General features: G+C 71.0%; 100 protein-coding genes and 1 pseudogene (1 of these 101 running past the window's edge). 59 read left to right on the forward strand and 42 right to left on the reverse strand.

The genetic code is table 11. The annotated features are described in order from the left end of the window. The 3 genes from ACYVIP_RS16980 to ACYVIP_RS16990 all read left to right on the forward strand — a co-directional run. Positions 1-220 (forward strand): hypothetical protein (locus ACYVIP_RS16980; protein ID WP_460397262.1); only part of this gene is annotated, 220 nt, incomplete at its 5' end. Between the two features lie 10 nt (positions 221-230). Next, the gene (locus ACYVIP_RS16985; protein ID WP_460397264.1) at positions 231-473 is read left to right on the forward strand and encodes a hypothetical protein; all 243 of its coding nucleotides are present in this window, start codon (positions 231-233) and stop codon (positions 471-473) included. 133 nt (positions 474-606) lie between these two features. Next, the gene (locus ACYVIP_RS16990; RefSeq protein WP_460397266.1) at positions 607-3,519 is read left to right on the forward strand and encodes an ATP-binding protein; all 2,913 of its coding nucleotides are present in this window, start codon (positions 607-609) and stop codon (positions 3,517-3,519) included. A 59-nt stretch (positions 3,520-3,578) separates the two neighbouring features. On the opposite strand, the gene ACYVIP_RS16995 is transcribed toward ACYVIP_RS16990, so the two are convergent. The 5 genes from ACYVIP_RS16995 to ACYVIP_RS17015 form a co-directional block, all read right to left on the reverse strand. Continuing rightward, positions 3,579-4,124 carry a TetR/AcrR family transcriptional regulator gene (locus ACYVIP_RS16995; RefSeq protein ID WP_460397268.1) on the reverse strand — a complete coding sequence of 182 codons (546 nt, stop codon included), beginning with the start codon at positions 4,122-4,124 and terminating at the stop codon, positions 3,579-3,581. Between the two features lie 215 nt (positions 4,125-4,339). Continuing rightward, positions 4,340-5,557: a cytochrome P450 gene (locus tag ACYVIP_RS17000; RefSeq protein WP_460397270.1), complete on the reverse strand. Its 1,218-nt coding sequence runs from the start codon at positions 5,555-5,557 to the stop codon at positions 4,340-4,342. Positions 5,558-5,636: 79 nt separating this feature from the next. Then, a complete protein-coding gene (locus ACYVIP_RS17005) occupies positions 5,637-7,148 on the reverse strand; it encodes a TNT domain-containing protein (protein WP_460397272.1) in 1,512 nt (503 codons plus the stop codon). After that, positions 7,145-7,603 carry a hypothetical protein gene (locus tag ACYVIP_RS17010; RefSeq protein WP_460397274.1) on the reverse strand — a complete coding sequence of 153 codons (459 nt, stop codon included), beginning with the start codon at positions 7,601-7,603 and terminating at the stop codon, positions 7,145-7,147. Before ACYVIP_RS17010 ends, ACYVIP_RS17005 begins: the two co-directional genes overlap by 4 nt. 17 nt (positions 7,604-7,620) lie before the next feature. Continuing rightward, positions 7,621-10,992 (reverse strand): TNT domain-containing protein, encoded by a 3,372-nt coding sequence (locus ACYVIP_RS17015; protein ID WP_460397496.1) that lies wholly within the window; start codon positions 10,990-10,992, stop codon positions 7,621-7,623. Positions 10,993-12,163: 1,171 nt separating this feature from the next. On the opposite strand from ACYVIP_RS17015, the gene ACYVIP_RS17020 reads away from it, so the two are divergent. Beyond that, complete coding sequence (locus ACYVIP_RS17020; RefSeq protein WP_460397508.1) at positions 12,164-12,460, forward strand: hypothetical protein; 297 nt, start codon at positions 12,164-12,166, stop codon at positions 12,458-12,460. Between the two features lie 149 nt (positions 12,461-12,609). Here ACYVIP_RS17020 and ACYVIP_RS17025 read toward each other — a convergent pair. The 3 genes and pseudogenes from ACYVIP_RS17025 to ACYVIP_RS17035 form a co-directional block, all read right to left on the reverse strand. Then, a pseudogene (locus tag ACYVIP_RS17025) lies at positions 12,610-12,999 on the reverse strand (WXG100 family type VII secretion target); the annotation flags it as partial. Positions 13,000-13,003: 4 nt separating this feature from the next. Next, positions 13,004-13,321 (reverse strand): WXG100 family type VII secretion target, encoded by a 318-nt coding sequence (locus tag ACYVIP_RS17030; protein ID WP_460397276.1) that lies wholly within the window; start codon positions 13,319-13,321, stop codon positions 13,004-13,006. Positions 13,322-13,327: 6 nt separating this feature from the next. Next, positions 13,328-13,810, reverse strand: a complete 483-nt coding sequence (locus ACYVIP_RS17035) for a YbaB/EbfC family nucleoid-associated protein (RefSeq protein ID WP_460397278.1) — start codon at positions 13,808-13,810, stop codon at positions 13,328-13,330. 356 nt (positions 13,811-14,166) lie between these two features. Between ACYVIP_RS17035 and ACYVIP_RS17040 the strand changes: the two genes are divergently transcribed. The 8 genes from ACYVIP_RS17040 (at position 14,167) to ACYVIP_RS17075 (ending at position 26,455) form a co-directional block, all read left to right on the forward strand. Further along, complete coding sequence (locus ACYVIP_RS17040; RefSeq protein ID WP_460397280.1) at positions 14,167-16,581, forward strand: ricin-type beta-trefoil lectin domain protein; 2,415 nt, start codon at positions 14,167-14,169, stop codon at positions 16,579-16,581. A 51-nt stretch (positions 16,582-16,632) separates the two neighbouring features. After that, a complete protein-coding gene (locus tag ACYVIP_RS17045; protein ID WP_460397282.1) occupies positions 16,633-19,434 on the forward strand; it encodes a PQQ-dependent sugar dehydrogenase in 2,802 nt (933 codons plus the stop codon). A 52-nt stretch (positions 19,435-19,486) separates the two neighbouring features. Then, positions 19,487-21,184, forward strand: a complete 1,698-nt coding sequence (locus tag ACYVIP_RS17050; protein WP_460397284.1) for a ThuA domain-containing protein — start codon at positions 19,487-19,489, stop codon at positions 21,182-21,184. A gap of 269 nt (positions 21,185-21,453) precedes the next feature. After that, complete coding sequence (locus ACYVIP_RS17055; protein ID WP_460397286.1) at positions 21,454-22,785, forward strand: HNH endonuclease signature motif containing protein; 1,332 nt, start codon at positions 21,454-21,456, stop codon at positions 22,783-22,785. Then, positions 22,782-23,132: a YciI family protein gene (locus ACYVIP_RS17060; protein ID WP_460397288.1), complete on the forward strand. Its 351-nt coding sequence runs from the start codon at positions 22,782-22,784 to the stop codon at positions 23,130-23,132. The genes ACYVIP_RS17055 and ACYVIP_RS17060 overlap by 4 nt, the downstream gene beginning before the upstream one ends. 3 nt (positions 23,133-23,135) lie before the next feature. Continuing rightward, on the forward strand, positions 23,136-24,371 hold the full coding sequence (locus ACYVIP_RS17065; protein WP_460397290.1) for an RNA polymerase sigma factor: 1,236 nt from the start codon (positions 23,136-23,138) through the stop codon (positions 24,369-24,371). Positions 24,372-24,512: 141 nt separating this feature from the next. After that, a complete protein-coding gene (locus ACYVIP_RS17070; RefSeq protein WP_460397292.1) occupies positions 24,513-25,898 on the forward strand; it encodes an outer membrane protein assembly factor BamB family protein in 1,386 nt (461 codons plus the stop codon). A 116-nt stretch (positions 25,899-26,014) separates the two neighbouring features. Then, positions 26,015-26,455 carry a MarR family winged helix-turn-helix transcriptional regulator gene (locus tag ACYVIP_RS17075; RefSeq protein ID WP_460397294.1) on the forward strand — a complete coding sequence of 147 codons (441 nt, stop codon included), beginning with the start codon at positions 26,015-26,017 and terminating at the stop codon, positions 26,453-26,455. 78 nt (positions 26,456-26,533) lie between these two features. Here the strand turns inward: ACYVIP_RS17075 and ACYVIP_RS17080 are convergent, their stop codons facing one another. Together ACYVIP_RS17080 and ACYVIP_RS17085 are read right to left on the reverse strand one after the other, a co-directional pair. Next, positions 26,534-27,208, reverse strand: coding sequence for a DUF2306 domain-containing protein (locus ACYVIP_RS17080; RefSeq protein ID WP_460397296.1), 675 nt, complete (start codon positions 27,206-27,208; stop codon positions 26,534-26,536). A 119-nt stretch (positions 27,209-27,327) separates the two neighbouring features. Beyond that, complete coding sequence (locus tag ACYVIP_RS17085; RefSeq protein WP_460397298.1) at positions 27,328-28,101, reverse strand: SDR family NAD(P)-dependent oxidoreductase; 774 nt, start codon at positions 28,099-28,101, stop codon at positions 27,328-27,330. A 152-nt stretch (positions 28,102-28,253) separates the two neighbouring features. On the opposite strand from ACYVIP_RS17085, the gene ACYVIP_RS17090 reads away from it, so the two are divergent. The 5 genes from ACYVIP_RS17090 (at position 28,254) to ACYVIP_RS17110 (ending at position 34,950) form a co-directional block, all read left to right on the forward strand. After that, on the forward strand, positions 28,254-29,414 hold the full coding sequence (locus tag ACYVIP_RS17090) for a hypothetical protein (protein WP_460397300.1): 1,161 nt from the start codon (positions 28,254-28,256) through the stop codon (positions 29,412-29,414). Positions 29,415-29,594: 180 nt separating this feature from the next. After that, positions 29,595-31,652, forward strand: coding sequence for a P-loop NTPase family protein (locus ACYVIP_RS17095; protein WP_460397302.1), 2,058 nt, complete (start codon positions 29,595-29,597; stop codon positions 31,650-31,652). A 53-nt stretch (positions 31,653-31,705) separates the two neighbouring features. After that, the gene (locus tag ACYVIP_RS17100; RefSeq protein WP_460397304.1) at positions 31,706-31,915 is read left to right on the forward strand and encodes a DUF4177 domain-containing protein; all 210 of its coding nucleotides are present in this window, start codon (positions 31,706-31,708) and stop codon (positions 31,913-31,915) included. A gap of 138 nt (positions 31,916-32,053) precedes the next feature. Continuing rightward, positions 32,054-34,384 carry a CHAT domain-containing protein gene (locus tag ACYVIP_RS17105; RefSeq protein ID WP_460397306.1) on the forward strand — a complete coding sequence of 777 codons (2,331 nt, stop codon included), beginning with the start codon at positions 32,054-32,056 and terminating at the stop codon, positions 34,382-34,384. After that, positions 34,381-34,950 carry an acyl carrier protein gene (locus ACYVIP_RS17110; protein ID WP_460397308.1) on the forward strand — a complete coding sequence of 190 codons (570 nt, stop codon included), beginning with the start codon at positions 34,381-34,383 and terminating at the stop codon, positions 34,948-34,950. The genes ACYVIP_RS17105 and ACYVIP_RS17110 overlap by 4 nt, the downstream gene beginning before the upstream one ends. Positions 34,951-35,025: 75 nt before the next feature. On the opposite strand, the gene ACYVIP_RS17115 is transcribed toward ACYVIP_RS17110, so the two are convergent. The 4 genes from ACYVIP_RS17115 to ACYVIP_RS17130 form a co-directional block, all read right to left on the reverse strand. Then, positions 35,026-35,643 (reverse strand): ATP-dependent Clp protease proteolytic subunit, encoded by a 618-nt coding sequence (locus ACYVIP_RS17115; RefSeq protein WP_460397498.1) that lies wholly within the window; start codon positions 35,641-35,643, stop codon positions 35,026-35,028. A gap of 165 nt (positions 35,644-35,808) precedes the next feature. Then, a complete protein-coding gene (gene msrB / locus ACYVIP_RS17120) occupies positions 35,809-36,246 on the reverse strand; it encodes a peptide-methionine (R)-S-oxide reductase MsrB (RefSeq protein ID WP_460397310.1) in 438 nt (145 codons plus the stop codon). A gap of 13 nt (positions 36,247-36,259) precedes the next feature. Continuing rightward, the gene (locus ACYVIP_RS17125) at positions 36,260-36,592 is read right to left on the reverse strand and encodes a hypothetical protein (RefSeq protein ID WP_460397312.1); all 333 of its coding nucleotides are present in this window, start codon (positions 36,590-36,592) and stop codon (positions 36,260-36,262) included. A 54-nt stretch (positions 36,593-36,646) separates the two neighbouring features. Continuing rightward, positions 36,647-37,093 (reverse strand): hypothetical protein, encoded by a 447-nt coding sequence (locus ACYVIP_RS17130; protein ID WP_460397314.1) that lies wholly within the window; start codon positions 37,091-37,093, stop codon positions 36,647-36,649. 210 nt (positions 37,094-37,303) lie between these two features. Here ACYVIP_RS17130 and ACYVIP_RS17135 point away from each other — a divergent pair, with 210 nt between their 5' ends. Next, the gene (locus ACYVIP_RS17135; RefSeq protein WP_460397316.1) at positions 37,304-37,498 is read left to right on the forward strand and encodes a hypothetical protein; all 195 of its coding nucleotides are present in this window, start codon (positions 37,304-37,306) and stop codon (positions 37,496-37,498) included. Positions 37,499-37,506: 8 nt separating this feature from the next. On the opposite strand, the gene ACYVIP_RS17140 is transcribed toward ACYVIP_RS17135, so the two are convergent. After that, on the reverse strand, positions 37,507-39,048 hold the full coding sequence (locus ACYVIP_RS17140) for an alpha/beta hydrolase (RefSeq protein ID WP_460397318.1): 1,542 nt from the start codon (positions 39,046-39,048) through the stop codon (positions 37,507-37,509). Between the two features lie 89 nt (positions 39,049-39,137). Here ACYVIP_RS17140 and ACYVIP_RS17145 point away from each other — a divergent pair, with 89 nt between their 5' ends. Genes ACYVIP_RS17145 through ACYVIP_RS17155 form a run of 3 tightly spaced genes read left to right on the forward strand, consistent with a single transcriptional unit; the run spans position 39,138 to position 41,977 of the window. After that, a complete protein-coding gene (locus tag ACYVIP_RS17145) occupies positions 39,138-40,199 on the forward strand; it encodes an ATP-dependent DNA ligase (RefSeq protein WP_460397320.1) in 1,062 nt (353 codons plus the stop codon). Positions 40,200-40,201: 2 nt separating this feature from the next. Next, a complete protein-coding gene (locus ACYVIP_RS17150; RefSeq protein ID WP_460397322.1) occupies positions 40,202-40,903 on the forward strand; it encodes a dihydrofolate reductase family protein in 702 nt (233 codons plus the stop codon). Then, on the forward strand, positions 40,904-41,977 hold the full coding sequence (locus ACYVIP_RS17155; protein WP_460397324.1) for a hypothetical protein: 1,074 nt from the start codon (positions 40,904-40,906) through the stop codon (positions 41,975-41,977). It begins immediately after the preceding gene. Here the strand turns inward: ACYVIP_RS17155 and ACYVIP_RS17160 are convergent. Continuing rightward, positions 41,972-42,673 carry an SDR family oxidoreductase gene (locus ACYVIP_RS17160; protein WP_460397326.1) on the reverse strand — a complete coding sequence of 234 codons (702 nt, stop codon included), beginning with the start codon at positions 42,671-42,673 and terminating at the stop codon, positions 41,972-41,974. The two genes, ACYVIP_RS17155 and ACYVIP_RS17160, sit on opposite strands and share 6 nt — an antisense overlap. Continuing rightward, on the reverse strand, positions 42,670-42,840 hold the full coding sequence (locus tag ACYVIP_RS17165) for a hypothetical protein (protein WP_460397328.1): 171 nt from the start codon (positions 42,838-42,840) through the stop codon (positions 42,670-42,672). Before ACYVIP_RS17165 ends, ACYVIP_RS17160 begins: the two co-directional genes overlap by 4 nt. Positions 42,841-42,973: 133 nt before the next feature. On the opposite strand from ACYVIP_RS17165, the gene ACYVIP_RS17170 reads away from it, so the two are divergent. Continuing rightward, a complete protein-coding gene (locus ACYVIP_RS17170) occupies positions 42,974-44,599 on the forward strand; it encodes an ABC-F family ATP-binding cassette domain-containing protein (protein WP_460397330.1) in 1,626 nt (541 codons plus the stop codon). Positions 44,600-44,686: 87 nt separating this feature from the next. Here the strand turns inward: ACYVIP_RS17170 and ACYVIP_RS17175 are convergent, their stop codons facing one another. The 10 genes from ACYVIP_RS17175 to ACYVIP_RS17220 all read right to left on the reverse strand — a co-directional run bounded on the left by ACYVIP_RS17175 (position 44,687) and on the right by ACYVIP_RS17220 (position 54,524). Next, entirely contained in the window at positions 44,687-44,905 is a 219-nt protein-coding gene (locus ACYVIP_RS17175) for a CsbD family protein (RefSeq protein ID WP_460397332.1), read from the reverse strand. Between the two features lie 126 nt (positions 44,906-45,031). Further along, positions 45,032-45,496 (reverse strand): PIN domain-containing protein, encoded by a 465-nt coding sequence (locus tag ACYVIP_RS17180; protein ID WP_460397334.1) that lies wholly within the window; start codon positions 45,494-45,496, stop codon positions 45,032-45,034. Beyond that, complete coding sequence (locus ACYVIP_RS17185; RefSeq protein WP_460397336.1) at positions 45,486-45,752, reverse strand: type II toxin-antitoxin system Phd/YefM family antitoxin; 267 nt, start codon at positions 45,750-45,752, stop codon at positions 45,486-45,488. Before ACYVIP_RS17185 ends, ACYVIP_RS17180 begins: the two co-directional genes overlap by 11 nt. 56 nt (positions 45,753-45,808) lie before the next feature. Further along, entirely contained in the window at positions 45,809-47,011 is a 1,203-nt protein-coding gene (rocD, locus tag ACYVIP_RS17190; RefSeq protein WP_460397338.1) for an ornithine--oxo-acid transaminase, read from the reverse strand. Positions 47,012-47,111: 100 nt separating this feature from the next. Beyond that, positions 47,112-48,110 carry a TIGR03842 family LLM class F420-dependent oxidoreductase gene (locus ACYVIP_RS17195; protein ID WP_460397340.1) on the reverse strand — a complete coding sequence of 333 codons (999 nt, stop codon included), beginning with the start codon at positions 48,108-48,110 and terminating at the stop codon, positions 47,112-47,114. A 13-nt stretch (positions 48,111-48,123) separates the two neighbouring features. After that, positions 48,124-49,509 (reverse strand): dihydropyrimidinase, encoded by a 1,386-nt coding sequence (gene hydA / locus ACYVIP_RS17200; protein WP_460397342.1) that lies wholly within the window; start codon positions 49,507-49,509, stop codon positions 48,124-48,126. A gap of 5 nt (positions 49,510-49,514) precedes the next feature. Beyond that, the gene (locus tag ACYVIP_RS17205; RefSeq protein ID WP_460397344.1) at positions 49,515-50,357 is read right to left on the reverse strand and encodes a nitrilase-related carbon-nitrogen hydrolase; all 843 of its coding nucleotides are present in this window, start codon (positions 50,355-50,357) and stop codon (positions 49,515-49,517) included. Further along, positions 50,357-51,934 (reverse strand): NCS1 family nucleobase:cation symporter-1, encoded by a 1,578-nt coding sequence (locus ACYVIP_RS17210; RefSeq protein WP_460397346.1) that lies wholly within the window; start codon positions 51,932-51,934, stop codon positions 50,357-50,359. Before ACYVIP_RS17210 ends, ACYVIP_RS17205 begins: the two co-directional genes overlap by 1 nt. Before the next feature lie 152 nt (positions 51,935-52,086). Beyond that, complete coding sequence (locus ACYVIP_RS17215) at positions 52,087-52,920, reverse strand: NUDIX domain-containing protein (protein WP_460397348.1); 834 nt, start codon at positions 52,918-52,920, stop codon at positions 52,087-52,089. Beyond that, positions 52,917-54,524, reverse strand: a complete 1,608-nt coding sequence (locus ACYVIP_RS17220) for a PucR family transcriptional regulator (protein WP_460397350.1) — start codon at positions 54,522-54,524, stop codon at positions 52,917-52,919. The genes ACYVIP_RS17215 and ACYVIP_RS17220 overlap by 4 nt, the downstream gene beginning before the upstream one ends. A gap of 76 nt (positions 54,525-54,600) precedes the next feature. Here ACYVIP_RS17220 and ACYVIP_RS17225 point away from each other — a divergent pair, with 76 nt between their 5' ends. From ACYVIP_RS17225 to ACYVIP_RS17250, 6 genes are all read left to right on the forward strand, one after another. After that, entirely contained in the window at positions 54,601-55,929 is a 1,329-nt protein-coding gene (locus ACYVIP_RS17225; protein ID WP_460397352.1) for an aspartate aminotransferase family protein, read from the forward strand. After that, positions 55,926-57,422 carry a CoA-acylating methylmalonate-semialdehyde dehydrogenase gene (locus ACYVIP_RS17230; RefSeq protein WP_460397500.1) on the forward strand — a complete coding sequence of 499 codons (1,497 nt, stop codon included), beginning with the start codon at positions 55,926-55,928 and terminating at the stop codon, positions 57,420-57,422. Before ACYVIP_RS17225 ends, ACYVIP_RS17230 begins: the two co-directional genes overlap by 4 nt. A 72-nt stretch (positions 57,423-57,494) precedes the next feature. Continuing rightward, positions 57,495-57,653, forward strand: coding sequence for a hypothetical protein (locus ACYVIP_RS17235; protein WP_460397354.1), 159 nt, complete (start codon positions 57,495-57,497; stop codon positions 57,651-57,653). Between the two features lie 35 nt (positions 57,654-57,688). After that, positions 57,689-59,254, forward strand: a complete 1,566-nt coding sequence (locus ACYVIP_RS17240; RefSeq protein ID WP_460397356.1) for a hypothetical protein — start codon at positions 57,689-57,691, stop codon at positions 59,252-59,254. 5 nt (positions 59,255-59,259) lie between these two features. Next, the gene (locus ACYVIP_RS17245) at positions 59,260-60,009 is read left to right on the forward strand and encodes an ESX secretion-associated protein EspG (protein ID WP_460397358.1); all 750 of its coding nucleotides are present in this window, start codon (positions 59,260-59,262) and stop codon (positions 60,007-60,009) included. Between the two features lie 175 nt (positions 60,010-60,184). Next, complete coding sequence (locus ACYVIP_RS17250; protein ID WP_460397360.1) at positions 60,185-61,006, forward strand: S1C family serine protease; 822 nt, start codon at positions 60,185-60,187, stop codon at positions 61,004-61,006. On the opposite strand, the gene ACYVIP_RS17255 is transcribed toward ACYVIP_RS17250, so the two are convergent. Both ACYVIP_RS17255 and ACYVIP_RS17260 read right to left on the reverse strand, forming a co-directional pair. Next, positions 60,935-61,183, reverse strand: a complete 249-nt coding sequence (locus tag ACYVIP_RS17255; protein ID WP_460397362.1) for a hypothetical protein — start codon at positions 61,181-61,183, stop codon at positions 60,935-60,937. The genes ACYVIP_RS17250 and ACYVIP_RS17255 overlap by 72 nt on opposite strands. Continuing rightward, positions 61,149-61,529 (reverse strand): hypothetical protein, encoded by a 381-nt coding sequence (locus ACYVIP_RS17260; RefSeq protein WP_460397364.1) that lies wholly within the window; start codon positions 61,527-61,529, stop codon positions 61,149-61,151. The genes ACYVIP_RS17255 and ACYVIP_RS17260 overlap by 35 nt, the downstream gene beginning before the upstream one ends. Positions 61,530-61,562: 33 nt before the next feature. Between ACYVIP_RS17260 and ACYVIP_RS17265 the strand changes: the two genes are divergently transcribed. The 14 genes from ACYVIP_RS17265 to ACYVIP_RS17330 all read left to right on the forward strand — a co-directional run bounded on the left by ACYVIP_RS17265 (position 61,563) and on the right by ACYVIP_RS17330 (position 81,948). Next, positions 61,563-63,653, forward strand: a complete 2,091-nt coding sequence (locus tag ACYVIP_RS17265) for a S9 family peptidase (protein ID WP_460397366.1) — start codon at positions 61,563-61,565, stop codon at positions 63,651-63,653. Between the two features lie 11 nt (positions 63,654-63,664). Then, on the forward strand, positions 63,665-64,612 hold the full coding sequence (locus tag ACYVIP_RS17270) for an LLM class F420-dependent oxidoreductase (protein ID WP_460397502.1): 948 nt from the start codon (positions 63,665-63,667) through the stop codon (positions 64,610-64,612). Positions 64,613-64,663: 51 nt separating this feature from the next. Beyond that, a complete protein-coding gene (locus tag ACYVIP_RS17275) occupies positions 64,664-66,046 on the forward strand; it encodes a pyridoxal phosphate-dependent decarboxylase family protein (RefSeq protein WP_460397368.1) in 1,383 nt (460 codons plus the stop codon). Then, the gene (locus ACYVIP_RS17280) at positions 66,043-67,329 is read left to right on the forward strand and encodes a lysine N(6)-hydroxylase/L-ornithine N(5)-oxygenase family protein (RefSeq protein ID WP_460397370.1); all 1,287 of its coding nucleotides are present in this window, start codon (positions 66,043-66,045) and stop codon (positions 67,327-67,329) included. Before ACYVIP_RS17275 ends, ACYVIP_RS17280 begins: the two co-directional genes overlap by 4 nt. A 157-nt stretch (positions 67,330-67,486) precedes the next feature. Further along, complete coding sequence (locus ACYVIP_RS17285) at positions 67,487-69,223, forward strand: IucA/IucC family protein (RefSeq protein ID WP_460397372.1); 1,737 nt, start codon at positions 67,487-67,489, stop codon at positions 69,221-69,223. Continuing rightward, positions 69,220-70,524: a type I glutamate--ammonia ligase gene (locus ACYVIP_RS17290; RefSeq protein WP_460397374.1), complete on the forward strand. Its 1,305-nt coding sequence runs from the start codon at positions 69,220-69,222 to the stop codon at positions 70,522-70,524. The genes ACYVIP_RS17285 and ACYVIP_RS17290 overlap by 4 nt, the downstream gene beginning before the upstream one ends. Positions 70,525-70,574: 50 nt before the next feature. Further along, the gene (locus tag ACYVIP_RS17295; RefSeq protein ID WP_460397376.1) at positions 70,575-71,372 is read left to right on the forward strand and encodes a TIGR03084 family metal-binding protein; all 798 of its coding nucleotides are present in this window, start codon (positions 70,575-70,577) and stop codon (positions 71,370-71,372) included. Further along, positions 71,369-73,027: an acyclic terpene utilization AtuA family protein gene (locus tag ACYVIP_RS17300; protein WP_460397378.1), complete on the forward strand. Its 1,659-nt coding sequence runs from the start codon at positions 71,369-71,371 to the stop codon at positions 73,025-73,027. The genes ACYVIP_RS17295 and ACYVIP_RS17300 overlap by 4 nt, the downstream gene beginning before the upstream one ends. Next, positions 73,024-74,172: an acyl-CoA dehydrogenase family protein gene (locus ACYVIP_RS17305; protein WP_460397380.1), complete on the forward strand. Its 1,149-nt coding sequence runs from the start codon at positions 73,024-73,026 to the stop codon at positions 74,170-74,172. Before ACYVIP_RS17300 ends, ACYVIP_RS17305 begins: the two co-directional genes overlap by 4 nt. Further along, positions 74,169-75,767, forward strand: a complete 1,599-nt coding sequence (locus ACYVIP_RS17310; protein ID WP_460397382.1) for an acyl-CoA carboxylase subunit beta — start codon at positions 74,169-74,171, stop codon at positions 75,765-75,767. The genes ACYVIP_RS17305 and ACYVIP_RS17310 overlap by 4 nt, the downstream gene beginning before the upstream one ends. 5 nt (positions 75,768-75,772) lie before the next feature. Continuing rightward, entirely contained in the window at positions 75,773-77,743 is a 1,971-nt protein-coding gene (locus ACYVIP_RS17315; RefSeq protein ID WP_460397384.1) for an acetyl/propionyl/methylcrotonyl-CoA carboxylase subunit alpha, read from the forward strand. Beyond that, positions 77,740-78,900: an acyl-CoA dehydrogenase family protein gene (locus ACYVIP_RS17320; RefSeq protein WP_460397386.1), complete on the forward strand. Its 1,161-nt coding sequence runs from the start codon at positions 77,740-77,742 to the stop codon at positions 78,898-78,900. The genes ACYVIP_RS17315 and ACYVIP_RS17320 overlap by 4 nt, the downstream gene beginning before the upstream one ends. A gap of 103 nt (positions 78,901-79,003) precedes the next feature. Further along, a complete protein-coding gene (locus ACYVIP_RS17325; protein ID WP_460397388.1) occupies positions 79,004-79,618 on the forward strand; it encodes a TetR/AcrR family transcriptional regulator in 615 nt (204 codons plus the stop codon). Between the two features lie 101 nt (positions 79,619-79,719). Further along, complete coding sequence (locus ACYVIP_RS17330) at positions 79,720-81,948, forward strand: helicase (RefSeq protein ID WP_460397390.1); 2,229 nt, start codon at positions 79,720-79,722, stop codon at positions 81,946-81,948. Here the strand turns inward: ACYVIP_RS17330 and ACYVIP_RS17335 are convergent. Both ACYVIP_RS17335 and ACYVIP_RS17340 read right to left on the reverse strand, forming a co-directional pair. Next, positions 81,929-83,338, reverse strand: coding sequence for a cytochrome P450 (locus tag ACYVIP_RS17335; protein WP_460397392.1), 1,410 nt, complete (start codon positions 83,336-83,338; stop codon positions 81,929-81,931). The genes ACYVIP_RS17330 and ACYVIP_RS17335 overlap by 20 nt on opposite strands. 9 nt (positions 83,339-83,347) lie before the next feature. After that, complete coding sequence (locus ACYVIP_RS17340; protein WP_460397394.1) at positions 83,348-84,553, reverse strand: TetR/AcrR family transcriptional regulator; 1,206 nt, start codon at positions 84,551-84,553, stop codon at positions 83,348-83,350. 211 nt (positions 84,554-84,764) lie between these two features. On the opposite strand from ACYVIP_RS17340, the gene ACYVIP_RS17345 reads away from it, so the two are divergent. The 3 genes from ACYVIP_RS17345 to ACYVIP_RS17355 all read left to right on the forward strand — a co-directional run bounded on the left by ACYVIP_RS17345 (position 84,765) and on the right by ACYVIP_RS17355 (position 89,702). Beyond that, complete coding sequence (locus ACYVIP_RS17345; RefSeq protein WP_460397396.1) at positions 84,765-85,979, forward strand: acetyl-CoA C-acetyltransferase; 1,215 nt, start codon at positions 84,765-84,767, stop codon at positions 85,977-85,979. A 36-nt stretch (positions 85,980-86,015) separates the two neighbouring features. After that, complete coding sequence (locus ACYVIP_RS17350) at positions 86,016-88,184, forward strand: 3-hydroxyacyl-CoA dehydrogenase NAD-binding domain-containing protein (RefSeq protein ID WP_460397398.1); 2,169 nt, start codon at positions 86,016-86,018, stop codon at positions 88,182-88,184. A 192-nt stretch (positions 88,185-88,376) separates the two neighbouring features. Beyond that, complete coding sequence (locus ACYVIP_RS17355) at positions 88,377-89,702, forward strand: hypothetical protein (protein WP_460397400.1); 1,326 nt, start codon at positions 88,377-88,379, stop codon at positions 89,700-89,702. Here the strand turns inward: ACYVIP_RS17355 and ACYVIP_RS17360 are convergent. The 6 genes from ACYVIP_RS17360 to ACYVIP_RS17385 all read right to left on the reverse strand — a co-directional run bounded on the left by ACYVIP_RS17360 (position 89,677) and on the right by ACYVIP_RS17385 (position 96,303). After that, on the reverse strand, positions 89,677-91,200 hold the full coding sequence (locus tag ACYVIP_RS17360; RefSeq protein WP_460397402.1) for a beta-N-acetylhexosaminidase: 1,524 nt from the start codon (positions 91,198-91,200) through the stop codon (positions 89,677-89,679). The genes ACYVIP_RS17355 and ACYVIP_RS17360 overlap by 26 nt on opposite strands. A gap of 4 nt (positions 91,201-91,204) precedes the next feature. Beyond that, positions 91,205-92,038 carry a carbohydrate ABC transporter permease gene (locus ACYVIP_RS17365; protein WP_460397404.1) on the reverse strand — a complete coding sequence of 278 codons (834 nt, stop codon included), beginning with the start codon at positions 92,036-92,038 and terminating at the stop codon, positions 91,205-91,207. Continuing rightward, positions 92,035-92,973: a carbohydrate ABC transporter permease gene (locus ACYVIP_RS17370; RefSeq protein ID WP_460397406.1), complete on the reverse strand. Its 939-nt coding sequence runs from the start codon at positions 92,971-92,973 to the stop codon at positions 92,035-92,037. The genes ACYVIP_RS17365 and ACYVIP_RS17370 overlap by 4 nt, the downstream gene beginning before the upstream one ends. Before the next feature lie 10 nt (positions 92,974-92,983). After that, on the reverse strand, positions 92,984-94,279 hold the full coding sequence (locus ACYVIP_RS17375; protein WP_460397408.1) for an extracellular solute-binding protein: 1,296 nt from the start codon (positions 94,277-94,279) through the stop codon (positions 92,984-92,986). Between the two features lie 82 nt (positions 94,280-94,361). Further along, the gene (locus ACYVIP_RS17380) at positions 94,362-94,988 is read right to left on the reverse strand and encodes a bifunctional 4-hydroxy-2-oxoglutarate aldolase/2-dehydro-3-deoxy-phosphogluconate aldolase (protein WP_460397410.1); all 627 of its coding nucleotides are present in this window, start codon (positions 94,986-94,988) and stop codon (positions 94,362-94,364) included. Between the two features lie 31 nt (positions 94,989-95,019). Then, positions 95,020-96,303, reverse strand: a complete 1,284-nt coding sequence (locus ACYVIP_RS17385) for an amino acid deaminase (protein WP_460397412.1) — start codon at positions 96,301-96,303, stop codon at positions 95,020-95,022. A gap of 133 nt (positions 96,304-96,436) precedes the next feature. Between ACYVIP_RS17385 and ACYVIP_RS17390 the strand changes: the two genes are divergently transcribed. From ACYVIP_RS17390 to ACYVIP_RS17400, 3 genes are all read left to right on the forward strand, one after another. Then, complete coding sequence (locus ACYVIP_RS17390; RefSeq protein ID WP_460397504.1) at positions 96,437-97,381, forward strand: sugar kinase; 945 nt, start codon at positions 96,437-96,439, stop codon at positions 97,379-97,381. A 67-nt stretch (positions 97,382-97,448) separates the two neighbouring features. After that, positions 97,449-98,216, forward strand: coding sequence for an IclR family transcriptional regulator (locus ACYVIP_RS17395; protein WP_460397414.1), 768 nt, complete (start codon positions 97,449-97,451; stop codon positions 98,214-98,216). 118 nt (positions 98,217-98,334) lie between these two features. Further along, positions 98,335-98,715: a RidA family protein gene (locus tag ACYVIP_RS17400; RefSeq protein ID WP_460397416.1), complete on the forward strand. Its 381-nt coding sequence runs from the start codon at positions 98,335-98,337 to the stop codon at positions 98,713-98,715. 54 nt (positions 98,716-98,769) lie between these two features. Here the strand turns inward: ACYVIP_RS17400 and ACYVIP_RS17405 are convergent, their stop codons facing one another. Then, entirely contained in the window at positions 98,770-101,025 is a 2,256-nt protein-coding gene (locus ACYVIP_RS17405) for a glycoside hydrolase family 9 protein (RefSeq protein WP_460397418.1), read from the reverse strand. Between the two features lie 248 nt (positions 101,026-101,273). Between ACYVIP_RS17405 and ACYVIP_RS17410 the strand changes: the two genes are divergently transcribed. From ACYVIP_RS17410 to ACYVIP_RS17460, 11 genes are all read left to right on the forward strand, one after another. Further along, positions 101,274-102,503: a PQQ-dependent sugar dehydrogenase gene (locus ACYVIP_RS17410; RefSeq protein WP_460397420.1), complete on the forward strand. Its 1,230-nt coding sequence runs from the start codon at positions 101,274-101,276 to the stop codon at positions 102,501-102,503. Positions 102,504-102,525: 22 nt separating this feature from the next. After that, on the forward strand, positions 102,526-103,035 hold the full coding sequence (gene uraD, locus ACYVIP_RS17415; protein ID WP_460397422.1) for a 2-oxo-4-hydroxy-4-carboxy-5-ureidoimidazoline decarboxylase: 510 nt from the start codon (positions 102,526-102,528) through the stop codon (positions 103,033-103,035). Continuing rightward, the gene (gene uraH, locus ACYVIP_RS17420) at positions 103,032-103,349 is read left to right on the forward strand and encodes a hydroxyisourate hydrolase (RefSeq protein WP_460397424.1); all 318 of its coding nucleotides are present in this window, start codon (positions 103,032-103,034) and stop codon (positions 103,347-103,349) included. The genes uraD and uraH overlap by 4 nt, the downstream gene beginning before the upstream one ends. A gap of 1 nt (position 103,350) precedes the next feature. Next, on the forward strand, positions 103,351-104,220 hold the full coding sequence (gene pucL, locus ACYVIP_RS17425) for a factor-independent urate hydroxylase (RefSeq protein ID WP_460397426.1): 870 nt from the start codon (positions 103,351-103,353) through the stop codon (positions 104,218-104,220). Between the two features lie 4 nt (positions 104,221-104,224). Further along, positions 104,225-105,082 carry an FAD binding domain-containing protein gene (locus ACYVIP_RS17430; RefSeq protein ID WP_460397428.1) on the forward strand — a complete coding sequence of 286 codons (858 nt, stop codon included), beginning with the start codon at positions 104,225-104,227 and terminating at the stop codon, positions 105,080-105,082. Beyond that, entirely contained in the window at positions 105,083-105,568 is a 486-nt protein-coding gene (locus ACYVIP_RS17435; protein ID WP_460397430.1) for a (2Fe-2S)-binding protein, read from the forward strand. It begins immediately after the preceding gene. Then, a complete protein-coding gene (locus tag ACYVIP_RS17440; protein ID WP_460397432.1) occupies positions 105,565-106,914 on the forward strand; it encodes an 8-oxoguanine deaminase in 1,350 nt (449 codons plus the stop codon). The genes ACYVIP_RS17435 and ACYVIP_RS17440 overlap by 4 nt, the downstream gene beginning before the upstream one ends. After that, a complete protein-coding gene (gene pucD / locus ACYVIP_RS17445) occupies positions 106,911-109,202 on the forward strand; it encodes a xanthine dehydrogenase subunit D (protein ID WP_460397434.1) in 2,292 nt (763 codons plus the stop codon). The genes ACYVIP_RS17440 and pucD overlap by 4 nt, the downstream gene beginning before the upstream one ends. A gap of 267 nt (positions 109,203-109,469) precedes the next feature. Further along, positions 109,470-111,563, forward strand: a complete 2,094-nt coding sequence (locus ACYVIP_RS17450; protein ID WP_460397436.1) for a putative bifunctional diguanylate cyclase/phosphodiesterase — start codon at positions 109,470-109,472, stop codon at positions 111,561-111,563. 239 nt (positions 111,564-111,802) lie between these two features. Then, positions 111,803-112,990, forward strand: coding sequence for an elongation factor Tu (tuf, locus tag ACYVIP_RS17455; RefSeq protein ID WP_460397438.1), 1,188 nt, complete (start codon positions 111,803-111,805; stop codon positions 112,988-112,990). Between the two features lie 53 nt (positions 112,991-113,043). Next, positions 113,044-113,421 carry a VOC family protein gene (locus ACYVIP_RS17460; protein WP_460397440.1) on the forward strand — a complete coding sequence of 126 codons (378 nt, stop codon included), beginning with the start codon at positions 113,044-113,046 and terminating at the stop codon, positions 113,419-113,421. Between the two features lie 59 nt (positions 113,422-113,480). On the opposite strand, the gene ACYVIP_RS17465 is transcribed toward ACYVIP_RS17460, so the two are convergent. The 4 genes from ACYVIP_RS17465 to ACYVIP_RS17480 all read right to left on the reverse strand — a co-directional run. After that, the gene (locus tag ACYVIP_RS17465) at positions 113,481-113,708 is read right to left on the reverse strand and encodes a hypothetical protein (protein WP_460397442.1); all 228 of its coding nucleotides are present in this window, start codon (positions 113,706-113,708) and stop codon (positions 113,481-113,483) included. A gap of 226 nt (positions 113,709-113,934) precedes the next feature. Further along, a complete protein-coding gene (locus ACYVIP_RS17470) occupies positions 113,935-114,360 on the reverse strand; it encodes a nuclear transport factor 2 family protein (protein ID WP_460397444.1) in 426 nt (141 codons plus the stop codon). 20 nt (positions 114,361-114,380) lie between these two features. Beyond that, positions 114,381-115,022, reverse strand: a complete 642-nt coding sequence (locus ACYVIP_RS17475; RefSeq protein WP_460397446.1) for a LysE family translocator — start codon at positions 115,020-115,022, stop codon at positions 114,381-114,383. A 30-nt stretch (positions 115,023-115,052) separates the two neighbouring features. After that, on the reverse strand, positions 115,053-115,343 hold the 3' portion of the coding sequence (locus ACYVIP_RS17480) for an alpha-amylase family glycosyl hydrolase (protein WP_460397448.1). 1,239 nt of this gene lie beyond the right edge of the window; only the last 291 of its 1,530 coding nucleotides appear in the window; the start codon falls outside the window, past its right edge; its stop codon occupies positions 115,053-115,055.

Raw genomic sequence — 115,343 nt, forward strand, 5'->3', positions numbered from 1 at the left:
GGCCGCCGCGCGCCGGCGCCGCGCCGGCCTGGTGCTCGACGCGATCCACCGCTACGGCCCCGCCGGCGGCGTGCCGCGCGAGGTGCCCACCCCCGGCCTGCTCACCGGGCTCGCCGGCATCGGCTACGGCCTGCTGCGCCTCGGTTTCGCCGACCGGGTGCCGTCGGTGCTGCTGTTCGAGCCGACCCGACCGACCGGAAACCGAAGTGGAAACAGTTAGGGGAGAGTGCATGAAGGGAACGGGGCACGTGTTCGAGGAACCATTCGTCATCGGCCAGGACCCGACCATCGACTCCGCCACGGCCGCCGTGGCGCGGCTCGTGCCCGCGGTGATGTTCGGTTTACGCACCGCGGCGTTAGCCGGCATGGTCGTGACCGCCGGTACGGTCGCTCTGGGACTGAGCGGCGTGTTCGACGACTCGACCAATGTCGCGTTCACCACCTGCTGCGGTGGTGAGCTGGACCTCAGCTGACCTCGCCGCCGCCGGCCGCGTCCTGGCGGGGTGACCAGGACACGGCCGCTCGGCTCAACCGGCCGACGACATGTGGGTGAAGATGCTCGGATCCGATGGATCGATCAGGACGAGCATGGGTAATGTCCGGATCGTGCGGAACCGATCATCGATTGTGGTAGGTCGGGACCGGGAGTTACGGGCCGTCGAGCAGGCCATGGCCGCGGCGGCGGCCGGCGCGGGTGGTGCGGTCTTCCTCGTCGGCGAGAGCGGCATCGGGAAGTCCCGGCTGGCCGCGGCGGCGATCGACCGCGGCTTCGCGGCGGACATGGTGTTGATGCGGGGCCGGGGCAGCGCCATCGGGCCGATGACGCCGTTCCGGTCGCTGACCGAGGCGTTGCTGTCCCTGTTGCGGGCCAAGGAGATCGACCTCGACGTGGCCGCGCTCGGGCCCTACCGGCCGGTGCTCGCCCGGCTGATCCCGGACTGGGGCACGCCGGCCGCGCCGCAGGACGGTTCGCTGGTGATTCTCGCCGAGGCGGTGCTGCGGCTGATCGGGCTGGCCGGTGCCGGCCGCGGCTGCCTGGTGACGCTGGAGGACCTGCAGGACGCCGACGCGGAGAGCCTCGCGGTCTTCGAGTACCTGATCGACAATCTCGACCGCCAGTCGACGCTGCTGCTGGGCACCGTGCGCGACGAACCCTGCCCGGCACTGGATCTCGCCCGCTCGGCCGCCAGACGCGGCACCGCCACCCTGATCGAGCTCGGCCGGCTCGGCCGCGACGACCTGCGCGGCCTTGCCGGCGCGTGTCTGGGGGTGCCGGCCGAGGGGGTGCCGGCGCCCGCGGTGGACCTGTTGCTGGCCGGCAGCGCGGGAAACCCCTTTCTCTGCGAGGAACTGCTCGGCGGCATCGTCGACGGTGGACTGCTGGTGTCCGACCAGGACGGTTGGCGGATGGCGGCCAACCGGCCGGCCGACGTGCCGGCGACCTTCGCCCGCACGGTCGCCCGCCGGGTCGAGGCGCTCGACGCGGCCGCGCGGGAGCTGTTGTCGGTGGCCGCCGTGCTCGGCCAGCGGTTCTCCCTGGCGGTCGCCCAGGCGGTGACCGGGCTGCCCGACCGGGAGCTGCTGTCCCATCTGCACGGCGAACCGGGCGCGCAGCTCGTCCAGCCAGACGACCAACAGCCTGACTGGTATGCCTTCCAGCACCAGTTGGTCCGCGAGGCGCTGCTGTCGTTGCTGACGCCCGCCGAACGCGCGCGGCTCGCCCGCCGGGTCGCCGACTCGATCGAGACCGTCTACCCCGGACTGCCCGGCGAGTGGTGCCAGGCCTCGGCGCGGTTGCGGCTCGACGCCGGCGATCCGGTCGCCGCCGGCAGGCTGTACGCCGACGCCGGCAGCCGGGCGCTGGCCCAGGGCGCGGCGAACTCGGCGGTCGGCCTGCTGGACAAGGCGTGGGAACTGCTCGCCGCCGGGGACGCGGCCGAGCGGGCCGACACCCTGGAGCAGTTGTTCTACGCGCTGGCCGAGGCCGGGCTGGTGGAGCGGGCGCTCGACTCGGTCGGCCTACTCGGCGAGGTCGGTGGGCTCGACCGGCGCAGGCGGGCCCAACTGCACACCCGGCTCGCGTGGGCCGCGCAGGTCGCCGGCCGGGGGCCGAACAGCCTGGCGCAGATCGAGGCCGCGAGAGCGCTGCTCGGCCCGGACGCGTCCGAAGTGGACACCGCGCCGATCGACGTGATCGAGGCGCACCTCGCGCTGGACTCGCCAGGCCAGGGACAGTTCGGCAAGGCCGAGCGGTTGGCAAGGCGCGCGGCGACGGTGGCCGAGGACGCACCGCTGCCGGTGGTCGCCTGCCAGGCCTGGCAGCTGCTCGGGGCGCTGGTCCGGTCGCGCGATCCGGCGGAGGCCACCGAATGCCTGCGGCGGGCCGGGGCGATCGCGGCCAGGCACGACCTGCCGATCTGGCAGATCCACACGTTGGTGCGCCTTGGCAACGACGACGCGCTGCGCGAGGCCAGCCTGGAGCGGCTCGAGCTGGCGCGGTCGCGGGCGACGCTGGCCGGTGCGGTGATCGCGCAGTGCCAGGCCGAGCAGAGCATCGCGCTCTACGCCATCCTCGACGGTGACTACGCGACCGCGGAGTCGTTGGTGGACAAGGTGTTCGCGACCACCACCCGGCTCAAGCTGTTGGAGAACACCCAGTACGTGCTGTTGGCGCGGGCGATACTGGCCGCGCATCGGGGGCGGCGTAAGGAGATGGAGGAGGCGCTCTGGGCGTTTCGGCGCTGGGAGGGCAATGTGCAGCCGCAGTACGCGCCAAGGGTTTATGGGCTGGCGCGGACGTTCTGCGCGTTGCTGGAGGAGAACCGGCCACGGGCGCTGGACGAGCTGGCGCGGGCGCTGCGGGCGGAGGAGGCGACGCCGACGGTGTTGCAGCTCGGCGGCCGCTACGGTATGCACCTGTTGCTCTCGGCGCTTGGCGAGTCCCTGACCTCGGCCGAGTTCGACGCGCTCACCTCGGCGCCGGCCAGCCGGCTGCGGTGGGACCGGATGTTCGCGCTCTACGCCAAGGCCGTGCTGGCCGGCCGGTCGGGCGCGGTCGGCGAGGCGGCCGACGCGGTGACCGAGGCGCTCGCGGTCGGCGCGCCGTACGCGATGGGCCGCCATCTGGGGTTGCGGCTGGTGTGTGAGGCGGCGCTGGCCGATGGGTGGGGGACTCCGGTGGAGTGGTTGCGGGCGGCGGAGAACCACTTCCACGAGACCGATGTGCCGGCGGTGGCGAGCGCGTGCCGGGGGCTGTTGCGCAGTAGTGGGGTGCGGGTGGCGCAGCGGCGCAGTGGGGTCGCGGAGATCCCGGCGGTGCTGCGGTCGGCGGGGTTGACCGTGCGGGAGTACGAGGTGCTGCGGCTGCTCGCCGAGCGGCTGGGCAACCGGGAGATCGCCGGGCGGCTGCACCTGTCGCCGAGGACGGTGGAGAAGCACGTGTCCAGCCTGATCAGCAAAACCGGCCTACCCAACCGAATCGCCCTGAGCGAATACGCCGTCACCACAGCCAACGGCTGACCGCAGCGAAGGGTCCCTTCACTGCACCAGACGCAGCGAAGGGACCCTTCGCTGCGGTGTCAGCCTGAGGACGGGGCGTGCCAGAGGCCGACGACCGCCTCGATCAGGCCGGTGGCCGCGGCCGACCAGCTCGGTCGGGGAGTCGGCTGGCCCAACGCGATCGCGCGCTCCCGGTCGGCGATGGTGTAGGTGATCAGGTACCGGGCCATGTCGCCGCGCTCGGCGCGCACCGGTGCCGGCAGGTCGGGCAGACACCGGTTGAGCCCGTCCAGGGTCGCCAGCATGGCCGGCTGGGCGATGGCCTCCTCGACCATGATCTCGCCGTACTGCGGACACGCGAGCAGTTGCGCGGTGAACCGGCCGAACCACGTTGTGCCACCGAGGTTCTCCAGGTGTTCGGTGATCGGCCGGACCAGACAGCCCACCCAGTCCGTGGTGTCGGTCGAGTCGCCGGCCTGGTCGACCATCCGCTCCCGCAGCCGGGTCAACTCGTCGTCGTGCTGGCGGACGATCGCGCGCACCAGCTCGGTCTTGGTGCCGAAGTGGTAGTTCACCGCCGCGGTGTTGCCCTGCTCGGCCGCCTCGCTGATCTGCCGGTTGGACACCGCGACGATGCCCTGCTCGGCGAACAGCCGCTCCGCGGTCCGCAGAATCCGTTGCCGGGTAAGCCGAACCTGATCGGTCCGCCTCCCCGCGCTTTTTTGTGTTGGTCGAGTTGGGACGTTGGGTGGTGGTTGGGTGCGTACTTGTGGCTGGGTCGCGTCACGTTCCCCTGAGGTGCGGTTGGGGAGGGCTTGGGCTGACTTCGATTCTGGGTGTCTCACCATCGGACCGGGACTTCGCGCAGGCCGCCGACTACCAGGCCCTCCAAGCGGTTCAGCTCCTCGGGCGCCACCGCGAGTTCCATAGTGGGCAGTCGGCGCAGGAGTACCTCCAGGGCGACCTGGAGTTCGGTGCGGGCCAGCGCCTGGCCGAGGCACGAGTGCGCGCCGGTGCCGAAAGCCAGGTGTGGGTTGGGGTTTCTGGCCAGGTCGATCCGCTCGCCGTCGGTGAACACGTCCTCGTCCCGGTTGGCGGCGGCCATGCTGCACAGCACGGTCGTGCCGCCGGGGAACGTGGTCCCGGCGACCTCGGCCTGCTCACCGATGTAGCGCACCATGCCGAGCCCGGGGTTGGGGTCGTAGCGCAGCGACTCCTCCACCGCGTGCCGGACCAGCGACGGGTCGGCGAGCAACTGCTCCCACAGCTCCCGGTTGGCCAGCAGCATGGCGACCATCTTGGCGATCATGTTCGCGGTCGTCTCGTGCCCGGCGACCAGCAGGCCGATCCCGGTGGCCGCCAGGGTGTCCTCGGTCAGCCGCTCACCGGCCGAGTCGGTCGCGGTGAGCAACTCGCTGAGGATGTCGTCGCCGGGGTCGGACTTCTTGGCCTCGATGTGCTCGCGCAGGTAGGCGAAGAACTCGCCCATCGACGCGACGACCTCCTCCTCGCGGTACCTGGTCAGGTTCAGGAACATGTCCGACCAGGTGGCGAACCGGTCCCGGTCGGTGGCCGGCACGCCGAGCATGTCGCAGATGACCCACACCGGCAGCGGGAAGCTGAACGTGGCCTTCAGGTCGGCCGGCGCACCACTGGCCACCAGGTCGTCGACCAGGGAGTCGGCCATCGCCTCGATCTCCGGGCGCATCGCGATCATCCGCTTGGCGGTGAACCATCTGTTGATCAGCCGCCGCCAGCGCTGGTGTCCCTCGCCGGCCTGGGGGATCAGCCTCGACATCGGGCTGTTGAACAGGCCGCCGGACTCGGTGTCGGTGAGCCGGGCGGCGTCCGGCGCGGACAGCTCGCGGGTGAACCTCGGGTCGGCCAGCACCTGCTTGACGTCGGCGTACCTGGTCAGCAGGGTGCCCGCGTCGCCGCTGGGAAACGTGATGGGCGAGACCGGGCACTCCCGCCGGAGCCGGGACAACTCCGGCGGTGCCTCCAGCGCGGACGGTCCGGACAGGGGAAAGCTCAACACCTGATCGACGCCATGCGCCATCGCTGATCATCCTCCAGGCTGGTTGGCCACGATGCGTAAGCAGTCAACAACTGGAGGACGAATTCGTCAAGCAGGTGATTTAAGATTGCAACTCACTGATGCTGCCGTCGGCCAGGTGCTCGTCGACCGACTTCGGCAGCAGATAGGCCGCTCCACCGCCGGGCTGGCTGTGCCACGGCACGGTCTGCCCGGCCAGCGCACGCAGCTCCCTGGCCACCCGGTACCGGCGCGGGCCCTGCTGCTCGCGCTCCGCGCGCAACGACATCGCGCTGAACTCGGTGCCGGCGGCGAAGGTCAGGTTGCCGGCAGGGGCGCCGTACCGGACGATCTCCCGGTCGGGCATCAGCACGGCGATGTGCTTGCCCGCCAACAACGTCAGCGGCGGCTCGCCGGGCAGTGGCTGGATCGGCCAGTCGTTGAGCGCCTGGGCGGTGTTGCGGTCGGCGCCGCCGGCCCGCAGGTTCGTCGGCGAGCTGGCCAGCGTGCCGAGCAGGTAGGCCCCGGCGTCCCAGAGCTGGTCGAACCGCTGCGGGTTGCGTGGCTTGCCGCGCTCGTAGTCGGCGACCTGCCACTGGTCGCCGACCAGCTCCAGGCAGGTCGCGCCCTCGGCCGAGCCGAGGATCCGGTAGGACTCCGGGATCGCGCCCGCCTCGCTCACCCGCCGCTCGATGATCGCCAGCACCCGCCGGTCGCGCTCGGACGGCTCGCCAGGCGGCGGGGTCGCAGGCGGGGTTGCCTGGGGGGCCGGCTTGGCCGGTGTGGCCGGGAGCTCACCGGTGAGCGCGATGTAGGCGGCGTCCTTGGTGTCCTGGTCGAGCTGGGGCGGGGTGAACCCGGCGGCGCGCACGTGTGCGACCAGGTCGGGCTCCGGCGGCACGCCGTGCTTGGTCAGGTAGTGCGGCACCGACGCCGGCCAGATCCACGTGCCGTCGGTGTGGAACGCGGCCGGCACGTCCTTGGCGCTGTTCTGGTCGAACAGGTCGGCGTCGAAACCGCGGCCGCCCATGATCACGTACGCGGTGTTCAGGTACTCGGTGACCCGCGCCAGCTCGTCCTCCGGCACGGGCGGCCGGTTGACCACCGGCTTGCCGTCCTGGTCGCGGTGGTCGAAGATCCGCGCGTGCCGGAAGCGCCCGGCCACCGCGGCCACCCGGTCCGCGTTGGGCAGCACGGTCCTCATCCAGTCGGCGACGTTGTCCGGCGTGCGGGGGAACATCTCCAGCTCGTCGAGCACGGCCGTGCGCGGCGGCGGCTGGTGCCAGCGCGGGTCCTCCTTGAAGGTGAAGTTGACCGTGGTCCTGATCGGGTACTCGACGATCATGCTGGCCGAGGACCAGGTGCCGACGCCGTCGGTGTACATGCCGGCGCGCAGCCGCTGGAAGAACTCGATCGCCTCGCGCGGCGCCGGCCACTCGCGGAGCTGGCCGTTGATGCCCAGGATGTGCCCGACGAGCTCGACGTGGTTGCCCGCCGCGCGGTACAGCACCCGGATCTGCTCGCGGTCGGCTGGCGCGCGCACGACCAGCAGGTCGGCGATCTTGCGTTGGAGGTCGCGCTGCTCCTCGAGACCGAGTGGTGCGGGGCGGGTCATGTGGGAGCTCCTCCTGCCTGCTCGACCGTGCGCCGCAGCCAGCCGGGAACCTTGTCCGCCGGCCGGGGGTAGGTCGCGAGATCGCGCTGGAACACGGCGGGCGGGATCGGCGGATCCCACAACGGGTCGTGCTCGTAGTTGTAGAAGATACGGAACTCGCCGGGCGGGTTGAGCACGTACCTCGCCGACAGCCAGGCCCCCCGTTCCGGCCGGTACATCAGCTTGCGCAGCTCGAGCAGTGCCTGTCCGGCCGCGGCCGGCGGTTCGACCTCCGCGTCGGTGAAGTCGGACATGATCACGGTGAGGCCGAAGTCCTGCACGCCCTCGGCGATCTTCGCGACCAGGTCGATCCGGCGCCACCCCGGCGGCGCGGCGCCGATCAGCGCCGCCCCGGTCTGCTGAAGCAGCTCGTCGTACCGTTGCTCCTGGGCCTGCGCGGCCCACGGCTCAGACATGTTCTCGAGATCCCCTGCTAGTTGTCGTAACGCCGGAAGTGGACCCTGATCCTGCCATTGCGGTCGGTCATCACGAACCGCTCGTGCACCGCCTGCGGGCGTGCCGGGTGGGCGGGGTGGGCGCCCTCGGTCTGGAAGTCGTGCCACTCGTGGTCGGTGCCCCGGCGGCGCTGTTCCCGGCTGGCCTCCATGTCCTGGCCGTACCAGGTCTCCCTGGCCGGCTGGCCCTTCTGCGGCCGGTTCTCGTCGCTGTCCTGCGGGAACTGGTTGCGCGCGTCGGGCGCGCCGTCGGCCTGGGTCGGCCGGATGTGCCCGCCGTCGGTGCCCGCGCCGCCCAGCGCGGAGACCCGGTCCTGGGACCACTGGCTGCGTGGTGCCTCGGTGCCGTAGGTGCGTTCGTCGGTGGCGTGGAAGGTCACCCCGAGGTCGTTGGTGACGTAGACGTTCTCGGTGTCGATCCGGGTGACGGTGTTCGGCGGGAAGTTGTTGACCTCGTAGTTGCGGTCGCCGGCCAGCCCGCTGGGGCTGGAGAAGGTGTCGATCGCCACGACCCGCGCGGTGCCGCCGGCGGCCGGGTCAGGTGGGCCGGTGTAGAGCCGGGTGGTGCCGTTGGGGGTGGTGTGCACGATCTCGGTGTGCGGCGGCCAGCCGGTGCGGTCGCTGAGCGCCTCCTCGTGGCCCAGCGGCCGGGCGAGCGGGCTGTTCGGCGGCACGTTCGGACCGGTGGCCGGGAAGGTCACCGAGTTGGTGTGCGGCGGGGTCTGCCATTCCACGTAGCGGGGCGGCATGCCGGCGGCGTCGGTGGTGTAGATGTGGCTGGCGCCGTCGACATCGACGCGGTAGGTGGTGTTGGGCTGGGGGTAGGCGGCGTCGGGGTTGGCGTTCGCGCCGGTTTCCTTGATGCTGTCGCGCCGGTTGTCCACCTGGAGGTCGGCGTGGGTGATCGTGCCGGTGCCGTCGGTGTAGTAGTCGCCCCGGCCGGGGACGTGGTACATCGTGTTCGGCGTGAGACCGGCGCGGCCGATCAGCTGTTCGCCGGTGCGCAGGGGCCGGTGCGGGTCGTTCGGGTTGGCCGCCGCGGCCGCGTTGTCGTTGACCTGGATCGGGAGCGCGTTGCCCTGGTTGTTGACCGCGGGCGGCACGAACGGCGACTGGATCAGGCCGCGGTCGACGTCGGTGGTGCTGTCGGTCGGCTCCGGCCCGGGGTCGCTGGGGGTCGGGCCGTCGGTGGGGTCGGCCGGCGGCCGGTTGTCGACGGGGAGGCCGTCGCTGCCGGTGTCGCTGATGGTGCCGTCCGGGTCGAAGGCACGCCAGCCGCCGTCGGGTGGGATGGTCGGGCGGGCACGGCCGTTGCTGTCGACGGTGTCGACGCTGGTGGAGTAGGGCGTGGTGTTGTGCTCGCCGGACCAGGAGCGTTCGGTGGGGGCGATCACCTGGGCGCCGGATGCCCGTGCCAGGTCGGCGGCCAGGCCGTCGGCGTGCCGGCCGGCCTCGCAGCCGTTGAGGATGATCGGGTCGGTGCCGTTCCAGCCGAGGTGGCGGGCGAGGTCGGCGAGGTCGGCGCCGTCGAGTCGCTGGCCGTTGACGATCGCGTGCTGGCCGTCGCTGTGCACGTCCATGACGAAGTGACCGTCGATGGGGGCGACGGCGTTGGCGGCGTCGCGGGTGCGGACGTCGGCCGGGTCGAACAGCGCGGCGCCGGCCGGGGTGCGCTGGGCGCTGCTGTCCGCGAGCTGCTGGAGGTTGTCCGGCAGCGGCGGGCTGTCGGTGCCGTTCCCGGCGTCGTCGACGGTGACCGTGTCGGTGTTCTGGGTGCCGGCACCGGTGTCCCGGCCGAAGTCGTCGGCCAGCACGCGGCCGTCGGCCGGTGGGACGTGCACCTCGCGCAGGACGCCCTCGTCGAGCAGGCGTTGGACGGTCGTGTCGTCGGTGAGGGTGAACTGCCGGCCGCCGCCGTCCTGGCCGAGGGCGGGGGCGACGTCGGCCAGCGTGCCGGGCAGGCCGCCGGGATCGTCCACGACGTAGACGTGGTAGCCGACCTCGGCGTTGTCCGGGAAGATCGCGCGCTCGCCGTAGTGGTGCGGTTGGCCGTTGGTGTCCAGTGGGGACAGGAACCGGCCGCCCTCGCCGCCGAACCGGTCCAGGACGGTGCCCGGGGGAAGGGTGACGGCCCGTTGCGAGCCGGGGACGGCGCCGTCGAGGTCGGGCCAGCGGTTGGTGCGGTAGGTGCCGTCCGGGCGGTGGTGCTGGTTGAAGGTCTCGCGGTCGCCGTGCACGCCCCAGGGGTTGTGGTCGCTGATGAGCGGGGCGACGCGTTGGTCGTAGCTGCCCATGCCGTTGGCGCGGTCGCCGTTCATGGGGAGGTAGTCGCCCAGGTCGGCGAAGGGGTGCTCGCCCTGGCGGTTGCCGAGGAAGTTCAGCGGCACGCCGTTGTCGTCGACCGGCGGGCCGTCGGTGGGGTCGCCGTTGATCGGGGGTGCGGGGTCGGTTGGGGTGGGGTCTGTGGTGTTGGTGGTGTCGGCGTCCGGGGTCGGGCCGTCGGAGTCGTCGCCACTGATCGGGTCGGCGGGGGAGCGGGAGACGTCCGGTTCGGCGGACGGGTGGCTCGGGGTTGGCTGGGTGTCCGGCCTGGTTGGGGCGGGCGCCTGGCCGGGTTGGGCGGGGCGGTTGAGTGCCTCGGGGCTGGGGTTGGTGTTCGCGCCGGGGCGCTGGTCCGGGCGTGGACCGGTGGGCCGTTGTTCTGGCCGGGGTCCGGCGTCCGGGCGTTGGCTCGGGTCGGGCCGGGGCCCTGCGCTGTGGCCTGGTGCCGGGCTTTGCGTCGGGCTTTGCGTCGGGCCCTGTGTCGGGCCGGGCATAGCGCCGGGACGAGGGGGCAGGCCTTGGCCGGGCGTCGGGCCGGGCATGGCGCCAGGACCGAAGGCTGGGCGCGGGGCCGGGCCGCCCTGCTGACCGTAGCCGGGCCCGGCGAAGCCCTGGTTCGGCGGCTGGGTGCCGCGCGGGTCCGGGCCGCGGTCGATGGGGCCGCCGCCACGTGGGTCGGCGTGGGTGCCGGGGTCGGTGAACGCCGGTGGCGTAGCGGTGCCCAGACCGGCGGCCGAGGTGTGCCCGGCGGGCGGGGCGTTGTTGCCGTGCTGGTCGGGATGTCCGCCACGGGGGCCGTCCGGGGCCGGGCCGTGGTTGCCCGGCTGGCCGTGGCCGCCGGGCATCGGCGAGCCGCCGACCGGTCCGAAACCGCCCGGGTTGTTGCTCGACGGGTGGTTGCCCGGGTGGTCGCCGGGAGAGTTGAACCCGCCGTGTCCGCCCGGACCTGGGGCGGGGTTGCCGCCGAAGTTGCTGGGGCCGCCGGCGGCCGGGCTGTGTGGGTGCGGGCCGCCAGGGAAGCCGCCCATGGGAGGCCCACCGGGCGACCCGCCCGTGACCGGGTGCTGCGGCGAGCCACCGGTTGCCGGATAGCCGGGCGATCCACCGGTGGTTGGACTGCCAGGTGACCCACCGGTTGTTGGCCCGCCGGGCAGTCCGCCGGTAGCCGGGTTGTGGGGCGCGCCCCCAGTTGCTGGTCCGTTGGGCGAACCGCCCGTTGCTGGGTTGTGGGGTGAGCCGCCGGTTATCGGGCTGCCGGGTGAGCCCCCGGCTGCTGGCCCACCAGGCGAACCGCCCGTTGCTGGGCTGTGGGGCAAGCCACCGGTCGCCGGCCCGCCAGGTGATCCGCCGGTTGTTGGGCTGCCTGGGAAACCGCCGGTTGCTGGCCCGCCGGGCGAACCGCCGGTTGCCGGCCCGCCGGATGATCCGCCAGTCGTTGGTCCACCGGGCGTGCCGCCGGCTGGTGGGCCGCCGGGTGATCCGCCGGTTGTTGGCCCGCCGGGCGAACCGCCGGTTGTTGGGCTGCCTGGGGAACCGCCTGTCGCTGGCCCACCAGGTGAGCCGCCAGTTGTCGGGCTACTGGGTGAGCCACCGGTCGCCTGCCCACCGGTGGATCCGCCGGTCGTTGGGCTGCCGGGCGAGCCCCCGGTTGCTGGCCCGCCAGGTGAGCCGCCGGTCGACGGTCCACTGGGCGCGCCGCCAGCCGACAGCGGACTGCTGGAGCCGCCGGTCGTGCCCCCGCCGGAACCACCAGAGCCGCCCGGCCCGCCACCAAACCCACCAGGAGTACCGCCGCCCCCCGAAAACCCACTGGGCCGCGGCGCCCCACCCCCGGTCCCTGCCCCAGGCTGACCCCCCGAATACCCACCAGGCCCGCCCGACGGCCCATCCCCACCACTGGGCACCGACGGTCGCAACGGCGGCGCCCCAGGCGCGGAACCCCCAGGACTCCCACCCCCGTCCGGACTTGGCGCAAGCCCACTGGCATTCGTCCCCCCATCAGCACGCCCCGGCGAAGCCGGCCCAGGCAACCCCGGCCCAGGCGCGGAAGAAGACGAAGACCCCGGCCCGCCGCCCCCATCAGGAGTCCCGGACCCAGGCCCGCCACCCCCATCAGGCCCCCCAGACCCAGGTGCACCGGGAGAACCGGGAGAACCAGGCAGGTTCGGCCCACCCCCGGCCGGCGTGTTCACCGTCGGCGTGTTCAGGTTCGACGTCGCCCCGCCGATCCCGCCGCCAACAGCCCCCGACACCCCCGCCCGCGCCAGGTCCCCGGCCGTGATGTCCTCGCCGGTGATCGCCGCCACGCCGACCGTCGTGCCGACCCCCGTGACCGCCCCACGCACAGCCCCGTCGGCGATGCTCCCGCCAAGCCCGGTCGCCCGGCTCGGCACGAAGTCCAACCCGCCCCCGATGGCACCGGAGACGGCACCGGACAACGCCGCGCCACCGGTCTTCTGCCAGTCCCAACTGTGCCGGTCACCCTTGGCCATCTGAATGCCCTGGATGACCACGTCGATCGCGACCTCGGTCAGCACCTCCCGCAGAATCGCGGTCAACAGCTGCCGGAAGATCATCTGCACGGTGATCCTGGTGGCCGCCTGCGCGATCGGGATCCCCGCCGTCGACGCGCCGAAGGTGCCGAACGCCGCGGCGATCAACGCGGCGATCTCGATCGCCAGCATGATCAGCGCCGCGATGATCGAGTACTTCGCGTACTCCACCTCGAGCGCGCAGTTGTCACACGACTCGCCAAGGTCGTCGCACGCCTTCTTCAGCGAGTTCAGATAGGCGTCCGCGCCGTCGACGAACGTGCTCCAGTGCTCCCGGAACGCGTCCGCCGCCTCGCCCTGCATCCCGGCCAGCGCCTGGTCGGCGGCGCCCTTGGCCTGGGTCAGTACCTCGTCGACGTCCACCCCGCCGGCACGCCAGGCATCTCCGAGCGCCCGCAGCTTGTCCTCGTCGCCCTCCGGCCAGCTCTCCCCGACGACGATGGGGAACAGCCAGGTGATCTCGGGCGGGATTGTGATCGACAACTGCTCAGCCTTCCATCGCCCGGTAGCCGTCCGCGCCCCCGGCGTCGGTGTTCTCGTAGGAGTTCGCCGACTCGTCGAGGGCGGTCTTGATCGCCTGCAGCGCCTCGGCGAGCGTGCCGAACGCCTCGCGCACCTGCTGCGCGTTCGGCACGTAGGACTCGGCGAAGGTCTGCCCGGACTCGTCGCCGCCCCAGCACTGGCCCTGCGCGTCGAGCGCGCTGCCCAGCGTCGTCCCCGCGGTGCTCAGCGCGTCTCCCGAGCCACCGAAGCCGGTCGCGCCCGCGCGGAGCCGATCGGGCTGGACCTCGAATCCGTCAGGCATGGGCGCCTAGTCCCTCCCGTAGATGGTGTCGTCGTTGTCGTCGTCCTCGTCCCGGCGACTGTCCGGGTCCTCGGCGGTGACCTCCGGCGGGCGCAACAGGTCGGTGAACGACGGCGCGCCCTCGAACAGGTTCGACAGGTCGGCACTGTCGTTGCGCAACGGCGCGAGCACCTCGTCGACCTGCTCGCGGGCCTCCCGCGCGGCCACCTGGGCGGTCTGCAGGATCACCCTGGCCAGCCGTTCCGGCGCCAACCGCTCGTAGGCCACCTGCGAGAACTCGATGTTGGTCAGCACCCCGGCCGGGTTCACCTCGACCCGCACCAGACCGTCGGCCGACGTCGCCCGCCCGGTGACCGCGTTGGCTCTGGCCTGGGCGTCGGCGAGGTCGGCCGTGCGGCGCTGCAGGTCGGTCATCAGCGCGGCGACGTTCTCGCGCATGGCGGCGTTGCGCGCTTCCAACTGTGCCCGGCGGTCGGCGGGGTCGGTCATCTCTGTCCCTCTCGCGGAGATCGCACGGCCTCAGACGCACCGACGCCGCATTTGGACTCATCGATCAGCGAACTTTGTTCCGGCGCGTCGGCGGCTACAGCTTCACACAGCGTCCGACCTGGTCGATGGCAACCCTCCCGCCGTCGGTAGGGCGCTGAACGCCATCAGTCCTGCCGCCATTCGACGCACTTTTGTCTGAACTAAGCCATCTTTCGTTGACCGTCGACGAAAGTCGCCGTACGGTCAGATTCGCTGTTGTGATCCAGCTAACAACGAGGGTCTGGATCGCTGTCCCGCAGCACCTCTCCGCCCGTCGAGTCCCCTGCTCACGGCTCACCACAAGGAGACGCCCGTCAATGTCGATCCCCGCGTCGATTCCCGCGTCGACCCCTGTCCGGACCCGGTGGCGCTGGGCCGCCGGGTCGCTCGTGTCGCTGACCGCCGCCCTGCTGGCCCTGTCCGTGACCGCCCCCGCACCGGCTTCGGCCCAGCCGCCCCCGCAGGAGCCGGGGGTGACCCTGCGGACCTACGACCTGCAGACCGCCCTCAGCCGGCTCTGCACGCTCAAGGCCGGCCAGACCCCGAACGTCGACAAGCTGATGCCGACGATCAACTGGACCACCACGGCGGACTTCGGCCTCAGTGACCGCTTCCTGTCCGAGGTCATCGGAAACATCAACATCCCGGCCGCCGGCACCTACAACTTCCGGCTCACCAGCGACGACGGCTCGCGGCTGCGGATCGACGACACCGTGGTGATCAACCACGACGGACTGCACGGGGCGGACCCGGCCAAGACCGGCTCGATCCAGCTCACCCCCGGCTACCACGCGCTGCGGATCGACCACTTCGACAACGAGGTCGACCAGCAGATCACCCTGGACTGGCAACCGCCGGGCGCGACCGGGTTCACCCTGGTGCCGAACTCGGTGCTGAGCACCGACGCCGACGTCGTCCGGGTGACCGCACCAGGGCGCAAGGAGTGCGAGGGCGGCGCGGACACCCCGGGCGACGGCCTGCCGCTCACCGCGGTGCACCCCGGCTACACGCTGACCAACCTGCGCCCCAACGGTTTCGAGCCACAGGTCACCGGCATCGACTGGCTGCCGGACGGTCGGGCCGTGATCAGCACCTGGGGTGGCACCGACAACGAGCTTGGCGAGGTCTACCTGCTCAGCGGCGTCACCGGCAACACCGACCCGGCACAGGTGAGCGCCCAGCGGATCGCCCAGGGGCTCAAGGAGCCGATGGGCATCAAGGTCGTCGACGGCAAGATCTACGTGTCCGAAAAGGACGGTCTGACCGAGCTCAACGACACCAACGGCGACTGGGTGACCGACAACTACCGCACGGTCGCGACCTGGCCGTTCGGCGGGAACTTCCACGAGTTCGCGTTCGGCATGCTGTACCAGGACGGGTTCTTCTACCTCAACCTGTCGGTGGCGATCAACCTCGGCGGCGCCACCACCGACCCGCAGCCGGCACCCAACCGGGGCACCACGATCAAGGTGAACAAGGACACCGGCCAGGTGTCCTATGTGGCCGGTGGGCTGCGCACCCCGCACGGCATCGGCTGGGGCCCGGAGGGCGACATCTTCGTCACCGACAACCAGGGTGGCTGGTTGCCGTCGTCGAAACTGTTGCACGTCAAGCAGGACCGGTTCTTCAACCACTACATGAACCCCGACGGCCCGTTCGACGCCAACCCGGTCACCAAGCCGGTGCTCTGGTTGCCGCAGAACGAGATCGCCAACTCCCCGAGCAACCCGGTGCAGCTGACCGACGGCCCGTTCGCCGGCCAGCTGGTCTTCGGCGACGTGACCTACGGCGGCCTGCAGCGCGCGTTCCTGGAGAAGGTCGGCGGCGAGTACCAGGGCGCGGTCTTCCGGATGACCCAGGGACTCGAGTCGGGCGTGAGCCGGATCAGCATCGGGCCGGACGGCGCCATCTACACCGGCGGCATCGGCGCCGGTGGCAACTGGGGCCAGACGGGCAAGCTGAACTACGGCTTCCAGAAGCTGACCCCCAACGGCACCAACGCGTTCGACATCCGCGCCATGCGCGCGATCGAGGGCGGGTTCGAGCTGGAGTACACCCAACCGCTGTCCGCCCAGACGGTGGCCGACCTCGCCAGCAAGTACCAGGCGACCCAGTGGCGGTACCAGCCGACCGCCGCCTACGGCGGCCCCAAGATCGACGAACAGCAGCTGACCGTGGTCTCCGCGACGCCGTCTGCCGATCGGACGAAGGTCACCGTCGCGCTGTCCGGGTTGCTGCCGGGGCACGTGGTCCATCTGCGCTCACCCCGGCCGTTCGCGTCCGAGTCCGGGCAGTCGCTGTGGAGCACCGAGGCGTGGTACACGCTGAACTCGATGCTCGGCGACGCGCCGAGGATCGGGCAGATCACCGGTATCGGCAACAAGTGTGTCGACGTCGACAACTCGGGTACCGCGGACGGGACCAAGATCCAGTTGTGGACCTGCAACGGTACCGGCGCCCAGCGGTGGACCCTGCCCGGCGACAACACGATCCGCGCGTTGGGCAAGTGTCTTGACGTACGCAACAGCGGCACCGCGAACGGCACCGCGACCGCGTTGTGGACGTGCAACGGTACCGGCGCCCAGCAGTGGGCCGAGCAACCCGACGGCACCCTGCGCAATCCGCAGTCCGGGCGCTGCCTGGACGCCGCCGGCAACAGCAGCGCGGACGGCACCGTGCTGCACATCTGGGACTGCCTCGCCGCCGCCAACCAGAAGTGGCTGCTGCCCTGAGCGCAGCGCTTCCGTATTCGGACATCGAAGTCTGGAAGGACGACAATCACCATGTTGAGTTCCACGCGCGGTCTGGCTCGTCTCGGGGCGGCCGCGCTCCTGCTCCTGGGCGCCACCGCGGCCGCGGTGGCCCCCGCCGGCGCGGCTCCCGCCGCGGCCGCACCCACGTTCCAACAGGTCACGTTGGCCAGAGGCGAAGCCGAGATGGGTGAGCCGATGTCCATGGCGGTGCTGCCCGACCGGTCGGTCCTGCACACCTCGCGGAACGGCACGGTGCGGCTCACCGATGCCGCCGGCAACACCAAGGTGGCCGGCACGCTCGCCGTCTACGCCCACGACGAGGAGGGCCTGCAGGGCATCGCCGTCGACCCGAACTTCGCCAGCAACCGCCACATCTACCTGTACTACGCGCCCCCACTGTCCACACCGGGCGGTGACGCGCCCGGCGACGGCACCGACTTCTCCGCCTGGGACGGGGTCAACCGGCTGTCCCGGTTCACCCTCAACGGCGACGGCACCCTCAACACCGGCAGCGAGCAGCAGGTGCTCGACGTGCCGGCCAGCCGGGGAATCTGTTGCCACGTCGGCGGGGACATCGACTTCGACGCCGCCGGCAACCTGTACCTGAGCACGGGCGACGACACGAACCCGTTCGCCTCGGACGGTTTCAGCCCGCACGACGAGCGGGCCAACCGCAACCCCGCCTTCGACGCCCAGCGCAGCAGCGCCAACACCAACGACCTGCGCGGAAAGCTGTTGCGGATCAAGGTGAACGCCGACGGCGGGTACACCGTCCCGACCGGCAACCTGTTCGCCCCCGGCATGCCCAACACCCGGCCCGAGATCTACGCCATGGGTTTCCGCAACCCGTTCCGGTTCAATGTGGACAAAGGCACCGGCGCGGTCTACCTCGGTGACTACGGCCCGGACGCCGGCGCGGCCAACGCCAACCGCGGCCCGGCCGGACAGGTGGAGTTCAACCGGATCACCAGTCCCGGCTTCTACGGCTGGCCGTACTGCACCGGCGGAAACTCCAGTGCGGAGACCTACAACGACTACGACTTCGGCACCGGGACCTCGGGCGGGAAGTTCAACTGCGCCGGGGCGACCAACAACTCGCCGAACAACACCGGTCAGCAGACGCTGCCGGCGGCCAAGCCGGCCTGGCTCGCCTACGACGGCTGCTCGGTGCCCGGGCTCGACTGCGGCAGCGAGTCGCCGATGGGCGGGCCGGTCTACCGCTACGACCCGAACCTGAACTCGGCGGTGAAGTTCCCGCAGTCCTACGACGGACACTTCTTCGCCACCGAGTTCGGCCGGCGCTGGATCAAGGACATCACGGTCAACGCCGACGGCAGTCCCGGCACGATCACCCCGTTCCCGTGGACCGGCACGCAGGTGATGGACTCGGCGTTCGGCCCGGACGGCGCGCTCTACGTGCTCGACTACGGCACCGGCTGGTTCGCCGGCGACGAGAACTCGGCGCTGTACCGGATCGAGTACACCGCGGACGGCCTCGCGCCGATCGCCAAGGCCAGCGCGGACAAGACCTCCGGGGCGGCGCCGCTGACCGTGCAGTTCTCCGCCGACGGATCATCGGACCCCGACGGTGGGCCGCTGACCCACGCGTGGAACTTCGGTGACGGCGGCACATCGACCTCGGCCGACCCGGAACACACCTACGCGGCCAACGGAAACTACACCGCCACCCTCACGGTCACCGACGACACCGGCGCCACCGCGTCGGCCAGCGTGCCGATCGTCGTGGGCAACACCGCCCCGGCGGTGACCCTGAACCTGCCCAAACACGGGCAGTTGTTCGACTTCGGCGACGCGGTGCCGTTCCAGATCGGCGTCACCGACCCGGAGGACGGCACGATCGACTGCACCAAGGTCAAGATCAGCTACATCCTCGGCCACGACTCGCACGGCCACAAGCTGACCGAGGCGACCGGATGTTCGGGCACCATCCAGACGCCGCAGGACGGTGAGCACGACCCGAACGCCAACATCTACGGCGTCTGGGACGCCGAGTACACCGACAGCGGCGGGCTCACCACCCACACCCAGCACGTCACCCAGCCCCGGACCAGGCAGGGCGAGCACTACGGCTCGTCCAGCGGTGTCCAGGTCGTCGACCACGCCAACGCGCACGGCGGGAAGACCGTCGGCCACATCGAGAACGGCGACTGGGTCGCCTACGAGCCCTATGTGTTGGCCGACGCGACCTCGTTCACCGCGCGGGTGTCCTCGGCCGGGACGGGCGGCACCATCGAGGTGCGGGCCGGATCGGCGACCGGCACCCTGCTCGGTTCGGTCGCCGTGCCGGTGACCGGCGACTGGGAGACGTTCACCGAGGTGACGACGACGCTGGCCAACCAACCGGCCGGCACCACCACGCTGTACCTGAGGTTCACCGGCGGCGCCGGCTCGTTGTTCGACCTGGACGAGTACGGGTTCGCCACCGGTGCGCGTACCGGGCAGATCACCGGTATCGGCGGCAAGTGCGTCGATGTGAGCGGCTCGAACACCGCTGACGGCACCAAGGTCCAGCTGTGGACGTGCAACGGCACGGGTGCCCAACGCTGGACCGTGGCCGGGGACGGCACGTTGCGCGCGCTCGGCAAGTGTCTGGACGTCAGCAACGGCGGCACCGCCAACGGCACGGCGACGTGGTTGTGGACGTGCAACGGCAGCGGTGCGCAGCGCTGGACCGCCCAGTCCGGTGGCCTGCTGATGAACCCGCAGTCCGGGCGTTGTCTTGACGCGGCCGGCAACAGCAGCGCGGACGGCACGGTGCTGCACATCTGGGACTGCGGCGCCTCGGCCAACCAGACCTGGACACTGCCCTGACCGAGCTGCCCTGACCGAACCGCCCTGACCGAAACCTGCGAAGGAGCAACAGATGTCTCGACTGCGATCAGCGTTGTTGGCGGTCGCCATGTCGGCGGCTATGGTGTTGGCTATGGCGCCGTTCTCCGCGTCCGCGGCCGACCCGGCCTACAAGGTGTTGGTCTTCTCCAAGACGGCCGGCTTCCGACACTCCTCGATCCCCAACGGTGTGCAGGCCATTCGTGAAATCGGTGCGGCGAACAACTTCACCGTCGACGCCACCGAGGACGCGGCCGTGTTCACCGCGTCGAACCTGGCTCAGTACCAGGCGGTGATCTTCCTGCTGACCACCGGCGACGTGCTCGACGACGGGCAGCAGGCCGCGTTCGAGTCCTATGTGCGTGCCGGTGGCGGGTATGCCGGCGTGCACTCCGCGTCCGACACCGAGTACCAGTGGCCGTTCTACGGCGGGTTGGTCGGCGGCTACTTCCACTCGCACCCGGCGATCCAGCAGGCCACCGTGCGGGTGGAGGACCGGGCACACGCGTCGACCTCCCATCTCGGCAACGACTGGGTGCGCACCGACGAGTGGTACAACTTCCAGACCAACCCCCGGTCGACCGCGCACGTGTTGGCCAGACTGGACGAGAGCACGTACTCCGGCGGCAACATGGGCGACCACCCGATCGCCTGGTGCCAGCCATACGAGGGTGGTCGGTCCTGGTACACGGCCGGCGGGCACACCGAGGAGAGCTACGCCGACCAGGCGTTCCGCGCGCACCTGTTGGGCGGCATCCGGTACGCGGCCGGCGTGACCAAAGCCGACTGCCGGGCCGAGACCGGGTACACCACCCTGTTCGGCAACTCCACCACCGGCTGGAGCCAGGCGGGCCCCGGCAGTTTCGCCCTCGCCGACAGCACGCTCACGTCGCAGGGCGGCATGGGCATGTTGTGGTACTCCGCCAAGGAGTTCCGGTCGTACTCGCTGAAACTGGACTGGCGGATGGCCGGGGACGACAACTCCGGCGTGTTCATCGGCTTCCCCCCGAGCAACGACCCGTGGTCGGCGGTGAACAACGGCTACGAGATCCAGATCGACGCCACCGACTCGCCCGACCGCACCACCGGCTCGGTCTACGGCTTCCAGTCCGCGGACCTTCCCGCCCGCGACGGCGCCCTCAACCCGCCTGGCGAATGGAACACCTACGAACTGCTGGTGGAAGGCGAACGGCTGCAACTGTTCCTGAACGGCGTGAAGATCAACGACTTCACCAACGCCGACCCGGCACGCAGCCTGGTGCAGGGCCACATCGGCCTGCAGAACCACGGCGACGGCGACGAGGTGTCCTTTCGGAACGTTCGCATCAAGGAACTCGGCAGCGAGGGCCCACGGACCGGGCAGATCACCGGCGTCGGCGGCAAGTGCGTCGACGTGAGCGGCTCGAACACCGCCGACGGCACGAAGATCCAGCTGTGGACGTGCAACGGGACGGGCGCCCAGCAGTGGACGCTGCCCGGCGACAACACGATCCGCGCGCTGGGCAAGTGTCTTGACGTACGCAACAGCGGCACCGCGAACGGCACGGCGACGTGGTTGTGGACGTGCAACGGGAGTGGCGCCCAGCAGTGGGTCGCGCACCAGGACGGGTCGGTGCGCAACCCGCAGTCCGGGCGTTGCCTGGACGCCGCCGGCAACAGCAGCGCAGACGGCACGGTCCTGCACATCTGGGACTGCGTCGCGGCGGCGAACCAGAAGTGGGTCCTTCCCTGAGTGCTCTTGTCTGACACGGCCCCCGTCACCGACGGGGGCCGTGTTGGCTAAGGGCGGGACCTGTATCCCGATGTTCGCCCTGGGCTCCACCTGCGGGCCGACGACCCGAGGACTCCCGTGTACTTGGTTCAGGCCTGATGTGTAAGGGATGTGAACGAGACCCAGTTTGTCGCGAACCGCTTTCGCTACGTCCTGTGATGATGTTCTCGATCAGGTGATTCCCTTGTGTAGCAAGGACAAGTGCTCGAGTCGAGGGTATTCTCGAACACATGTTCACTCCTGTCTTCGAGGTGCCACCAGGGGATGCCGCGCAGGCGGTGCCGCTGGCGAAGACGCTTGGGTTGCAGCGGGTGGCGTGGCAGGCGGAGGGGCATGCTCTGGAGCAGTTGGCCGTGTATGCGGCGAATGCGGATGAGAGGTTCGCTGCGTTGGAGGTGGCGGCGTTGTTGGGGATGTCTTTTCGTGCCGCGCAACGTCGACTCGATCTGGCGGTCACCCTCGCTACCCGGCTTCCGTTGGCTCTGGAGGCGGTGAAGCAGGGGCGGTTCGATAGCTACCGGGCGAGCAGGATCGCTGATGCGGTCGCACCCCTGTCTGATCAGGACGCGGCCACTGTTGAGGCGGAGGTGGTTCCGCAGGTGGGGGATCTTGCGCCGGCGTCGTTGAATCGGTTGCTGGGCAGGGTGATCCGCCGGATCGACGCCGCCGCTATTCTGCGTCGACATGAGCAGCGGGTGACCGCACGACGAGTGGACGCCTACCCCACCGAGGACGGCTGCGCGGCGTTCACCATCCACGGTCCTGCTGATCGTGTTCATCTTGCTGATGAGCGGGTGAACGCGATCGCTCGTCGTCTGAAGGAGACCGGCGCCGCGGGCGACCGAACGCTGGATCAGTTGCGTGCGGATGTGGCGTTGGATTTGTTGGCGGGCAAGGATTTCGAACACGCCAAGGTCACTGTGCAGCTCACCCTGTCCGCCGCTACCGCTCTCGGTGTTTCCACCGCGCCGGCCCAACTGGCTGGCTATGGGGATCTGCCGGCGCGGCGGGCGTTGGTCCTCGCTGGTCAGACCGACGCGACCTGGCGGCGGATCTTGACCGACCCGAAGACCGGACAAGCCGTCGATGTCGGCCGCCGTCGCTACACCCCACCGGCCGCGTTGCGTGACCAGGTACGGGCGGAGCTACCGACGTGTACGGCGCCCGGCTGTGTCCGGCCGGGGTCTCGGTGTGATCTCGATCATCGGCTGCCGTTCCCTGATGGGCCAACCGATCGGGACAACCTTCACCCCGCGTGCCGGAAGCACCACCGCGCGAAGACCCCGGGGCGGCTGGCGAGTCCTGAGCCAGGATCGCACCTTGACCTGGGTCTCCCCCGCTGGCTACCAGTACGTCCACGGACCGGAGCCCATCGCCGATCCGGACCCGCCGCCTTTCTGAACTTGGACGCGTTAGTGACGGCAGTTCAAGCCGCCATCTGTACAGGAATGGCGACACAAAGTAGTCAAAACCAGGTGTCCTTCTGCGGGTTCGTCGTTCGTAGTCATGCTGTACGGCAACCGCCGCACGAGCAGACGAACACCAGACGGGACCCACCATGAAGTACATGCTGCTGATCAACGCCGGTGCGATCGACGAGAACGGCTCGGCCGCCGAGTGCACGCCCGAGGACTGGATGGTCTACGACAAGCAGGTCCGCGAGTCCGGCGTCCTGGTCTCCAGCGAATCGCTGGCCGACCTGGTCACCGCCACGACGGTGCGGGTCGCCGCCGACGGGGTGCCGACCGTGACCGACGGGCCGTTCGCCGAGACCAGGGAGGTCCTCGGCGGCTTCTACGTCATCGACGTGCCGGACCTGGACGTCGCCCTCGACTGGGCGGCTCGGTGTCCCGGCGCGCGGGGTAGCGGGTCGGTCGTCGTGCGGCCGGTCGCGTCGTTCGGGGACTGAGGGGTGACCGGGCCGGGCGTGGCGTCGGTCGAGGCGGTGTTCCGGGAGGAACGTGGCCGGCTGCTGGCCGCCCTCGCCCGCCGCTTCGGCGATCTGGACCTCGCCGAGGAGGTCGCCTCCGAGGCGATCGAGGAGGCGTTGGCGCACTGGCCGGTCGACGGGGTGCCGCCCAGGCCGGGGGCCTGGCTGATGACCACGGCCCGGCGCAAGGCCGTCGACCGGCTGCGGCGGGACAGGGCCTACGCGGCGCGGCTCGCGGTCCTGCAGGTGGAGGCGGACCGGGCCGCGCCCGCCCCACCCGCGGGCGGCGACCTGCCGGATGAGCGGCTGCTGCTGTTCTTCACCTGCGCCCACCCGGCACTGCCCACAGAGGACCACGCGGCGCTGACCCTGCGTTGTCTCGCCGGGCTGACCACACCGGAGGTCGCGCGCGCCTTCCTGGTCCCGCCGGCGACCATGACCAAGCGGATCGTGCGGGCGAAGAAGAAGATCCGCGAGGCCCGCATCCCGTTCCGCGCCCCGGACGCGGACGAGTTGCCGACCCGGCTGCCCGGCGTGCTCCAGGCCGTCTACTCGATCTTCACCGAGGGCTACGCGGCCAGCGCCGGCCCGGACCTGCAACGGCTCGACCTGGCCGAGGAGGCGATCCGGCTGGCGCGGATCCTGCGCGGGCTGCTGCCGGCCGAACGGGAGGTCGCCGGCCTGCTCGGGCTGATGCTGCTGGTCCACGCCCGGCACGACGCCAGAACCGGACCGGACGGCGAACTCGTGCTCCTCGACGATCAGGACCGCGGCCGCTGGGACCGCGGGATGATCGAGGAGGGCCGTGACCTGGTGGTCGCCGCGCTGACCGGCGGCCAGGCCGGTCGGTACGGGGTACAGGCCGCGATCGCCGCGCTGCACGACGATGCCGCCGATCTCGCCACCACCGACTGGCCACAGGTGGTGGCGCTCTACGACGTGCTGCTGGCGCTCGTGCCGTCGCCGGTGGTCGCGTTGAACCGGGCGGCGGCGGTGGCGATGCGCGACGGTCCGGCCGCGGGGCTGGCGCTGCTCGACGAGTTGGCCGGCGAGCCGCGGTTGCGCGGTCATCACCCGTACCCGGCCGCGCGGGCCGACCTGCTGGGGCGGCTCGGCCGGCTCCCCGAGGCCGCGGCGGCCTACCGGGAGGCGCTGGCACTGGCCGGCACCGAACCCGAACGTGCCCACCTCCGCCGCCGGCTCAGCGAGCTCGAGTAGCGGCCGTCCCACGACGCCGCGTTCTCGCTGGTGAGCGGCTGGGAAACGTCCCACCGTCCCGTTTGCTGGCAAACGCTTGCCCGGTGACGACCTGGCGCGGCAGCCTCAGCCGGACTGTCCACAGGAGAGGAACGGGGTGGGATGACCGTGCGGTGGCGCGCGCTGTTGGTCGGCATGGTCGCGGTGGCGTTGGTGGTGATGGTGACCGTCCAGTGCGCCGCGCCTCGGCGGGTCAGCGGGAGCCCGCGCCCAGCGGAGGGCACCGCGTCCGCCCCGACGGGGCCGCACGAACCGGAGTTGGTGGCCGAGTTCGCACCCGGTCGGTTCCCCAAGGAATACGGCCCCATATCCGTACCCGACCCGGTCCTCATCGAACTGCGTGACGGGACCGGCTACCTCGCCTACACCACGTTCGAGATCATCCACCTGACCGCGATCGACCTGGCCGACGGCGAGGTCAGGTGGACCAGGGAGCTCGACCTGAACGCCGGACTCGGCTCGGTGAGCATGACGGCGACGGACGTCGGCCTGCTGTTTGTGATCAACTTTCAGCAGTACGCCCAGTTCACCATCCTGATCGACCCGGAGACCGGGAAGGACCTGGGGTCCTCCTCCGAACCGCACCTGACGGTCAGCGGTGTGGCGCGTGACCAGTTGATCGTCTACGACCGCGACCAGGACACCCTGAACACCTACGACCTGGCCACTGTGGACGCCTCGATGACGCCGAAGTGGCAGGTCGCCGCGGACGGCGGCCGGATGTCGGAGATCTACCAGGAAACCGAGGACACCCACCGGCAACCGCGCGACGACGGCGACCTCGGCCACTCGGTCGACATCGGTTCCAGCCAGGACGAGAACCAGTACCTGGTGTACGCGACCATGTACAGCGGGGCCATCTCGGTGCGTGCGCTGACCACCGGGAAAGTCCTGGCCGAAGGCAACGCCGGTGAGAAGATGGTGGACGTCGTGGCCTATGAGGACACCGTCTACGTCTACCGGCAGACCCCGCGCACCCTGGCCGCGTACGCCGCGACCGACCTGTCCAGTCCGAAGTGGAGTGTTCAGACCCCGGCCGCCGCGGATGGTTCGAGCCTGGCGATGTGCGCGGAGAACCTCCTGTGCCTGACCGTCGTCACCACTCTGGGCGGCGGGGACTACGTGCTGCACGCGATCGACGCCGCCGACGGGCGGCAACGCTGGCAGACCGACGAGTACCTGGCGGCCAACCCGACGATGGCGGGCCCGGCGGTCGCCGTCAGCCACCGGGGCGGCACCGTGTTGCTCGACCCGGCGTCCGGCGAGGTGCGCACGGAGTTCAGTGCGGCCACATTCGCGCTGCCCGGCGACGGCGTGCTGATCGGCTTCGACGACGCGGAGGTTCAGCTGCTGGCGCCTGGCAAGGAGCCGACCTCGCTCGGCTCGGTGCCCGACGAGTCGATGGCGGCCGGCAACTGCGAGTGGACCAGCGAGGTCGCGTTGTGTGCGAGCGCGGAGGTCTACCAACTGTGGCGATATCGTGGCTGAGCCCGCCCTGGCCGGCGACGTAGACTCGTGGTCAACGGGAGAACGGCTCGTGTGGACGGCCGCCTTGGGGTAGCGCAGCAGGTCAGCGGGTCCGGCGCGGGGTTAACATCTCCGGCGTGTACACCGGTGAAGACGTCTTTCTGGCGCGGATCAGCCTCGTGTCCCGCAGGCTGAAGAGCGAAGCCCAACGGCGACTGGGCCAGCACGGCGTGCACTCTGGGCAGCAGTTCATCCTCGGCTGTCTCTGGGAACGCGACGGCATCACCCCGGGCGAGATCGCGACCAAGATCAACGTCGAGGCGCCGACCGTGACCAGGGCCGTGCAGCGCATGACGACCGCCGGCCTGCTCACCGTGGACGCCGACGAGCGGGACGGCAGACGGGTCCGGGTCTGGCTCACCAACAAGGGCGAGCGCTTACGCGAGGTCGTCCCCGCCATCACCCGGCAACTCGAGGACGACGCGCTGTCCCTGCTGTCGGCCGCCGAACGGGAGGCGCTCGACGACATGTTGGAGCGCATCGGCAAAGCCCTCGACAACGACGACGAACCGGCCTGACCGCCGACGAGGTCACGGTGTCTCGTTCGGCTCGTGGATCTTCGGATCCGCGAGCGCGGCGCTCGGCGGTCGTCACGGTCACCGCTGTCCGGTGAGGACGGTGGTCCGGGGTAGGGCGCGCGCCCGGCGCCGGCTGATCAGGATCTCGGCGATCACGAGGTTGACCACCCAGCCGAGCACCTGCCCGATCGGGATGACGGTCGGGAGCGAGTCGGCCACCGTGCGCGTTCCGTCGGTGAACGGCCCCTGGGCCATCAGCATCAGCGGCACCAGGATCCGCGCCGTGACGGCGAGGAAGGTGAGCGCGTAGTTACGCGTCATCCAGGACCGGTGCGCCTCGACGTCTCCACGCCGGATCGCGCGGACCGCGAGCCCGGCCGTCACCAGCCAGGCCACGGCCGGGATCAGGAGCCCGATCTGGGTGACGATCCGCCCCGACAGCAACGCGACCGGGATGCCGAGCAGACCGGCCGGAATGACCCCGGCCACCAGATAGCCGCGGCCGATCCGGCGGTGCCAGCCGGGGCGCCGGCGGATCGCGGGCACGAACTGCAGTGGCCCCAGCACGAGGGCGACCATCGCGGTGAGCACGTGTCCCACCAGGAGCGCGTAGTGCGTCTCGCTGGTCACCGCCAACCTGCTGGCGGTGATGTCGCCCTGGAGGTACGGCCAGATCGCCACCGAGCCGATACCCACCGCGAACACGAGCAGGACCCAGACCAAGCGGGTGCCCGCCGGTGTCGAAGATTGCATGGGGACCATCTAAGGGCTTGGGCCGCGTCGTGGCTTCCGTACAGGGGATGCGTTCCGGCTACGCGCCAGGGCGTAGGCGGGGTGGGTCCGCTACGCCCGGCGGATGCGTCAGGGGTTGGTCAGGAGGTGCCGCCGGTGACCCGCACGGTCTCGCCGGTGATGCTCTGGTTTGCTTGGGAGCACAGGAAAACGACGGTGTCCGCGACGTGCCGGCAGGAGGGCAGCCTCCTGGTCGGCAGGCGGGCGGTCTGCTCGTCCATGATCTCCTGGGGGATGTCGAAGGGCAGGTCCTTGCCGTCGATCACCCAGCCGGGCAGCACCACGTTGACCAGGATGCCCTCGCCGCCCACCTCCCAGGCCAGGCTGCGGCTGGCGCCGTGAAGTCCGGACTTGGCGGCGGTGTAGGCGACCGAGCCCACCATGCCGCGTTCGACCAGGGAGGTGGAGACGTTCACGATCCGGCCGGCACCGCCGGCGCGCAGCGAAGGTAACGCGGCGCGCAGGACGTGCAGTTGCGCGGTGAGGTTCGCGTCGATCAGCGTCGCCCAACCGGTGTCCGGCTCGTCGGCGAAGGTCCTCGGACCGTCGGCCGGGTTTTGGTCGGCCCAGCGGACCGCGTTGTTCACCAGGACGTCCAGACCGCCCCAGCGGTCGGTCACCGCGTCGATCAGCCGGGCCGGCGCCCGCGCGTCCTCGAGGTCGAACGGCAGGATGTCGGCCTGGCCGCCCGCCTGGGTCACCTGGGCGGCGACCTGCTCGGCGGCGTCCTTGTTGTTCTTGTACGTCAGGGAGACCCGCGCGCCCTCACGCCCGAAGGCGACCGCGGTAGCCGCCCCGATATTGGACGATCCACCCGTGACGAGCACGGCCCGGCCGCGAAGTCCCAGCTCCATGCACGCTCCTCGCGAAGTAGTTACCCGACTAACTATATGCGGATGACGCCGGTTGGTGAAAGTGCGGGTGGTGGCAACCCGCGCGGTGCTGGTGCGTCCTGGGAGCGGGGAGGCTGGATGTGCCAGCCTGCAAGGAAATCCTAGGGGTACCAATGCGTAGTTCTGTCCTGGGCGCGTTAGTCGTCGGTCTCGTCGCGCTGTCCGCGCCCGCGGTGGCTGGGCACGCCGTGGCCGAGCGGTCGGCGGCCACCGGCTCGTTCGTCGTCGCCGAGTCGGCGGTCAGGGTGCTGGACACCCGTGCCGGTGTCGGGGTGCCGGCCTCGGTGGTGCCGGCGCGGGGCACGGTCACGGTCGACCTGTCCGGCCACGTGCCAAGCGATGCCACGGCCGTCACGTTGAACGTCACCGCGGTGTCGTTGACGGATCCCACCTATGTGACCGTCTGGCAGGCCGGCACGCCTCGGCCGGGCGTGTCGAGCATCAACCTGCGGGTGCTGGAGACCCGGGCGAACACGGTCACCGTGCCGGTCGGCGCCGACGGGAAAGTCAGTCTCTACAACCACAACGGCAAGGCCCACCTGGTGGCCGACCTCGCCGGGCACTACGACGGCAGCGGCGCGTCCTGGTACAACTCCGTGACACCACAGAGATTTCTCGACACCAGAACCACCAGCGCCCCGTTCCACGGCCAGACCGGTCGCACGGTCAGCCTCGCCGGCCGGGTGCCGGCGGGCACCACGGCCGTCGTGGTCAACGTGACCGCGGTGGCGCCGACGCGGGACACCTTCCTGGCGGTGACCAGGACGGTCGACCGGCCGACCACCTCCAGCCTCAACGTGTCGGCGGGGGAGACCACGCCGAACCTGGTGACCGTGCCGGTGAGCGAGGAGCTGAACATCGCGGTGTGGAACAACTCCGGCGTCGTGGACGTGCTCGGCGACCTGGTCGGCTACTACGCACCCGACACCGGCCTGGCGTTCCGGCCGATCACGCCGACCCGCGCCTACGACTCCCGCACGGCCACCTGGTTGCTGCCGGACACGCAGCGCAGGGTGTCGCTCGGCCTGCCGGCTGAGGCCACCACCGTGCTGTTCAACCTCACCGGAATCGGCAATTACTACCCCACCCACCTGACCGCGTGGCAGGCCGGCACGCCGCGTCCTGGCACCTCGACGCTGAATCTGCGGGATCAGCAGGTCGTCGCCAACCACGCCGTGGTGGGCCTCGGCGCCGAGCGAGCGGTGGACGTCTACAACCGGGCGGGCTACACCCACGTCATCGTGGACGCGTTCGGGTACTTCGGGTCGCGTTGAGTCCACTGTGCTGATCACCGGTTCGCCGGGCGGCGGGTCCGCTCGGCGAACCGGTGATCATCGTGATCGAACCGATCACCGGAAGTCGGGAATTTCTCCATATGCTCGACACTTTGCCTGATCACCCGCAACCGTGGGAAAACTAGGCGAGGACAGCCCTGGTGCGCTAGAACTACGAGCATGGCTGATATCGACGGTCGACGGCTCGAGTTGCGGCTCGTTCTCGACCGAGCGGAGAAATGGCTTGCGGCGGGATCCGTGCTCGAACTGGGTGACGATCTCGATCAACAGGAAGGGCTTGAGCTTACCGTTCGGACGGTCCACCAACTCCGTACGCGCGCCGCCTCATCGCTGATCAACGTCGCGCTTCTTGGTGGTTTCTCCTCCGGCAAGAGCTTTCTCGTTGGTGGTCTTCAAGGGCGACTTGAGTACGCGCCGGTGACCAATGACGAGAATGTGACCTCGGATCAGTACATCGGTCTGCTGTACTCGGCGCCGAAGGCCACCACAGCATGCCCCGCGGCGGTCGTTCCGGTGGACGACTCCGTTGATGTCGACACCTCCGGCAAGGGCTTCTACCGAGTCCAGTTCACTGACGCCAACGAGTGGGAGGACATCGGCAACTCGCCGATCCCCGCGGTGGTCGCCGCCTACACGACCCAGGATGCCAGGGCGATCGCCCGCGGCCGGCCGGCCGCGCACCGCGACCGAACGGTCGCCGAGGTGGAGATCCTGCTCGGCAAACCCGAGTTGCCCGCGAAGCTCTACGATCTGCCGGGGCACGGGTCGCGGCATTCGATCCATGATGAGATCGCGGACAACGCCTGGGCGGATGCTGACTGCTTCATCTACGTCACCCAGGCCACCCACGGGCTGTCCAGAGTCGATCTGAACCTCATCAACCGGCTGCACAACCATCATGTCAACTCGGGTAAGCGTGTTCTCTGGGTCATGACCGGGATAGACCGGGCGGCCTCCGCGAATTTCGACGGCCAGCCCGAATGGAAGGACGCGGCCGAGGACAACAACAACTACCTGCGGGAGAATTTCCCACCTGCGACGAACCAACCCGATACGTTCGTCGGCCAAGAAGGCTTCATGCCAGTGTCACCGGCCTGGGAGGCGCTCGGTAGTTGGCATATCGCCAACGGTGATGAGGCAAAGGGTAAGAAACTCATCGCCGCGAGTCGCATGCGACGTCTGCGCCGCGCGTTGACCGACATCATCGACGCCGGCACCGGCCGTCAGCACATCACGACGATCGCGGTCGAAGCCCGCACGCTCCTCGCGCCACGACATCAGATCTACGCCGAACTGCTCGACTCCGCACGGCTTCCACTGGACAAGCTCGCGACTGAGCGGGACATGCTGGCTCGCAGGCTGGAGCACCTGAAATCGGCGGTCGAGCTCATTCGAGAGCGGCTCGATGATGCGCTCTGGGGTCACATCCGGCTGGTGAACCGAAGTTTCCGCGAACTGTCGAACCACCTCGAGGCGGAACTCGCCAGCGAGATTCGCGTCGCGGACCTGACAAAAGACAAGGAAGCCAACCGAATCCAGGTCCGCAAGACCCAGGTGCTGCAGCGATGGGTGACCAACAACGGTCCGGTGCAGGTCTGGGACGCGGAGTTCGCGGGCTTCGCGGAGGGTGTCCTTGGCGCGGTGCGTTCCGCGCTGCGCGACACGGACGCCACCGATGCCCTTGGCTGGGCGAACGCCCAGGTCGACCTCGACAAGCTGACCGTGCCACCAGCGCAGAAGTATCGGTCAAGCCCACAGGACGTCATGCAGAAGGTCTCCGGCTTCGTCGGCTTGTCCACACCGGTCGCGGGAGCCGTCGCGGCCAGCGCCGGCGTGATCGCCGGCCCGTTCCTGGCGATCCCCGCCGGCGTGACCCTGATCGCCGGGATGGTCTACGGGGGAATCAAGAAGAAGCGGAGCAAGGAGACGGCGCTTGACGTCCTGCGGCAGGAGTGGATAGACGGCCTCGGCGAGGCCGCGAGGCATTACCAGGAGGCGTTCGTGACCGCTGCCGCCCTTCGGGGCGACGAGGTCATCGATCGGGCGATCGAACTGCTGTCGGGCCGTATGATCGAGCTGTCGCACAAGATCATGATGGTGGAGAAGCGGCTCAACGAGCCGGACAGCACTGACCGGGGCGACCTGGTGGCCCGGCTCGAGCCCCACTGTCAGGCGGGAGCGGAGATCCTGGGCGAACTGAAAAGACTGAGCAGGTGATCGCCTGGCGACACCAGGTTGGGCACTGATCTCGCACCGGAGATAATGGATCCATGACCGAGCGATTCGAGTACAAGGTCGTCGAACTGCGGGAGAAGTTGTTGGGCGGCAAGATGTCGGGGTCGAAGCTGGAGGGCATCCTCAATGACCACGCCGCGCAGGGCTGGCAGTTGAAGGCGATCACGGCATCGGAGGTCAAGGGCCGGGTCGGTCCTGGCGGTGTCGACGGCCTGCTGGTGACGTTCGAACGCCGCACGGGATAGCCGTCGATCGCCGCCGTCCGTCAGGGAAGGACGGAATGGACGGGGGTCGCGATGCGTGCAGACCTGGACGAGGCCGTGGATCGCTGCCGGCGGGCCGCCAGCGCGGTTCCGGTGGAGCATCCCGATCAGCCAATGCACATGTTCAATCTGGGAGTGGCGTTGCTTGCCCGGTTCGCGCACATCGGCGCGGCTGGCGATCTGGACGAGGCCATGGCCGCCACCCTCCAGGCAGCGGCCGGTACCGGCACGGACCATCCGCAGTGGACGCTCGTGCTGTCGAATCTCGGTCTGTTGCTGCGGATCAGGTCGCAGCGGAACGGGGAACTGGCCGACCTCGACGCGGCCATCGACCTGCAACGCGAGGTCGTGAACCTGCTCCCTTCGGCGGGAAAGCTGGTGAACCTGGGCAAGTCCCTGTGCCTGCGGTTCGCGCGGACCGGCATGCCGGGTGACCTGGACGAGGCGGTCGACCTCTGTCGGCGCGGTGTGCACGCCACCCCGGCCGACCATCCCGAGCGCGCGCATCGCCTGAGCGGCCTCGGCAACGCGCTGGTCGACCGGTTCGGCCAGACCGGGGAACTGGCCGACCTCGACGAGTCAGTCGACGTCTGCCGCAGGGCTGTCGAGGCCACCGCGGCCGGCCATCCCGACCGGGCGGTGTTGTTGACCGACTTCGCCGCCGTATCGGCACGGCGCTTCGGGCAGACCGCTCGCCCTGGCGACTTCGAGCAGGCCCGCCGCGCCGCGGCCGAGGCGGTGCGGGACAGCTCGGCGTCGCCGACCCAGCGGATCGAGGCCGTGCGCGTCGCCTCGAACCTGGCCGCACAGGGGAATGACCCGGCTGCCGCGGCGGACCTGCTGGCGACGGCGGTACAGCTGCTGCCCGAGTTGGCGGCCCGCCGCCTGCGCCGTCCGGACCAGCAGTACCGCCTCGCCCGGATCGCCGGCCTGGCCGCGTACGCGGCGGCCGCGGCGCTGGACGACCCCAGGACACCTGTCAGGTCGCGGGCCGAGCGGGCGCTGGGGCTGGTGGAAGCGGGCCGGGCGGTGTTGCTCAGTCAGGGCCTGGAGATCCGCGCGGACCTCACCGAACTGCGCGCGGCTCGCCCCGATCTCGCCGCCCGGTTCGCCGACCTGCGTCGCCGGCTCGACCAGGAGACCAGCCAGACGGTGCACACCGATCCGGTGGCCGGCCGGACAAGGAGCACAACAGAGCTGTACCTGGCCTTGCCCGACAACACGAACACCTCCGACACGGCCGAACGTGTCCGGCTCACCGGGGAACTGGCCGCGACCCTGCGAGACATCCGGGCCGTGGACGGGTTCGCCACCTTCGGTCTGCCGCCGACCACACGGGAGCTGCTGGCCGAGGCGGTGCACGGGCCGGTGGTCACCTTCGTGGTCGCCGGGAACCGGTGCGTCGCGGTGATCCTCACGGCCGACCGGGTCACGTCGCTGGAACTGCCCGGGGTGACCGAGCAGGCACTGACCGACCGGGTCAGAGCCTTCCACGACGCGTTGCCCGCCGCAGTCAGCCGGGACCTCAATGCCGTCGAGCACGGCCCGGACGCGCGGGACGTGCTGACCTCGGTGCTGGAATGGTTGTGGGACAACGTGGTTGGCCCGGTGCTGGACCAGCTTGGCTTTCACCGCACGCCATCGGGGCACATCACCGGGTGGCCGAGGGTCTGGTGGGCCCCTGCCGGTCGGCTCGGCCTGCTTCCGCTGCACGCGGCCGGCTACCACGACGATCCCGACACTCCTGCGCGGCGCACGGCGATCGACCGGGTGGTGTCCTCCTACACGCCCACCATCCGGGCACTGCGGCACGCTCGCCGGTCCCCGGCCATCGGCCGGTCACCCGACAGCTCACTGATCGTCGCCATGCCAACGACTCCGGGGCTGGCCGGCGACGGGCAGCTGCCCCATGTCCGCGTGGAAGCCGAGATCCTGCGCACCCTGCTGCCCAACGCCCACACCCTCGACACCCCGACCGCTCGTCGGGTCCTCGACGAACTACCCGGCCACGCGATCGCGCACTTCGCCTGTCACGGCGTCCACGACCCGGATCCGGCCGCCAGCAGGCTGTTGCTGCACGACCACGCCGAGACACCGCTGACGGTGGCCCACCTCGCCCCGGTCGACCTCGAACGCGCGCAGCTGGCCTATCTGTCCGCCTGCAACACCGCGCTCAGCAAGGACAACCTGTTGCTCGACGAGGCGATCCAGCTCGCCTCCGGCTTTCAGCTCGCCGGCTTTCCGCACGTCATCGGGACGCTGTGGGCGATCGACGACCGGTTCGCGGTCCAGGTCGCCGCCCGCTTCTACCGCGCGCTGCGCGACCCCGGCACCGGGCGCCTCGACGTGCGCCGCGCCGCGTACGCGATGCACGAGACCACTCGGTCGCTTCGGGACAGGGTGCCCGGCGCACCGTCCCTGTGGGCCGCTCACCTCCATTCCGGTGTGTGACCACGCAGGCTGTGCGCGAGGCGCTCGCCGAGCAGATGACCAGCCCGGTCCGCTGGGTCGACTGTGTGCGGTACCTGCGCGCCGCCGGGGTGTCGGACTTCGTGGAACTGGGCGCGGGCAACGTGCTGACACCGCTGATCGACAGGATCACCGGGGCTGAGCAGCCTGAGGCCGACGAGCGCCCGGCCATGATCGAGCGGATCCGGCGGGAGGTTCTCCAGCCGGAGGTCGGCGACGTGGCGCTCGAGTTCGACGAGCACGAGTCGTTCCGCCGGCTCGGCCTGGACTCCATTGTGTACGTTCGGTTGTCCAGAAAGGTCCAGGCGGTGTTCGGCGTCGCGTGCAGGCCGGACGTGCTGTACCGGAACCGGAACTGCGCCGCGCTGGCCGATTTCCTGCTGGCCCAACCGGGCACGAAGAAAGCCGAACCACCGGCCCCGGCGCCGTTTCACGAATACCGGGACGAGCGGGTGCTGACGCTCCTACATGACTGCGCGAACGGCATTACCGGCGTCGAACACACCATCGAGAAGATCCGCGCCGGCCAGGCACCGTCAATGCCCTGAATGACTCATTCGGGACGCTCAACGTCCTGAAAGACCCATTCAGGGCATTGGCCTGTGTCCCGGGGTTGCTCGGGTTCAGACGCGGGCGGGGATGCCGCCGGGGGTGTCGCTTGCCTGCGAGATCACGTGGTCGACGAGGCCGTACTCGACGGCTTCCTGCGCGTTGAACCAGCGGTCCCGCTCCGAGTCCTCCATGATCCGCTCGGCGGTCTGCCCGCTGAAGCCGGCGATGAGGTCGGCCATCCGGCCCTTCATCCGGCGCAGGCGCTCGGCCTGGATCGCGATGTCGGACTCGCTGCCACCGACGCCGGAGGACGGCTGGTGCATCAGGATGTCGGCGTTGGGCAGCGCGTAACGCTTTCCTGGCTGGCCGGCCGAAAGCAGGAACTGGCCCATCGACGCGGCGATACCCATCGCGTAGGTGCTCACGTCGCAGGAGATCAGGTTCATGGTGTCGAAAATCGCCATTCCCGCGGTGATCGAACCGCCGGGCGAGTTGATGTACATCGCGATATCGGCATTCGAGTCCTCGGCGGCCAGCAGCAACATCTGCGCGCAGATCTTGTTGGCGATCTCGTCGTCAACCTGCTGGCCGAGCACGATGATCCGATGTGCGAGAAGGCGGTCGTACAACGCGTCGCCCCAGGAAAGCCCGCCGGCGCTGGCCGCGTTGACAACCTCAGACCCGACCATGGGTGCGACCGCATTCTGCCTGTGCCCGTGCATAGTCACGTACTGCTCACTCTCTCTCACCGTGTTCAGGTCTGCCCGACCCATCCTAGTCATGATCGGCCGAGTGCGTCCCCGGGGCGACGGGGTTCACCGAGGGCGTAACCAGGGGATCAACCAGCGGACGGCTCACTCCGCCGGCACCAGGCGCAGGGAGATCGAGTTGATGCAGTACCGCTGATCGGTCGGGGTGTCGTAGCCCTCGCCGTCGAACACGTGGCCGAGGTGGCTGTGGCAGGTGGCGCACAGCACCTCCACGCGGACCATGCCCAGGGATCGGTCCTCGTTGAGGATGACCGTGTCGCCGGCCAACGGGGAGAAGAACGACGGCCAACCGCAGTGGCTGTCGAACTTGGTGTCGCTGCGGAACAGCTCGGTCCCGCACGCGCGGCACTGGTAGACGCCGACGGTCCTGGTGTCGGTGTACTCCCCGGTGAACGGCCGCTCGGTGCCCGCCTGGCGGAGCACCGCGTACTCGTCCTTGGTCAACTCCGCGCGCCACTCCTCGTCGGACTTCACCACGCGCGGCGGGGTGGCGCTCACGTCTCTGCTGGCAGCGGAACTCATGCCTCCACGCTACCTACTTCGCGAACGCGGTGACCACATACACGAGCGCGTCCCACGCGGCCACGATCACGCCGAGCAGGATCAGCAGCGCCAGCAGGCTCGCCATCAGCTTGCGGTGCCCGCCGATGCGGTTGGCCGATCCGGCGAAGTCGCCCATACCGGAGATGTAGCCCTCCACGGTGAAGCCGGGGTGCACGCGCTGCTGGCGTTCGAGGTGCTCGGCGAAGGCCTTGGCCTCCGGGTCGTCGGGGTCCAGCCCGATCAGGTCGTCGTCGAACCGCCCGACCACCGGATCCGCCGCGGGCTGCGCGGGCCGGCGGTCGTCGTCGGGCGTCTGGAGGGGCATAGCACAACGGTAACCGGTGCGGGTGGTGATCGGGCGAGTCGTTCCGGACCTCGATCAGGTCGCCCGCTGCCAGGGCAGGCAGCCGGCGGTGTCGAACCGGTCGCCGTCACTCATCGTGACCGCCCCTGACCTGCGCAGTACACCGTTGGCGATCACGTCACCCGATGGGTTGATTCGGCTCCAGTAGCAGCCGGACGGGTTCGTGCCGTCCGGGCCGTCGGTGCGGAAGGTGCCCGCCGGCACGTCCACCCCGACCACGACCAGCCCGTCGTCGAACCGGGCCGCCGGGCCGGCCGGGCTCGTCGGCGCGACCGTCCTGGTGACCATCGATGGCTGGACCTCGGTGACGGTGACCGTGACCGTCGCGGGCGTGCCGGTCGCGGCGGCCTCCGGCTCGACCAGGTCACCCACGATCGTGGCGGTCACCGCGATCGCCACGCCGACCAGCGTGAGCACCAACCACGGCCAGCGGGGCCAGCGGCGTGCGGAACTGGTCGTCATGACGACTCCTCCCGGGCTCTGCCTAGCAGTCGTCAGATCATGCGAAACCGTTACTGGTTCGCCTGTTCAGCGTAATTCTCGGGTGCGCTGACCTGGATGTTCGACTCCAGTACGACCGGATAGCCAGCCGGCCCGGTTGATTTCCACCAACGCAGCAGGAAGCATCGGAAGAGTCCGGGATAGGAACCGAGCAGGAGGGACCGGGTCACCGTGACGAAGCCGTACGTCGTGCGTTATGTCGGCGGTCCACTCGACGGTCGGGTGGACAAGCTGACCGAACTGCCCGACGAGCCGCGCTCCACGGTCACCCACGTGCACCTGCACGAAGGTCCCAAGATCGTGCACCACTACGACCTCTGCTACGCCGTGGAGTACGGCTGCGAATACCGCCTACGCCCCGACTAGGACCGGGGTCACGGCGGGCAGACGGTCCCGCTTCTCGGCACCGTCGCGTCCCGCAGGAACGCCACCGCCGCCGCCGTCGCGCACGGCGAGAACCCGAGCGCCCCGTGCCCGGCGCCCTGCCAGGACACGAACACCCCCGACGCCAGCTGCTGCGCGGCCCGTTCGGATCCCTCGTGCGGGGTGACCGCGTCCGCGGCGGTGCCGAGGACCACGATCGGCGGCGCGTCGTTGGCCGTCGGCGTCGGCAGGGGCTGGTTGGGCACCGTCCACGGGCTGCACTGGGCCAACCACTGCGCCGACAGCGTGCCGAAGGTCGGGAACCGCTCCTGCCAGTCCGTGCCGAGCCGCTCGATCTGCTCTGGCGACAGTCGGGTCTTGGTGTCGTTGCACCCGATCACCAGCTCCGCGTCCAGCGACGGCGGCTGCTGGTCGGTGCCGATCAGCACCGGCGCCAGCAACGCCGCCACCCCGGCCGCGTTGCCGTCGCGCGCCTGCCCGAGCGCGGTGCCCACCGCGGGCCACCGCGTCCGGTCCGCCAGGCCGATCCGTACCGCGTGCATCGCCGCGCCGGCCGTGACCAGCCGGCCGTCCGGCACCTCCAGCGGCTGCTCACGCAGCTGGCCGAGCACCTCAAGCAACGCCCGCTTCGGGTCCGGCGCCAGCTCGCACCGGCGGCGGACGCAGTCGTCGGCGAACGCGTCGAACGCCGCCTCCGCGCCCTTGGCCACCCCTTCCAGCGCGATCGTCGCGTCCTGGGTCGGGTCGGGGACCCCGTCGAGCACCATCCGGCCGACCCGGTCCGGCCACCGGTCGGCGTACACCGACAGCACCCGCGACCCCTCGCCGTGGCCGATGCCGTTGAGCCGGGACTGGCCCAGCGCCTCCCGCAGCGTGTCCAGGTCGGCGGCCATCCGCCAGCTGTCCATCGCCGGCAGCCGGTCCTCCAGCGAGATCGAGCACTGCTGCCCCGCGGTCTGGGCACCGCGCAGCCACTCGTCGATCGGCAGCGCGGCCGGGTCGGTCTCGATCAGCGAGGCCCGGACCTCCGGCGGCAGGCACTTGGAGGGCACCGAGTTGCCGGTGCCGCGCCGGTCCATGCCGATCAGCGAGAACCGGTCGAAGAACTCCTCGGGCAGGGTCGCGGCCAGCCGCGCGGCGTAGATCGTGCCCGGCAGCCCGCTGATGTCGTTCAGCACGACGATCGGTACCTCGCCCTGCCCGGCGCGCAGCAGCTGGAGCTTCGCGAGCCCCCGGCCAGGCGCGTACGGCGAGTCCAGCACGCCGTTGATCCGGCCGCACTCGATCGGCAGCCAGGCCGGCGGCGGCTCGGCGAACTGGTCGGTGATCTCGTCGGCGCACTCGCGCCAGCCGGCACCGGGGGACATCTCCTCGAGCGGGGGCACCTCGGCCTCCCGCTCGGTGGGCGCCTCGCTGGCCGGGCCGCCCTCGTTGACCACGATCTCGGGACGCACCGACGGCCCCGCGGTGCAGGACGCGACCAGCCCCGCGAGGACGCACAGCACGGCGGTTCGCCTACGCCAGCCGGTCACCTGCTCCTGGCCTCGCCTTCCGCCGGAAATCCTGGTCGCGTGCAGCGTCGCATGGCCCGGGTGAGGCTCCGGTGAGTAAGAATGGCCAGGTGCAGCTGCCTGTGATGCCCCCTGTGCCGCCGATGCTGGCCAAGTCCGTGTCCGGGATCCCGGCCGGCATGTTCTACGAGCCGAAGTGGGACGGCTTCCGGTCGATCATCTTCCGCGACGGCGACGACGTCGAGATCGGCAGCCGCAACGAGCGCCCGATGACCAGGTACTTCCCCGAGATCGTCGAGGCGGTCAAGGCCAACCTGCCGTCCCGGTGCGTGCTCGACGGCGAGATCGTGCTCGCCAGCACCGAGAAGAAGGGGCTGGACTGGGACGCGCTGTCCCAGCGCATCCACCCGGCCGCGAGCCGGGTGGCGCTGCTTGCCGAGCAGACCCCGGCGAGCTTCGTCGCCTTCGACCTGCTCGCGCTGGGTGACGAGTCGTACCTGGAGCGTCCGTTCGCGGAGCGCCGCGCGGCGCTGGAGCAGGCGCTGGCCCCGGCCAAGCCGCCGGTGCACCTCACACTCGGCACCACCGACCCGGCGGTCGCCGCGGAGTGGTTCGAGCTGTTCGAGGGCGCCGGGCTGGACGGGCTGGTGGCCAAGCCGCTGGACGAGATCTACCAGCCGGACAAGCGGATCATGAAGAAGGTCAAGCACGAGCGCACCGCGGACTGCGTGGTCGCCGGCTACCGGGTGCACAAGTCCGGGCCGGACGCGATCGGCTCGCTGCTGCTCGGCCTCTACGGCGAGGACGGCAAGCTCGCCTCGGTCGGTGTGGTCGGCGCGTTCCCGATGGCGCGCCGCAAGGAGCTGATGGTCGAGCTCCAGCCGCTGGTCACGACGTTCGACGAGCACCCGTGGGCGTGGGCGGCGCACGAGGCGGGGGAGCGCACGCCCCGGCGCAACGAGGTCAGCCGGTGGAACGCGGGCAAGGACCTGTCGTTCGTGCCGCTGCGCCCGGAGCGCGTGCTGGAGGTGCGCTACGACCACATGGAGGGCGCCCGGTTCCGGCACACCGCGCAGTTCGCCCGCTGGCGCCCGGACCGCGACCCGCACTCGTGCACCTACGCGCAGCTGGAGCAGCCGGTCCGCTTCGACATCGCCGACATCCTCACCTGATCATGCGTCGACTGCTCCCGGACCGGGTAGCTGAGGTAGACCTGATCGACGCGTTCACCCAGCCACGGGACCAGGTCCGGCTCGGCATGGTGATGAGCGTCGACGGCTCGGTCACCGACGAGGAGGGCTGGACGGCCAACCTCGGCGGCGCCGCCGACCGCCGGGTGCTGCGGGCGCTGCGGGCCAGCGCCGACGCGATCCTGGTCGGCGCCGGCAGCGTGCGGACCGGCCGGTACCCGCCGCACCGGCCGACCGGCGAGATCCGCGAGACTCGGCGACGCGCCGGCCGGGCCGAGGCCGCCCCGCTCGTCGTCGTCACCAGATCGGGTGATCTTGACTGGTCGTTGCCGGTGTTCACCGAGGCCCGCACGCCCACCTATGTGGTGACCTGCGCGCGCTCGCCGGTCGCCGGCCGGCGCGACCACGTGCTCGTGCACGGCGAGACCGACATCGACCTGCCGGCGGCACTGGCGGACCTGCGCGCCCGCTTCGGCGGCGTCCTCTGTGAGGGCGGGCCGGGCTTGGCCACCGCGATGTTCACCGCGCGACTGGTCGACGAGCTGGTGCTCAGCATCGCGCCGTCGATCCTGCCCGGCGAGCACCCCCGGCTGGTGCGGGATCTGGCCAAGCGCCAGGAGCTGACGCTCACCGAACTCTACGAGGAAGGCGGCGAGGTGTTCCTCCGCTACGGGGTGACCAGATAGATGACCGAACAGAACGGCGAGCGCGGCACCGACGACGCGCTGCGCACGCGGCTGCGCGCCGCGACGCCGCAGGACCAGATCGAGCTGCTGAAGAAGCGTTTCCTGCGGCGGGCAAGATCGAAGTCGGCGGCCTGGGTCGACGACCTCGCCGAGCTGGCGCGGGACTGCGCGCCGCCGGTGATCCGCCGGACGATCAGCGATCTCGCCTGGCAGGCGCGCGAGGTCGGCCAACCGCTGCCACCGGACGCGCAGGCCGCACCGAGCGCGCACGTCCGATTATGCCGCCAGTATCTGCACGGGTTCCGGCTGCGGTTCGACTTCAAGTTCGAGGCGCTCGGCGAGCGGACCCCGGGGTGGCTGCGCGCCGACCCGGACGACGCGTTGCTCCAGGCCATGTCCGCGTTCGCCGGGCTCGGCCGGGGCGCGCCGGGGGCGTTGCGCGCGCTGGAGACCTCGCTCGCCTCGCCCAACGCCGACGGGGTGTCGCGCAACGTGTGCCTGCACGGGCTGTGGTTCGGCAACCAGGTGGCCGACCAGGCCGAGCGGATCGTGGCCCTGTCCGACGACATCATCGCCCGCGGTGACGACGGGGCGAACATCTACTTCTGGCGGGCGTACGCCTTTCGGCGGATGGAACTGTTCGACGAGGCGATGGACGCGATCGACCGGGCGATCGAGCTGCACCCGGTCGGGATGAACGCGGTGCACCAGGACTACGTGCGCGAGCGTTCGCTGATCGCCACGTCGAAGCTGGTGCTCACCCAGGTGGCCGAGCACGCGCAACGCGTGTCGGCCGACCTGCGCGCCGAGCTCGACCGCCAACTGGAGGCGGCGAAGGCCGAGCTGGTGAAGAAGCAGGAGGACGCGCAGCGCACCGTCTCCGACAGCCTGCTCAAGATCGTGGAGATTCTCGGGCTGTTCATCGCGCTGGCCGGGTTCCTGGTCGGCTCCGGCGTGATCGCCTTCCGGGCGGCCGGCTTCTGGCAGAACTTCGCCTCGGTCGCGCTGCTGCTGGTCGGGTCGGTGCTGTTCTTCGGACTGCTCAGGCTGGTGATCCGGCCCCGGCGGTCATGACGGGAGCGCCAGCAGCAGCGTGTCCGCCCGGGTGAACCCGGGCGAGACCACGTCGGCGACGAAGGCGCCGACCTGCTCGCCGGTCAGCCAGCCGGGTTCTGGCGGGTCACCGGTCCACCGGCTGGTCACCACCGGCGTCATGACCGCGACCTCGTGCAGCCTGATCCGCTGCCCGAGGTCGCTCACCGCGATCGTGCGCAGCAGCATGCGCTGCGCCGCGCCGGTGATCGAGATGGGCGCGGCGAACGGCTCCGGGTGGTCGGCGGCGATGCCGGCGAGCGTGACGTACACCGGCGCCGCGTCCTGGTCGAGCACCGGCAGGAAGCCCCGGGCGGTCAGGAAGTGGGCGGTGAGGTTGTCGTGCAGGATCCGGTCCCAGGTGCTGGTGGCCAGGTCGGCGAACTGCTCGCCCTCCCACCAGCCGCCGAGCGAGGCGACGACCCCTCGCGGCCGGCCGTACCGGTCGAGGATCTCCGCGCGCAGCCGGGCGACCCCGGTCTCGGTGCCGACGTCGCCGGGCACCAGGTGCAGCCGGTCGCGGACCGCCGGATCGGTGCGCCCGGCCAGCGCGTCGAGCTTGTCCTGGCTTCGTGAGGGCACCACGACTCGCGCGCCGGCACCGAGCAACGCGTGCACGACGCACTCGCCGACCACCCCCGCGCCACCCGCGACCACCACGGGAGCGGGGTGGGTCAACGGCGCTGACCGTTGCGGTGCTGGTTCACCAGCGACCACACCGACACGGTCTGGCTGGGCTCGTCGGCGGCCCTGGAGCGCCGGGCGGTCGGCCGCTCGGCACGCGTACCGCCGGATTCGAGCTCCTGGCGGATCTGGTCGTAGATCGGCGTGTCAGTCAACGCCATCCCTTCCGTCGCAGGTAGCCCTCGCAGATTACGCAGCGTACCGCTTCGCGTTCGCAGTGCGGAACCGGCTCCCCATTACCAGTTGGCCGTAATCCATTCGCGCGAAACAGTGACATCCTGGACGATTCGCCGCATGGCAGCGGGCTTTCTCGAGGCGAACGGGCTCGGCTACCGGCTCGACGACGGTCGCGAGCTGTTCGGCGACGCCTCGTTCCGGGTCGGTGCCGGGCAGGTGGTGGCGCTGGTCGGGGCGAACGGCGCCGGCAAGACGACGCTGTTGCGGATCCTGGCCGGCGAGCTGACCGCGCCGGCGGGTGGCCTGACCGTGCAGGGCGGGCTCGGGGTGATGCCGCAGTTCATCGGCTCGGTGCGCGACGACCGGACGGTGCGCGACCTGCTGTTGGCCGTCGCGCCGCCGGCGCTGCGGGCGGCGGCGGCCGAGCTGGACGCCACCGAGCTCGCGCTGATGGACACCGACGACGAGCCGACCCAGCTGCGCTACGCCAACGCGCTGCACGCCTGGGGTGAGGCGGGCGGCTACCAGGTCGAGGTGCTGTGGGACACGGTGACCGTGGCCGCGCTCGGGGTGGCGTTCGACCGGGCGCGGTTCCGGGAGGTGCGCACGCTGTCCGGCGGCGAGCAGAAGCGCCTGGTGCTGGAGGCGCTGCTGGCCGGCGCCGAGCGGGTCCTGCTGCTCGACGAGCCGGACAACTACCTCGACGTGCCAGGCAAACGCTGGCTCGAGGGCAGGCTGGCCGAGTGTGCCAAGGCGGTGCTGCTGGTCAGCCACGACCGGGAGCTGCTCGCCGCGGCGGCGACCCAGGTGGTGACCCTGGAGGGCGGCACGACCTGGGTGCACGGCGGCGGGTTCGGCACCTGGCACGCGGCGCGGGTGGCCCGCTGGGCGCGGATGGCCGAGCTGCGGCGGCGGTGGGACGAGGAGCACGCCAAGCTCAAGGAGCTGGTGCGCGGCCTGCAGCAGGCGGCGATGATCAGCGACGCGCTGGCCGCCAGGTACAAGGCGGCGCAGACCAGGCTGCGCAAGTTCGAGGAGGAGGGGGCGCCGCCGCTGCCGCCGCGCGAGCAGACCGTGCGGCCGAGGTTGCGCGGCGGGCGGACCGGGCTGCGGGCGATCACCTGTGCCGGGTTCGAGCTGACCGGGCTGATGAAGCCGTTCGACCTGGAGGTGTTCTTCGGCGACCGGGTGTGCGTGCTCGGGTCGAACGGGTCGGGCAAGAGCCACTTCCTGCGCCAGCTCGCCGGCGAGGAGGTCGCGCACGACGGCACGGCGCGGCTGGGGGCGCGGGTGGTTCCCGGGCTGTTCGCGCAGACCCACCAGCACCCGGAGTGGGTCGGCCGGACGCTGATCGACGTGCTGTGGCACGGCGACGGCGAGCGAGCGGGGATGGACCAGGGGACGGCGTCGGCGGCGTTGTCCCGGTACGGGTTGGCCCCCGCGCGCGAGCAGCGGTTCGAGACGTTGTCCGGTGGGCAGCAGGCCCGGTTCCAGGTGTTGTTGCTCGAGCTGTCCGGGGCGACGCTGCTGTTGTTGGACGAGCCGACCGACAACCTGGACCTGACCTCGGCGGAGGCGTTGCAGGACGCGTTGGAGGAGTTCACCGGGACGGTGGTGGCGGTGACCCACGACCGGTGGTTCGCGCGGTCGTTCGACCGGTTCCTGGTGTTCCGCGCGGACGGGGTGGTGTCCGAGGTGGACGGTCCAGTCTGGGACGAGGGGCGGGTCCGGCGCGTGCGGTAGTTCGCTTTGTGCTCGGAGTACACAATGCCGCCGCCCCGGTCCACTCAGGACCGGCGCGACGGCCATCAGCTCACGGCCCCGCGCGGACTACCGGTCGCGGTCGCCGCGCAGGTTCTCCTTGACGTCGTGGGCAACGCCGGCCGCCTTGTCCCGGACGTCGTGCGCGGTCTCCTTGGCCTCGCCGCTGACCTGGTCGCGCTTGCCCGCCGCCTCGAGGTCCTCGTTGCCGGTCGCCTCGCCGAGCTTCTCCTTGACCTTGCCGGTGACCTGCTCGGCCTTGTCCTTGGCCTTGTCGAATACGCCCATCAGGTTCTCCCCTCAACTTCACTCGATGTGGTGAACGAAGTACCCGCGCGAGTGAGGTTCACACCTGACGATCATGACGATCAGCTGTGACGAACGTCCCGACGGTAGATGGCAGGCGCGCAACGATCAGTCGCTGTTGTGCGGTACGAGGGGGCGGGTGACGGGTACGACGGTCAGCAGGTTCCGCAGTCCGCCGAAGTCGTCAGGGTTGGTGGTGAACAGTGGTAGTCCCTCGGCGATGGCGGTTGCGGCGATCATCAGATCCGCGGTTCGGCGTCGTGGTTTTCGGCCAGCGGCGACGACTGAGGCAGCCACTCGGCCGTAGAGCCTGGCTGCCTCCATACCGAACGGGATCGGATCGAACTCGTGCTCGACGCGTTGCAGAACGTCGAGGCGGCGGGCCCGTTCCTCATGCTCGTCATAGCCGTCCTGCTCGGTGTTCGGCCGCACGTGGTGTGGACCAGCAGAGAGCTCGGCAAGCGTTACCGCACTGATCGCCATCTCGTTCGGCAGTTCGGCCGGGTCGATCCCACTGCGCAGGATAAGGATGTTCGTGTCGAGAATGCCCTTGGGATGGGTGCTACCGCGCATAGGGGTCGACGATTTCCTGATCGGCCGCGGCATCCTGGTCCGTGCGGAACGCCTCGACGTCGATGAACGCGGCAGTGCGCGACATGGCGACGAACTCGTCGCGGGCGACGAAGCGCCGACGGCGCCGCAACGGAATCAGTTGACCGATCTCGTGGCCGTCGCGGGTGACCGTGAACGACTGACCGCCCTCGACCGCATCCATGATCTCTTTGGATCGGCTGCGAAGGTCGCGTTGCGTGATCTCAGGCTGCGCCATGACGTCCATACTACGTGGCAGTGCTACCTGGTGCTACGAGGTGGCACATGGTCGCCTCAGTCGGTCAGGGTGTTGGCGATGGTGTCGATGCCGTGGTCCAGGTCGGCTTTCGAGATCATCAGGGGTGGGGCCACGCGCAGGGTCGTGTCGTGGGTTTCCTTGCACAGCACGCCCCGCGCCATCAGGGTCTCGCTGATCTCCCGCGCGCTGCGGCCGGGAGCGATCTCGATGCCCGCCCACAGCCCGCGCCCGCGCACCTCGGCAACCCCCCGCCCGACCAGCTCACCCAGCCGCGCGTGCAGATGCGCCCCCAACGTCCGCGACCGCTCCTGGAACTCGCCGGTCGCCAGCAGCCGGATCACCGCCCGCCCGACCGCGCACGCCAGCGGGTTGCCACCGAACGTCGAACCGTGCTCACCCGGCCGCAGCACGCCGAGCACATCCCGCCGCCCGACCACCGCCGACACCGGCAGGATCCCACCACCCAGAGCCTTGCCCAGGGTGTACAGATCTGCCCGCACGCCGTCGTGTTCGCTGGCCAGCAGGGTGCCCGTCCTGGCAAGGCCGGACTGGATCTCGTCGGCCACCAGCAGCACGTTGTGCTCGTCGCACAGCCGGCGCACCGCCCGCAGGTAGCCGGCGGGCGGCACCTGCACACCGGCCTCACCCTGCACCGGCTCGATCAGCACGGCGGCGGTGCGCGGCGACAGCGCCGCCTCCAACGCCTGCTCGTCGCCGTACTTGACCACCTGGAAACCCGGGGTGAACGGGCCGAAGTCGTTACGTGCCACCGAATCCGTCGAGAACGACACGATCGTGGTGGTGCGGCCGTGGAAGTTCGCGCCGGCCACGACGATCTCCGCTGTGCCGTCCGGCACGCCCTTGACCTGGTAGGCCCACTTGCGCGCGACCTTGATCGCCGACTCGACGGCCTCGGCGCCCGAGTTCATCGGCAGCACCATCTCGGTGCCGGTCAGCTCGGCCAGCTCCTGGCAGAACAGGCCGAGCTGGTCGTGGTGGAACGCCCGGCTGGTCAGGGTCAGCCGATTGAGCTGCGTCGTCGCCGCCTCGACCAGCGCCGGGTGGCGGTGGCCGAAGTTGAGCGCCGAGTAGCCGGCCAGGAAGTCCAGGTACCGCTTCCCGTCCACATCGGTCACCCAGGCGCCCGCGCCCTCGGCCAGCACGACCGGCAGCGGATGGTAGTTGTGCGTGCTCCACGTCTCGTCGAGCGCGATGAGGGCAGCGGCTGTTGGCGACATATGAACAGGTTAAGTCCAGTTGGCGACAGAATCATCCGCAGACCATTGCGCGTACGGGGCAATCGTTGCGTGATCAGTTGTCACCGCGGCTGTTCGTTGTTCAGACGGTCAACTTTGGAATGATCTCGTTCCCGTAGGCCGTCAGGGTCTGCTCCTTCGCGTCGTGCATCAGGTAGATGGCGAACTGGTCCACGCCGAGCTCGGCCAGCTCGGTCAGTCGGTCCACATGCGCCTGTGCGGGCCCGACCAGGCAGAACCGGTCGACGATCTCGTCCGGGACGAAGTCGGTGGACGGGTTGCCCGCCTTGCCGTGGTGGCTGTAGTCGTAGCCCTCCCGGCCGCGGATGTAGTCGGTCAGCTCATGGGGCACCGGGCCGGACTCGCCGTAGCGGGCCACCAGGTCCGCCACGTGGTTGCCGACCATGCCGCCGAACCAGCGCAGCTGGTCACGTTGGTGGGCGAGATCGTCACCCACATAGGCGGGTGCGGCCACACACATGGTGATGCCGCCGGGGTCGCGCCCGGCGTCGCGGGCCGCCGCGCGGACCGACTCGATCGTCCACCTGGTGATCGCCGGGTCGGCGGTCTGCAGGATGAACCCGTCGGCGTGTTCGCCGACCATCCGCAGCGCCTTCGGCCCGTAGGCGGCCATCCAGACCTCCAGCCGGCCGTCGCGCACCCACGGCAGGCGCACCGGCGCGCCGTGGTGGTCGACCTCCCGGCCCTCGGCCAGCTCGCGGATCACGTGCATGGAGTCCCGCAGCACCGACAACGTGGCCGGTCGCTGGCCGATGACCCGCCTGGCCGAGTCGCCGCGGCCGATCCCGCACACGGTCCGGTTGCCGTACATGTCGTTGAGCGTGGCGAACAACGACGCGGTGACCGACCAGTCCCGGGTGGACGGGTTGGTCACCATCGGCCCGACGATCATCGACCGGGTGCTCGCCAGGATCCGCGAGTAGATGACGAACGGCTCCTGCCACAGCACGTGCGAGTCGAACGTCCAGCCGTAGCCGAAGCCGAGCTCCTCGGCCCTGGTCATCAGCCGGACGACCTCGCTGGCCGGCGGGTCGGTCTGCAGCACCACTCCGAAGTCCATAGTGGACGCCCCTTCAGACGAGATACTGCGAGAGGTCCCTGGCCAGGAACCTGCCATGCCCCTCGCGGCCGAGGAACTCGCCGTCGGCGATGACCACCGAGCCGCGCGACAACACCGTCGACACCCCGCCGGTGATCGACATGCCCTCGTAGGCCGAGTAGTCCACGTTCATGTGGTGCGTACTCGCGGACAGCGTCTGCCGCGCGAGCGGGTCGTACACCACGATGTCCGCGTCCGCGCCGGGGGCGATCACGCCCTTGCGCCCGTAGAGGCCGAACATCCGCGCCGGGGTCGCCGAGGCCACCTCCACCCACCGCGACAGCGATAGCTCGCCGGCGACGACTCCCTGGTGCAGCAGGTCCATCCGGTGCTCGACGCCCGGCATCCCATTGGGAATCTTGGAGAAGTCGCCCCGCCCGAGCTCCTTCTGGTCCTTGAAGCAGAACGGGCAGTGGTCGGTGGACACCACCGACAGGTCGTTGGTGCGCAGGCCCCGCCACAGGTCGGCCTGGTGGTCCTTCGGCCGCAGCGGCGGCGACGCGACGTACTTCGCGCCCTCGAAGTCCGGCTTCGCCAGGTCCTCAATGGACAGGTAGAGGTACTGCGGGCAGGTCTCGGCGAACACGTTCTGGCCGGTGTTCCTGGCCTGCGCCACCGCTTCCAGTGCCTGGCGGGCCGAAAGGTGCACGATGTAGAGCGGCGCACCGGTGACCTTCGCCAGCTGGATCGCCCGCGAGGTCGCCTCGCCCTCCAGCTCCGGCGGGCGGGTGATGCCGTGCTCGACCGGGTCGGTGCGCCCGGCTGCGAGCGCCTCGGCCACCAGCTCGTCGATCGCGATGCCGTTCTCCGCGTGCATCATGATCATCGAGCCGGTGTCGGTGGCCTTGCGCATCGCGCGCAGGATCTCGCCGTCGGTCGCGTAGAACACGCCGGGGTAGGCCATGAACATCTTGAAGCTGTTCACCCCGGCGTCGATGCAGGTCTCCATCTCCTTCAACGACTGGTCGTTGACATCGGAGACGATCATGTGGAACCCGTAGTCGATCGCGCAGTTGCCGTCGGCCTTCGCGTGCCACTTGTCCAGTGTGGACAGCAGCGAGGTGCCCTTGGCCTGCACCGCGAAGTCGATGATCGTGGTGGTGCCGCCCCACGCGGCCGCGGTCGTGCCGGTGGCGAAGGTGTCCGCGGAGGACGTGCCGCCGAAGGGCATCTCCATGTGCGTGTGCGCGTCGATGCCGCCGGGCAGCACGTAGTGCCCGTCGGCCTCGATGATCTGGTCGGCGGTGTCGAACACCCCCGGCGCGGTCACCGCGGCGATCGTCTCGCCGTCCACCAGGACATCGGCCGCCAGCTCGCCGCCGGCGTTGACCACCGTCCCGTTGCGAATCAGGATGCGCATCGGCCTCACGCCCCGGTCAGCGAGTCGTAGGTGTCCGGCCGCCGGTCGCGGTAGAACTGCCACAGGTCACGGACCTCGGTGAGCACCGACATGTCCAGGTCGCGCACCACCACCTCGTCCTCGCTGTCGGACGCTGCCTCGCCGACGAGCTGCCCGCGCGGGTCGGCGAAGTAGGACTGGCCGTAGAAGTCGTTGTCGCCCAACGGTTCGATGCCGACCCGGTTGATCGCGCCGACGAAGTACTCGTTGGCCACGGCGGCCGCCGGCTGCTCAAGGCGCCACAGGTACTGGGACAGGCCCCGACTGGTGGCCGACGGGTTGAACACGATCCGCGCGCCAGCAAGACCAAGCGCCCGCCAGCCCTCGGGGAAGTGCCGCTCGTAGCAGATGTAGACGCCGATCCTGCCGACCGCGGTGTCGAACACCGGGTAGCCGAGGTTGCCCGGCCGGAAGTAGAACTTCTCCCAGAACCCCTTCACCTGCGGGATGTGGTTCTTGCGGTGCTTGCCGAGGTAGGTGCCGTCGGCGTCGATCACCGCCGCGGTGTTGTAGTAGACACCCGGCTGCTCCTGCTCGTACATCGGCACGACCAGCACCATGTTGTGCTGGTCGGCCAGCTCGCACATCAGCTGGGTGGTCGGCCCGTCGGGGATCTGCTCGGTGTAGGAGTAGTAGTCGGCGTCCTGTACCTGGCAGAAGTACGGCCCGTAGAACAACTCCTGCAGACACAGGACCTGGACACCCTGCGACGCGGCGGTGGCGATGTGGGCCACGGCGGCCTCGGTCATCGACTCCTTGTCCCCGGTCCAGCGCTGCTGGACCAGGCCGGCCCGCACGATCTCGGACATCAGCGTTCTCCTTCCATCCGCTGCTCGGCGGCAGCCTCGTCGCGCCGGCCGATGGTCAGCACCAGGTACCCGAGGAATGCTGCCACGAATCCGACCAGCCAGCTGTAGTCGTAGAGGTCCTTGAGGAACGGGATCAGGCCGTCGACCGGGAACGGCCCGGTCTTGGTGCCCTGCTCGTCCACGGTCGAGTACGCGCCGCCGACCGCCAGCAGTGCGCCGAGCAGGGTGGCGACCAGCGCCGGCCAGCTCCACCCGCCGCTGAACCAGTACCGGCCCCGCTCCTGGTAGAGCGCGGCGACGTCCAGCCGGGTCCTGGCGCGCACCCAGTAACCGGCGGCCAGCACACCGGCGACCGGGGCGAGCAGCCCGCCGTAGGTGTTCAGCCAGGCGAAGATGTAGATGTCCGGGTCCTCGTACAGCTTCCACGGCAGGATGACCACGCCGATGACACCGGTGATCAGGCCGCCGGCGCGGAAGCTGATCCGCTTGGGGAAGGCGTTGGAGAAGTCGTAGGACGGACTGACCACATTGGCCGCGATGTTCGTGGACACCGTCGCCACGATCACCACGATCAGGCCGAGGAACACCGCGAACCCGCTGTCGAACTGGTTGATCAGGTTCACCGGGTCGAACAGCGCGTTGATGTTCTCGCCAAGCTCCTCGCCGTAGACCTCGACCGCGCTGGACGTGATGATGATCGACAGCAGCGCGATGAACGCCATGCTGGTCGGCAGGCCGAGGATCTGCCCGACGGTCTGCTTGCGCTGGCTCGCGGAGAACCGGGAGAAGTCGGGGATGTTGAGTGACAGCGTCGCCCAGAAGGCGATCATCCCCATCAGCGACGGGGCGAACACCTTCCAGAACTCCGCGCCCCAGCCCAGCCGCGACTCCTGGGAGAAGATCGAGCCGATTCCGCCTGCCTCGCCGACGATCCACACCGCGACCGCGATCAGGCTCAGCGCGAGCACCGGCGCGGCCCAGTTCTCCATCCACTTGACCGCGTTCATGCCGCGCCAGATCAACACCATCTGGCCGAACCAGAACAGCGCGAAGCACAGCCACAGCGTCCACGGCTTGCCGGCGATCGCGGCGGCCGCGGTCCACCCGTCCCCGGTCAGCCTGCCGATGATCGCGTGCATCGCCGAGCCGCCGATCCAGGTCTGCACGCCGAACCAGCCGCAGGCGACCAGCGCGCGCAGCAGGGCGGCCAGGTTCGCGCCGCGCATGCCGAAGAACGCGCGGGCGTAGACCGGGAAGGGGATGCCGTACTTGGTGCCGGCGTGGCTGTTGAGCAGCATCGGCACCAGCACGATCAGGTTGGCCAGGGTGATCGTCAGGAACGCCTGCAGCCAGTTCATCCCGAACAGGATCAGGCCGGCGGCCAGCGAGTAGCTCGGCACGCAGAAGGCCATCGCCATCCACAGTGCGGTGTAGTTGTAGGTGCTCCAGGTGCGGGACGCGACCGGCACGGGGGCCAGCTCGTCGTTGTAGAAGCGGCTGTCGCGAATCCCGGAGTGGTCGGGCAGGTCGACTCGCCCGTCCGGGTGAGTGGTGGCGGTGGTGCTGACGGTGGCCATCGTTACTCCGCTGGTTCTTCTCCGCCGGTAGTGGTGCCGACACGGGGCATCGTTGAGGGTTTCGCCGAAGTTCAGGGAGTGTCAGAGTGTCGGTCGTTGGCTGGTTCTGTTGACATTCTGCCTCTTGACCATGTGTCCGAAGTAGAGCGAGATCAGAGCTGGTCGAGCAGCCAGCGGGGCCCGATCGTGTCGGCACCGGCGGCCCGGCAGCGGGCCTTGAGCGCGCGGTCGGCGGTGACCACCAGACACACCGCGGTCGGGTCGGCGGCCATGGTCTCGGCGACCGTGGCCACGATCTGGTCGTCGCCGTCACCGGGGGCCGGCACCACCCGCACGGTCGTCTCGCCCGCCCCGATGTCGCGCGCCTTGCCCTCCACCACGAGCACCTTCTCCGGGAACGCCACGTCGAACGGCGCCATCCCGGTCAGCCGAGGCACCCGCGCCACCTCGTCGCGCAGCCTGGCCGCGGCGCCGGCCCGGTCGCGCCACCAGCCGTCGGCCCGCGAGCCCATCACGTTGGCCACGTCGACCACCAGCACCGGCCGGCGCAGGCACGCGCGGACCCTCGGCCAGGCCGCGGCGAACGGGCCGAACAGGTCGAGGTCGGCCACCTCGTCGATGCGCACCCAGGCCGCGCCCTTGGACTCCCAGGACGCGGGCCCGACCTCGGCCATCGACGTCATGGTGCCGAGCACCGTGTCGTAGGCCCAGCCGCCGTGGTCCTCGTGCAGACAGGCGCGCACGGTCACCGTCGAGACGTCCAACGTGGACTCCTCGGCGGTCTCGCGCAGCGCGGCTTCCACCGCGGACTCGGTGCTGTCGCGCGCGCCGCCGAACACCCCCCAGGTGTCGCCGCCGATGGTGAGCGAGGCCCGGTGTTGGAGCAGCACGTGGCCGTCGTGCGCGACCAGCAGCCCGGCGGCGCCGAAGCGGCCCCAGTGGGTGTGCCCCTGTCCACACTGGATGAGCCCGTCGCCGTCCCTCATGGCACTCCTGTCTCGTGCACGAGCAGTGCCACGTGCAGTGACAGCACCGACTCCGGGTCGTCCAGTGACACCCCGAGCACCTGCTCGATCCGTGCCAGCTGCTGGTAGTAGGCCGTGCGCGACAGGTGGGCGGCGGTCGCGGCGGCGGACTTGTTGCCGCCGTGCTCGCAGAAGTGCCGTAGCGCGTCGATCAGCCTGCTGGCGTGCGCGGCGTCGCGGACCAGCAACGGCCCGAGCTCACGGGCGGCGAAGGCGGTCATCCGGTCGTCGTCGGCCAGCAGGTGCAGCAGGCCGCGCAGCCGCACGTCGTCGAGCCGGTGGACCGACCGGCTCTTCGCCGACCGCAGCGCGGCCTTGGCCACGTGCGCCGCCTCGACCAGGCTGCGGCGTGCGTCGGTCACCGCCTCGACGGTGGTGCCGACCGCGACCACCACCGGCGGGTCGGCGCTCGCGGTCTGGTGGATCTCCTCGGCCAGCCGGTAGACCACAGCGCCCTCGTCGGCCTGCGGGGTCAGCGACAGCAGCGCCCGCACCGAGATGTCGTCGACCACGCCGACCAGCGCGGCCACCCTGGCCCGCCGGGCGGCCAGCGCGGTGGCCTCGGCCAGGTCGCGCAGCACCTCCTGGGTCGCCATCGCCGGCGAGGACGCCACCGCGCCCGGGCGCACCGACACCCCGAGCAGCCTGCGCCGCAGCAGCGGCACGCCGAGCGCGCCGGCCCGCGCGTTCAGGTCCGCCGGCGTGGTCGGCGAGGACAGCAGCTCGGTGAGCAGCGTGCGGTGCGCGTGCCGCTCCAGGCCCTCCCGGTCGCGGGCCACCAGCCGGTGCACGGCCAGCGCGGAGGCGGCGCGCTCGGCGATCACCACCACCCGGTGGGCGGGCTCGGTCCTGGTCACCAGCACCAGCCTGCCCCAGTCGTTGCCGCGCGCGCCGACCACGGTGACCAGCCAGCCGGCGTCGGGGTCGTAGCTGGTGCGGGTGCTCGGGGTGACCCGGCGCGAGCGGGCCGCCCAGTCGGCGACCAGCTCGCCGGGGTCCTCGCCGGCCGCGTCGTAGGCCAGCACGTCGTGGCCGAGGGTCTCCAGCACCACCGGCAGGCCCGAGGTCCGCACCACCTCGCGCAGCACCTCCGGCGGCTCCGCGCCGGCGACGGTCAGCGCGGTGAACGTCTCGTGCACCCGCTCGGCCGCCCGCAGCTCGGCCACCTGCGCGTCCACGATCAGCCCGACCACCGCCTCGGTGACCGCGACGAACCTGGTCTCCCGCGACAGCGTCACCAGCGGCAGCAGGTGTCGCTCGGCGGCCTCGACCAGTGCCGGGGGCAGCGCGTGGTTCCAGTGCCGGATCAGCTCGACCACCACCCCGACCACGCCGGCGCCGGCCAGCTCGTCGACGTAGCGGGTGAGCGCGTCCGCGTCGTCCGGCAGGGCGATGCCGGTGGTCAGCACCAGCTCGCCGCCGCGCAGCAGCGGGGCGATGTCGGCGATCTCGGCGATGTGCACCCAGCGGACCCGCCGGTCGAGGCCCGCGGCGCCGGCGACCACGGTGACCACGCCCTGCCGGATCACCGGGAGGGCGAGCACGTCGGCCATGGTCGGGTACATGTTGTGCACACTCTACGGCCGTGCGGATACACACTGTCCATGGCGCGGCACGGGTCGCGGGCCCACACTCGGGACTATGGCCGAACCGCGTCTGATCGACCGTCACCGAGCCGTGCTCCCCGGTTGGCTCGCCCTCTACTACGACGACCCGCTGGAGATCGTGCACGGGCACGGCCGCCGGGTCACCGACGCGACCGGGAAGTCCTATCTGGACTTCTTCGCCGGCATCCTGACCAACGCGATCGGCTACGACGTGGCCGAGGTCAGCGACGCGGTGCGCAAACAGCTCGACACCGGCATCCTGCACACCTCGACGCTGTACCTGATCCGCAGCCAGGTGGAGCTCGCCGAGCAGATCGCGCGGCTGTCGGGCATCCCGGACGCGAAGGTGTTCTTCACCAACTCCGGCACCGAGGCCAACGAGACCGCGCTGATGCTGGCCACCCAGTACCGGCGCAGCGGCCAGGTGCTCGCGCTGCGCAACTCCTACCACGGCCGGGCGTTCGCCACCGTCGGCGTCACCGGCAACCGCGGCTGGTCGGCCTCGGCGCTGTCCCCGGTCAAGGTGTCCTATGTGCACGGTGGGTACCGGTATCGCGGGCCGTTCGCCGGGCTATCGGACGCCGACTACATCGCGGCCTGCACCGACGACCTGCGCGACGTGCTGCTCACCGGCACCGCCGGGGACGTCGCGTGCCTGATCGCCGAGCCGATCCAGGGGGTCGGCGGGTTCACCTCGCCGCCGGACGGGTTGTTCGCGAGCTTCGCCGAAGTCCTTGCCGAGCACGGGATCCTGTTCATCTCCGACGAGGTGCAGACCGGCTGGGGGCGGACCGGCCAGACGTTCTGGGGGATCGAGGCGCACGGCGTGACGCCGGACATGATGACCTTCGCCAAGGGCCTGGGCAACGGCCTGGCGATCGGTGGCGTGGTGGCCAGGGGCGAGATCATGGACTCCCTCGGCGCGAACTCGATCTCCACCTTCGGCGGCAACCCGGTGTCCACTGTGGGCGCCCGGGCGGCGCTGGACTACCTGCTCGACCACGACCTGCAGGCCAACGCGGCGACCCTCGGTTCGGCGCTGCTGGCCGGCCTGCGGACGATCGGTGACCGGTACCCCGTGGTCGGTGACGTGCGGGGCAAGGGGCTGATGGTCGGCATCGAGCTGGTCGAGCCGGGCGGCACGACGCCGTCACCGGCCGCCGCGACGACCGTGCTCGAGCAGACTCGCCGGCTGGGCCTGCTGGTCGGCAAGGGTGGGCTGCACAACAACGTCATCCGGCTCGCGCCGCCGATGACGTTGACCGCCGAGGAGCTCGACGAGGCACTCGGGATACTCGGCGAGGCCGTCGCTGTCGCCAACACCGCTGTCGCCAACACCGCTGTCGCGAACGAGGAGACCTGATGCACCGGATCAGCCACTGGATCGACGGCAAGCCGTGGGCGGGTGTCCCCGAGCGGCACGGCGAGGTGTTCGACCCGGCGACCGGTGAGGTCACCGGACAGGTCGACTTCGCGACCAGGTCCGAAGTGGACGAGGCGGTGGCCGCCGCGGCGCGGGCGTTCCCCGGGTGGCGGGACACCTCGCTGGCGGCCAGGTCGAAGGTGCTGTTCGCGTTCCGCGAGCTGCTCAACCAGCACAGCGACGAGCTGGCGGCCATCGTCACCGCCGAGCACGGCAAGGTGCTCGAGGACGCGGCGGGCGAGGTCGGCCGGGCGCTGGAGAACGTGGAGTTCGCCTGCGGCATCCCGGCCCTGCTCAAGGGCGGGTTCTCGGAGAACGCCTCGACCAGGGTGGACGTGTACTCGCTGCGCCAGCCGCTTGGCGTGGTCGGCGTGATCTCGCCGTTCAACTTCCCGGCGATGGTGCCGCTGTGGTTCGTGCCCAACGCCATCGCGTGCGGGAACACCGTCGTGCTCAAACCGTCGGAGAAGGACCCGTCGGCGTCCAACCTGGTGGCCGAGCTGTTCGCCAGGGCCGGGCTGCCCGACGGCGTGCTGAACGTGCTGCACGGGGACAAGGTGGCGGTCGACGGGCTGCTCAGCCATCCGACCGTGCGCGGCATCTCGTTCGTCGGGTCGACCCCGGTGGCGCGGTATGTCTACGAGACCGGGACCGGCAACGGCAAGCGGGTGCAGGCGCTTGGCGGGGCGAAGAACCACATGGTCGTGCTGCCCGACGCCGACCTCGACCTGGCCGCGGACGCCGCCGTCTCGGCCGGGTTCGGGTCGGCGGGGGAGCGGTGCATGGCGGTGTCGGTGGTCGTCGTGGTCGACCCCGTCGGCGACGAGCTGGTGGACAGGGTGCGGTCGCGGATCGCCGACCTGCGGGTCGGCGACGGCCGGCGGCCGGGGTGTCAGATGGGGCCGCTGGTCACCGGCGGGCACCGGGACCGGGTGGCGTCCTATGTCGACGCCGGGGTGGCGGCCGGCGCGTCGCTGGTCGTGGACGGGCGTGACCACGAGATCGACGGGGCGGCCGGCGGCTTCTGGCTCGGCCCGACGCTGTTCGACCACGTCCGCCCGGAGATGTCGATCTACACCGACGAGATCTTCGGCCCGGTGCTGTCGGTGGTGCGGGCGCCGACGTACGAGGCGGCCGTCGAGCTGATCAACGACAACCCGTACGGCAACGGCACGGCGATCTTCACCAACGACGGCGGCGCGGCCAGGCGGTTCCAGAACGAGGTCGAGGTCGGCATGGTCGGCGTGAACGTGCCGGTACCGGTGCCCGTCGCGTACTACTCGTTCGGCGGGTGGAAGGACTCACTGTTCGGCGACACGCATGCCTACGGACCGGACGGCCTGCACTTCTACACCAGGACGAAGGTGGTCACCAGCCGGTGGCTGGACCCGGAGCACGGTGGGGTCAACCTCGGGTTCCCGCGCAACGACTAGATCAGATCGGCGGGTGCGCGCCTGCCGGGCGCCGTAAGGTGCGTGCCTGAGGGCCGATGAGGGGGAGCACCGATGGCTGATTCAATGACCGATGCCCGTAGGCGGGCGGTTGCCGAGGACGCGGTGCGCTCCGCGGCCGACGAGCCGGACCAGGAGACGGTCGACGGGCAGGAGCCGGCGACCCCGCCGGTACACGCGCCGCCGAGGCCAGCGCGGCGGGCGCGGCGGTAGGCTCCCGGTTTCGAGCAGGGGAACGTGGATGGGGCATGAACGAGTTCACACCAAGCGAGGCCGGGCTGTCCGGTGCGGAGATCTTCCGTACGTTTCACAACGATTCGCTGGCTGTCGGGGCGGGTGACGCGTTCGACGGGGCGCGGCACGCGGTGCGGGAGGTGCCGCCGATGCCGAGCAGGCCGGGGTTGTGGGACAACCTCACGTCGGCCGGCGGGGTCGGGCGGAGTTTCGAGAACCAGCTGCACCAGGTCAACGCCGCGAACGAGCTGAACGTGGCGGTGATGGAGCGGTACGAGCAGGCCACGTCCGGTGCCGAGGGTGGTTCGTCGGTCGGGTGGCCGGCGGAGGATGGTCCGTTAGCCGCTGAGCCGGCGTGGCCGGGTGATCCCGCGGCGGGCGGGGCGCGGGAGGATGCCGGGCGGACCAGGGAGCCGGTCGAGCCCGCTGGTCGGCAGGCGCCGAGGCACGCGGACTGGCCGGGCATGGACCAGGCCGAGCCGCCGGGGCAGGCCGGCCAGCCGAGCGGCCGTGGCCGACCGGCCAACGAACCGATGAGCCAGCCACGGCACGCCGAGCCGCCGGGCATGACGGCTGGTCCAGTGCCGATCGAGTCCCAGCGCAACGTCCCGTCTGTCAGGCCGGCCGAGTCGTCGGGTATGCCGGGTGGTTCGGTGCCGATCGAGTCGCAGTGGAATGCCCCGCCTGCCAGGTCGGCTGAGCCGCAGCGCGATGCCCTGCCTGGTGGTCCCGCGTCGGCTGAACCGCCGCGCAATGCGCCGCCCCCTGGCTCGATGTCGGCCGCGCGACAGCGCAACGCCCAACCGGCTGGCGCCCCGTCGGCTGAGTCACCGCGCCATGCTCCGCCAGCTGGTCAGCGTGGCGGTCCGGCCGCTGGCTCCCTGTCGGGTGAGCAGCCGCGCAACTCCGCGCCGGCTGGTCCCCTGTCGGCTCCGCCAGCAGGTCCGCCGCCGATGGAGCCGCAACGCAACGTCCAGTCATCCGGTCCCATGCCGGCTGGGCCGCCGCGTAACTCCGTGCCGGCTGGTCCCCCGCCGGGTGGACCGTCCCGCAACTCCCCGTCGGGCGGTCCGATGCCGGCTGACCTGCCGCGCAATGCCCAGCCGTCCGGTTCGATGCCGGGTGAGCCGCCGCGCAACGTCCAGCCGTCCGGGCCGATGCCGACCGAGCCGCCGCGCAACGTTCCGCCGCGCGGCGCCCCGCATGGCGCCCCCGCATTCCATACCCCACCACCCCAACGGCCGGCCCCCAGAAACCCGGTCGACCCACCCCACACCCGCCCACCGACCATGCCCACCCCGCCACCCGCCTTCGGCCCGGGAACGGCGAGTCCCATGGACCTCGGCGGCTTCGGTCCCCAGGGCGGCGGCGGGTTCGGTCCGGAAGGCGGCAACCACAGCTTCGTCGGTGGCTACGGCCCCCTCGAGACCCCGGGCGCCGACACCCCGGCAACCCCGGAGGCCCCTACCAGAAACCAGCGCGGCCGGGACCAGGACCGCCCGAGTTTCCTGCTCGAACCGGAGCCGCACGACACCTTCGGCTCCGACGCGGTCACCGCTCCGCCAGTGATCGGCGAATAGGCGCCGTGGTACTCGCCAGCCCACTCATCCTGTCCACCGAGGCACTCGCCCGCCTGGTCCGCGCCGAGAACCTCGGTGACCTGCACATCGCGCTGCGTCCGCTCGCCCGCTGGCGCCCGGCCCCGGTCAGGGAACGCCTGGAGACCGAGGACCGCGAGGAGTTCGCCCGCCTCGGCCTGCTCGACGCCCGCCATCGCCCCGACCCCGAACTGCTCGCCTCCCTCACCGCGCTCTGCCGTCCCGGCGCGGAGTTCTACGGCTGGATCAACGAGGGCGACAAGACCCGCTCCGTGCTGGCCGCGGCCACCGGCCGGGAGGCCGTCCTGGCCATCCGCGACGGCGACACCGTGATGGTCAACCAGATCCGCCCGGACGCCCTGCCCGAGGTCCTGGTCGCGCAGACCCCGGAGGTCCGCCCGGCCCGCGGCGACACCTTCACCGTGCTGCGCTCCGAACTGCTGTCCTCGGCGGGCGGGCGGCACCGCGCGGAGGCGTCCACCGAGGTCCGCGCCGTGCAGCAGGTCATCGCCCAGCCGACCACCGGCGGCGGTGAACTGTACGTCGCCGTGCGTGACCGGGCCGCTCGGCGTCGCGCGGTGCCCTACCCGCTGCGCTACGCCGACACCGAGGGCGGCCGCTGGCTCAACCACATGACCGACGCCCCCAACGGCGACCACCGCGTGCTCATCGCCCCGGCCACCCGCACCGACCTGGTCCGCAGGCTCCAGGACCTGCACCGCACCCTGCTCGGCTGACGACAGGCGCACCCGCCAGGCTCCCGACAACCGCAGCGAAGGGTCCCTTCACTGCACCACACGCAGCGAAGGGACCCTTCGCTGCGTGCCAATGGGGGGTGGGGACCTCACAGTTCTTGGGTCGTCCTTTGGTTGTGCACAGGTGATTCCCAGGCTGGCGGCCGACCGTGGCGGCATGACCGACAACCAGCCACCGCGTCCCGGCCGCCTCAGCCGCAACGCCGTCGCGCTCATCGCCGCCGCCGCGCTCGCCGCGGGCGGGGTCGGTGGGGCGGTCGGCGCCGTGCTCGGCGGCGGCGAGGACACCCCCACCGCCACCCCGGCCACCACCATCGCCGCCGGCAACACCCCGACCGACGTCAGTGACGTGGTCGCCAAGGTCGAGCAGAGCGTCGTCCAGGTCAACGTGCGCACGGCCAACGGCCAGCTCGTCGGCTCCGGCGTCGTGGTCGGCGTCGACGGCCGGATCCTCACCAACAACCACGTCGTCGCCGACCCCGGGCAGCTCACCGTGACCCTGGCCGACGGCCGCACGGTCGACGCGACCGTCGTGGCCACCGACCCGTCCGTCGACCTCGCGGTGATCCAGGCGAGCGGCGTCTCCGGCCTGACCGCGGCCACCCTCGCCGACTCCGACACGGTCAACGTCGGCGACGAGGTGATCGCCATCGGCGCGCCGGACGGGCTGCGCGGCACCGTGACCACCGGCATCGTCAGCGCGCTCGACCGCGAGGTCCGGGTACCGGCCGGCGAGCAGCAGAACCCGTTCCAGGTGCGCGGCCAGGACCAGACCGTCAGCTACCGCGCCATCCAGACCGACGCCTCGATCAACCAGGGCAACTCCGGCGGCCCGCTGTTCGACGCCGACGGCAGGGTGATCGGCATCAACTCGGCGATGTACTCGCCGGTGACCGGCCAGGACGGGTCAGCCGGCAGCGTCGGCATCGGGTTCGCCATCCCGAGCAACGATGCCAAGCAGGTGCTCGACCAGGTCTGACCCGCCGGCCACCACGCTCGCCCGCCGCGCTTCGGCCACCGCGACGTCCGCCCTGGTCAGCAGCCACGACACCCGCCGCACCCGCACCCGGGCCCGCCGGGCGGCCACCAACAGCGTGACCGCCCCGGCGAGCAGCGGCACGCTAAGAACGGCGGTCAGCACGGTGTAGCCGCACATCGGCCTGGACGCCGGCGTCGGTGAGGGTCTGGCGCACCCGGCCGATCAGCTTGCGGTGCACCACATCCCGCACCAGCCGAGGGGTCAGCGCGGTCAGTGGCCGGGTGAGCGCGCTCTGCTGGTGGGCCAGCTCGAACAGGTTCAGCAGTTCGACGGTGATCAGGTGGTGAGTCCCGGTGCCGAACGCGCCGGACAGCTCAGGGGGCAGCGCGTCGAGCCGGCCGGCGACCTCGGCCGACCGCGTCGCCAGCGCGTCGACCTCCGCCCGCAACCGCAGCACCTCCCGCACGGCGGCCGCCAGCACGCAGAGCCCGATGATCACCAGAACCAGACCGACGACCTGCATGCCAGGACACGCTACGGGACATAGGGTGCTGGGGTGACCAACGAGAGCTCATTCCTGCGCCGGCAGGCCAGGACCCAGCGGTTCACCCTCGGTACGCCACGCGGCTTCCAGGTCTCCCCGGACGGCCGGCGGGTGCTGTTCCTGCGCTCGGCCTCCGGTGAGGACCGCCAGCACATCCTCTGGCAACTCGACCTCGCCACCGGCACCGAGACCCGGCTCGCCGACCCGGCGCGGCTGCTCGGCGACGGCGAGGAGGAACTGTCGCCCCAGGAGCGCGCCCGGCGCGAGCGCAGCCGCGAGCAGGCGGGCGGGGTGGTCGGCAACGCCACCGACGACGCCGTGCTGGTCGCGGCGTTCGCCTTGTCCGGCAAGCTGTTCGTGGCCGACACGACCACCGGCACCGCCAGGGAGCTGCCCGCCGCGGCCGCCGTGGTCGACCCCCGGCCGGACCCGACAGGCACCCACGTCGCCTACGTGTCGGGCAGTTCGCTGCGGGTGATCGGGGTCGACGGCACCGGTGACCGCGCGCTGGCCGAGCCAGCGGGCGACAACCAGGCGTGCGGGGTGGCCGAGTTCCTCGCGGCCGAGGAGATGGGCCGCGCGCGCGGGTACTGGTGGTCACCGGACGGGACCCGGCTGTTGGTGGCGTTCACCGACAGCACGCCGGTGCGCCGCTGGCACATCGCCGACCCGGCCAACCCGGAGACCGAGCCGACTGTGGTCGCCTACCCGGCGGCCGGCACGGACAACGTCGAGGTGCGGCTCGCCGTCGTCGGGCTCGACGGCTCCCAGGTGGACGTCGACTGGGACCCCGTCGAGCTGCCCTACCTGGTCACCGTGCACTGGTCGGCGGGTGGGCCGCCGCTGATCGCGCTCCAGTCACGAGACCAGCGGCGGCTGCAGGTCCGCGCGGTCGACCAGGACACCGGCGCCACCGAGGTGCTGGCCGAGGAGACCGACGAGCAGTGGGTGGAGATCGTCCCCGGCGTGCCGGCGTGGACCGGGGACGGGCGGCTGGTCCGGGTCGCGGTCGCCGACGGCGCGAACCGGATCGTGGTGGACGGCAAGGAGATCACGCCGCCGGACCTGTTCGTGCGGTCGGTGCTCGACGTCGAGGACGACGTGCTGTTCACCGCGTCGGCCGAGGACCCGACCCAGGTACACGTCTACCGCGTCGGCGACACCGTCACTCGAGTGTCCACATCGGATGGTGTGCACGGCGCGGCCGGGCGGGGCGCGGTCACCGTGCTGTCGTCGTGGTCGCTCGACCGGTCCGGGCCGGCGGTCCGGGTGCTGCGCGGCACCGACGAGATCGCCACGATCGCCTCGCACGCCGTGGATCCCGGGGTGGTGCCCAAGCCGCACCTGCTGGTCCTCGGCGAGCGGAAGCTGCGGACCGCGATCGTCTACCCGACCGGACACGTGCCGGGCAGTCGTAAACTGCCGGTGCTGCTCGACCCCTACGGCGGCCCGCACGCGCAACGGGTGCTCGCCACCCGCAACGCCTACCTCGGCCCACAGTGGTTGGCCGACCAGGGTTTCGCGGTGCTCATCGCCGACGGCCGGGGCACGCCGGGGCGGGGATCGGTGTGGGAGCGGGAGATCGCGTGCAACCTCGCCGGCGCCACGCTCGACGACCAGGTCGACGCCCTGCACGCGGCGGCGGAACAGCACCGGGACCTCGATCTGTCCACTGTGGCCATTCGGGGCTGGTCCTACGGCGGCTACCTGGCCGCACTGGCGCTGTTGCGTCGCCCGGATGTCTTCCACGCCGCCATCGCCGGCGCGCCGGTCACCGACTGGCGGCTGTACGACACCCACTACAGCGAGCGCTACCTCGGCCATCCCGACGAGCAGCCGGACGTCTACGCCCGCAACTCGCTGCTCGACGACGCGCCGAACCTCAAGCGCCCCTTGCTGATCATCCACGGCCTGGCCGACGACAACGTGGTGGTCGCGCACTCGGTGCGGCTGTCGGCCGCGCTGGTCGCCGCCGGCCGGCCGCACGCGCTGCTGCCGCTGCCCGGGGTCACCCACATGACCCCGCAGGACGACGAGGTCGCGGAGAACTTCATGGCCATGCAGGTCGCCTGGCTCAAAGACGCGTTGGGAGTCGACCGGTGAGTGAACACAGCATCAAACGTTGGGGTATCACCCTGCCGTTGACCGGGGTCCCGCTGGCGGCCCACCGCGACCTGGTGCGCGAGCTGCTTGGCCTGGGCTACACCGACGTGTGGTCGGCCGAGACCGCGGGCACCGACGCGTTCACCCCGCTCGCGCTGGCCAACGAGTGGGCCCCCGGGTTACGGCTGGGCACCGCGATCGCGCCGATCTACACCAGAGGGCCCGGCCTGCTGGCGATGCAGGCGGCGACCATCGCCGAGCTGGCGCCCGGCCGGTTCGTCCTCGGGGTCGGCACGTCCACGCCGGCGATCGTGACCGGCTGGAACGCCGTGCCGTTCACCGAGCCCTACGCCCGCGCGCGGGACATCCTCCGGTTCCTGCGCACCGCACTGGTCGGCGACAAGGTCAGCGAGGATTACCCGACGTTCGCGGTGTCCAAGTTCCGGCTGGAGCGCCCGCCGACCCCGCCGCCGCCGATCCTGCTCGCCGCGCTGCGGCCGGGCATGCTCCGGCTGGCCGCGCGCGAGGCCGACGGCGCGATCACCAACTGGCTGGCGCCCGGCGACGTGCCCAAGGTCCGCGCCGAGCTCGGCGCGGCGGGCGAGCTGGTGGCCAGGATCTTCGTCTGCCCCACCGAGGACGCCGAGGCCGCGCGCGGCCTCGGCCGGTTGCTGATCAGCAGCTACCTGACCGTGCCGGTGTACGCGGCGTTCCACGACTGGCTCGGCCGGGGCGAGCTGCTCGCGCCGATGCACGAGGCCTGGGCGGCCGGCGACCGGGCGGCGGCGAACGCGGCGATCCCGGACTCGGTGGTCGACGACCTGATCGTGCACGGGCCGGTGGCGAAATGCCGGGAACGGATCGCGTCCTACATCGAGTCCGGACTGGACACCCCGGTGATCTCGGTACTGCCGACGGGCGCCGATCCGCTGCAGTTGGTGCGGTCGCTGGCGCCCTGACGGCCGCACGTAGTCTGACCCTAAGTTAGGTAAGCCTAAGAATGGGGTCAGATGATCGAGTCGGGCACCTCCACCGACGGGCACGCGCTCGCCGGTGGAGCCGCCGGCGCACAACGGGTGCGTCAGCTGGTTGGCGTGGCACTGGACGCGGTGGCCGAGGCGAGTGCCGCGCGCACCGGACCGATCCCGGCGGGCGGCCCGCCCGCGGTCGCGAGCGCGTTGGCCGACGCGCTCGGCAGCGCCGGGGTGTTACCCGAGCACGGGGTCGGCTCGGTGACCGCGCTCGGCGAGCTGACCAGGCTGCTCACCGCCGGCTCGGTCGACCCGGCACATCCCTGGTGCGCGGCGCACCTGCACGGCCCGACGCTCGCGGTGGCCGCCGCCGCGGACCTGGTGGCCAGCATGCTCAACCCCTCCATGGACTCCTGGGACCAGGCGCCGGTCGCCAGCGAGCTGGAACGCGAGCTGACCTCGGCCATCGCCCGGCTCTGCTATCCGGACGAGGTCGTGCCGGACGCGGTGATCACCAGCGGGGGCACCGAGTCCAACCTGCTCGGCCTGCTGCTGGCCAGGGAGGCGGGCGCCCGGCACGTCGTGCGGGGCCACACCGCGCACCACAGCGTCGACCGCGCGGCCTGGCTGCTCGGCCTGCCCACGCCGACGGTCATCGACCTCGAAGCGCCGGACCTGTCGCCGCTGCCGGCGCGGGCGGTGCTGGTGGCCACCGCCGGCACCACCGACACCGGCACCGTCGACCGACTGCCCGCGCTCGCCACCCTCGCCGAGCGGGCGGGCGCCTGGCTGCACGTGGATGCCTCCTACGGCGGCGCCCTGCTGTTCAGCGACCGGCTCGCGCCGGTGCTCGACGGGCTCACCCGCGCCGACTCGGTCGCCGTCGACCTGCACAAGTTCGGCTGGCAGCCGATCGCCGCCGGCCTGCTCACCACCCGGGAGCCGATCACCGCGCTGAACGTGCGGGCCGACTACCTCAACCCGGACGACGACATGGAGGCCGGGCTGCCCGACCTGCTCGGCCGATCGCTGCACACCTCCCGCAGGCCGGACGCGTTCAAGATCGCGGTCACCCTGCGGGCGCTTGGCCGGGTCGGCGTCGGTGAGCTGGTCGAGCGCTGCTGCCGGCGGGCCACCGAGCTGGCCGACGCGATCGACCACCACCCCGCGTTGCGGCTGTGGGGCAGGCCGATGCTGTCCACGGTGCTGTTCCGACCGGCCAACGCCACCGACGACCAGGCGGGGGACGTCGCGGTCGCCGAGGTCCGGCGGCGACTGCTGGATGACGGGCAGGCGGTGCTCGGCCGCGCCACGGTCGACGGCCGGGTGTGGCTGAAGCTGACCCTGCTCAACCCGGAGACCGACGAGGACAGCCACGCCGAGCTGCTCGAGCTCGTGGTCGCCGCCGCGGTCTCCCCGTGATCACGGCGGAACCGCTCGACCTGGCCGGCATCGGGATCGGCCCGGCCAACCTGTCCACCGCCGCGCTCGCCGACCCGGTCGACGGGCTGGCCACCGCGTTCTTCGAGCAGGGCGACCGGTTCCGCTGGCATCCGGGGCTGATGATCGACGGCACCTCGTTGCAGGTGCCCTTTCTCGCCGACCTGGTGTCCCTTGTGGACCCGACGAGCCGGTTGTCGTTCCTGGCCTACCTGCGGGACCGGGGGCGGCTGTTTCCCTTCTACTTCGCGGAGAGGTTCCACATCCCGAGGGCCGAGTACGACGACTACTGCGCCTGGGCCGCCGCGCGGCTGGACAGCTGTCGGTACGGCCAGCGGGTGCGGTCGGTGCGGTGGACGGGGACGGCGTTCGAGCTGGACATCGAGCCGGCCGGGAAGGTGTTGGCGCGCAACGTGGTGCTCGGCGTTGGCACCGTGCCGGTGCTGCCGGCGCCACTGGAACCCTTGGCCGGCACCAGGGTCGTGCACTCGGCGGACTACCTGCCGGCCCGCGAGCGGCTGATCGCCGCGCGGGACGTCACGATCGTCGGGTCGGGACAGTCCGGCGCCGAGGTGTTCCTCGACCTGCTGCGCGCGCGGCCGCCGGGCCACGGCACGCTGCGCTGGCTCACCCGCTCGGCCGCATACGCGCCGATGGAGTACTCCAAGCTCGGGCTGGAGCAGTTCACCCCGGACTACGTGCGGTTCTTCCACGGGCTCGCCGAGTCCACCCGCGACCGGCTGGTGCCCGCGCAGTGGCAGCTGTACAAGGCGATCAGCGCGGACACCATCGCCGAGATCTTCGACGAGCTGTACCGGCGCACGGTCGGCGGCGGCTGGCCGGCGGTGAGCCTGCGGCCGGGGGTGGCGGTCACCTCGGCCGCCGAGCGGGCCGGCCAGGTCGAGCTGTCGCTGCGGCACCTCGACCAGGACAGCACGGCCAGCGTGCGCACCGACGCGGTGGTGTGCGCGACCGGCTACCGCGAACGGGACACCACCGAGCTGCTCGCCCCGCTTGCCGGCCTGCTCGAACGCGACGCCGCGGGCCGGCTCGCGGTCGACGCCGACTACCGGGTGCGGCTGCGCGCGGGCGGCTCGCTGTTCGCGCAGAACGCCGAGCGGCACACCCACGGCGTCGGCGCGCCGGACCTCGGGCTGGTCGCCTGGCGCTCGGCGCGCATCCTGAACACGGTGTGCGGCCGGGAGGTCTACCCCCTACCCGACCGCACCGCGTTCACCACCTTCGGACTGGGGGAGGCGCTGTGAGACACCTTCTGTCAACCTCAGGATCGAGGTCACGCCGAGGGCTGCTCAACCGCGCCTCAGGGGAACGTGACGTAGACCAGCCACAAGTACGTGACCAGACAGCGCCCTCTGTCGCCAACGCGACCAGCACATTGAAATGCGGGGAGGCGGAACTATTATGAGCCAGGAAGCTTGGCGGGCGGCGGGATCGCTCGTGTTACACAAGATGCTCGGCGAGCTGAGCTACGAGGGGCTGCTCGAACCGGTCGCCGACGGCGACGGCTGGCTGCTCACGCTGCCGGCCGCCGGCTACCGGTTCCGCGCCCGGCGGGGCGCGTTCGAGTCCTGGCACGTCGAGCCGGGCAGCGCCACCCGCGACGGCGAGCAGGCGCACGACCCGAGGGTGCTCGTGGTCGACGCGCGGGAACGGTTGGGGCTCACCGGGTTGCGCCTTGCCGACGTGCTCGGCGAGCTGACCGCCACGGTCACCAACGAGGCGACCAGGCTGGCGAACGCACCGACCGCCGCCGAACTGTCCACACTGGACTACAACGTCGCCGACGGCCGGCTCACCGGGCACCCTCGGCTGGTGCTGAACAAGGGCCGGGTCGGCTTCTCGGCCACCGACCGCGAGCGCTACGCCCCGGAGGCCGGCCGCGCGTTCCCGCTGCGCTGGTTCGCCGTGCACCGCGAGCACGCGACGTTCCGCTGCGTGGCCGAGCTGACCGAGGAACGGCTGCTCACCGAGGAACTCGGCGAGCAGCTCTGGCGGCTGCGCGCCCCGCTGTCCGATCCGGACTCCTACGTGCTGGTCCCGGTGCACCCGTGGCAGGCCGACGAGATCATCGGCACGCTGTACGCCGGTGAGCTGGCCGACGGCGTGGTCGTGCCGCTCGGCGAGAGCGTGGACCACTACCGGCCACATCAGACCATCCGGACGCTGGCCAACATGTCCCGGCCCGACCGCAGGGACGTGAAGACCGCCGTCTCGGTGCGCAACACGCTGGTCTACAGAGGACTTGCCGCGGCCGCCACGCTGGCCGCGCCCGCGGTGACGACCTGGCTGCGGTCGATCGGCGACACGGATCCCCTGCTTGCCGGCTACCGGTTCGAGCTGCTCGGCGAGGTGGCGAGCGTCTCGGTCCGCCACCCGCTGCTCGGGCACCTCGACGAGCTGCCCTACCGGTTCCACGAGACGCTCGGCGCGCTGTGGCGCGAGCCGATCCTGGCGCGGCTCGGGCAGGGGGAGCGGGCGATCTCCTTCGCCGCGCTGCCCTATCGCGGCCACGACGGCGAGACCGTGCTCGGCAGGCTGATCCGGTCGTCCGGCATGGACACCGGGGCCTGGCTCGGCAGACTGCTCGACCTGCTGCTCACCCCGCTGCTGCACTGGCTGCTGCGCTACGGCGTCGGCTTCTGCCCGCACGGCCAGAACCTGATCCTGATCGCCGACGAGCACGGGACCCCGCTGCGGGTCGCGATCAAGGACTTCGCCCAGGGCGTCGACCTGCTCGACGAGGACCTGCCGGAGTACGCCGACCTCGCGCCGGAGGCGAACGCGGACATGCTGCGCTGGCCGGGACGGCTGCTCGCGCAGTCGCTGTTCAGCTCGGTGTTCGCCGGCCAGCTCCGGTTCTGGGCGGAGCTGCTGGTCGAGGACCTCGGCTACCCCCGGCCAGAGCTGTGGCGCCAGGTCCGCGAGCTGGTCGGCGGCTACCGCGACCAGCACCCCGAACTGGCCGCCAGGTTCGACGCCTGCCAGCTGTTCGCGCCCGACGTCGAGCGGGTCACGCTCAACCGGGAACACCTTGCCGGACAGGGCTTCGACAAGGTCGAGCGGGACGACGAGTTCGACGTCCGGTACGGCAGGGCGGCCAACCCGCTGGCCGGCCCCGATCCGGACGGCGCCTGGTGATCGCCCACCGGCGACCGCGCGGTCCGCGCACACTGGTCGAGCGCGCGGCGGCGGCCGCCGAGCTGACCTCGGCCCTGGTGGCCGAAGTGGACAGTGGGGCGGTGCGGTCGCTGGTGCTGCTGGTGCCCGACCAGCACGCCCGGTTCGCCGCGGTCGAGCTGGCGGCCCGGTTCTTCGTGGACACCGTGCTGGCGCACGGGTACGGCGTGTGCTCCTACGTGTTCGCCTGGGACCCGGCGCGCGAGCCGGTCGCCGCACCGGTGTTCGCGCCATACACCGCGACCTACGGCGACCTGCGGATGCGCCCGGACCTCGGCACCCTCGCGCCGCTGCCGGGAGCGCCGGGGACCTGGCTGGTGGTGTGCGACGTCGAGTGGCCGGACGGCGCCGCGGTGCCGATCGCGCCGAGGACCGCGCTGCGCGCACAGTTGGTCGCCGCGCAGGAGCTGGGCGTGGTGCCGTCGATCGGCATCGAGCACGAGGTCACGTTCACCGCCGAGTCCGGCGAGCCGCTGACCACCCGCGGCCTGGACTACGCCACCCTGGACGAGCTGCGCCCGCTGCTGACCGCCGTGCAGTCCGATGTGGACGAAGCGGGACTCGGGGTCGAGTCGCGCCGGGGCGAGTGTCATCCCGGCCAGTACGAGAGCGTGCTCGGTCACCGCGACGCGCTGGCCGCCTGTGACGACGCGATGCTGCAACAGCTGGTCATCCGCCGGGCGGCGACCGCGCGCGGCGTGCGCGCCGGCTACCTGGCCGCCGAGGCGACCGGGGCCGGCAGCTCCTGCCACGTGCACCTCTCGTTGTCCGATGTGGACGGTCAGCCGGTCGCGCTCGACCGGTTCGTCGCCGGCATCCTGCACGCGGCCGCCGACCTGACCGCGATCTGGGCGCCGACCTGGAACTCCTACGTCCGGCTGCGCACCGCGTCCTTCGCCCCGCGCGAGCTGCGGGTGGGCGTCGACGACCGCACCGCCGCGCTGCGGCTGGCCGGGTCCGGCGCGTCCCGGCGGGTCGAGGTGCGGTTCGCGGGCGCGGACGCCCAGGTGCACCTCGTGGTGGCCGCCGTGCTGGCCGCCGGCCTGCGCGGCCTGCGCGAGTCACTGCCCGAACCGAGGGCCGGCCGGCTGCACGACACGCCGGTGGCCGCCCGCCAGGCTCTGCACGAGTCCGAGCTGGCCCGCGACCTGCTCGGCGACGCCGTGGTGGACGCCAGGGTCGCCCTGCTCGACGAGGAGATCGCCGGCGCGCTCGACGCGGTCACCGACTGGCAACGCCGCCGCGGTGACCTCCGCGCCTGAAAAAACAAGCACGCTTGCTTGATACGGCCTTCCCGTGCCAGGGTGGAGCCGTGGTTGAGCTGACAGCGTTGGTCGCGGACCTGCGCGCCGAGGGCGCCGAGATCGACGGCATGGTCGCGGACCTGCCCGCCGACCGCTGGGCCAGCCCGACACCCGCGCCCGGCTGGAGCGTCGCGCACCAGGTCGCCCATCTGGCCTGGACCGACGAGCGCTCCCTGCTCGCGATCACCGACCCGGCCGCCTTCCACGCCGAGCTGACCGACGTCCTGGCCACCACCTCGGCCGACCAGCTGGACAAGGTGGTCGACCAGGAAGCCGACAAGGGCGCCCGCACCCCGCCGGCCGACCTGCTCGCCGACTGGCGCCGCGTGCGCACCGCGCTGGCCACCGCCATCGAGCAGGTGCCCGCCGGCAGCAAACTGCCCTGGTACGGCCCACCGATGTCGGCGGCCTCCATGGCCACCGCCCGGCTGATGGAGACCTGGGCCCACGGCAACGACCTCGCCGACGCGCTCGGCGTCACCCGCGAACCGACCGCCAGGCTCCGCCACGTCGCGCATATCGGCGTGCGCACCCGGGACTGGGCCTACCTCGTCCGCCAGCAGCCGCCACCGGCCGAGCCGTTCCGCGTCGAGCTCACCGCCCCCGACGGCGACCGCTGGACCTGGGGACCGGAGGACGCCACCCAGCGGGTCACCGGACCGGCACTGGACTTCTGCCTGCTGGTCACCCAGCGGGTCAACCGCGCCGACACCGCGCTGGCCGCCACCGGCGCCGAGGCCGACCGGTGGCTGGACATCGCGCAGGCCTTCGCCGGGCCGCCGGGTGCCGGGCGGGCGCCGCGATGATCCGGATCGGCAACGCCTCCGGCTTCTACGGCGACCGGTTCGCCGCGATGCGCGAACTGCTCACCGGCGGCGAACTCGACGTGCTCACCGGCGACTACCTCGCCGAGCTGACCATGCTCATCCTCGGCCGTGACCGGATGCGCGATGAGAACCGGGGCTATGCCCGCACGTTCCTGAGCCAGCTGGAGGACTGCCTCGGGCTGGCCGTCGACCGGGGTGTCCGGATCGTCACCAACGCCGGTGGGCTCAACCCGGCCGGCCTGGCCGCCGCGATCCGCGAGCTGGCGCGACGGCAGGGTCTCGCCGTCCAGGTGTCCCATGTGGAGGGTGACGACCTGGTCGGCGACGGCTTCCCCGGCGCGTTGACCGCCAACGCCTACCTCGGTTGCTGGGGCATCGTCGAGTGCCTGAACGCGGGCGCGGACATCGTGGTCACCGGCCGGGTCACCGACGCCGCACTGGTCGTCGGGCCGGCCGCGGCGCACTACGGCTGGGACCGCGACGATCTCGACGCGCTGGCCGGGGCCACGGTCGCCGGGCACGTCATCGAGTGCGGCACCCAGGCCACCGGCGGGAACTTCGCCTTCTTCACCGAACTCCCCGACCTGGTCCACCCTGGCTTCCCGATCGCCGAGGTCGCGGCCGACGGGTCGGCGGTCATCACCAAACACCGGGACACCGGCGGCGCGGTCACCGTCGACACGGTCAAGGCCCAGCTGCTCTACGAGATCGCCGGCCCGCGCTACCTCGGCCCGGACGTCACCAGCCGCTTCGACACCATCAGCCTGGCCGACGCCGGACCGGACCGGGTGGCGATCACCGGCGTGCGCGGCGAGGCGCCCCCGGAGACGGTCAAGGTGTGCGTGAACACCCTCGACGGGTTCCGCAACGCGTCCACGTTCGTCCTGTGTGGACTCGACATCGAGCGGAAGGCCGCGCTGGTCCGCCGCCAGCTCGACGCCGCCGTCGGCGCGGACGGTCTGCACTGGACCCTCGCGCGCACCGACCACCAGGACGCGGACACCGAGGAGACCGCGAGCGCGCTGCTGCACGTCACCATCAGGACGCCGGACGCCAAGCGGGCCAAGGCGTTCTCCCGCGCGGCGGTGGAACTCGCGCTCGGCTCCTATCCCGGCGCCACCATCACCGCGCCGCCCGGCGACGGCACGCCGGTGGGCGTCTACCGGCCGGACTACGTTGCCCAGCAGCGGATCGAGCAGGTCGCCGTGCTGCCGGACGGCACCCGCCGCCCGATCGCCCCGCCGACCGTGTTCTCCCAGATCACCACCGATCCGGTGGCAGACCCGGGATACGTGCCGGGACCGACCCGCCGGGTCCCGCTGGGCACGATCGTCGGCGCACGCTCCGGCGACAAGGGCGGCGACGCGAACGTCGGCGTGTGGGTGCGCGACCCGGCCGCCTATCCCTGGCTGGCGCACGAGCTGACCGTGGAGCGGCTGCGGGAGCTGTTGCCGGAGGCGGCGGACCTCGACATCGACCGCCACCCGCTGCCCAACCTCGGCGCGCTCAATTTCGTGCTGCACGGGCTGCTCGGGCAGGGCGTGGCCGCGTCCGTCCGGTTCGACCCGCAGGCCAAGTCGCTCGGTGAGTGGCTGCGCTCCCGGCACGTCGACATCCCGGAGGCGCTGCTGTGACCGATCCTTTTCGGACACCGGAGCGGATCGCGCTGCGCGAGACCACGCGCCGGTTCGTCGAGCGGGAGGTCCGCCCGCACCTGGACGAGTGGGAGCAGGCCGGCGAGCTGCCGCGCGAGCTGCACCGCCTGGCCGGGGAGCTCGGCCTGCTCGGCGCCGCCTTCCCGGAGTCGGTCGGCGGCGGGGGCGGCGACGTCCTCGACGCGCTGACCATCACCGAGGAGGTGCACTACGCCGGCGGCTCCGGCGGGCTGGTCGCCGGCCTGTTCACCTCGGGCATCGCCGTGCCGCACATCGTCACCGCCGGCGACCAGCGCCAGCACGACCGCTGGGCAAGGCCGACGCTGGCCGGGGAGCTGATCGGGGCGCTCGCGGTGACCGAGCCCGACGGCGGCTCGGACGTGGCGAACATCCGCACCACCGCCACGCGCGACGGCGAGCACTACGTGGTCAACGGCGCCAAGACGTTCATCACCTCGGGCTGTCGGGCCGACTTCGTCACCACCGTGGTGCGCACCGGCGGCGCGGGCGCGTCCGGCCTGTCGTTGCTGGTCGTCGAGCGCGGCACGCCCGGCTTCACGGTCACCCGCAGGCTGGACAAGATGGGGTGGCACTGCTCGGACACCGCCGAGTTGTCCTATGTGGACTGCCGGGTGCCGGTGGCGAACCTGATCGGCCAGGAGGGCGCCGGCTTCGCCCAGGTGGCCACCCACTTCGTGACCGAGCGGCTGGCGCTGGCTGTGCAGGCCTACGCCACCGCGCAGCGCGCCCTTGACCTGACCGTCGAGTGGTGCCGGCTGCGGGAGACCTTCGGCCGCCCGCTGATCTCCCGCCAGGTGGTGCGGCACAAGCTCACCGAGATGGCCCGCCAGGTCGACGTGGCCCGCACCTACACCCGCGACGTCGCCGTCCGGCACGCCGCCGGCGAGCAGGTGATCGCCAAGGCGTGCTTCGCCAAGAACACCGCGGTGGCGGCCGGTGAGTGGGTGGTCGACGAGGCCGTCCAGCTGCACGGCGGCCTCGGCTACCTCCGCGAGTCCGAAGTGGAACGCCACTACCGGGACATCCGGATCCTCGGCATCGGTGGCGGCACGACCGAGATCCTCACCGACCTGGCCGCGAAGGTACTTGGGTACACCACATGACCATGCTCCGCTCCACAGTAGACACCCGGTCGGCCGAGTACGGGGCGAACCGGGAGGCCATGCTGGCCAAGCTGGCCGAGATCGACGCCGAGCACGCCAAGGCGGTGGCCGGCGGCGGGGAGAAGTACGTCGACCGGCACCGGGCACGCGGCAAGCTGTTGGTCCGCGAGCGGATCGAGCTGCTGCTCGACCAGGACTCGCCGTTCCTCGAGCTGTCCCCGCTGGCCGCGTGGGGCAGCGACTACCGGGTCGGCGCCAGCATCGTCACCGGCATCGGGATCGTCGAGGGCGTCGAGTGTCTCGTCTGCGGCAGCGATCCGACGGTCAAGGGCGGGTCGAGCAACCCGTGGACGACCAAGAAGTCCTTCCGGGCGGCCGACATCGCCGCGCAGAACCGGCTGCCGACGATCAACCTCGTCGAGTCCGGCGGCGCGGACCTGCCGACGCAGAAGGAGATCTTCATCCCCGGCGGCCGGATCTTCCGCGACCTCACCAGGGCATCGGCCGCCGGCACGCCGACCGTCGCGCTGGTGTTCGGCAACTCGACCGCGGGTGGGGCCTACCTGCCCGGCATGTCCGACTACGTGGTGATGGTCAAGGAGCGCGCCAAGGTCTTCCTCGGCGGCCCGCCGCTGGTGAAGATGGCCACCGGCGAGGAGTCCGACGACGAGTCGCTCGGCGGCGCGGAGATGCACGCCCGCACCTCGGGCCTCGCCGACTACCTGGCCGCCGACGAACAGGACGCGATCCGCGTCGGCCGGCGGATCGTGGCCAGGCTCAACTGGCGCAAGCAGGGCCCGGCGCCGGCCAGCGACTACGGCGAGCCGCTGCACGACGCCGAGGACCTGCTCGGCATCGTGCCCACCGACCTGAAGATGCCGTTCGACCCGCGTGAGGTGATCGCCAGGGTCGTCGACGACTCCGACTTCGACGAGTTCAAACCCCTGTACGGCACCAGCCTGGTCACCGGCTGGGCGCGCGTCCACGGCTACCCGGTCGGCGTCCTGGCCAACGCGCGCGGGGTGCTGTTCAGCGAGGAGTCGCAGAAGGCGGCCCAGTTCATCCAGCTGGCCAACCAGATCGACACGCCGTTGCTGTTCCTGCACAACACCACCGGCTACATGGTCGGCAAGTCCTACGAACAGGGCGGCATCATCAAGCACGGCGCCATGATGATCAACGCGGTGGCCAACTCGAAGGTGCCGCACATCTCGATCCTGATGGGCGCCTCCTACGGCGCCGGGCACTACGGCATGTGCGGCCGGGCCTACGACCCGAGGTTCCTGTTCGCCTGGCCGAGCGCCAAGTCTGCGGTGATGGGACCCCAACAGCTCGCCGGTGTGCTGTCCATCGTGGCCAGAGGCGCCGCGGCGGCCAGAGGCCAGGAGTACAGCGAGGAGCACGACGCGGCCATGCGCGCCATGGTGGAGAACCAGATCGAGGCGGAGTCGCTGCCGATGTTCCTGTCCGGCATGCTCTACGACGACGGCATCATCGACCCCAGGGACACCAGGACCGTGCTCGGCCTGTGTCTCTCCACCGTCCACAACGGACCTGTCAGCGGCGCCGGTGGCTTCGGCGTCTTCCGGATGTGACGGCCGTGATCAGCACCCTGCTCGTCGCCAACCGAGGTGAGATCGCCCGCCGGGTGTTCCGCACCTGCCACACGCTGGGCATCGCCACGGTCGCGGTGTACTCCGACGCCGATGCGCACGCCCCACACGTGCTGGAAGCCGACACCGCCGTTCGCCTGCCGGGCAACACCTCGGCCGACACCTACCTGCGGGCCGACCTGATCATCGCCGCGGCGCGCGCGGCCGGCGCGGACGCGATCCACCCCGGCTACGGCTTCCTGTCGGAGAACGCGGACTTCGCCGCCGCGGTCGTGGCCGCCGGCCTCACCTGGGTCGGCCCGCCGCCGATGGCCATCGGGCTGATGGGCTCGAAGATCGAGGCCAAGCGGCTGATGGCCGAGGCCGGCGTGCCGGTGCTTGGTGAGCTGGCGCCCGACGCGGTCACCGAGGCCGACCTTCCGGTACTGGTCAAGGCATCCGCCGGCGGTGGCGGCCGGGGAATGCGGGTGGTGCGCACCCTCGACGAGCTGCGGTCCCAGGTGGACGGTGCGCGGGCCGAGGCGGCGTCCGCGTTCGGGGACGGCACGGTGTTCATCGAGCCGTACCTGGCCACCGGCCGGCACATCGAGGTGCAGGTCATGTGCGACGGCCACGGCACGGTGTGGGCGGTCGGCGAGCGCGAGTGCTCGATCCAGCGCCGGCACCAGAAGATCGTCGAGGAGTCGCCGTCGCCGCTGGCCGAGCGGCTGCCGGAGTTGCGCGCGGAGCTGTTCGCCGCGGCCCGTAGCGCGGCCAAGGCCATCGGCTACGTCGGTGCCGGCACCGTGGAGTTCCTCGTCGAGGAGACCGGGCGGTGCTACTTCCTGGAGATGAACACCCGCCTGCAGGTCGAGCACCCGGTCACCGAGTGCGTCACCGGGCTGGACCTGGTCGGCCTGCAACTGGGCATCGCCGAGGGCAGGCCGCTGCCGGCCGGGCCGCCGCCGTCGCTCGGGCACGCCATCGAGGTCCGGCTCTACGCCGAGGACCCGGCGGCGGACTGGCGGCCGAGCAGCGGCACCCTGCACCGGTTCGCGGTGCCCGGCGTGGCCGAGGAGTTCGCCGTCCCGCGCGGCACCGGCATCCGCCTGGACTCCGGTGTGGACAGTGGACAGCCGGTGAGCCCGTACTACGACCCCATGCTGGCCAAGGTGATCTCGGTGGCGCCGACCAGGGACGTGGCCGCCCGCGCGCTGGCCGCCGCGCTCACCCGCGCCAAGGTGCACGGCGTGACCACCAACCGCGACCTGCTGGTGCGCATCCTGACCAACGAGGCGTTCCTCGCCGGCGACACGGACACCGCGTTCTTCGACCGGCACGACCTCGCCACCCTGGCCACCCCGCTGGCCGACGAGCGGGCGGTGTCGCTGTCCGCGCTCGCCGCCGCGCTGGCCGACGCCGCCGCCAACCGGGCCGCCGCCACCGTGGCTGGACGGCTGCCAAGCGGGTGGCGCAACGTCGCGGCCCATCCCCAGCGCAAACGTTTCACCGTCGGGGAGACCGAGCACGAGGTGGCCTACCGGCTCACCCGCACCGGCCTTGCCGTCGACGGGCTGACCGGCGTGCGGCTCGTCGAGGCCACGCCGGACACCGTGGTGCTCGACGTCGACGGGCTGCGCCGGACCTTCACCGTGGCGCGCTATCCCGGGCTGTCCTGTGTGGACTCCCCGCTCGGGTCGGTCGCCCTGGTGCCCGTCGACCGCTTCCCCGATCTCACCGCCCAGGTCGCCGCCGGCTCGCTGCTCGCGCCGATGCCGGGCACGGTCGTGCGGGTCGCGGTCGAGCAGGGCGCGCGGGTGACCACCGGCCAACCGCTGTTGTGGCTGGAAGCCATGAAGATGCAGCATCAGATCAACGCCCCCGCCGACGGTGTGGTCACCGAGATCGGTGTCGGGCCGGGTGACCAGGTCGAGGTCGGCCGCGTGCTCGCGGTCGTCGACGCGGAGGAGACACGATGAACGCATTCACCGAGTCGGACGAGCGCACGGCGCTGCGGGCGGCGGTCGCCGACCTCGGGCGGCGCTACGGCGGCGAGTGGTTCCAGCGCAAGGCACGCGCCGGGGAGAAGACCACCGAGCTGTGGGACGAGGCCGCGAAGCTCGGCTACCTCGGGGTGAACGTGCCGGAGGAGTACGGCGGCGGGGGCGGCAACATCGGCGACCTGGCCGCGGTGTGCGAGGAACTGTCCGCCGCGGGCTGTGGGCTGCTGCTGATGGTGGTGTCCCCGGCGATCTGCGCGACGATCATCACCCGCTACGGCACCGACGACCAGAAGCGGACCTGGCTGCCCGGCTTCGCCGACGGGACGCTGCGGATGGCCTTCGCCATCACCGAGCCGGACGCGGGCTCCAACTCCCACAAGCTGACCACCACCGCCCGCCGCGACGGCGACCAATGGGTCCTCAGTGGACAGAAGGTGTTCATCTCCGGGGTGGACGAGGCGGCCGCGGTCATGGTCGTCGGCCGCAGCGAGGACGCGCGGACCGGCAAGCTCAAGCCCGCGCTGTTCATCGTGCCCACCGACACCCCCGGCCTGGAGTACCGGCCGGTGGAGATGGACATCATCTCGCCGGAGAAGCAGTTCCTGCTGTTCCTCGACGACGTGCGGCTGCCGGCCGACGCGCTGGTCGGCTCCGAGGACGCGGCGCTGAAGCAGCTGTTCGCCGGCCTCAACCCGGAGCGGATCATGGCGGCCTCCTTCGCCATCGGCATGGGCCGCTACGCGCTGGACAAGGCCGTGAGCTACGTCAACACCCGGCAGGTGTGGAGCACGCCGATCGGCGCGCACCAGGGGGTCGCGCACCCGCTGGCGGTGGCCAGGATCGAGCTGGAGCTGGCCAAGGTGATGACCCAGAAGGCCGCCGCGCTCTACGACGCCGGTGACGACGCCGGCGCGGGGGAGTCGGCGAACATGGCGAAGTACGCGGCGGCGGAGGCCTCGATCAAGGCGGTGGACGCGGCGGTGCAGGCGCACGGCGGCAACGGGCTGTCCGCCGAGTACGGTCTCGGTGCGCTGGTCACCGCCGCCAGGGTGAACCGGATCGCGCCGGTGAGCCGGGAGATGATCCTCAACTTCGTCGCCCAGAACACCCTTGGCCTGCCGAAGTCCTACTGAGACAGCGGAAGCCGGAAGGCAGCCCCGAGATGATCGGCGCGCGATTCGACGAGACGGGCGGAGAGTTCCCTATCCGCCGTAGCCAGAGAGCGGCCACCCAGCGATGACCGACGCCCTACGCGAGCCACGACAGGACCGCAGCCGCGCCACCCGCAAACGGTTGCTGGAGGCGGCGATCGAGTGTCTCGCCGAGGTCGGCTGGTCGGGCAGCACGGTCGCGGTGGTGGCCGAGCGCGCGGGGGTGTCCCGCGGCGCCGCCCAGCACCACTTCCCGACCAGGGAGGACCTGGTCACCTCGGCGGTGGAGTACGTGTGCCAGGAGCGCCTGACCCGGTTGCGCGCGCACGCGGTGGACCTGCCGACCGGTCCTGGGCGCACCCAGGCGGTGATCGACATGGTCGAGCACATGTACACCGGCCCGGTGTTCCACGCGGCGATCCACCTGTGGGTCGCCGCGACCTCCGACGAGCGGCTGCGCGAGCGGGTGCTGGTGCTGGAGGCGCGGGTCGGCCGGGAGACCCACCGGGTCGCCATCGAGTTGCTCGGGGTGGACGAGTCGGTGCCGGGGGTGCGGGAGACCGTGCAGGCCACGCTGGACCTGGCGCGCGGGTTGGGGCTGGCCAACCTGCTCAGCGACGACAGCCGCCGGCGCGCGGGAGTGCTGCGGCAATGGGCGACGATGCTGGACGCCGCGGTCGCCAATGCGCGTACCGCGTGACTTGACATCCGGGTAATAATCGTAGGACCGACAATTTCAGCTACGTCGGAAATGTCGAATGCGGCGATTATAACGGATGAGGGGCTCTTTTGTCAAAGGCAGTGTCCGGGGCTCGAGGGACGAAGAAATGGCACGACATCGAGCTCGCCGCCGAACGTCAGCACATCGCGTTTCTGTACCGCAGGCTCGACGCCGAACGGGCCGAGGCGCACGGTGAGATGACCGGCGTGCTGGCCAACACGTCCAGTGAGACCACCGAGGATCTGTGGCAGCGCGAGGTCGCGACCAGCGCGTTGTCCGCCAGGCTCGGTCGGCTGCGGGTGGCCGACAGCGGGCTGTGCTTCGGCCGGCTCGACCGCGGCTCAGGCGAACAGCTGTATATCGGTCGAATCGGATTGTTCGACGAGGAAGACGATTACCGGCCGTTGCTCACGGATTGGCGTGCGCCCGTCGCCCGGCCATTTTACACGGCCACCGCCGCTAATACCGAGGGGGTAACCCGCCGTCGGCATTTCCGCACGCGTGACCGCCGGGTGCTCGATTTCCACGACGACGTTCTCGACCACGGTGTCGCCGACGGCGACGAGGCCCTGCTGTCCGCGCTCAACGCCCCGCGCGCGGACACCATGGGCGACATCGTGGCCACCATCCAGGCCGAGCAGGACGAGATCATCCGGCTCGGGCACACCGGCGTGGTGGTCATCGACGGCGGCCCCGGCACCGGCAAGACCGTCGTCGCGCTGCACCGGGTGGCCTACCTGCTCTACGCCCACCGCGAGCGGATGTCCCGGCGCGGCGTGCTGATCATCGGCCCCAACACCGGCTTCCTGCGCTACATCGGCGAGGTGCTGCCCTCCCTCGGCGAGACCGACGCGGTGTTCGCCACCCCGGGGGAACTGCACCCCGGGCTGGAGACCAGCGTCGCCGACCCCACGGACGGCAGACGGGTCAAGGGCGGCCTGAAGATGGTCGAGGTGCTGCGGGCGGCCGTCGCCGACCGGCAGGAGCTGCCAGAGACGCCGATCGAGATCGAGCTGGACGACGTCACCGTGGAGATCGACGCCACGGTCGCGGCCAGGGCTCGCGCGCGGGCGCGCGCGACCGGCGTGCGGCACAACCAGGCCCGCCCGGTGTTCCGCGACTCGCTGATCATCGACCTGGCCGAGCAGGCGGTCGACCGCATCGGCGGCGACTGGCTGGACACCCGGGAGGTGCCGGAGCTGGCCGGCGACCTGCGGGCCGACGTCCGCTCGGAGCTGTCGCGCAGCCGGGCGCTGTCGGTCGCGGTGAACACCCTGTGGCCCCGGCTGACCCCCTACGGCCTGCTGGTGGAGCTGTACGGCTCGACCGAGCGGCTGGCCACCGCGTGCGACGGCATCCTCGAGCCGGCCGACCGGGACGCGCTGCACCGCGAGGCCGGGTCGGCCTGGACGGTGTCCGACGTCCCGCTGCTCGACGAGGCCATCGAGCTGATCGGCCCGCTGACCAGGGACGACAGCGTGGCCGAGCGGCTGCGGCGGGCGGAGGCACGCTACGCGCGCGGCGTGCTGGACATCCTGGACACCGAGGAGGACCCCGACGGCGAGGTGCTGCGCGCGGTCGACCTGATCGACTCCGAGCGGCTGGCCGAGCGCCAGGAGGAGCGCGACCACCGGACGCTGGCCGAGCGGGCCGCCGCCGACCGGGAGTGGACCTACGGCCACGTCGTGGTCGACGAGGCGCAGGAGCTGTCCGAAATGGACTGGCGGGTGGTGATGCGCCGCTGCCCGAGCAGGTCCATGACCATCGTCGGCGACCTGGCCCAGCGCGAGTCCCCGGCCGGGGCGAAGACGTGGGCGCAGATGCTGGAGTCCTACGTCCCCGGCCGCTGGACCTACCGCCAGCTGACCATCAACTACCGCATGCCGGCGGAGATCATGGACGTCGCCGGCCGCGTGCTGTCCATCATGGACCCGTCGCTGCGGCCGCCGAAGTCGGTGCGCAGCACCGGCGTCCGCCCGTGGTCGCGGCACAGCACCCCGGACGAGCTGGCCGAGGTGATCCGCGCCGAGCTCGCGTCCGACCCGGGAACCGAGGGCACCGTGGCGGTGATCGCGCCCGAAGGCCTCGACCTGGACGTCGGCCACCCCGTCATCACCCCCCGCGCGGCCAAGGGACTCGAGTACGACGCGGTGCTGATCGTCGAGCCGCACCGGATCCTGGCCGCCGACCCCGCCGGTCCGGCCGACCTCTACGTGGCGCTCACCAGGGCCACCCAGCGCCTCGGCCTGATCCACACCGCGCCCCTGCCACCGGAGCTGGTCCCGGTGGTCAGCGCCGCCGGAGGGTGATCGGCAGCCCGTCCTTGGGCAGCGGCAGAGCGGTCGGGTCCCAGCGGACGTGGTAGTCCGCCGGGACCGACCACTCGAAGCGCCGGACCAGCTCGTGGGCCAGGGTCTTCACCTCGTAGGTGCCGAAGTGCATGCCGATGCACTTGTGCACCCCGCCGCCGAAGGGCATGTACGCGAACCGGTGTGACCGGTCCTCCCGCCGGTCCTCGCCGAAGCGCTCCGGGTCGAAGCGGTAGGGATCCGACCAGTACTCCGGCAGCATGTGGTTGAGCCAGGACAGCGTGGAGACGATCACCCCGGCCGGCACGTGGTGGCCGAGCAGCTCGGTGTCCTTCACCGTCCGGCGCACCATCCACGGCACCGGCGCCACCAGCCGCATCGACTCCTTGAGCACCAGGTCCAGCGCCGGCAGCCGGTGCAGCGACTCGACGGTCACCGGCTCGTCCCCCAGCGCGAGCGACTCGGCGCGGACCAGGTCCTGCCACTCGGGATGCTTGCCGAGGTAGTAGACCAGCGCCGAGGTCGCGATGGTGGACGTGTCGTGGGCCGCCATCATCAGGAAGATCATGTGGTTGACCACGTCGGCGTCGGTGAACGTCTCGCCCTCGTCGGTCTTCGCGTGGCACAGCGCGGCGAACAGGTCCTCGGAGTCCGACGCGCGCTTGGCCGGCAGCGCGGCGCGGAAGTACTCCTCCAGCACGCGCCGGCCGCGCAGCCCGGCACCCCACCGGCCGACCGGCAGCCGGACCAGCGCGGTACCCGCGCGGACGGTGTCGATGAACGCCCGGACCACCCGGTCGTTGTCGGCGCCGACCGAGCCGGCCATGAAGACCTTCGTCGCCACGTCCAGGGTGAGCTGTTTGAGCGAGGGGTACACGGGAAAGCCCGTTCCCGGCCGCCATTCGTCCAAACCGGACCGAACGACCCCGCTGACCTGGCCGAGGTACCCGGAGAGCCGCTCGGCGGTGAACGCCAGCTGCATCAGCCTGCGGTGGTGGATGTGCTCGTCGAAGTCCAGCAACATCAGGCCCCGGTTGAAGAACGGGCCGATGAAGTACTCCCAGCCCTGCTGGGAGTAGGCCTTGTCCTTGTTCGTCAGCACGACCTGGGTGGCCTCCGGCCCGGCCGCGGCCACCATCCGCACGCCGAACGCGCGTGCCCAGGACACCGGGCCGTGCTCGGCGTAGCGCTTCATCACGTAGTCGAGCCCCAGCCGCAGGAACTCGACCCCGTGCCCGACCACCGGCAGTCCGGCGTCCCCGGGGACGGGCAGCAACCCGCTGCCGGCTGGTGGCGCGGCGAGGTCGCGGTTGGGCCACTCCCGGTCGAACAGCCACTGGTCCAACGGGTTGCGGTCGATGGCATACGGCGGACGGACCACTGTGGACATTGCGCGCACCTACTTCCTTGCGGACAGCACGGTCACCGCGAGTGAGGTGAGCTCGGCGGCGATCCGCGGGCGGGTGACGATGCGTGGCGTGCGGGCGAGGTCGTTGACGACGGTCAGCGCGGCGTGCACGGTGACCCTGGCGTCCGGTTCGGCCAGTTCGGGGGTGATCGTGCGGACCAGGCGGATCCAGTGCGCCACGTAGTCCCGCTGCACCCGGACCAGCTCCTTGCGGTCCCGGTCGGGCAGGTTGGCCAGCTCGCCGGCGAAGGTCGCCATCAGGTTGTCCGACCGCAACACGGTGTCCACATAGGACTCAGCGAGCCGGCCGATGGCGTCCTGGGGGTCGGTCGCGTCGCCGATGGCGGCCTTCGCGCTGCGCGCCAGCCGCTCGCCCATCCGGTAGCCGGCGGCCACCAGGATCGCCGCCTTGCCGGGGAAGTACCGGTAGATGCTCGGGCCGGCGATGCCGGCGGCGGCGCCGATGTCCTCCATGGACACCGCGTGGTACCCGCGGTCGCGGAACAGCCGGGTGGCCGCGGCGAGCAGCTCGGCCCGCCGGGAGGGCGGCGTGGCGACCCGCTGCCAGGACGCGAGCGCGACGGGCGCGGGCGCCGCGGTGTCGGTGAGTCCCGGCCAGTCGAGCACCGCCTGCGCCAGGTCGGCCAGCAGCGCCTCGAACCGGCGCCGGGGCGGGCTGACGTGGTGCACCGAGACGCTGCCGAACACGCTCAACGCCGCCCAGCACAGCAGCTCGGTCGTGGACGCCGACAGGTCCGGCCGCACGTCGCGCAGCGCGCGGCCCCACTGGCCCATCAGCTCCCCGCCGCGGCGGCGGATCCTGTGCTGGTCGGCCCGGTCGAGGTGGCGGCCCTCCCAGCGCCACAGCGCGGTCACCTCGCGCCGTTCCACGGCCAGCCCCGCGACCGCGCGCAGCAGGCCGGACACCTGGTCGGCCGGCGTGCCCGGCGCGGTCAGCGCCTCCGTGGCGGTCAGCCCGAACACGTCCATACCGGACAGCAGCACGTGCGCCAGGATGTCCTGTTTGCCGCGAAAATGTCGGTAGACCGCGGGGCCGGTCACTCCGGCCGCCGCGGCGATGTCGTTGACGCCGACCTGGTGGTAGCCGTGTTTGCCGAACAGGTCAGCCGCCGACTCGGCCAGCTGTGCCTTCCGGTTGCGCGGCCGGCGGGCCGGCGTGCGTTCGGTCGCCGTCAACTCCGATCCTCCCCGGCGTGCAGCGTCACCAGCGACGGTAATCGAGGTCAGCGCTGTTGACAACGAGCCAACTCGGCCAACAAGTGAATCACGATTCGCGTTCGGCGATGACTGCTGTTGCCTGCGCCACTCTCGTGGGCCCGGTCGTTGACAACGGCGTGAGAGGTGCCACGATGTGAATGAGGATTAGCGGCAGGAGAGGACCCTGAGCGTGCCTACCGAAGCATTCGTCTACGACGCGATCCGGACCCCGCGAGGGCGGGGTAAGAACACCGGATCGCTGCACGGAACCAAGCCGATCTCGCTGGTCGTTGGCCTCATCGACGAGCTGCGCAAGCGCAACCCCACCCTGGACGTCGACCGGGTGTCGGACCTGCTGCTCGGCGTGGTCACCCCGATCGGCGACCAGGGCAGCGACATCGCCAAGACCGCGGCCATCGCCGCCGGCCTGCCCGACACCGTGGGGGGCGTGCAGCTCAACCGCTTCTGCGCCTCCGGCCTCGAGGCGGTCAACATCGCCGCGCAGAAGGTCCGCGCCGGCTGGGACGAGGTCGTCATCGGCGGCGGCGTGGAGTCGATGTCCAGAGTCAAGATGGGCACCGACGGCGGCGCGTGGGCCATGGACCCGGTCACCGCCTACGACACCTACTTCGTGCCCCAGGGTGTCGGCGCCGACCTGATCGCCACCATCGAGGGCTTCTCCCGCGAGGACGTCGACGGCTACGCGGTGTCCTCCCAGCAGCGCGCCGCCAAGGCGTGGGCCGGCGGCTACTTCGACCGGTCGGTCGTGCCGGTCGTCGACCAGAACGGCCTGGTCGTGCTGGACCGGGACGAGCACCTGCGCCCGGAGTCCACTGTGGAGTCGCTGGGCAAGCTGCCGGCGTCGTTCGCGGCGATCGGCGAGATGGGCGGCTTCGACGCGGTGGCGCTGCAGAAGTACCACCACGTCGAGACGATCGACCACGTGCACTCGCCTGGCAACTCGTCGGGCATCGTCGACGGCGCCGCGCTGGTGCTGGTCGCGAGCGAGGCGGCCGGCACCGAGATGGGCCTGACCCCCCGGGCGCGGATCGCGGCCACCGCGACCTCCGGCGCCGACGCGACGATCATGCTCACCGGCCCGATCCCGGCCACCGAGAAGCTGCTCGCGCAGACCGGCCTGACCGTCGATGACATCGACCTGTTCGAGCTGAACGAGGCGTTCGCGTCGGTGGTGCTCAACTACCAGCGCAAGCTCGGCATCCCGAGTGAGAAGCTCAACGTCAACGGCGGCGCCATCGCCATGGGCCACCCGCTCGGCGCGACCGGCGCGATGATCCTGGGCACCATGGTCGACGAGCTCGAGCGCCGTCAGGCCCGCAGGGCGCTGGTCACCCTGTGCATCGGTGGCGGCATGGGTGTCGCGACCCTGATCGAGCGCGTCTGAGTACGGATCTCCTGAGCGACAAAGGAAAGACACTCAATGACTGAGAGCAACACGATCCGCTGGGAGAAGGACGCGGACGGCATCGTCGTGCTGACCATGGACGATCCCGACCACTCGGCGAACACGATGAACACCGCCTACCTCGCGTCCATGGACACGGTCCTCGACCGGCTCGTGGCGGAGAAGGACGAGGTCACCGGCGTGGTCGTCACCTCGGCCAAGAAGACGTTCTTCGCCGGCGGCGACCTCAACGTGATGGCCAAGGCGGGCCCGGACGACGTCCAGATGGCGTTCGACGCCGTCACCAGAATGAAGTCACAGCTGCGTCGGCTGGAGACCATCGGCCGGCCGGTCGTGGCCGCGATCAACGGCGCCGCGCTCGGTGGCGGCTGCGAGATCGCCCTGGCCTGTCACCGCCGGATCGCCGCGGACGTCAAGGGCTCGCAGATCGGCACCCCGGAGGTCTCCCTCGGGCTGCTGCCAGGCGGCGGCGGGGTCACCCGCACCGTGCGGCTGCTCGGCATCCAGAACGCGTTGCTGAACGTGCTTTTGCAGGGGCAGCGGCACAAGCCGGCCAAGGCGCTGGAGGTCGGCCTGATCGACGAGCTCGTGTCCACTGTGGACGACTTGCTGCCGAAGGCCAAGGAGTGGATCAGGGCCAACCCGGACGCGGTACAGCCGTGGGACGTCAAGGGATTCAAGATCCCCGGCGGCACGCCGTCCAGCCCGGCGTTCGCGGCCAACCTGCCGGCGTTCCCGGCCAACCTGCGCAAGCAGCTCAAGGGCGCGAACATGCCAGCGCCCAAGGCGATCCTGGCCGCGGCGATCGAGGGCGCGCAGGTCGACTTCGAGACCGCGCAGGTGATCGAGTCGCGCTACCTGGTCGAGCTGGTCACCGGGCCGGTCTCGAAGAACATGATCAAGGCGTTCTTCTTCGACCTGCAGCACATCAACTCCGGCGGCTCCCGGCCGGACGGCTTCGAGAAGTACACCGCGCGCAAGATCGGCGTGCTCGGCGCCGGCATGATGGGCGCCGGCATCGCCTACGTGTGTGCCAGGGGCGGCATGGAGGTCGTGCTCAAGGACGTCACCGCCGAGGCGGCGACCAAGGGCCGGGACTACTCGGTCAAGCTGTGCGAGAAGGCGGTCTCCCGGGGCAGGACCACCCAGGAGAAGGCCGACGAGATCCTGGGCCGCATCCTGGCCACCGACCGGCCGGAGGACCTGGCCGGCTGTGATCTGGTGATCGAGGCGGTGTTCGAGAGCCAGGAGCTCAAGCACAAGGTGTTCGCCGAGATCGAGCACATCGTCGAGCCGGACGCGCTGCTCGCCTCGAACACCTCGACGCTGCCGATCACCGGCCTCGCCGAGGGGGTGAAGCGGCAGGAGGACTTCATCGGCCTGCACTTCTTCTCGCCGGTGGACAAGATGCCGCTGCTGGAGATCATCGTCGGCGACCGGACCAGCGACGCCACGCTGGCCAAGGCGTTCGACGTGGCGCAGCAGATCAAGAAGACGCCGATCGTGGTCAACGACTCCCGAGGGTTCTTCACCAGCCGGGTGATCGGCACGTTCCTCAACGAGGCCATCGCGATGGTCGCCGAGGGCGCGCACCCGGCGTCGGTGGAGCAGGCGGGTTCGCAGGCCGGGTACCCGGCGCCGCCGCTGCAGCTGATGGACGAGCTGACGCTGACCCTGCCGCAGAAGATCCGCAAGGAGACCAAGGCGGGCGTCGAGGCGGCCGGTGGCACGTGGGTGGTGCACCCGTCGGAGCCGTTCGTGGACCGGATGGTCGAGGAGTTCGGCCGCAAGGGCCGGTCATCGGGCGCCGGGTTCTACGACTACGACGACGCTGGCAAGCGGACCCGGCTGTGGCCGGGACTGGTGGAGCACTTCACCGATCCCGGGCACGAGCTCCCGTTCGTGGACATGCAGGAGCGGATGCTCTTCGCCGAGGCGCTGGAGACGGTGAAGTGCTTCGATGAGGGCGTGCTGCGGTCGGTGCCGGACGCGAACATCGGGTCCATCATGGGCATCGGGTTCCCACCGTGGACCGGCGGCGTGATCCAGTACATCAACAACTACGAGGGCGGCATCGCCGGCTTCGTCGCCCGCGCCAACGAACTGGCCGACCGCTACGGCGACCAGTTCCGGCCGCCGGCCTCCCTGGTGGCGAAGGCGGAAAAGGGCGAGATCATCGAGTAAGCCAAGCACAGGTGAGTTCGCCGAACGGGCGTTGGCCGCACGCGGTCGACGCCCGTTCGGCGTGCACGGGTGAATTCTTTTCCGGGATTGGCATCCGGGTGATTGTGGTGGCTTTCTGGTCAGGTGGGATCGCGGAGGGTGAGTGCTGGCGCTACCGTCGGAGGCCGAGGGCTGATGGTGGGGGTGTGCGTGGTGTGGGCCGATTTCGGGTTCGCGGAGAATCCCTATGCGACCGAACCGATCCCGGCAAGCGAGGAGGGCGACGAGCTGCTCGTCGGCCGGGACGCGGAGATCAGGTATCTGGAGGCCCGTATTCAGGACTCCGGCGCGCATCCCACGCTGGAGGGCGACAACGGCGTCGGCAAGACCAGCCTGATCTCGGTCGTCTGTTACCGCCTGCGCAACGACGTCGGCGGCCGCGCGGCGACGGTCTTCCTGCCGGCGATCGACGACGCTTTCCAACTGCTGCCCGGTGACACCCCGGACCTGTTCGTCAAACGGGTCTATCTGCGGATCGCGTCCACGATCGTCGCCGAGCACGATTTCCTCAAGGAACGCGGCCTGCGGGTGCCCAACATCGGCGACGTCCGCTCCTGGCTCAACTCGCCGGTGGTCAGGGGTTGGGGTGCCTCGCTGTCGCTGCTCGGCCAGGGCGGCAGTCTCAGCCGCAGCCAGTCGGCGAACACCTCGCCCGGGTTCACCGACGCCGGCCTGCTGGACATGGTCAACCGCTGGCTGCGGCAGCTGTTTCCCAGCTCGCAGTCCGGCGGGTTCATCTGCGTGATCGACAACCTCGAACTGCTGGAGACCACGCTCGGCGCGCGGACGCTGCTGGAGGCCATCCGCGACCCGCTGTTCAACCGGCGGGGCCTGCGCTGGATCCTGTGCGGCGCCCGCGGCATCATGCGCACCAGCGCGGCCTCCCCCCGGCTGTCCGGGCGGATCGCCGAGCCCATGGAGGTCCGGCCGATCTCCGATCGCTTCGTGGAGGCGGCGATCGAGCGGCGGATCGCGCGGTTCCGGATCAACGAGGACGCCGTCGCGCCGGTCGGCCCGTACTCGTTCCGGCTGCTCTACGACATCCTCAACCGCAACCTGCGGGAGGCGTTCCGCTTCGCCGAGGACTTCGCGTTCTGGCTCTACGGCGAGGGGGAGACCGCCGGCACCACGGCCACCTTCGACGCGTTGTTCCAGATCTGGCTGGCCACCTGTGCCGATCAGCACAACGCCGACACCCAGCTCGGCAAGCGCGCCTGGCAGGTCTTCGACCAGCTGTCCGACCGGGGCGGCTCGTGCTCGCCGAGCGACTACCGGTCCTTCGGCTTCAACGCGCAGAACGTGATGCGCTCGCACATCAAGGCCCTCGAAGCGGAGAACCTGGTCACCACGACCCTGCACGACGAGAGCGACAAGCGGCGCAAGACGATCGTGATGACCTCGCGTGGCTGGCTGGTGCACTACGCCAGGTGCGGCTACCGGGCACCGCGGCCGGTCAGCCAGGTGGGGAGAGGTGTCTGATCCGGCCGGGGACGCCGGGGCGGGTCTGCCAGGGGTGCGGGCCGGACAGCGGGCGGTACTCGACGCCCATGGCGTCCAGGCGGGGTAGGTGGTGGTGCGCCAGCCGGTGCTCGAACTCGGTCAGGGAACGGTCTTTCTCGGGTGACCACACGACTTCCGCGAACGCCGCCAGCCGGGGGAAGGCCGCGTAGTCCACCCGCCGGGCGCTGTCCAGGTGCTCGGTCCACACCTGGGCCTGCGCACCGAGCACCCGGTCCCGCGCGTCGCCGGGCAGTCCGGCGGGGATCGGCTCGTAGCCGTACACGTCGGCCAGGGTGTGCCGGTAGCCGACCGGGATCGGCTCGTCGGGATGGTCGGACTGGCGGTGGTCGAGGTAGACGTGCTGCTCGGGGCACATCACCACGTCGTGGCCGGCGGTCGCGGCGGCGATGCCGGCCGCTTCGCCCCGCCAGCTGGCGATGATCGTTCCCGGCGGTACCTCGCCGCTGTCGAGCAGCTCGTCCCAGCCGAGCGCGCGCCGGCCCAGCGTGGCCAGGTGTGCGGCGATCCGCGCGACGAACCAGCCGTGCAGGTGCGCCGGCGACGGCAGGCCGAGATCGGCCGCCCGTTGCCGGGCCGTGGGGCTGGCTATCCACTGAGTCGGGGGCACCTCGTCGCCGCCGACGCAGAGTACGGGGGACGGGAACACCGACGCCACGTGGCTGAAGACCCGTTGGTAGAACTCGACTGTCTCGTCGGCGGCGTTCAGCACGTGCTCGCTGATGCCCCAGGCGGTGCGCACCGGCAGCTGCTCCCCGGTGACGCCAAGCGCGGGGTAGGCGGCGATCGCGGCCTGGCTGTGGCCGGGCACGTCCACCTCCGGCACCACGGTGATGTGCCGCCGTGCGGCGTAGGCGGCGATCTCCTTGAGGTCCTCAGTGGAGTAGAAGCCGCCGTGCGGGCGGCCGTCGTGTTCGGTTGTGCCGTCGGGTGGGCGGCCGGTCCACGAGCCGTGCCGCCAGGCGCCGACCTCGGTCAGTCGCGGGTAGTCGGGGATCTCGATGCGCCAGCCCTGGTCGTCGGTCAGGTGGAGGTGCAGCACGTTGAGCCGGTGGGCGGCCATCAGGTCGATGAACCGGAACACGCCCGCCTTGGGCATGAAGTGCCGGGCGACGTCCAGCAGGCATCCCCGCCACGCGAACCGTGGATGGTCCTCGATCTGTCCACACGGGAGGATCCACTGTCCGGTGTGGATGTTGGCCGCCCTGGCCGCGTCCGGGCCGAGTAGTTGGCGCAGCGCGCCTTCGGCGTAGTACGCGCCGGCCTGGTCCGCGGCGACCGTGGTGACCGCGGCGGGCGTGATCGTGATCCGGAAACCCGCTGGCTCGGGCACCGCCCTGGGGTCGATGGTGAGCACTGTGGACACGGTGGTGGGGATCTCGGCGGAGTCGAAGCGGTAGGTCCCGCCGGCCGGCCAGACCCGCACGGGCCGGGGGAGCAGTACGTCGAACGGAGTCATCGGCTCATCCCTTGATCGCGCCCCCGATGCCGGAGACCAGATGGCGTTGCACGGCGACGAAGAACACCAGCACCGGGATGGTCATCAGCGTCGCCCCGGCCATGATCGCGCCCCAGTCCTGTTCCTCCGGCTTGAAGAACACCAGCAGTCCCAACGGGAGCGTGCGGTTGTCGGTGCCGGAGATGAGGAACGTCTTGGCGAACAGGAAGTCGTTCCAGGCGTGGATGAACGACAGCACGCTGGCCGCGACCAGACCCGGCGCCACCAACGGGAACAACACCTGCCAGGTGAACCGGAACCGGGACGCGCCGTCCAGCGCCGCCGCCTCCTCGAGCTCGACCGGCACCGCGGCTACGAACCCGCGCAGCATCCAGATCGCGAACGGCAGGCTGAACGCCAGGTGCACCAGCACGAGCGAGCCGAGCTGGTTGAGCCCGACCGCCGGCACCACGTCGCCGAACGAGCGCATCAGGAAGAACAACGGGATCGTCAGCGCCTCCACCGGAACCATCTGCGCCACCAGCAACATCACCAGCAGCACCGCCCGGCCGCGGAAGCGGAACCTGGTCAGCGCCACCGCGGCGAGGAACGCGGTCACCAACGACAACGCCACCACGAGCAGCGCGACCACCAGGCTGTTCACGAAGTACAGCCCGAAGTCCTGCACGTCGAGCACCCGGCGGAAACTGTCCATCGAGGGCGCCAGGGTCCACGGCCGGGGGTCGGCGGCCTGGATCTCGCCGGGCGGCTTGATGGCGGAGAGCACCATCCAGTACAGCGGGAACGCCACCACCAGCGCGATCAGCACGCACGCGATGTCGGCCGCCCGGCGCCTCATCCGCGCACCCTCAGGTACAGCACGGTGATCAGCAACAGCAGCACGGTCATCACCACGCCGATCGCCGCGCCGAGCCCGTACTGCTCCCCGGCGAACGCCTGCTGGTAGGCGTACACGTTCAGCACCATGTTCTGTCCGGCCACCCCACCGCCGTTGGTCATCACGTAGATCTGGGTGAACACCTTGAAGTCCCAGATCGTCGACTGCACGGTGGCGATCGCCAGCAGCGGCCGCAGGATCGGCAGCAGCACCGAGGTCGCCGTGCGGGTGGCCGAAGCGCCGTCCAGCGCCGCGGCCTCGACGACCTCCCTCGGGATAGCGCTGATGCCGGCGTACATCGTCACCATGACGAACGGGAACGAGCACCAGATGATCTCCCCGGCGACCAACCCGAACGCGGAGAACCGCTCGAAGGTCCAGGAATGCCCCTGGGCGCCGAAGCCGAGGCTGGACAACACCTCGTTGACCAACCCGAAGTCCTGGTCGAACAGGAACAGCCACACGTACGAGCCGGCCATCGCCGGTGTCGCCCACGCGCCGAGCGCGGCCAGGAACAGCAGCCTGCGCGCCCACGGACTCGCCCGGCTCGCCAGCACCGCGAGCGCGGTGCCGACCAGCAGGCTCCCGCCGACACACACCGCGGCGAACACCACGGTCGCCGCGAGCACGTCCCAGAACCGCGGATCGCCAAGCAGCGTCAGGTAGTTCTCGGCGCCGAGGAACACCAGCGGCGCGGCCCCGGAGGCCTGCGGCTGCCCGTAGTCGTAGAGCGAGATCACGACGAGCTGGTAGAGCGGGTAGGCCAGCAGTCCGAGCAGGACCACCGCGGCCGGGATCAGGTACAGCACCGCCGCCCGGCGCTCGCCCCGGTGGAGCCCCTGTCGCGCCGCACGGGTGCGGACGTCCGGCGCGACAGGGGTGATCTGGTGCGCCATCAGCGTGTCGTCAACCGGCGAACGCCGCGTCCATCTCGGCCGCGGCGGCCGAGGTCGCCGCGGTCACGTCCAGCTCGCCGGTGACGACCTGTTGCACCGCGGTGGGCAGCACCGTCTGCGCGTCGATCTGGGTCCACGCCGGGGTCGCCGGGACGAACCGGGTGCCCGACTGGACGGTCTCGATGAACGGCACGAGGAACTCGTCCTCGGCGGCGATGCGGTCCTGCACGTCGGCGAAGGTGGGCATGGTGCCCATCGCGGTGTACATCTTCTGCTGGTAGTCCTTGCCGCCCAACAGTGTCACGAACTCCCAGCCCAGCGTCCTGCGTTCGCTTGAGCGCAGCACGCCGAGCAGGTTGCCGCCGGCGAACGCGGGCGCGATCTCGCCGGACTCCGTGCCGGGCAGGGGAATCACCGCGTACTTGCCCGACGCCGCGCCGGCGTCCACCGCCGCGCGGTTGAAGTCGCCGCCGATGGTCATCGCCGCCTTGCCGCCGGCGAACGCGGCCACCGACTGGCTGCCGGTCAGCTGCGCGCACTGCGCCGGTGGGCAGATGTCGTCGGCGATCAGCTCGGTGTACTGCTCGAACCCCGTGCGTGCCTGCTCGCTGTCGACGGTGGCCGACCAGGTCTCGCCGTCCTGCTCGGCGAGGTCGCCGCCGTTGGCCCAGATGAAGGGCAGCAACGCGAACAGGTACTTGCCGTCGACGGCGATCCCGTACAGGTCCGGCTTCGCCGCGCGGACCGCGCGGGCGGTCTCGGTCAGCTCGGCGAGCGTGGCCGGCGGTTCGAGGCCAAGCTCGGTGAACACGTCGGTGCGGTAGTAGAGCGCCCTGGTGCCGGTGAACCACGGGACGCCGTAGACCTTCCCGGCGATCCGCGCGGTGTCGAGCACATCGGGCACCAGGTCGGCGCTTTCCGCCCAGGACTCGAGGTCGGCGGTGAGGTCGGCGAAGCCGTTGGACGCGGCGTAGCCGGCGAGGTCGGTGTTGCCGAACTCGGCCACGTCCGGCGCGCTGGCCGGGTCGTTGAACGCGCCGTTGAACCGGGTCGCGCGGCCGTCGACCGGCAGGTACTCGATGTTGACCGTGACGCCGTCATGCGCGGCCTCGAACTCCGCGACGGCCTCGTCGACCACCGCGGCCTTGGGATCGTTGCTGGCCTCCTGGAACAGCCAGACGGTCAGCTCACCGGTGGTCTCGCCGCCGTCCTGGGCGCCGGGACTGTCCGCCTGGGGTGGTGCGCACGCGGCGGCGAACAGCGCGAACGCTGTGGCGGCGGTGACGATGGCCTGGCGCAACCTCATCGGACCCCCGGGTCGCCGCAGCAGCTGACTCTTCGGATGCTAGGGGTCACAACGGGTTCGCACAAGGTCTAAACCAATGTTCTCAGCTCGCCGAGGCCACCGCCGCGACGAAGGCGCTGGCCCGCTCGGCGATCTCGGCCAGCCGGGACTCGGCGGCCAGCACCGGACCGACCACGCCGCTGCCCGCGGTGACCGCGAGCGCCCCGGCGGCCAGGTAGCTCGCCGCGTTGTCGGTGGTCACCCCGCCGGTGGCGACCAGGGGAATGTCCGGGTACGGGCCGTGCAGGTCGCTGAAGTAGGTGGGGCCGAGTCGCGCGGCGGGGAACACCTTCACCGCGGTCGCGCCGAGGTCGACGGCCGTGGCGACCTCGGTCGGCGTCAGCGCGCCGAGGACCACCGGCACCCCGTGCCTGGCCGCCTCCTCGGCGACCTCCTGGCGCAGGCCCGGCGTCAGCAGGAACGTGGCGCCGGCGGCGATGGCGTCCCTGGCGTCCTGTGCGGACAGCACGGTGCCGGCGCCGATCAGCACACCGTCTACTGTGGACGCCCGCTCGATGAGCCCCGGCGCGTCCGGAGTGGTGAGGGCGAACTCGACGATCGGCAGACCGGCCTCGACGAGGGTCCCGGCGAGCCCGACCGGGTCGGGGATCGCGGGCGCGCGGATGATGCACAACGCGCGGCGGGCGGTCAGTTCGGCCAGCAGGTCCATCGTTCTCCTTGGTGCAGATCCTTGGCACAGCTCAGAAGTAGGTGCGGATCAGGTCGACGACCACACCGTCGTCGACCACCGGGACCAGCGACCACTTGTCGAACGTGGTGCACGGGTGGGACACCCCGAGCCCCACCCGGTCGCCGACCGCCAGCGACGCGTGGTGGACGTAGGCGTGCTGGTCGTTGACCTTGACCACGGTCGCCGACAGCGCCTCGGTCGCCCCGTCGGTGTGCCGGACCACCTCGGGGAACGGGAGATCGGCGTCGAAGGGCAGGTCCCGCTTGCCGGCGGTGAGCAGCGCGAGGCCCGGCTCGGGGACCGAGGTGACCTCCGCCCAGATCCGCGCCGCCGGCCGCAGCGGCGGCGCGTCGTCGATCCGGGGGAACTCGCCCAGCGGCGACTGCCGGCGGTACATGCCGGCGTCGTGGGAGACGTAGGCGCCGCTGCGCACCACGGGCAGCACCGGCAGCCCGGCCGGCCACGGTTGGGCGAACGCCTCGGCCACCTGGTCGAAGTAGCCGCTGCCGCCCGCGGTCACGATCACCTGGTCGAGATCGTCGAAGTGGCCGCGCCCGGCCAGCTCGATGGTCAGCGCGCGCAGCCGGTCGAGATAGGCGCGCACCCGGCCGAGCGCATCGGGGGTGGTGTCGTGGGTGACCGGTCCCTCGTAGCCGCCGACGCCGACCAGTCGCAGCACGGGCGTGTCGGCCACCGCCCGGGCCACCGCGAGACCATCGGCCAGGTCGCGCACGCCGGTCCGGCCGCCGGGCACGCCCAACTCCACCAGCACGTCCACCGGCCGCTCGGTGTCGGCCAGCGCCTCGGCCATCAGTTCGACCCCGCGCACGGAGTCCACCCAGGAGCGGAACTGGAACGACTCGTCGGCGGCCAGCTCGCGGGCGAGCCAGCCGAGTCCGTGCGGGTCGACCAGTTGGTTGGCCAGGATCACCTGGTCGACCCCGAACGCCCGGTACACCCGAAGCTGGCTCAGGTTCGCGCAGGTCTGGCCCCACGCGCCGTGATCGAACTGCCGGGCGAACAGTTGTGGGGCCATCGTGGTCTTGCCGTGCGGCGCGTGCGCGAGACCGTGGCGGGCGCACCAGCCGGCGAACGTGGCCAGGTTGTGCTCGAGCGCGGTGGCGTCGATGGTCAGCAGTGGCAGCACGAAACCGCCGGTGAACAGCTCGCGCCGGTCGGCGATCAGCTCGCCGATGGTGGTGCCGGGCGGCAGGTCCGGCATTCCCTTGAACCGCCAGTCGACCCGCTCCCGCTGGATCGCGGCGACGGCCTCCCGGTCGATGTGCCCGGCCATTCGGCTCCTATTGCGTCAGGTGCAACGGGTGTTGCGCTATGTGCCGCACTGGTGTGTAGCATCCCGTTGCCCGACCAGTCAACGCGAGTCCGAGGAGGCCGGTGCCGTGGACGTGCTCTGTCTTGGGGAGTCCATGGCGCTGTTCGTGCCGGCAGAGGACGGGCCGCCGAGCCGGGTGCGCACGTGGACCAGGACCGTCGGTGGCGCGGAGTCCAATGTGGCCTGTCACCTGGCCGGCCTCGGGGTCGCGGCGGCGTGGGTGAGCGCGGTCGGCGACGACGCGTTCGGCCGGGCGGTGGTCGATTTCGTGGCCGGTCACGGGGTCGACGTGTCCGGTGTGCTGGTGGACCAGGAGCGGCCGACGGGGCTGTATGTCAAGGAGTCCGACGGCAGTCCGGTGCGCTACTACCGGCGCGGCTCGGCGGCGTCCGGAATGGACCGGGAGCTGGTGGCGCGGCTGCCGGTGGACGGGGCGCGGCTGGTGCACACGAGCGGGATCACGCCCGCGCTGTCGGACTCGTGTCTGGCGCTGATGCGGGAGCTGGTCGCGCGCCCACGGCGTACCCACCGGCTGTCCTTCGACCTGAACTGGCGGCCGGCGTTGTGGCGTGACCGGGACCCGGCGGTGTTACGGGAGTTGGCGGCGGCCGCGGACATCGTGTTCGTCGGCGCGGACGAGGCCGAGGCCGTCTGGGGTGTCGGCGAGCCGGCCGCGATCCGGGAGTTACTCCCGGCGCCGGCGATGCTGGTGGTCAAGCAGGCCGAGCACGGCGCGACGCTGATCGAACGTGACCAGGACACCGGTGTCGATCGCCCGCCGGTGTTCCAGCCGGCGCTGCGGGTGGACGTGGTGGAGCCGGTCGGCGCCGGGGACGCGTTCGCCGCCGGCTTCCTGGCCGCCACCCTCACCGGCGCCCAGTCGCCAGCACATCGGCTCCGCGCTGGCCACCTGCAGGCCGCCGCCGTCCTGCGCACCCGCGACGACGTGTGCCCCCCGCTCCCCACCCCACTGGTCACCCGCCTGCTCGCCGCCACCGCCGCCGAATGGGCGGCGGCCAACATCGGTCCAGTGCAGTGAAGGGTCCCTTCACCGCGTCCAGTGCAGCGAAGGGACCCTTCGCTGCGGTTGAGCGGGGGGCCGGGACGTGAGCCAGAGTCTTGAGCGGGGGTTGGTGTTGTTGGGTGAGCTGGGGGGCGGGCCGAAGAACCTGGACCAGCTCGCCGACCGGCTCGGGGTGCACAAGTCGACGGTGTTGCGGCTGTTGCGGACGCTGGAGGCGCAGCGGTTCGTGCAGCGTGGCGACGCGCGGCACTACCGGCTCGGCACCTCGCTGTTCGACCTGGCGTTCCGGGCGCTCGACGAGCGGGACGTGCGGCGCGCGGTCGAGCCGGCCGCGCGCGGGCTGAACGCCGAGACCGGACACACCGTGCACCTGGCGTCCTATGAGGACGATGAGGTGATCTACATCGACAAGTACGAGTCCCGGCACAATGTCCGGATGTACTCGCGGATCGGCCGCCGGGCCCCGCTGCACTGCACGGCGGTGGCGAAGGTGCTGGTGGCCGCGCTGCCGACGGCCGACCGCAGGCTGGTCGCGGACAACTGCGACTACCAGCCGTTCACCGCGAACACGATCACCGGCGCCGAGGCGTTCCTCACCGAGCTGGCGACGGTGCGCACTCGTGGCTACGCCGTGGACAACGCCGAACACGAGGACTTCATCCACTGTGTGGCCGCGCCGGTGCGGGGAGCGCGCGGGGAGGTGCTGGCGGCGCTGTCGTTGTCGGTGCCCACGGTGGTGCTCGACCTCGACGGCCTGCTCGACCTGGTGCCGGCGTTGCGCAGCGCGGCCGAGCAAGCGTCCGTCGAATGTGGATACTCGACCGACCAACAAACACAGGAGCGAGAGTGAGGGAGCGGTTGTTGTCTGGACTGAGGAGCGCGCGCAGGCGCGTCAGCGCCGAGCACGTGACGAGGGAAGACAACAACTCAGCGACCGAACGAAGCGACCATTCAACACAGGAGTGAACGTGTCCAAGAGTGTGCTCGCGTTGTCCGATGACAAGCGGCCTTCGATGCCGTTGAGTCACGGCATCCGCAAGGGGAACATCCTCCAGGTCGCCGGTCAGGTGGCGCTCGACCCGGCCAGCGGCGAGCTCGTCGGTGACACGGTCGCCGAGCAGACCGTCCAGTGCCTGACCAACGTCCAGGCCATCCTGGAGGCGGGCGGCGCCAGCTTCGACGACGTGGTGATGATCCGCGTCTACCTCACCGACACCGCGCACTTCGCCGAGCTGAACGAGGCCTACGCGGCCTTCCTGCCAGAGCCCTACCCCGCCCGTACAACCGTCTACGTAGGACTCCCGGCCGGCATGCTGGTGGAGATCGACGCATTGGCCGTGCTGGACTGAACAAAGGCGATGGCCGGGCCGACGCGACGCTGCGCCGGCCCGGCCACCACCGGCTCACCCCTGGTCGTCCAGGAAGGACGCCATCCAGGCGAGCGCGGAGTTCCAGTTGATGGCCACCTCGTTCGTCGAGTACGACTGGATGTCGTCGACGTAACAGAACTGCGGTGCGCACCCGGCCAACAGGTCGGCCGCGAACGGGTCCTCCAGGCTGACGTTCGCGCCGCCGGCGATCGACCCGGACGGCGGGTTGGGCGAGTTGGGGTCGAGCTGGCGGCCGAAGATCCGGCTGTGCTGGTTCTGCGGCGTCTTGCTGCCCCAGTCGGTGACATAGGAGTGGTTGAGCGCGTTGCGCCCGAAGATGTAGTCCACGCCCTGCAACGCCCCGTCGCGGTAGCGCCGGTCGCCGGTCAGGTCGAACGCGGTCGCCAGCACCACCGCGTTGTTGATGATGTTGCCGTTGCCGCCCCAGAAGTAGCTCTCCGGCGCGCCCGGGATCGCGAGCCCGTACGGCTCGTTCGCGATCGTCGCCAGGTACTCGTCGGCCGCGGACACCACCGAACGCCGCAGCTTCGCCCGCTTGGGCAGGGACAGCTTGCTCGGCACGGTCGCCAGATCGAGCTTGCCCAGCGCCGCGGTCGATGGCCAGCTGAACCCGGTCGGGCCGAACACCTCACCGGTGTTGTGCGGGGAAGCGTTGACATCGTTGAGGAACCGCGCCTCACCGGTGGTCAGGTACAGCTCGGCGGCCGCCCAGTAGAACTCGTCGCTCACGTCGTTGTCGCTGTAGGCGCCGCCGCCGATGCCGTCGTTCGGGTCCGCGAGCCGGTTCGGGTTGGCCTTCGCCGCGGCGTAGGCGGTCCGTGCTGCGGCAAGGCACTCGGCGGCGAACGCCGCGTCGTGGGCGCGGAACACCCGGCCGCACTGCGCGGCGGTGGCGGCCAGGTTCAGCGTGGCGGCGGTGGACGGCGGGTGCAGCTCACGCGGCTGCGGGTCGTCCTCCGGCGCGAGCGGCAGTCCGGTCCACGCCGCGTCGTGGATCTTGTGGTGGGCCATCCCGGCGAGCGGCTCGCCGGCCGGCACCTGCATGCGCAGCAGGAACTCCAGCTCCCAGCGTGCCTCGTCGAGGATGTCGGGCACGTCGTTGCCCTGCTCGGGCACCCGCAGCGTGCCGTCGTCGAGCGCACCCGGCGTCGCCGTCGGCGCGGTCAGCGACCGCTCGTAGGTGCTCAGCAGCTGGTAGGTGGCGATCCCGCCGTTGACCACGTACTTGCCGTGGTCGCCAGCGTCGTACCAGCCGCCGCGCACGTCGAGCCGGTGGTCACACACCCCGGCCTGGCACGGCACATCGGTGTCTCCCTGGTTCGGCGCCACCCCAAGGTGTCCGGCCGGTCGCGCGTACTCGTCGCCAACCAGCGCGCCGTCGATCGGGATGCCGCTGCGCTGGATGTAGAAGAACTGCAACGAGTCCGAGCGCAGCGCCGAGTAGACGTCGCCGATGGCGAAGGGGTAGCTGGTCTCGCCGTCGGCGGTCAGCGTGTAGCCGCTGCCTTCCTCGGTCACTCGAGAGAAGTCGACGGTGTGCGTGTTCTGCCCGGACGCTGGATCCACGCCACGCGGCGTGGTCTGCCCGTCCGCGACCACCGCGCCCGTGTCGTCGGCGAGTGACCAGGGCAGCGCCGAGGTCGACTCGGTGACCACGGTGGCGTTCTTCGGCCCGTCCGGCAGATAGCCGACCTGGTTGACCCGCACCCTTGGCCCGGTGTCCGGCTCGTACACCGGCGGTTCCGCGCCGCCGACGAGCGAGATGTTGTCCAGGCAGAGCGTCCACGCCTGCTCGGCGCCGCCGACCTGGAACGCCACCTGGTCGGCCGCGCTGTCCACATCGGCGGTGAACGTGTAGGCGAAGTGTTGGGCCTCGGGGTCCAGGATGGTCGGCTGGGACAGCCGCTCGGTCCACGGGTCCACCTGCAGCTGCACCTTGGCCAGCACGCCGACCGGCACCGAGGCCGAGGCGTCGAAGGACAGCTCGTAGGTCTCCCCGGCCTGCAGCGCCAGGTCGTTCTGGCCGACGATGGCGTCCCACGGGTTCACGGTGCCGCCCGCGATCTCCGCGCACAGTTGGCCGTCCACCACGGAGGCGGGCGCGTTGGTGGTCCACCACCACGGGTCGGTGCCGGTGTCGAAGGTGCCGTTGACGATCAGTTCCGGTGGTTGTGCGGCGGCCGGCGGGGAGAGCATGGCCACGGTGACGAGCGCGGCGGTGGCGGCCGAGGCGATCTTGGCCACGCGACGACGGGTCGGGCGAGACAAGGCAGGGTCCTTTCCGTGGTGGCGACAGTGACAACCACGAGCTGACAACCACGAGCTGACAACCACGAGCTGCGCCGAGAATATGGGAGCGCTCCCAGTTTCGGTACCGATCGTGGCCAGAACCGGGCCGCGTTGTCAACCGGTAGTCGTTAATCCGTCCGGAAAGCGGCCAGATGGCGGGATGGACTTCGAGGCGAATCCGTGTACGGTTGGGAGCGCTCCCAGAATAGCGACCTTTAGGAGCCCACATGTCGCGACGGCGCTGTCGCCAGGTCACCCTGCTGACCGGACTGCTCGTGCTCTCCCTGTCCGCTCTCCTGCTGCCGACGGCCACCTCCGCCGCCGGCGCGCCACCCGGCCGCGCGGTGCCGCTCGACGAACTGACTGTCGTCACCGAACAGGTCGCCTCCGGCCTGCAGCGCCCGATCGCGCTCACCGGACTGCCAGACGGCCGGCTGCTGATCGCCGAGAAGCGGGGCACCGTCCGGGAGTACCACCCGGACACCGGCCTGTCGGCCGAGCCGGTGCTCGACCTGACCGACCGGGTGGACCCGTCGGACAACGAGCGCGGCCTGCTCGGTCTCGCGCCCGCGCCGAACTTCGCGCGCACCGGGATGCTCTACATCGCCTACACCAGCCTGCCCGACGGCGCGCTGACCCTGGCCCGGCTGCCGATCGACGCGCCGGAACGGGAACAGGTCCTGCTCACCCAGGAGCACTCCGAGTACGGCAACCACAACGGCGGGCAGGTCGCGTTCGGCCGCGACGGCCTCCTCTACTGGTCCCTTGGCGACGGCGGCTACGCCAACGACCCGTTCGACTCCGGTCAGGACCTGACCACCCTGCTCGGCAAGATCGTGCGCCTGGACGTCAACCGCGCCTGTGGACCGACGCCCTACTGCGTCCCGCGCGGCAACCCGTTCGTCGGTGTGCCCGGCGCCCGGCCGGAGATCTGGCTCTATGGCCTGCGCAACGCGTGGCGGTTCACCATCGACCAGGCGGACAACTCACTGTGGATCGGTGACGTCGGCCAGGGCCAGCTCGAGGAGATCAACCACATCCGGCCAGGGCAGGGCGGCGCGAACCTCGGCTGGTCGTGCCGGGAGGGCACCTCGGTGTTCGACGAGCTGCAGTGCCGGGACGGCGCGCGCTACACCGACCCGGTCTTCGAGTACAACCACCTCAACAATGGCTGCTCGGTGACCGGCGGCGTGGTGTACCGCGGCTCGCAGACCCCGGAGGCGCGCGGCACCTACCTCGCCTCCGACTACTGCTCGACGGTCGCCTACGCCGTGCGCCCCAAGGCCGGCGGCGGCTACGACAGCGCAGAGCTCGGCACCCTGACCATCCAGCCGACGGCGATCGACGCCGACGCCAGCGGCGAGATCTACGTACTGAGTGACCTTCCCGGATGGTTGAGTCGAGTGCGGTTCGAGCGGGTTGAGCCGGACTCCAGCGGTGAGGCGGCGAACCGCTGACCGAATAAGTACAGTTCCGTGGATGTCCGACGACTCGCGGCTGGCCGCGCTCAACCAGGCTGAGCCGGGTCAGGCCGAGCGGGACCTGCTCGCCTGCTGCGCTTCCCGCCGCTGGGCCGACGAGTTGCTCGCCCGCCGTCCCTACCGCGATCTCGACGCGCTGCGCGCGGTGTCCACTCGGGTGCTCGACGCGCTGACCTGGGACGACATCGAGGAGGCACTGGCCGCCCATCCCCGCATCGGGGAGCGGGCGGCCGGTGGCGATCAGGCGGCGGGCTGGTCGCGCGCCGAGCAGGCGGGGGTGTCCGAGTCGGCCGCGTCGACCAGGGAGGACCTCGTCGCCGGCAACCTGGCCTACGAGGAGCGGTTCGGCCACGTCTTCCTGATCCGCGCGACCGGACTGTCCGCCGAGACCATCCTCACCAGACTGCGGGAACGGCTTGGCAACGATCCCGGGACCGAGCGTGCCGTGGTGCGCGCGGAGCTCGGCGGGATCGTGGAGCTGCGACTGGGGAAGGCGTTCAGCTCGTGAGTCTGTCCACGCATATTCTCGACACCAGTGTCGGCCGGCCGGCGCCGGACGTGCCGGTTCGGCTCGAGGCCAGGGCGGAGGGCGGCTGGCAGGTCGTCACCGACGGCTGCACCGACGCCGACGGGCGGCTGGCCGGCTGGGGGATCGAGGCCGCCGGGGTGTACCGGTTCGTCTTCGAGACCGGCGACTATCTCGGCCAGGAGGCGTTCTATCCGGAAGTCGTAGTGGTCTTCCGGATTACCGACCCGGCAGAGCATTATCATGTGCCGTTGCTGATCAGCCCGTTCGGGTACAGCACGTACCGAGGGAGCTGAGATGGACATACGCCTTGGCGACAACCAGTACGGCAAGGCCGAGGTGCGCCTCGTGCGGGTCGACCGGGACCCGGCCGCACACGCGGTCACCGACCTCAACGTCAGCATCGCGCTCGCGGGCGACCTGGACGCCACCCACCTCACCGGCGACAACAGCGGCGTGTTGCCGACCGACACGCAGAAGAACACCGTCTACGCCTTCGCCAGGGACGGCGTCGGCGAGCCGGAGGAGTTCGGGCTGCGGCTGGCGCGCCACTTCGTGGACCAGACGCCGACGATCAGCCGGGCCAGGGTGCACCTCGAGCGGTACCGGTGGGAGCGGATCACCGTCGACGGCCGGCCGGCGCACCACTCGTTCGCCAGGGCGGCCGGCACCCGCACGGCCACCGTCACCTACGACGGCACCCAGACGTGGGTGGTCACCGGCGTCGCGGACCTGACGGTGATGAACACGACCGACTCGGAGTTCCACGGCTTCCACCGCGACCGGTACACCACGCTGCCCGAGACCACCGACCGGATCCTGGCCACCGCGGTGACCGCGCACTGGCGCCACGCGCGCGCGGACGCCGACTGGGCGGAGTCGTTCGCCGGCGCGCGTGGGCTGCTCCTCGAGGCCTTCGCCGACACGCGTTCCCGTTCGCTGCAGCAGACACTGCACGCGATGGGCGAGCGGGTGCTGCGCCACCGGCCGGAACTGGTCGAGGTGCGCCTCGCGTTGCCGAACAAGCACCACTTCCTGGTCGACCTGAGTCCGTTCGAACTGGACAATCCCGGCGAGGTCTTCCATGCCGCCGACCGGCCGTACGGGTTGATCGAGGGCAGTGTGGTGCGCGACGGCGCGCCCGCGCCCGGCCTGGCGTGGTGGTGACCGCGTGGACTTCCTGAGACCGGACTCGCTCGACGAGGCGCTCGCGCTGAAGGCGGCGACGCCGGCCGCGGTGCCGATCGCGGGCGGTACGGATGTGATGGTGGAGCTCAACTTCGACCAGCGCCGCCCGCCCGCGCTGCTCGATCTCGGCCGGGTGCGGGAACTGGCGGACTGGCGGGCCGAGAACGGCCACGTCCGGGTCGGCGCGACCGTGCCCTACGCGCGGATCGTCGCCGAGCTCGGCGAGCTGGCGCCCGGGCTCGCGATGGCCGCGCGCACCGTCGGCTCGCCGCAGATCCGCAACCGGGGCGGCGTCGGCGGCAACCTCGGCTCCGCGTCCCCCGCCGGCGACGCGCACCCGCCGCTGCTGGCCACCGGCGCCACCGTCGAGCTGGCCTCCAGCCGCGGCGTGCGTACCGTGCCGATCGCCGAGTTCTTCCTCGGCCCCAAGCGATCCGTGCTCGCCGAGGACGAGTTGGTCACCGCGGTCACGGTGCCGGCGGCGGCCGGGCCGCAGCAGTTCGCGAAGGTCGGTACGCGCAACGCCATGGTGATCGCGGTCTGCTCGTTCGGCATCGCGCTGGACACCGGCAGGCGGCGCGTGGGCACCGGCATCGGCTCGGCCGGGCCGACCCCGCTGAGCGCGGCGGCGGCCGAGGACTTCGCCGCCGAGGTGCTGCCGTGGGACGAGCCGGCGACCCTGACCGACGAGGTGAGCCGGGAGTTCGGCGAGCTGGTCTCGGCCGCCGCCACCCCCATCGACGACGTGCGCGGCAGCGCGGCCTACCGCAGGCGCGCGCTGGCGGTGCTCGCCCGGCGCACGCTGCGCTGGGCCTGGCAGGACGTGGAAGGACGGCAGTAGGTGCGGGTCAACATCGAGATCAACGGCGAGCCCCACACCGCCGACGACGTGTGGCCAGGGGAGAGCCTGCTCTACGTGCTGCGCGAACGCCTTGGGCTGCCCGGGTCGAAGAACGCCTGCGAACAGGGCGAGTGCGGCTCGTGCACGGTGTACCTGGACGACACCCCGGTGTGCGCGTGCCTGGTGGCCGCCGGCCAGGCGGAGGGCCGGTCGGTGCGCACGGTGGAAGGCCTTGGCACCGAGGACGAGCTGGACCCGGTGCAGGAGGCGTTCGTGCGCACCGGCGCGGTGCAGTGCGGGTTCTGCACCCCCGGGCTGATCGTGGCCGCGCACGAGCTGGTGCACCGCGATCCGCACGCGAGCGACGCGGAGATCCGCGAGGCGCTCGCCGGGAACCTGTGTCGCTGCACCGGTTACGAGAAGATCATGGACGCCGTCCGGCTCGCGGCGAGCATGGTCGGCGGCCTGGGGACAGGGCCGGCATGAGGACCGTGATCGAGAACGCCGCGGTGGTCACGGTGACCGGCGAGGAGTACGCGAACGGCCATGTGGTGGCCAACGAGGGCCTGATCGAGTCGGTCGGCGCCGGGCCGGCGCCCGCCGGGCAGGTCGACCGGCACGTCGACGGCAGCGGCTGTCTGGTCACCCCCGGGCTGGTGAACACCCACCACCATCTCTACCAGTGGGCGACCAGAGGACTGGCCCAGCAGGCGACCCTGTTCCAGTGGCTCACCGAGCTGTATCCGGTGTGGACCAACCTGGACGAGCAGATCACCCACGCGGCCGCGGTCGCCGGGGTGCTGCGGCTGGCCAGGACCGGCTGTACCACGGTGGCCGACCACCACTACGTCTATCCGCGCGACGGCGGCGACCTCGCGGCGGCGGTGGTCGACGGGTCGGCGGTCGTCGGCACCCGGATCCACCTGGTACGCGGGTCGATGGACCGCGGCGAGTCCGAGGGCGGGCTGCCGCCGGACTCGGTCGTCGAGGACATCGACACCGCGCTGGCGGGCACCGAGGAGGCCATCGACACCTACCACGATCCGGCGCGCGACGCGTTCGCCAGGGTCGCGGTCGGGCCGTGCTCGCCGTTCTCGGTGTCCACCGACCTGATGCGCGCGGCCGCGGAACTGGCGCGGGACAAGGACGTCCGGCTGCACACCCACCTCGCGGAGACCGTCGACGAGGAAGCGCAGTGCCAGGCGGAGTTCGGCTGCACGCCCGTCGAGTACGCCGAGCGCACCGGCTGGCTCGGCGAGGACGTGTGGCTCGCGCACGGCGTGCACCTGTCCGACGGCGCGGTGGCGCGGCTCGGCGCGACCGGCACCGGGGTCGCGCACTGCCCGACCTCCAACGGCCGGCTCGGCACCGGCATCGCCAGGATCGCCGACCTGCTCGCCGCCGGCGCCCCGGTCGGGCTCGGCGTCGACGGCGCGGCGTCCAATGAGGACGGTGGACTTGGCGTCGAGCTGCGCCAGGCGACCTACCTCGCCCGGCTGCGCGGCGGCCCGGCCGCCCTCTCGGCCCGCGACGCGCTGCGGCTGGCCACCATCGGCGGCGCGCGATGTCTTGGCCGGGAACAGGAACTCGGCTCGCTGGAGGTCGGCAAGCTCGCCGACATCGCGGTCTGGCGCCTGGACGGGCTGGAGCACGCGGGCATCACCGACCCGGTGGCCGCCCTGGTCTTCGCTGCACTGCCACCACTGGCACTGCTACTGGCCGGTGGCCGGGTAATCGTACAAGACGGCGTCTGCCAAACGGTGTCCGAAGTGGACGCAGCGAAAACGCTGCGCGCACAGAGCAAGCGACTGATGGCAAAGGCGGCCCAGTGAGCGCGCCCACTCGCCCTGGCTTGCCGCTGACCTCGACCGGCGGCGGCCAGATCGGTGATAGTCCGCAGCGGCCGGATGCGAATCTGAAGGTGCGTGGGGAGTTCGCCTACTCCTCGGACCTGTGGCACGAGGACATGTTGTGGGGCGCGACGTTGCGCAGCCCGCATCCGCACGCCCGGATCCGTGGTCTCGACCTGAGTGCGGCGTTGGCCCTGCCCGGCGTGTACGCGGTGCTGACCCACGAGGACGTGCCCGGCGACAACATCTACGGCCTCGAGCACGCCGATCAGCCGGTGCTCGCCGTCGATGTCGTGCGCTACCAGGGTGAGCCGGTCGCGATCGTGGCCGCCGACCACCCGGAGACCGCGCGCCGGGCGGCCGCGCGGGTGCGGGTCGACTACGAGGTGCTCGAGCCGGTGACCGACGCGCGGGCCGCGCTCGGCGCGGACGCGCCGGTGCTGCACCCGCAGAACCCGGGCGGGAACCTGGTGCGCCACGCCAGGATCCGCTTCGGCGACGAGGCGCCGGCCGCCGAGGTGGTGGTGTCCGGCGAGTACACCGTCGGCATGCAGGACCAGGCCTTCCTCGGCCCGGAGTCCGGCATGGCGGTGCCCGCCGAGGACGGCGGCATCGACCTCTACGTCGCGACCCAGTGGCTGCACGCCGACCGCCGGCAGGTCGCCCGCGCGCTTGGCATGGACGAGGAGCGGGTGCGCCTGCACCTGGCCGGGGTCGGCGGCGCGTTCGGCGCGCGCGAGGACCTGTCGATGCAGGTGCACGCGTGCCTGCTGGCGCTGCGCACCGGCAAGCCGGTCAAGATCGTCTACGGGCGGGAGGAGTCGTTCTTCGGCCACGTGCACCGGCATCCGGCGGTACTGCGCTACGAACACGGCGCCACCCGCGACGGCGACCTGGTCTACGTGCGGGCCGAGATGATCCTCGACGGCGGCGCGTACGCGTCGACCACCTCGGCGGTCACCGGGAACGCGGCCACCCTGGGCGCGGGGCCCTACCGGGTGCCCAACGTGCACGTCGACTGCTACGGCGTCTACACCAACAACCCGCCGTGCGGGGCGATGCGCGGGTTCGGCGCGGTGCAGGCGTGTTTCGCCTACGAGTCCCAGATGGACCGGCTGGCCGAGGCGCTTGGCATGTCGCCGGTCGACGTCCGGATCCGCAACGCGGTCGAGCAGGGCTCGGTGATGCCCACCGGTCAGGTCGTCGACTCCGCCGCGCCGGTGGCCGAACTGCTCGCCCTGGTGCGCGACCGGCCGCTGCCGCCGGTGCGCGGCGATGGCTACGACCTGCGCGAGCTGCCGGGCGGGGTGTCGAACACGACCCACGGCGAGGGCGTCGTGCGCGGGGTCGGCTACGGCGTCGGGATCAAGAACGTCGGCTTCTCCGAGGGGTTCGACGACTACTCGACCGCGCGGGTGCGGCTGGAGGTCGTCGGCGGCGAGCCGGTCGCCTCGGTGCACACCGCGGCGGTGGAGGTCGGTCAGGGCCTGGTGACGCTCAAGGCGCAGATCGCGCGTACCGAGCTCGGGGTGGCGCGGGTGGTCATCCTGCCGGCGGACACCGCGGTCGGCTCCGCCGGCTCCAGCTCCGCGTCCCGGCAGAGCTATGTCACCGGTGGCGCGGTGCGGGCGGCCTGCGAGCAGGTGCGTGCGGCGGTGCTCGCCCGCGCGGGCGCCGGCGCGACCGGGCTGGCCGGCGGCACGGTGGTCTCGGCGTCCGGTGCGGTGCTCGCCGACCTGGTCGAGGTGCTCGGCGACGCGGTGGTCGAGCGCACGGTCGAGTGGCGCCACCGGCCGACCGAGCCGTTGGATCCGGTGACCGGCAAGGGTTTCGCGCACGTGCAGTACGCGTTCGCGGCGCATCGGGCGGTGGTCGACGTGGACGTCGAGCTGGGTCTGGTGCGGGTCGTGGAGCTGGCCTGCGCGCAGGATGTCGGCCGGGCGATGAACCCGGACGCGGTGCTCGGCCAGATCCAGGGCGGGTCCGCGCAGGGGCTCGGGCTCGCGGTGATGGAGGAGATCCAGGTCGCCGACGGAATCGTGCGCAACCCCTCGTTCACCGATTACCTGATACCCACCGTGTTGGACATGCCGCCGATGCCGATCGATGTGTTGGAGCGCGCGGACCCGCACGCGCCCTATGGTCTGCGCGGTGTTGGCGAACCGCCAACACTTTCCTCGACCCCGGCGATCGTGGCCGCGATCCGTGCGGCCACCGGAAAAGCGCTGACCAGAGTCCCGGTCCGGCCGGAACACGTGGTCGACGATTGAGCCGATCGTATTATTGGCACCACGTCAATTTCGCGATTGTGTCTGACCGTAGTCGGAAATTCTGCTGATTCCGCAAATACGAGACGTGGTAACCGACGGTAGTTCACCCGTTTGGATCAGCCTCGACGACATAGGGTATGCATCTGCACGAGCATGTGGAGCCCGTTTGGGTGCAGAGGACGTGACAACCGGGCTGGTAATGTCAACCCGCGACTCACCGGACAAGGACAACGAGAAACCCGATGTTATGGCCAACGGACGGCTCCGGTGGATAGACCTGAGCTAGCCAGCGAGTGGGCGAGAGCGCTGGCTCGGGTCATCTACATCGCGAGGTCCAGGGACGAGATCGAGCGAACGCTACGGGGAGCGCTCGACGATCTCGTGCGTACGGCGTCGGCCGACCCGTTCGACGAGCAGCCGGCGATAGCGGTCGCGGAGCGACTGGTGGAACTGGGTTTGATCAGTTCCGAGTGTTTCGAGCTGTCGATCAAGATACTGGGTGCGGGCATGCCACGCTTACCGGAGTTGGATGGCAAGAGCGACACCGCGGACAAGTTCGTGCGCCTGTTCAGCGCCATGGCGCGCGGGTTCACCGAGGGCTTGCGCCGCAAGCTGTTCGACGAACAGGAGGGCATGACCCGCGCGCTGGTCCAGGCGCGGGAGAACGCCGAGCGCGCGCTGTCGGACAGCGAGGCGCGGTTCGAGGAGATCTTCACCAAGTCGTCGGTCGGCATGGCGATCAGCGAGCTGGACGGCACGCTGATCAGGTCGAACCGGGCGCTGACCAAGATTCTCGGCCACGGCCGGGGCAAGCTGCCGGCGAGCAGGCTGGAGGAGCTGTTCCACCCGGACGACGGCGACTACCTCCGGCTGCGCTACGAGGTGCTGCTCGAGGACGACACGCTGCCCTTCCGCGAACGGCGAAGACTGCTGCGCGAGGACGGCGACGAGGCGCTGGTGTTCCTGTCCGCGTCGGTGCTGCGCGACCCGGACGGCACCCCGCGCTACTTCGTGACCTCGGCCGAGGACGTGTCGGACAAGCACCTGCTCGAGGACCAGCTGCGGTTCCAGGCCACCCACGACGCGTTGACCGGCCTGGCGAACAGACCGAGGTTCATCGGCAGACTGGAGGAGGCGTTACGCGGCCGACAGTCCCATGACAACGTGACCGTGTTCCACCTCGACCTCGACGGCTTCCGGGCGATCAACAACGGCCTCGGGCGCGAGGTCGGCGACCGCCTCCTGCAGACCGTCGCCGGGCGGCTGCGCGACGTGTTCCAGTCGGAGACCACGACGATCGCCCGCTTCGACGGCGACGAGTTCGGCATCCTGGTGGAGAACACGCCGGACACCCCGAGTGTGGCCGATCTGGCCGTACGGATCAACGAGGACCTGGCCGAGCCGGTGTACGTCGGCGACCAGGGCGTGGCCGCGACCGCGAGCATCGCCGTGATGCACCGGCTGCCCGGTGGGGCGTCGCCGGCGGAGGTGCTGAGCGCCACCGACATCACCCTCCAGCGGCTCAAGGCCACCGGCAGACGCCAGTGGGGCATGGTCGACCAGGCCGCCAACGACCGCGACCGGGAGCGGTTCTCGCTGGCCAGCGCGTTGCCAGGGGCCTGGGAGAGCGGTGATCTGGACCTGGACTACCAGCCGCTGGTCTCGGTCGCCGACCGGAGCGTCGTGGCCGTCCAGGCGATGCTGCGCTGGGACCACGCCGAGTACGGCGCCCTGGGGCACGCGCAGTGCCAGCAGGTGCTCTCCGAGACCGGGCTGGCACTGCCGATCGGGCGGTGGATGCTGACCAGGGCGTGTGAGCAGCTGCGGGCCTGGACCGACCAGTGCACCGACGTGTTGCCGAGGCTCTACGTCGAGCTGACCCGCGAGGTGGCCGCCGACCCGGACCTGATCGCGACCGTGAAGTCGGTGCTGGCCGACGTCGCCATCGAACCCGAACAGCTGCGCCTCGGCATGCCGGTACAGGCGCTGTGCATGTCCGACGGCCTGGCCGAGGACAACCTGGAGGTGCTTGGCGACCTCGGCATCCGCACGGTCCTCTACAACTTCGGCACCACCAGGGGCGACCTGGCCTGCCTCGAGGACCTTTCCGTGGTCGCGGTGAAGATGTCGGCCAGGGTCGTCTCCCGCGTCACCCGCCAGGGCGAGGAGTCCCTGTTCACCCGCGCCATCCGCCAACTCGTCCCGTTGGTCCGCGAGTCCGGCACCCCGATCATCGTCGGCAACGTCGACACCCAGGCCCAGTTCGACTGGTGGTCGGCGGTAGGCGCCGAGACCGCCCAGGGCGACTTCACCGGCACCACCGCCTCCCCCCAGGACACCGAACACCTCTTCGTGGCCTGACCCCCCTGCGGATATTCGGGTGACGGGGGGCGGGGCGGGTGGCATCGTGTGTCGCATGTTCCTGCTGGGCACGACCGACACATCCGCGGGCTTCTGCCCGCTGGATGCGGTCGTGGCCGCATCGGCATGGTCGGCCGGCGCTCGAAGCTGACCCTTCCCGCCACCGCGTCCCGGGGAACCTCCGGGGAGGGTCGGTTCCGCGCGGTTCCCCGTATCGCTCTCATGCCAAGGATTTCGCGATGCGTAAGCAGGAGTACCAGCGGCACAAGCCGCACCTGAACATCGGCACCATGGGTCATGTCGACCACGGCAAGACCACGCTCACCGCGGCGATCACCAAGGTGCTCGCCGAACTCGACCCGGCCGCCACGGAGTTCGTGGCCTTCGATGGCATCGACCGTGCCCCGGAGGAGCAGTCCCGGGGCATCACGATCAACATCGCCCACGTCGAGTACGAGACCGCCACCCGGCACTACGCGCACGTGGACATGCCGGGCCACGCCGACTACGTGAAGAACATGATCACCGGCGCGGCGCAGCTGGACGCGGCCATCCTGGTGGTCTCCGCCGAGGACGGCGCCATGCCCCAGACCAGGGAGCACGTGGTGCTCGCCCGCCGGATCGGCGTGCCGCACGTGATCGTGGCGCTGAACAAGGCCGACCTGGTGGCCGACGAGGACCTGCTCGACCTGGTCGAGCTCGAGCTGCGCGACCTGCTGTCCACGCACGGCTTCGACGGCGAGGCCGTGCCGATCGTGCGCGTGTCCGGACTCGGCGCGCTGCGCGGCGACCCCCGCTGGACCCGCGGCGTGCTGGAGTTGCTGGCGGTGGTCGACGAGTACGTGCCGTTGCCGGTACGGGCGCTGGACCGGCCGTTCCTGATGCCGGTCGAGAACGTCCTGACGATCACCGGCCGGGGCACCGTGGTCACCGGCGCGGTCGAGCGGGGCACGATCACCGTCGGCGACACCGTGGAGGTGCTCGGGCTCGGCGAGGCCAGGACGAGCGTGGTCACCGGGCTGGAGACCTTCGGCAAGTCGCTGGCCCGCGCCGAGGCCGGGGACAACGCGGCGATGCTGCTGCGGGGCGTGCGCCGGGACGAGGTGCGCCGCGGCCAGGTGGTGTGCGCGCCGGGCAGCGTCGCCCCGCACGCGACGTTCGCCGCGCACGTGTACCTGCTGTCGGTCGCCGAGGGCGGCCGGCGCACCGGCTTCGGGTCCAGCTACCGGCCGCAGTTCCACTTCCGGACCGGGGACGTGGTCGGCGAGGTCACGCTGACCGACGCCGCGCTCGCTCTGCCGGGTGAGTCGGTGGCGATGTCGGTACGCCTCGGCAAGCCGGTGGCGATGGACGTCGGTCTCGGGTTCGCCATCCGGGAGGGCGGCCGGACGGTCGGCGCCGGCACGGTCGCCGAGCTGCTCGACTGAACCAGGGGGCGGTCTGCCAGCGCGGACCGCCCCCGTCAGGGCATGCTGGCGGCATGGAGTTCCTGCGGAGTCGGCTCATCGTGCGGCCGCGTGACCCGGAGCGGTCGCGCGTGTTCTACCGGGACACCCTCGGTCTGGCGATCTATCGGGAGTTCCCCGGCGGGATCGTGTTCTTCGCCGGCAACGGGCTGCTGGAGCTGTCCGGACAGGGCAGTGCCGGGCCGGGCGCGGACGTCGTGCTGTGGCTGCAGGTGCGTGACCTGGCCGCGACGGCCGCCGAGCTCACCGAGCGCGGGGTGCCGATCGTGCGGGAGCCGCGCGCGGAGCCGTGGGGCCTGCTGGAGATGTGGATCGCCGATCCGGACGGGTTGCGGATCGTGCTCGTGCAGATCCCGGATACCCATCCACTGCGACTCGACCAGCGCTCTTAGATCGCTCTAACGAAAAGCGCGAATGGCCGCCTGAATGGGAACGAAAAAAGTGTGAACGGTCAGGCGGCGACGTGTGCCGGGGCGAGTGCGGCCTCGCCGGCCGAGGTCAGGCGGGCCGGCATGAGGTCACCGATCGCGCCTGGCGCCACCGGCTCGATCAACCCGGCGTGTGCGAGCGTGTGCGCCATGTACTGGTCACAACAGGGAACATTGTCGATGAACAGGTCGGGCTCGCTGCTGCAGCTGATCGTCGCTCGGCCGGCGACCACCGCGCGGAGCATCGACATGGCTCGGTGGTTCAGACCTTCTGGCAGTGGTACGACGACGGCGGACATCATGGTTTCCCCGGTGCTGTTGGCTTCCCCTGCGAGTCTGTTGTAGCACTCGTCCCTGACAAATCGTTGGATGTTCGCTGACCCCGAAGGGTTTCATCGAGTTTTCCAAACCGATTGTTACTAACAGGAGCGGCCACCGTCCACCCAGATACGCCCGTCCTCGAGTCAACCGTTATGGTTACCGGTCGAGCTTCGCCCGCACCCAGGCTGGCCAGCCACGAGGGCGCCTGGCGAGCGCGCCGAGCAGGCGCAGGCCGTCGAAGTTCGCCGTGCGCGCGGCGATCAGCCCGTCCCGCAGCACGATCTTGTCGACCGTCACCCACTCGATCGGGCGACGACCGAACGTGCCGGCGAGCCGCAGTTCGACAAACACGGTGTCCTCGTCGGCCTCGGCCCAGCTCAGCACCTCGCCCCGCAGGTCGGGAATGGTCTGGAGCAGCTCGTCGAGGAAGTTCGCCAGGCCGTCGTGCCCGCGCGCGGTGGTGGACAGCGGCTGGGTGAACGTGGCGTCGGGCTGGGTGAGCGCCAGGAAGCCCTCGACGCTCGGCGCCGACCACGCGTCGGCGAACCGGCGGACGAAGGTCGCCGTGTCGGTCTGGAACATGAGCTCACGCTAACGGAACGTCAGGCCGGCGCGGGCGAACGGTCGGCGACCAGCCGGACCGCGAGCCAACCGAGCACGCCGCCCATCAGGTAGCGCTGCCAGCGCAGCCACACCGGGCGGGCGGTCAGGAAGCGGGCCAGTGAGCCCGCGGCGAGCGCGATCAGCCCGTTGACCAGCACGGCGATCACGACCTGGATTCCGCCGAGGGTCAGGCTCTGCAGGGCGACCGAGCCTCGTTCGTGGTCGATGAACTGGGGCAGCAGCGCGATGTAGAGCACCGCGATCTTCGGGTTGAGCAGGTTGGTCACCAGGCCCATCGCGAACAGCCTGCGTGGGCGCTGCACGGTCAGCTCGCGCGGTTCGAAGGCCGACCGGCCACCTGGCCGGACCAGCTGCCACGCCAGGTACAGCAGGTAGGCCGCGCCGGCGATCTTGAGCCCGGTGTAGGCCGCCGGCACGGCCAGGAAGATCGCGGTCAGCCCGGCGGTCGCGGCCGCGAGGTAGGCGAGGAAGCCGACCGCGACGCCGAGCAGCGACACGAGTCCGGCGCGCCTGCCCTGGGCGATCGACCTGGACACCAGGTAGATCATGTTCGGGCCGGGGATCAGCGCCATCCCCAGCGACATCAGCGCGATTCCCGTCGCGGCGGCCCAGGTCACCATGCGGCCAGCCTACGTCCGGTCGACGGGGGGTCAGCGGCGGTAGATCCCGTAGCCGAAGCCGTCGACGTGCAGCCGGCCGTCGGCGTGCGAGGTGCCCTGGCCGAGCACGAGGTCGCCGGGCACCGGGATGTCGGCCGTCGCCGGGGTGAAGGACGGGTTGACCGCCACGGTGAACTCGTCGCCGCGCCGGTAGACGAACGGGTAGTCCAGGTTCACGATCTCCAGGTCGCCCGACGTGCCCAGCGCCGGGTTGGCCGCGCGCAGCGCGATCAGCTCCCGGACGAGGTTGAGCAGCGAGTCGGGGTCGGCCCGCTGGTCGGC

The organism is Actinophytocola sediminis (assembly GCF_054779715.1).

What these genes read in the sequence shown, in the direction of transcription:
- ACYVIP_RS16985 (WP_460397264.1), top strand. Translation starts at nt 231, where the DNA reads ATGAAGGGAACGGGGCACGTGTTCGAGGAACCATTCGTCATCGGCCAG.
- ACYVIP_RS17000 (WP_460397270.1), bottom strand. Translation starts at nt 5,557, where the DNA reads ATGGCGCATGGCGTCGATCAGGTGTTGAGCTTTCCCCTGTCCGGACCG.
- ACYVIP_RS17005 (WP_460397272.1), bottom strand. Translation starts at nt 7,148, where the DNA reads ATGACCCGCCCCGCACCACTCGGTCTCGAGGAGCAGCGCGACCTCCAA.
- ACYVIP_RS17010 (WP_460397274.1), bottom strand. Translation starts at nt 7,603, where the DNA reads ATGTCTGAGCCGTGGGCCGCGCAGGCCCAGGAGCAACGGTACGACGAG.
- ACYVIP_RS17015 (WP_460397496.1), bottom strand. Translation starts at nt 10,992, where the DNA reads ATGGGCGGCTTCCCTGGCGGCCCGCACCCACACAGCCCGGCCGCCGGC.
- ACYVIP_RS17030 (WP_460397276.1), bottom strand. Translation starts at nt 13,321, where the DNA reads ATGCCTGACGGATTCGAGGTCCAGCCCGATCGGCTCCGCGCGGGCGCG.
- ACYVIP_RS17035 (WP_460397278.1), bottom strand. Translation starts at nt 13,810, where the DNA reads ATGACCGACCCCGCCGACCGCCGGGCACAGTTGGAAGCGCGCAACGCC.
- ACYVIP_RS17040 (WP_460397280.1), top strand. Translation starts at nt 14,167, where the DNA reads ATGTCGATCCCCGCGTCGATTCCCGCGTCGACCCCTGTCCGGACCCGG.
- ACYVIP_RS17045 (WP_460397282.1), top strand. Translation starts at nt 16,633, where the DNA reads ATGTTGAGTTCCACGCGCGGTCTGGCTCGTCTCGGGGCGGCCGCGCTC.
- ACYVIP_RS17050 (WP_460397284.1), top strand. Translation starts at nt 19,487, where the DNA reads ATGTCTCGACTGCGATCAGCGTTGTTGGCGGTCGCCATGTCGGCGGCT.
- ACYVIP_RS17055 (WP_460397286.1), top strand. Translation starts at nt 21,454, where the DNA reads ATGTTCACTCCTGTCTTCGAGGTGCCACCAGGGGATGCCGCGCAGGCG.
- ACYVIP_RS17060 (WP_460397288.1), top strand. Translation starts at nt 22,782, where the DNA reads ATGAAGTACATGCTGCTGATCAACGCCGGTGCGATCGACGAGAACGGC.
- ACYVIP_RS17070 (WP_460397292.1), top strand. Translation starts at nt 24,513, where the DNA reads ATGACCGTGCGGTGGCGCGCGCTGTTGGTCGGCATGGTCGCGGTGGCG.
- ACYVIP_RS17080 (WP_460397296.1), bottom strand. Translation starts at nt 27,208, where the DNA reads ATGCAATCTTCGACACCGGCGGGCACCCGCTTGGTCTGGGTCCTGCTC.
- ACYVIP_RS17085 (WP_460397298.1), bottom strand. Translation starts at nt 28,101, where the DNA reads ATGGAGCTGGGACTTCGCGGCCGGGCCGTGCTCGTCACGGGTGGATCG.
- ACYVIP_RS17090 (WP_460397300.1), top strand. Translation starts at nt 28,254, where the DNA reads ATGCGTAGTTCTGTCCTGGGCGCGTTAGTCGTCGGTCTCGTCGCGCTG.
- ACYVIP_RS17095 (WP_460397302.1), top strand. Translation starts at nt 29,595, where the DNA reads ATGGCTGATATCGACGGTCGACGGCTCGAGTTGCGGCTCGTTCTCGAC.
- ACYVIP_RS17100 (WP_460397304.1), top strand. Translation starts at nt 31,706, where the DNA reads ATGACCGAGCGATTCGAGTACAAGGTCGTCGAACTGCGGGAGAAGTTG.
- ACYVIP_RS17105 (WP_460397306.1), top strand. Translation starts at nt 32,054, where the DNA reads ATGTTCAATCTGGGAGTGGCGTTGCTTGCCCGGTTCGCGCACATCGGC.
- ACYVIP_RS17115 (WP_460397498.1), bottom strand. Translation starts at nt 35,643, where the DNA reads ATGGTCGGGTCTGAGGTTGTCAACGCGGCCAGCGCCGGCGGGCTTTCC.
- msrB (WP_460397310.1), bottom strand. Translation starts at nt 36,246, where the DNA reads ATGAGTTCCGCTGCCAGCAGAGACGTGAGCGCCACCCCGCCGCGCGTG.
- ACYVIP_RS17125 (WP_460397312.1), bottom strand. Translation starts at nt 36,592, where the DNA reads ATGCCCCTCCAGACGCCCGACGACGACCGCCGGCCCGCGCAGCCCGCG.
- ACYVIP_RS17130 (WP_460397314.1), bottom strand. Translation starts at nt 37,093, where the DNA reads ATGACGACCAGTTCCGCACGCCGCTGGCCCCGCTGGCCGTGGTTGGTG.
- ACYVIP_RS17150 (WP_460397322.1), top strand. Translation starts at nt 40,202, where the DNA reads ATGCGTCGACTGCTCCCGGACCGGGTAGCTGAGGTAGACCTGATCGAC.
- ACYVIP_RS17155 (WP_460397324.1), top strand. Translation starts at nt 40,904, where the DNA reads ATGACCGAACAGAACGGCGAGCGCGGCACCGACGACGCGCTGCGCACG.
- ACYVIP_RS17165 (WP_460397328.1), bottom strand. Translation starts at nt 42,840, where the DNA reads ATGGCGTTGACTGACACGCCGATCTACGACCAGATCCGCCAGGAGCTC.
- ACYVIP_RS17170 (WP_460397330.1), top strand. Translation starts at nt 42,974, where the DNA reads ATGGCAGCGGGCTTTCTCGAGGCGAACGGGCTCGGCTACCGGCTCGAC.
- ACYVIP_RS17175 (WP_460397332.1), bottom strand. Translation starts at nt 44,905, where the DNA reads ATGGGCGTATTCGACAAGGCCAAGGACAAGGCCGAGCAGGTCACCGGC.
- ACYVIP_RS17180 (WP_460397334.1), bottom strand. Translation starts at nt 45,496, where the DNA reads ATGCGCGGTAGCACCCATCCCAAGGGCATTCTCGACACGAACATCCTT.
- ACYVIP_RS17185 (WP_460397336.1), bottom strand. Translation starts at nt 45,752, where the DNA reads ATGGCGCAGCCTGAGATCACGCAACGCGACCTTCGCAGCCGATCCAAA.
- rocD (WP_460397338.1), bottom strand. Translation starts at nt 47,011, where the DNA reads ATGTCGCCAACAGCCGCTGCCCTCATCGCGCTCGACGAGACGTGGAGC.
- ACYVIP_RS17195 (WP_460397340.1), bottom strand. Translation starts at nt 48,110, where the DNA reads ATGGACTTCGGAGTGGTGCTGCAGACCGACCCGCCGGCCAGCGAGGTC.
- hydA (WP_460397342.1), bottom strand. Translation starts at nt 49,509, where the DNA reads ATGCGCATCCTGATTCGCAACGGGACGGTGGTCAACGCCGGCGGCGAG.
- ACYVIP_RS17205 (WP_460397344.1), bottom strand. Translation starts at nt 50,357, where the DNA reads ATGTCCGAGATCGTGCGGGCCGGCCTGGTCCAGCAGCGCTGGACCGGG.
- ACYVIP_RS17210 (WP_460397346.1), bottom strand. Translation starts at nt 51,934, where the DNA reads ATGGCCACCGTCAGCACCACCGCCACCACTCACCCGGACGGGCGAGTC.
- ACYVIP_RS17215 (WP_460397348.1), bottom strand. Translation starts at nt 52,920, where the DNA reads ATGAGGGACGGCGACGGGCTCATCCAGTGTGGACAGGGGCACACCCAC.
- ACYVIP_RS17220 (WP_460397350.1), bottom strand. Translation starts at nt 54,524, where the DNA reads ATGTACCCGACCATGGCCGACGTGCTCGCCCTCCCGGTGATCCGGCAG.
- ACYVIP_RS17225 (WP_460397352.1), top strand. Translation starts at nt 54,601, where the DNA reads ATGGCCGAACCGCGTCTGATCGACCGTCACCGAGCCGTGCTCCCCGGT.
- ACYVIP_RS17235 (WP_460397354.1), top strand. Translation starts at nt 57,495, where the DNA reads ATGGCTGATTCAATGACCGATGCCCGTAGGCGGGCGGTTGCCGAGGAC.
- ACYVIP_RS17240 (WP_460397356.1), top strand. Translation starts at nt 57,689, where the DNA reads ATGAACGAGTTCACACCAAGCGAGGCCGGGCTGTCCGGTGCGGAGATC.
- ACYVIP_RS17250 (WP_460397360.1), top strand. Translation starts at nt 60,185, where the DNA reads ATGACCGACAACCAGCCACCGCGTCCCGGCCGCCTCAGCCGCAACGCC.
- ACYVIP_RS17255 (WP_460397362.1), bottom strand. Translation starts at nt 61,183, where the DNA reads ATGTGCGGCTACACCGTGCTGACCGCCGTTCTTAGCGTGCCGCTGCTC.
- ACYVIP_RS17260 (WP_460397364.1), bottom strand. Translation starts at nt 61,529, where the DNA reads ATGCAGGTCGTCGGTCTGGTTCTGGTGATCATCGGGCTCTGCGTGCTG.
- ACYVIP_RS17275 (WP_460397368.1), top strand. Translation starts at nt 64,664, where the DNA reads ATGATCGAGTCGGGCACCTCCACCGACGGGCACGCGCTCGCCGGTGGA.
- ACYVIP_RS17285 (WP_460397372.1), top strand. Translation starts at nt 67,487, where the DNA reads ATGAGCCAGGAAGCTTGGCGGGCGGCGGGATCGCTCGTGTTACACAAG.
- ACYVIP_RS17300 (WP_460397378.1), top strand. Translation starts at nt 71,369, where the DNA reads ATGATCCGGATCGGCAACGCCTCCGGCTTCTACGGCGACCGGTTCGCC.
- ACYVIP_RS17310 (WP_460397382.1), top strand. Translation starts at nt 74,169, where the DNA reads ATGACCATGCTCCGCTCCACAGTAGACACCCGGTCGGCCGAGTACGGG.
- ACYVIP_RS17320 (WP_460397386.1), top strand. Translation starts at nt 77,740, where the DNA reads ATGAACGCATTCACCGAGTCGGACGAGCGCACGGCGCTGCGGGCGGCG.
- ACYVIP_RS17325 (WP_460397388.1), top strand. Translation starts at nt 79,004, where the DNA reads ATGACCGACGCCCTACGCGAGCCACGACAGGACCGCAGCCGCGCCACC.
- ACYVIP_RS17335 (WP_460397392.1), bottom strand. Translation starts at nt 83,338, where the DNA reads ATGTCCACAGTGGTCCGTCCGCCGTATGCCATCGACCGCAACCCGTTG.
- ACYVIP_RS17350 (WP_460397398.1), top strand. Translation starts at nt 86,016, where the DNA reads ATGACTGAGAGCAACACGATCCGCTGGGAGAAGGACGCGGACGGCATC.
- ACYVIP_RS17360 (WP_460397402.1), bottom strand. Translation starts at nt 91,200, where the DNA reads ATGACTCCGTTCGACGTACTGCTCCCCCGGCCCGTGCGGGTCTGGCCG.
- ACYVIP_RS17365 (WP_460397404.1), bottom strand. Translation starts at nt 92,038, where the DNA reads ATGAGGCGCCGGGCGGCCGACATCGCGTGCGTGCTGATCGCGCTGGTG.
- ACYVIP_RS17370 (WP_460397406.1), bottom strand. Translation starts at nt 92,973, where the DNA reads ATGGCGCACCAGATCACCCCTGTCGCGCCGGACGTCCGCACCCGTGCG.
- ACYVIP_RS17375 (WP_460397408.1), bottom strand. Translation starts at nt 94,279, where the DNA reads ATGAGGTTGCGCCAGGCCATCGTCACCGCCGCCACAGCGTTCGCGCTG.
- ACYVIP_RS17380 (WP_460397410.1), bottom strand. Translation starts at nt 94,988, where the DNA reads ATGGACCTGCTGGCCGAACTGACCGCCCGCCGCGCGTTGTGCATCATC.
- ACYVIP_RS17385 (WP_460397412.1), bottom strand. Translation starts at nt 96,303, where the DNA reads ATGGCCGGGCACATCGACCGGGAGGCCGTCGCCGCGATCCAGCGGGAG.
- ACYVIP_RS17390 (WP_460397504.1), top strand. Translation starts at nt 96,437, where the DNA reads ATGGCGCTGTTCGTGCCGGCAGAGGACGGGCCGCCGAGCCGGGTGCGC.
- ACYVIP_RS17410 (WP_460397420.1), top strand. Translation starts at nt 101,274, where the DNA reads ATGTCGCGACGGCGCTGTCGCCAGGTCACCCTGCTGACCGGACTGCTC.
- uraD (WP_460397422.1), top strand. Translation starts at nt 102,526, where the DNA reads ATGTCCGACGACTCGCGGCTGGCCGCGCTCAACCAGGCTGAGCCGGGT.
- pucL (WP_460397426.1), top strand. Translation starts at nt 103,351, where the DNA reads ATGGACATACGCCTTGGCGACAACCAGTACGGCAAGGCCGAGGTGCGC.
- ACYVIP_RS17440 (WP_460397432.1), top strand. Translation starts at nt 105,565, where the DNA reads ATGAGGACCGTGATCGAGAACGCCGCGGTGGTCACGGTGACCGGCGAG.
- tuf (WP_460397438.1), top strand. Translation starts at nt 111,803, where the DNA reads ATGCGTAAGCAGGAGTACCAGCGGCACAAGCCGCACCTGAACATCGGC.
- ACYVIP_RS17460 (WP_460397440.1), top strand. Translation starts at nt 113,044, where the DNA reads ATGGAGTTCCTGCGGAGTCGGCTCATCGTGCGGCCGCGTGACCCGGAG.
- ACYVIP_RS17465 (WP_460397442.1), bottom strand. Translation starts at nt 113,708, where the DNA reads ATGTCGATGCTCCGCGCGGTGGTCGCCGGCCGAGCGACGATCAGCTGC.
- ACYVIP_RS17470 (WP_460397444.1), bottom strand. Translation starts at nt 114,360, where the DNA reads ATGTTCCAGACCGACACGGCGACCTTCGTCCGCCGGTTCGCCGACGCG.
- ACYVIP_RS17475 (WP_460397446.1), bottom strand. Translation starts at nt 115,022, where the DNA reads ATGGTGACCTGGGCCGCCGCGACGGGAATCGCGCTGATGTCGCTGGGG.